This window comes from Streptomyces sp. SX-6 (genome assembly GCF_059089585.1).
On the sequence record NZ_JBTHHU010000007.1, the window covers coordinates 1 to 112,843 of the forward strand.

At 70.6% G+C, this 112,843-nt stretch carries 107 protein-coding genes, 1 rRNA gene, 2 pseudogenes and 2 riboswitches (1 of these 112 cut by a window edge); of the genes and pseudogenes, 69 read left to right on the forward strand and 41 right to left on the reverse strand.

Going from position 1 to position 112,843, the window contains the following annotated elements; translation table 11 throughout:
- Positions 1-139: 139 nt before the first annotated feature.
- The 11 genes from rrf (at position 140) to ACV530_RS10370 (ending at position 10,342) form a co-directional block, all read left to right on the forward strand.
- Positions 140-256, forward strand: a 5S ribosomal RNA gene (gene rrf, locus ACV530_RS10320).
- A gap of 140 nt (positions 257-396) precedes the next feature.
- Positions 397-1,005, forward strand: coding sequence for a cardiolipin synthase ClsA (gene clsA, locus ACV530_RS10325; protein WP_494332037.1), 609 nt, complete (start codon positions 397-399; stop codon positions 1,003-1,005).
- Positions 1,006-1,078: 73 nt separating this feature from the next.
- Positions 1,079-3,574, forward strand: coding sequence for a sugar phosphate nucleotidyltransferase (locus ACV530_RS10330; RefSeq protein ID WP_494332038.1), 2,496 nt, complete (start codon positions 1,079-1,081; stop codon positions 3,572-3,574).
- Positions 3,575-3,679: 105 nt separating this feature from the next.
- Positions 3,680-4,570 (forward strand): DUF881 domain-containing protein, encoded by an 891-nt coding sequence (locus ACV530_RS10335; protein WP_494332039.1) that lies wholly within the window; start codon positions 3,680-3,682, stop codon positions 4,568-4,570.
- Positions 4,567-4,899: a small basic family protein gene (locus tag ACV530_RS10340; RefSeq protein WP_004947174.1), complete on the forward strand. Its 333-nt coding sequence runs from the start codon at positions 4,567-4,569 to the stop codon at positions 4,897-4,899. Before ACV530_RS10335 ends, ACV530_RS10340 begins: the two co-directional genes overlap by 4 nt.
- A 5-nt stretch (positions 4,900-4,904) precedes the next feature.
- The gene (locus tag ACV530_RS10345) at positions 4,905-5,747 is read left to right on the forward strand and encodes a DUF881 domain-containing protein (protein ID WP_494332040.1); all 843 of its coding nucleotides are present in this window, start codon (positions 4,905-4,907) and stop codon (positions 5,745-5,747) included.
- 130 nt (positions 5,748-5,877) lie between these two features.
- Positions 5,878-6,717, forward strand: coding sequence for an FHA domain-containing protein (locus ACV530_RS10350; RefSeq protein WP_494332041.1), 840 nt, complete (start codon positions 5,878-5,880; stop codon positions 6,715-6,717).
- Between the two features lie 17 nt (positions 6,718-6,734).
- Positions 6,735-7,502, forward strand: a complete 768-nt coding sequence (ftsR, locus tag ACV530_RS10355; protein WP_494332042.1) for a transcriptional regulator FtsR — start codon at positions 6,735-6,737, stop codon at positions 7,500-7,502.
- Between the two features lie 50 nt (positions 7,503-7,552).
- Positions 7,553-8,026 carry a bifunctional nuclease family protein gene (locus tag ACV530_RS10360; RefSeq protein ID WP_469781335.1) on the forward strand — a complete coding sequence of 158 codons (474 nt, stop codon included), beginning with the start codon at positions 7,553-7,555 and terminating at the stop codon, positions 8,024-8,026.
- Between the two features lie 182 nt (positions 8,027-8,208).
- Complete coding sequence (locus tag ACV530_RS10365; RefSeq protein WP_494332043.1) at positions 8,209-8,895, forward strand: MerR family transcriptional regulator; 687 nt, start codon at positions 8,209-8,211, stop codon at positions 8,893-8,895.
- A 79-nt stretch (positions 8,896-8,974) separates the two neighbouring features.
- Positions 8,975-10,342, forward strand: coding sequence for a DNA polymerase IV (locus ACV530_RS10370; RefSeq protein ID WP_494332044.1), 1,368 nt, complete (start codon positions 8,975-8,977; stop codon positions 10,340-10,342).
- A 16-nt stretch (positions 10,343-10,358) separates the two neighbouring features.
- Here the strand turns inward: ACV530_RS10370 and ACV530_RS10375 are convergent, their stop codons facing one another.
- Positions 10,359-10,688, reverse strand: coding sequence for a PRC-barrel domain-containing protein (locus ACV530_RS10375; protein ID WP_494332045.1), 330 nt, complete (start codon positions 10,686-10,688; stop codon positions 10,359-10,361).
- Between the two features lie 116 nt (positions 10,689-10,804).
- Positions 10,805-10,913: riboswitch (glycine riboswitch) on the forward strand.
- A gap of 1 nt (position 10,914) precedes the next feature.
- Positions 10,915-11,034: riboswitch (glycine riboswitch) on the forward strand.
- A 64-nt stretch (positions 11,035-11,098) separates the two neighbouring features.
- On the opposite strand from ACV530_RS10375, the gene gcvP reads away from it, so the two are divergent.
- The gene (gene gcvP, locus ACV530_RS10380) at positions 11,099-13,984 is read left to right on the forward strand and encodes an aminomethyl-transferring glycine dehydrogenase (protein WP_494332046.1); all 2,886 of its coding nucleotides are present in this window, start codon (positions 11,099-11,101) and stop codon (positions 13,982-13,984) included.
- Between the two features lie 75 nt (positions 13,985-14,059).
- Here gcvP and ACV530_RS10385 read toward each other — a convergent pair whose 3' ends face one another.
- Positions 14,060-14,266: a DUF5999 family protein gene (locus tag ACV530_RS10385; RefSeq protein ID WP_494332047.1), complete on the reverse strand. Its 207-nt coding sequence runs from the start codon at positions 14,264-14,266 to the stop codon at positions 14,060-14,062.
- A gap of 306 nt (positions 14,267-14,572) precedes the next feature.
- Entirely contained in the window at positions 14,573-15,160 is a 588-nt protein-coding gene (locus ACV530_RS10390; RefSeq protein WP_494332048.1) for a hypothetical protein, read from the reverse strand.
- Positions 15,161-15,642: 482 nt separating this feature from the next.
- On the opposite strand from ACV530_RS10390, the gene ACV530_RS10395 reads away from it, so the two are divergent.
- The gene (locus ACV530_RS10395) at positions 15,643-17,145 is read left to right on the forward strand and encodes a glutamate-cysteine ligase family protein (protein ID WP_494332049.1); all 1,503 of its coding nucleotides are present in this window, start codon (positions 15,643-15,645) and stop codon (positions 17,143-17,145) included.
- Positions 17,146-17,256: 111 nt separating this feature from the next.
- On the forward strand, positions 17,257-18,081 hold the full coding sequence (locus ACV530_RS10400; protein ID WP_494332050.1) for a CPBP family intramembrane glutamic endopeptidase: 825 nt from the start codon (positions 17,257-17,259) through the stop codon (positions 18,079-18,081).
- A 15-nt stretch (positions 18,082-18,096) separates the two neighbouring features.
- Here ACV530_RS10400 and ACV530_RS10405 read toward each other — a convergent pair whose 3' ends face one another.
- Entirely contained in the window at positions 18,097-18,912 is an 816-nt protein-coding gene (locus tag ACV530_RS10405) for a PhzF family phenazine biosynthesis protein (RefSeq protein WP_494332051.1), read from the reverse strand.
- 159 nt (positions 18,913-19,071) lie between these two features.
- On the opposite strand from ACV530_RS10405, the gene ACV530_RS10410 reads away from it, so the two are divergent.
- Both ACV530_RS10410 and ACV530_RS10415 read left to right on the forward strand, forming a co-directional pair.
- Positions 19,072-19,653: a PadR family transcriptional regulator gene (locus ACV530_RS10410; protein WP_494332052.1), complete on the forward strand. Its 582-nt coding sequence runs from the start codon at positions 19,072-19,074 to the stop codon at positions 19,651-19,653.
- A gap of 154 nt (positions 19,654-19,807) precedes the next feature.
- Entirely contained in the window at positions 19,808-20,338 is a 531-nt protein-coding gene (locus ACV530_RS10415) for a Clp protease N-terminal domain-containing protein (protein WP_494332053.1), read from the forward strand.
- On the opposite strand, the gene ACV530_RS10420 is transcribed toward ACV530_RS10415, so the two are convergent.
- Positions 20,335-21,063, reverse strand: coding sequence for a pyridoxamine 5'-phosphate oxidase family protein (locus ACV530_RS10420; RefSeq protein WP_494332054.1), 729 nt, complete (start codon positions 21,061-21,063; stop codon positions 20,335-20,337). The genes ACV530_RS10415 and ACV530_RS10420 overlap by 4 nt on opposite strands.
- Before the next feature lie 35 nt (positions 21,064-21,098).
- On the opposite strand from ACV530_RS10420, the gene ACV530_RS10425 reads away from it, so the two are divergent.
- Complete coding sequence (locus ACV530_RS10425) at positions 21,099-22,430, forward strand: aminotransferase class I/II-fold pyridoxal phosphate-dependent enzyme (protein WP_494332055.1); 1,332 nt, start codon at positions 21,099-21,101, stop codon at positions 22,428-22,430.
- Here the strand turns inward: ACV530_RS10425 and ACV530_RS10430 are convergent.
- Entirely contained in the window at positions 22,421-23,425 is a 1,005-nt protein-coding gene (locus ACV530_RS10430) for a DMT family transporter (protein ID WP_494332056.1), read from the reverse strand. The genes ACV530_RS10425 and ACV530_RS10430 overlap by 10 nt on opposite strands.
- A gap of 77 nt (positions 23,426-23,502) precedes the next feature.
- Between ACV530_RS10430 and ACV530_RS10435 the strand changes: the two genes are divergently transcribed.
- Complete coding sequence (locus ACV530_RS10435; protein ID WP_494332297.1) at positions 23,503-24,408, forward strand: LysR family transcriptional regulator; 906 nt, start codon at positions 23,503-23,505, stop codon at positions 24,406-24,408.
- Between the two features lie 7 nt (positions 24,409-24,415).
- Here ACV530_RS10435 and ACV530_RS10440 read toward each other — a convergent pair whose 3' ends face one another.
- A complete protein-coding gene (locus ACV530_RS10440; protein ID WP_494332057.1) occupies positions 24,416-24,898 on the reverse strand; it encodes a pyridoxamine 5'-phosphate oxidase family protein in 483 nt (160 codons plus the stop codon).
- Positions 24,899-25,015: 117 nt separating this feature from the next.
- Positions 25,016-25,450: a Rieske (2Fe-2S) protein gene (locus ACV530_RS10445; protein WP_494332058.1), complete on the reverse strand. Its 435-nt coding sequence runs from the start codon at positions 25,448-25,450 to the stop codon at positions 25,016-25,018.
- 236 nt (positions 25,451-25,686) lie between these two features.
- On the opposite strand from ACV530_RS10445, the gene ACV530_RS10450 reads away from it, so the two are divergent.
- The 5 genes from ACV530_RS10450 (at position 25,687) to ACV530_RS10470 (ending at position 29,485) form a co-directional block, all read left to right on the forward strand.
- A complete protein-coding gene (locus ACV530_RS10450) occupies positions 25,687-26,520 on the forward strand; it encodes a HipA family kinase (RefSeq protein ID WP_494332059.1) in 834 nt (277 codons plus the stop codon).
- Complete coding sequence (locus tag ACV530_RS10455; protein ID WP_494332060.1) at positions 26,517-26,957, forward strand: DUF3037 domain-containing protein; 441 nt, start codon at positions 26,517-26,519, stop codon at positions 26,955-26,957. Before ACV530_RS10450 ends, ACV530_RS10455 begins: the two co-directional genes overlap by 4 nt.
- A 175-nt stretch (positions 26,958-27,132) precedes the next feature.
- Positions 27,133-27,894: a 3-oxoacyl-ACP reductase FabG gene (fabG, locus tag ACV530_RS10460; RefSeq protein WP_494332061.1), complete on the forward strand. Its 762-nt coding sequence runs from the start codon at positions 27,133-27,135 to the stop codon at positions 27,892-27,894.
- Positions 27,895-27,924: 30 nt separating this feature from the next.
- Entirely contained in the window at positions 27,925-28,686 is a 762-nt protein-coding gene (locus tag ACV530_RS10465; RefSeq protein ID WP_494332062.1) for an SDR family oxidoreductase, read from the forward strand.
- A 112-nt stretch (positions 28,687-28,798) separates the two neighbouring features.
- Positions 28,799-29,485 carry a uracil-DNA glycosylase gene (locus ACV530_RS10470; protein ID WP_494332063.1) on the forward strand — a complete coding sequence of 229 codons (687 nt, stop codon included), beginning with the start codon at positions 28,799-28,801 and terminating at the stop codon, positions 29,483-29,485.
- 5 nt (positions 29,486-29,490) lie between these two features.
- Here the strand turns inward: ACV530_RS10470 and ACV530_RS10475 are convergent, their stop codons facing one another.
- Complete coding sequence (locus ACV530_RS10475; protein ID WP_494332064.1) at positions 29,491-29,913, reverse strand: DUF3224 domain-containing protein; 423 nt, start codon at positions 29,911-29,913, stop codon at positions 29,491-29,493.
- 124 nt (positions 29,914-30,037) lie between these two features.
- Here ACV530_RS10475 and ACV530_RS10480 point away from each other — a divergent pair, with 124 nt between their 5' ends.
- The 3 genes from ACV530_RS10480 to ACV530_RS10490 all read left to right on the forward strand — a co-directional run bounded on the left by ACV530_RS10480 (position 30,038) and on the right by ACV530_RS10490 (position 34,928).
- Positions 30,038-31,009 (forward strand): helix-turn-helix transcriptional regulator, encoded by a 972-nt coding sequence (locus tag ACV530_RS10480; RefSeq protein ID WP_494332065.1) that lies wholly within the window; start codon positions 30,038-30,040, stop codon positions 31,007-31,009.
- A gap of 700 nt (positions 31,010-31,709) precedes the next feature.
- Positions 31,710-32,990, forward strand: coding sequence for a hypothetical protein (locus tag ACV530_RS10485; RefSeq protein ID WP_494332066.1), 1,281 nt, complete (start codon positions 31,710-31,712; stop codon positions 32,988-32,990).
- 1,032 nt (positions 32,991-34,022) lie between these two features.
- Positions 34,023-34,928, forward strand: a complete 906-nt coding sequence (locus ACV530_RS10490; RefSeq protein WP_494332067.1) for a Gfo/Idh/MocA family protein — start codon at positions 34,023-34,025, stop codon at positions 34,926-34,928.
- On the opposite strand, the gene lnt is transcribed toward ACV530_RS10490, so the two are convergent.
- A complete protein-coding gene (gene lnt, locus ACV530_RS10495; RefSeq protein ID WP_494332068.1) occupies positions 34,900-36,444 on the reverse strand; it encodes an apolipoprotein N-acyltransferase in 1,545 nt (514 codons plus the stop codon). The genes ACV530_RS10490 and lnt overlap by 29 nt on opposite strands.
- Before the next feature lie 481 nt (positions 36,445-36,925).
- On the opposite strand from lnt, the gene ACV530_RS10500 reads away from it, so the two are divergent.
- Complete coding sequence (locus ACV530_RS10500; RefSeq protein ID WP_494332069.1) at positions 36,926-37,837, forward strand: SAM-dependent methyltransferase; 912 nt, start codon at positions 36,926-36,928, stop codon at positions 37,835-37,837.
- A gap of 11 nt (positions 37,838-37,848) precedes the next feature.
- Positions 37,849-39,063 carry a terpene synthase family protein gene (locus ACV530_RS10505; RefSeq protein ID WP_494332070.1) on the forward strand — a complete coding sequence of 405 codons (1,215 nt, stop codon included), beginning with the start codon at positions 37,849-37,851 and terminating at the stop codon, positions 39,061-39,063.
- Here ACV530_RS10505 and ACV530_RS10510 read toward each other — a convergent pair.
- The 5 genes from ACV530_RS10510 to ACV530_RS10530 form a co-directional block, all read right to left on the reverse strand.
- A complete protein-coding gene (locus ACV530_RS10510) occupies positions 38,955-40,304 on the reverse strand; it encodes a cytochrome P450 (RefSeq protein WP_494332071.1) in 1,350 nt (449 codons plus the stop codon). The two genes, ACV530_RS10505 and ACV530_RS10510, sit on opposite strands and share 109 nt — an antisense overlap.
- A gap of 89 nt (positions 40,305-40,393) precedes the next feature.
- A complete protein-coding gene (locus tag ACV530_RS10515; protein WP_494332072.1) occupies positions 40,394-41,017 on the reverse strand; it encodes a GTP-binding protein in 624 nt (207 codons plus the stop codon).
- On the reverse strand, positions 40,998-41,360 hold the full coding sequence (locus ACV530_RS10520) for a DUF742 domain-containing protein (protein ID WP_494332073.1): 363 nt from the start codon (positions 41,358-41,360) through the stop codon (positions 40,998-41,000). Before ACV530_RS10520 ends, ACV530_RS10515 begins: the two co-directional genes overlap by 20 nt.
- Positions 41,357-41,764 carry a roadblock/LC7 domain-containing protein gene (locus ACV530_RS10525; protein WP_109278083.1) on the reverse strand — a complete coding sequence of 136 codons (408 nt, stop codon included), beginning with the start codon at positions 41,762-41,764 and terminating at the stop codon, positions 41,357-41,359. The genes ACV530_RS10520 and ACV530_RS10525 overlap by 4 nt, the downstream gene beginning before the upstream one ends.
- Positions 41,765-41,768: 4 nt before the next feature.
- Positions 41,769-43,256 carry a sensor histidine kinase gene (locus ACV530_RS10530; protein WP_494332074.1) on the reverse strand — a complete coding sequence of 496 codons (1,488 nt, stop codon included), beginning with the start codon at positions 43,254-43,256 and terminating at the stop codon, positions 41,769-41,771.
- A gap of 447 nt (positions 43,257-43,703) precedes the next feature.
- Between ACV530_RS10530 and ACV530_RS10535 the strand changes: the two genes are divergently transcribed.
- The 3 genes from ACV530_RS10535 to ligD all read left to right on the forward strand — a co-directional run bounded on the left by ACV530_RS10535 (position 43,704) and on the right by ligD (position 48,437).
- Complete coding sequence (locus ACV530_RS10535; RefSeq protein ID WP_494332075.1) at positions 43,704-46,412, forward strand: ATP-binding protein; 2,709 nt, start codon at positions 43,704-43,706, stop codon at positions 46,410-46,412.
- Between the two features lie 73 nt (positions 46,413-46,485).
- A complete protein-coding gene (ku, locus tag ACV530_RS10540) occupies positions 46,486-47,538 on the forward strand; it encodes a non-homologous end joining protein Ku (RefSeq protein ID WP_494332076.1) in 1,053 nt (350 codons plus the stop codon).
- Positions 47,539-47,558: 20 nt separating this feature from the next.
- Complete coding sequence (ligD, locus tag ACV530_RS10545) at positions 47,559-48,437, forward strand: non-homologous end-joining DNA ligase (RefSeq protein ID WP_494332077.1); 879 nt, start codon at positions 47,559-47,561, stop codon at positions 48,435-48,437.
- Between the two features lie 25 nt (positions 48,438-48,462).
- Here ligD and ACV530_RS10550 read toward each other — a convergent pair whose 3' ends face one another.
- Entirely contained in the window at positions 48,463-49,890 is a 1,428-nt protein-coding gene (locus ACV530_RS10550; RefSeq protein ID WP_494332078.1) for a lipase maturation factor family protein, read from the reverse strand.
- Positions 49,891-49,976: 86 nt separating this feature from the next.
- On the opposite strand from ACV530_RS10550, the gene ACV530_RS10555 reads away from it, so the two are divergent.
- From ACV530_RS10555 to ACV530_RS10585, 7 genes are all read left to right on the forward strand, one after another.
- Positions 49,977-52,133 carry a SpoIIE family protein phosphatase gene (locus tag ACV530_RS10555; protein WP_494332079.1) on the forward strand — a complete coding sequence of 719 codons (2,157 nt, stop codon included), beginning with the start codon at positions 49,977-49,979 and terminating at the stop codon, positions 52,131-52,133.
- Entirely contained in the window at positions 52,130-53,998 is a 1,869-nt protein-coding gene (gene mutA / locus ACV530_RS10560; protein WP_494332080.1) for a methylmalonyl-CoA mutase small subunit, read from the forward strand. The genes ACV530_RS10555 and mutA overlap by 4 nt, the downstream gene beginning before the upstream one ends.
- A complete protein-coding gene (gene scpA, locus ACV530_RS10565; RefSeq protein WP_494332081.1) occupies positions 53,998-56,229 on the forward strand; it encodes a methylmalonyl-CoA mutase in 2,232 nt (743 codons plus the stop codon). The genes mutA and scpA overlap by 1 nt, the downstream gene beginning before the upstream one ends.
- A 7-nt stretch (positions 56,230-56,236) precedes the next feature.
- Positions 56,237-57,229 (forward strand): methylmalonyl Co-A mutase-associated GTPase MeaB, encoded by a 993-nt coding sequence (gene meaB, locus ACV530_RS10570; protein WP_494332082.1) that lies wholly within the window; start codon positions 56,237-56,239, stop codon positions 57,227-57,229.
- Between the two features lie 48 nt (positions 57,230-57,277).
- Complete coding sequence (locus tag ACV530_RS10575; RefSeq protein ID WP_494332083.1) at positions 57,278-57,907, forward strand: glycoside hydrolase family 25 protein; 630 nt, start codon at positions 57,278-57,280, stop codon at positions 57,905-57,907.
- Positions 57,908-58,035: 128 nt separating this feature from the next.
- Positions 58,036-58,296, forward strand: coding sequence for a metallothionein (locus ACV530_RS10580; protein ID WP_494332084.1), 261 nt, complete (start codon positions 58,036-58,038; stop codon positions 58,294-58,296).
- 318 nt (positions 58,297-58,614) lie between these two features.
- Positions 58,615-59,031 (forward strand): hypothetical protein, encoded by a 417-nt coding sequence (locus ACV530_RS10585; protein WP_494332085.1) that lies wholly within the window; start codon positions 58,615-58,617, stop codon positions 59,029-59,031.
- Between the two features lie 67 nt (positions 59,032-59,098).
- Here the strand turns inward: ACV530_RS10585 and ACV530_RS10590 are convergent, their stop codons facing one another.
- Positions 59,099-60,064: a pirin family protein gene (locus ACV530_RS10590; protein ID WP_494332086.1), complete on the reverse strand. Its 966-nt coding sequence runs from the start codon at positions 60,062-60,064 to the stop codon at positions 59,099-59,101.
- Positions 60,065-60,212: 148 nt separating this feature from the next.
- Here ACV530_RS10590 and ACV530_RS10595 point away from each other — a divergent pair.
- Together ACV530_RS10595 and ACV530_RS10600 are read left to right on the forward strand one after the other, a co-directional pair.
- Positions 60,213-60,416 (forward strand): annotated as a pseudogene (locus tag ACV530_RS10595) (MmyB family transcriptional regulator); the annotation flags it as partial.
- A 27-nt stretch (positions 60,417-60,443) separates the two neighbouring features.
- Positions 60,444-60,788, forward strand: a complete 345-nt coding sequence (locus tag ACV530_RS10600; protein WP_494332087.1) for a MazG-like family protein — start codon at positions 60,444-60,446, stop codon at positions 60,786-60,788.
- Positions 60,789-61,268: 480 nt separating this feature from the next.
- Here the strand turns inward: ACV530_RS10600 and ACV530_RS10605 are convergent, their stop codons facing one another.
- The 8 genes from ACV530_RS10605 to ACV530_RS10640 all read right to left on the reverse strand — a co-directional run bounded on the left by ACV530_RS10605 (position 61,269) and on the right by ACV530_RS10640 (position 69,430).
- Entirely contained in the window at positions 61,269-61,814 is a 546-nt protein-coding gene (locus ACV530_RS10605; RefSeq protein WP_494332088.1) for a DUF4257 domain-containing protein, read from the reverse strand.
- 32 nt (positions 61,815-61,846) lie between these two features.
- A complete protein-coding gene (locus ACV530_RS10610; protein ID WP_494332089.1) occupies positions 61,847-64,915 on the reverse strand; it encodes a choice-of-anchor D domain-containing protein in 3,069 nt (1,022 codons plus the stop codon).
- Between the two features lie 37 nt (positions 64,916-64,952).
- Positions 64,953-65,879, reverse strand: coding sequence for a pyrroloquinoline quinone biosynthesis protein PqqB (gene pqqB / locus ACV530_RS10615; protein ID WP_494332090.1), 927 nt, complete (start codon positions 65,877-65,879; stop codon positions 64,953-64,955).
- 4 nt (positions 65,880-65,883) lie between these two features.
- The gene (pqqE, locus tag ACV530_RS10620; protein ID WP_494332091.1) at positions 65,884-67,002 is read right to left on the reverse strand and encodes a pyrroloquinoline quinone biosynthesis protein PqqE; all 1,119 of its coding nucleotides are present in this window, start codon (positions 67,000-67,002) and stop codon (positions 65,884-65,886) included.
- A complete protein-coding gene (gene pqqD, locus ACV530_RS10625) occupies positions 66,995-67,303 on the reverse strand; it encodes a pyrroloquinoline quinone biosynthesis peptide chaperone PqqD (protein WP_494332092.1) in 309 nt (102 codons plus the stop codon). Before pqqD ends, pqqE begins: the two co-directional genes overlap by 8 nt.
- A 6-nt stretch (positions 67,304-67,309) precedes the next feature.
- Positions 67,310-68,020: a pyrroloquinoline-quinone synthase PqqC gene (gene pqqC / locus ACV530_RS10630; protein ID WP_494332093.1), complete on the reverse strand. Its 711-nt coding sequence runs from the start codon at positions 68,018-68,020 to the stop codon at positions 67,310-67,312.
- Positions 68,021-68,058: 38 nt separating this feature from the next.
- On the reverse strand, positions 68,059-68,217 hold the full coding sequence (locus tag ACV530_RS10635) for a hypothetical protein (RefSeq protein WP_494332094.1): 159 nt from the start codon (positions 68,215-68,217) through the stop codon (positions 68,059-68,061).
- Between the two features lie 361 nt (positions 68,218-68,578).
- A complete protein-coding gene (locus ACV530_RS10640; protein ID WP_494332095.1) occupies positions 68,579-69,430 on the reverse strand; it encodes a helix-turn-helix transcriptional regulator in 852 nt (283 codons plus the stop codon).
- A gap of 86 nt (positions 69,431-69,516) precedes the next feature.
- Here ACV530_RS10640 and ACV530_RS10645 point away from each other — a divergent pair, with 86 nt between their 5' ends.
- From ACV530_RS10645 to ACV530_RS10655, 3 genes are all read left to right on the forward strand, one after another.
- A complete protein-coding gene (locus ACV530_RS10645; RefSeq protein ID WP_494332096.1) occupies positions 69,517-70,299 on the forward strand; it encodes an SDR family NAD(P)-dependent oxidoreductase in 783 nt (260 codons plus the stop codon).
- Positions 70,300-70,330: 31 nt separating this feature from the next.
- Positions 70,331-71,569 carry a xylan 1,4-beta-xylosidase gene (locus ACV530_RS10650; protein ID WP_494332097.1) on the forward strand — a complete coding sequence of 413 codons (1,239 nt, stop codon included), beginning with the start codon at positions 70,331-70,333 and terminating at the stop codon, positions 71,567-71,569.
- A gap of 64 nt (positions 71,570-71,633) precedes the next feature.
- A complete protein-coding gene (locus tag ACV530_RS10655; protein ID WP_494332098.1) occupies positions 71,634-71,801 on the forward strand; it encodes a hypothetical protein in 168 nt (55 codons plus the stop codon).
- Between the two features lie 6 nt (positions 71,802-71,807).
- Here the strand turns inward: ACV530_RS10655 and ACV530_RS10660 are convergent, their stop codons facing one another.
- Positions 71,808-72,422: a hypothetical protein gene (locus tag ACV530_RS10660; protein WP_494332099.1), complete on the reverse strand. Its 615-nt coding sequence runs from the start codon at positions 72,420-72,422 to the stop codon at positions 71,808-71,810.
- A 211-nt stretch (positions 72,423-72,633) separates the two neighbouring features.
- On the opposite strand from ACV530_RS10660, the gene ACV530_RS10665 reads away from it, so the two are divergent.
- The 7 genes from ACV530_RS10665 to ACV530_RS10695 all read left to right on the forward strand — a co-directional run bounded on the left by ACV530_RS10665 (position 72,634) and on the right by ACV530_RS10695 (position 80,752).
- A complete protein-coding gene (locus tag ACV530_RS10665) occupies positions 72,634-73,323 on the forward strand; it encodes an alanyl-tRNA editing protein (protein WP_494332100.1) in 690 nt (229 codons plus the stop codon).
- A complete protein-coding gene (locus ACV530_RS10670) occupies positions 73,316-74,233 on the forward strand; it encodes a hypothetical protein (RefSeq protein WP_494332101.1) in 918 nt (305 codons plus the stop codon). The genes ACV530_RS10665 and ACV530_RS10670 overlap by 8 nt, the downstream gene beginning before the upstream one ends.
- A 168-nt stretch (positions 74,234-74,401) precedes the next feature.
- Positions 74,402-75,406 (forward strand): TauD/TfdA family dioxygenase, encoded by a 1,005-nt coding sequence (locus ACV530_RS10675; protein ID WP_494332102.1) that lies wholly within the window; start codon positions 74,402-74,404, stop codon positions 75,404-75,406.
- Positions 75,407-75,436: 30 nt separating this feature from the next.
- Positions 75,437-76,999, forward strand: a complete 1,563-nt coding sequence (locus ACV530_RS10680) for a phenylalanine aminomutase (D-beta-phenylalanine forming) (RefSeq protein WP_494332103.1) — start codon at positions 75,437-75,439, stop codon at positions 76,997-76,999.
- The gene (locus ACV530_RS10685; RefSeq protein ID WP_494332104.1) at positions 76,996-78,375 is read left to right on the forward strand and encodes an FAD-binding oxidoreductase; all 1,380 of its coding nucleotides are present in this window, start codon (positions 76,996-76,998) and stop codon (positions 78,373-78,375) included. The genes ACV530_RS10680 and ACV530_RS10685 overlap by 4 nt, the downstream gene beginning before the upstream one ends.
- Entirely contained in the window at positions 78,372-79,595 is a 1,224-nt protein-coding gene (locus ACV530_RS10690; RefSeq protein WP_494332105.1) for an ATP-grasp domain-containing protein, read from the forward strand. Before ACV530_RS10685 ends, ACV530_RS10690 begins: the two co-directional genes overlap by 4 nt.
- Positions 79,589-80,752 (forward strand): MFS transporter, encoded by a 1,164-nt coding sequence (locus ACV530_RS10695; protein WP_494332106.1) that lies wholly within the window; start codon positions 79,589-79,591, stop codon positions 80,750-80,752. The genes ACV530_RS10690 and ACV530_RS10695 overlap by 7 nt, the downstream gene beginning before the upstream one ends.
- Here the strand turns inward: ACV530_RS10695 and ACV530_RS10700 are convergent.
- Positions 80,716-80,820 (reverse strand): annotated as a pseudogene (locus tag ACV530_RS10700) (SAM-dependent methyltransferase); the annotation flags it as partial. The gene ACV530_RS10695 and the pseudogene ACV530_RS10700 overlap by 37 nt on opposite strands.
- A 178-nt stretch (positions 80,821-80,998) precedes the next feature.
- Here ACV530_RS10700 and ACV530_RS10705 point away from each other — a divergent pair.
- Positions 80,999-82,417 carry a NucA/NucB deoxyribonuclease domain-containing protein gene (locus ACV530_RS10705; protein ID WP_494332107.1) on the forward strand — a complete coding sequence of 473 codons (1,419 nt, stop codon included), beginning with the start codon at positions 80,999-81,001 and terminating at the stop codon, positions 82,415-82,417.
- 41 nt (positions 82,418-82,458) lie between these two features.
- Here ACV530_RS10705 and ACV530_RS10710 read toward each other — a convergent pair whose 3' ends face one another.
- Positions 82,459-82,926, reverse strand: a complete 468-nt coding sequence (locus ACV530_RS10710) for a hypothetical protein (RefSeq protein ID WP_494332108.1) — start codon at positions 82,924-82,926, stop codon at positions 82,459-82,461.
- 312 nt (positions 82,927-83,238) lie between these two features.
- Between ACV530_RS10710 and ACV530_RS10715 the strand changes: the two genes are divergently transcribed.
- Positions 83,239-84,489, forward strand: a complete 1,251-nt coding sequence (locus ACV530_RS10715; protein WP_494332109.1) for a helix-turn-helix domain-containing protein — start codon at positions 83,239-83,241, stop codon at positions 84,487-84,489.
- Between the two features lie 538 nt (positions 84,490-85,027).
- On the forward strand, positions 85,028-85,810 hold the full coding sequence (locus tag ACV530_RS10720; RefSeq protein ID WP_494332110.1) for a GNAT family N-acetyltransferase: 783 nt from the start codon (positions 85,028-85,030) through the stop codon (positions 85,808-85,810).
- Here ACV530_RS10720 and ACV530_RS10725 read toward each other — a convergent pair.
- The 4 genes from ACV530_RS10725 to ACV530_RS10740 form a co-directional block, all read right to left on the reverse strand.
- Positions 85,726-86,202, reverse strand: a complete 477-nt coding sequence (locus ACV530_RS10725; RefSeq protein ID WP_494332111.1) for a hypothetical protein — start codon at positions 86,200-86,202, stop codon at positions 85,726-85,728. The two genes, ACV530_RS10720 and ACV530_RS10725, sit on opposite strands and share 85 nt — an antisense overlap.
- A gap of 12 nt (positions 86,203-86,214) precedes the next feature.
- A complete protein-coding gene (locus ACV530_RS10730; RefSeq protein WP_494332112.1) occupies positions 86,215-87,078 on the reverse strand; it encodes a GNAT family N-acetyltransferase in 864 nt (287 codons plus the stop codon).
- Between the two features lie 26 nt (positions 87,079-87,104).
- Positions 87,105-88,556, reverse strand: a complete 1,452-nt coding sequence (locus ACV530_RS10735; protein ID WP_494332298.1) for an amino acid permease — start codon at positions 88,554-88,556, stop codon at positions 87,105-87,107.
- 141 nt (positions 88,557-88,697) lie between these two features.
- The gene (locus ACV530_RS10740; protein WP_494332113.1) at positions 88,698-89,657 is read right to left on the reverse strand and encodes a ubiquitin family protein; all 960 of its coding nucleotides are present in this window, start codon (positions 89,655-89,657) and stop codon (positions 88,698-88,700) included.
- A 413-nt stretch (positions 89,658-90,070) separates the two neighbouring features.
- On the opposite strand from ACV530_RS10740, the gene ACV530_RS10745 reads away from it, so the two are divergent.
- Complete coding sequence (locus ACV530_RS10745; protein ID WP_494332114.1) at positions 90,071-90,589, forward strand: RNA polymerase sigma factor; 519 nt, start codon at positions 90,071-90,073, stop codon at positions 90,587-90,589.
- Positions 90,586-91,296 carry a hypothetical protein gene (locus ACV530_RS10750; RefSeq protein ID WP_494332115.1) on the forward strand — a complete coding sequence of 237 codons (711 nt, stop codon included), beginning with the start codon at positions 90,586-90,588 and terminating at the stop codon, positions 91,294-91,296. Before ACV530_RS10745 ends, ACV530_RS10750 begins: the two co-directional genes overlap by 4 nt.
- 25 nt (positions 91,297-91,321) lie before the next feature.
- Here ACV530_RS10750 and ACV530_RS10755 read toward each other — a convergent pair whose 3' ends face one another.
- The 3 genes from ACV530_RS10755 to ACV530_RS10765 all read right to left on the reverse strand — a co-directional run bounded on the left by ACV530_RS10755 (position 91,322) and on the right by ACV530_RS10765 (position 93,394).
- The gene (locus tag ACV530_RS10755) at positions 91,322-92,260 is read right to left on the reverse strand and encodes a M56 family metallopeptidase (RefSeq protein WP_494332116.1); all 939 of its coding nucleotides are present in this window, start codon (positions 92,258-92,260) and stop codon (positions 91,322-91,324) included.
- A gap of 92 nt (positions 92,261-92,352) precedes the next feature.
- Complete coding sequence (locus tag ACV530_RS10760) at positions 92,353-92,892, reverse strand: DUF5134 domain-containing protein (RefSeq protein ID WP_494332117.1); 540 nt, start codon at positions 92,890-92,892, stop codon at positions 92,353-92,355.
- 109 nt (positions 92,893-93,001) lie between these two features.
- Entirely contained in the window at positions 93,002-93,394 is a 393-nt protein-coding gene (locus tag ACV530_RS10765) for a VOC family protein (protein WP_494332118.1), read from the reverse strand.
- A 90-nt stretch (positions 93,395-93,484) separates the two neighbouring features.
- On the opposite strand from ACV530_RS10765, the gene ACV530_RS10770 reads away from it, so the two are divergent.
- The 4 genes from ACV530_RS10770 (at position 93,485) to ACV530_RS10785 (ending at position 97,496) form a co-directional block, all read left to right on the forward strand.
- Entirely contained in the window at positions 93,485-94,033 is a 549-nt protein-coding gene (locus tag ACV530_RS10770; protein WP_494332119.1) for a GNAT family N-acetyltransferase, read from the forward strand.
- 201 nt (positions 94,034-94,234) lie between these two features.
- The gene (locus ACV530_RS10775; RefSeq protein WP_494332120.1) at positions 94,235-95,629 is read left to right on the forward strand and encodes a DUF6421 family protein; all 1,395 of its coding nucleotides are present in this window, start codon (positions 94,235-94,237) and stop codon (positions 95,627-95,629) included.
- Positions 95,630-95,658: 29 nt separating this feature from the next.
- Complete coding sequence (locus ACV530_RS10780) at positions 95,659-96,420, forward strand: SDR family NAD(P)-dependent oxidoreductase (protein WP_494332121.1); 762 nt, start codon at positions 95,659-95,661, stop codon at positions 96,418-96,420.
- Positions 96,399-97,496: a threonine aldolase family protein gene (locus ACV530_RS10785; protein ID WP_494332122.1), complete on the forward strand. Its 1,098-nt coding sequence runs from the start codon at positions 96,399-96,401 to the stop codon at positions 97,494-97,496. The genes ACV530_RS10780 and ACV530_RS10785 overlap by 22 nt, the downstream gene beginning before the upstream one ends.
- On the opposite strand, the gene ACV530_RS10790 is transcribed toward ACV530_RS10785, so the two are convergent.
- Complete coding sequence (locus ACV530_RS10790) at positions 97,497-98,210, reverse strand: lysophospholipid acyltransferase family protein (protein WP_494332123.1); 714 nt, start codon at positions 98,208-98,210, stop codon at positions 97,497-97,499. It abuts the gene before it with no gap.
- Between the two features lie 252 nt (positions 98,211-98,462).
- On the opposite strand from ACV530_RS10790, the gene ACV530_RS10795 reads away from it, so the two are divergent.
- The 5 genes from ACV530_RS10795 (at position 98,463) to ACV530_RS10815 (ending at position 102,919) form a co-directional block, all read left to right on the forward strand.
- Entirely contained in the window at positions 98,463-98,810 is a 348-nt protein-coding gene (locus ACV530_RS10795) for a TlpA family protein disulfide reductase (RefSeq protein ID WP_494332124.1), read from the forward strand.
- 227 nt (positions 98,811-99,037) lie between these two features.
- Complete coding sequence (locus tag ACV530_RS10800; RefSeq protein WP_494332125.1) at positions 99,038-99,538, forward strand: flavin reductase family protein; 501 nt, start codon at positions 99,038-99,040, stop codon at positions 99,536-99,538.
- Positions 99,539-99,726: 188 nt separating this feature from the next.
- Positions 99,727-100,521: an electron transfer flavoprotein subunit beta/FixA family protein gene (locus ACV530_RS10805; RefSeq protein ID WP_494332126.1), complete on the forward strand. Its 795-nt coding sequence runs from the start codon at positions 99,727-99,729 to the stop codon at positions 100,519-100,521.
- 50 nt (positions 100,522-100,571) lie between these two features.
- Entirely contained in the window at positions 100,572-101,534 is a 963-nt protein-coding gene (locus ACV530_RS10810; RefSeq protein ID WP_494332127.1) for an electron transfer flavoprotein subunit alpha/FixB family protein, read from the forward strand.
- A gap of 125 nt (positions 101,535-101,659) precedes the next feature.
- A complete protein-coding gene (locus ACV530_RS10815; RefSeq protein WP_494332128.1) occupies positions 101,660-102,919 on the forward strand; it encodes a DUF6986 family protein in 1,260 nt (419 codons plus the stop codon).
- A 19-nt stretch (positions 102,920-102,938) separates the two neighbouring features.
- Here ACV530_RS10815 and ACV530_RS10820 read toward each other — a convergent pair whose 3' ends face one another.
- Positions 102,939-103,925, reverse strand: coding sequence for a LacI family DNA-binding transcriptional regulator (locus tag ACV530_RS10820; protein WP_494332299.1), 987 nt, complete (start codon positions 103,923-103,925; stop codon positions 102,939-102,941).
- A 262-nt stretch (positions 103,926-104,187) separates the two neighbouring features.
- On the opposite strand from ACV530_RS10820, the gene ACV530_RS10825 reads away from it, so the two are divergent.
- Complete coding sequence (locus ACV530_RS10825; protein ID WP_494332129.1) at positions 104,188-105,153, forward strand: ROK family protein; 966 nt, start codon at positions 104,188-104,190, stop codon at positions 105,151-105,153.
- Positions 105,154-105,283: 130 nt separating this feature from the next.
- On the forward strand, positions 105,284-106,282 hold the full coding sequence (locus tag ACV530_RS10830) for an NUDIX domain-containing protein (protein ID WP_494332130.1): 999 nt from the start codon (positions 105,284-105,286) through the stop codon (positions 106,280-106,282).
- A 50-nt stretch (positions 106,283-106,332) separates the two neighbouring features.
- On the opposite strand, the gene ACV530_RS10835 is transcribed toward ACV530_RS10830, so the two are convergent.
- Entirely contained in the window at positions 106,333-107,730 is a 1,398-nt protein-coding gene (locus ACV530_RS10835) for a dipeptidase (RefSeq protein ID WP_494332131.1), read from the reverse strand.
- 176 nt (positions 107,731-107,906) lie between these two features.
- On the opposite strand from ACV530_RS10835, the gene ACV530_RS10840 reads away from it, so the two are divergent.
- Complete coding sequence (locus ACV530_RS10840; protein WP_494332132.1) at positions 107,907-109,136, forward strand: geranylgeranyl reductase family protein; 1,230 nt, start codon at positions 107,907-107,909, stop codon at positions 109,134-109,136.
- A 75-nt stretch (positions 109,137-109,211) separates the two neighbouring features.
- On the opposite strand, the gene ACV530_RS10845 is transcribed toward ACV530_RS10840, so the two are convergent.
- Positions 109,212-109,661: a nitroreductase family deazaflavin-dependent oxidoreductase gene (locus tag ACV530_RS10845; protein WP_494332133.1), complete on the reverse strand. Its 450-nt coding sequence runs from the start codon at positions 109,659-109,661 to the stop codon at positions 109,212-109,214.
- Positions 109,662-109,793: 132 nt separating this feature from the next.
- On the opposite strand from ACV530_RS10845, the gene ACV530_RS10850 reads away from it, so the two are divergent.
- Entirely contained in the window at positions 109,794-110,519 is a 726-nt protein-coding gene (locus ACV530_RS10850) for a TetR/AcrR family transcriptional regulator (RefSeq protein ID WP_494332134.1), read from the forward strand.
- A gap of 7 nt (positions 110,520-110,526) precedes the next feature.
- On the opposite strand, the gene ACV530_RS10855 is transcribed toward ACV530_RS10850, so the two are convergent.
- Both ACV530_RS10855 and ACV530_RS10860 read right to left on the reverse strand, forming a co-directional pair.
- Complete coding sequence (locus tag ACV530_RS10855; protein WP_494332135.1) at positions 110,527-111,414, reverse strand: DUF2797 domain-containing protein; 888 nt, start codon at positions 111,412-111,414, stop codon at positions 110,527-110,529.
- Between the two features lie 17 nt (positions 111,415-111,431).
- Entirely contained in the window at positions 111,432-112,652 is a 1,221-nt protein-coding gene (locus ACV530_RS10860; RefSeq protein ID WP_494332136.1) for an MFS transporter, read from the reverse strand.
- Between the two features lie 17 nt (positions 112,653-112,669).
- On the opposite strand from ACV530_RS10860, the gene ACV530_RS10865 reads away from it, so the two are divergent.
- Positions 112,670-112,843: the beginning of an ROK family protein gene (locus tag ACV530_RS10865; protein ID WP_494332137.1), read on the forward strand. Its footprint extends 1,050 nt past the window's final position; 174 of the gene's 1,224 nt are visible here — the first part of the coding sequence; its start codon is at positions 112,670-112,672; its stop codon lies off the right edge, out of view.

Below are 112,843 nucleotides of genomic sequence, written 5' to 3' on the forward strand. Positions count from 1 at the left end.
CAGGTGTGGAAGACCGGTAACGGTTGGAGCTGACTGGTACTAATAGGCCGAGGGCTTGTCCTCAGTTGCTCGCGTCCACTGTGTTTGTTCTGAAGTAACGAACTCGCCTATTGCTGGCTGGAGTTCAGCTTTATAGTGTTTCGGTGGTCATTGCGTTAGGGAAACGCCCGGTTACATTCCGAACCCGGAAGCTAAGCCTTTCAGCGCCGATGGTACTGCATGGGGGACCGTGTGGGAGAGTAGGACGCCGCCGAACAATTATTCAGTAAGCCCTGGTAGGAATTTCGATTCCTGCCAGGGCTTACTTGCGTTTTGAGACCCCTCTGTGCACGTCGGCGGAAGGTACGGGTATGGTCAGGGGGCATCGACAGACACATCCCCACAGGAGGCCCCCGGGTGGAGGTCCAGGAGACGCGCGTCCAGACCGACCGCGTCCTCACCATCCCGAACATCCTCAGCATGGCACGCCTCGCCGGTGTGCCCCTCTTCCTGTGGCTCATTCTCTGGCCCAAGTTCGGTGGGCCGAACTGCGATCTCTGGGCGCTGCTGGTGCTTGCCCTGAGCGGAGTGAGCGACTACCTCGACGGAAAGCTCGCCCGGCGCTGGAATCAGATCAGCAGCCTGGGTCGACTGCTCGATCCGGCCGCCGACCGTCTCTACATTCTGTCCACGCTCGTCGGTCTCACCTGGCGGGAGATCCTTCCGCTCTGGCTGACCGCGGCGCTTCTGGCACGCGAAGCGATGCTGCTGGTCATGGTGTGGATTCTGAGACGGCATGGCTATCCGCCGCCGCAGGTGAACTTCCTCGGGAAGGCCGCGACTTTCAACTTGATGTATGCGTTCCCGCTGCTGCTTCTCAGTGACAGGGGAGACTGGCTGCATACACCGGCCGCAATTTTCGGATGGGCGTTCGCCGGATGGGGTACAACGCTCTATTGGTGGGCAGGGATCCTCTACGTGGTGCAGGTCCGCCGACTGGTCAAGGCGGATGCCACGGCCGACTGATCTCGCCTGGTCCTCGGGCTTTGGCGGCGGTGATGTCGGTCTGACCGTCGTCTCTCAAGGAGGACGCTTCCACATGAAGGCCGTCGTGATGGCCGGTGGCGAAGGCACTCGTCTTCGCCCCATGACCGCGAGTATGCCCAAGCCGCTTCTGCCGGTGGCCAACCGCCCGATCATGGAGCATGTGCTCCGTCTGCTCAAACGGCACGGGCTGCACGAGACCGTTGTGACCGTTCAGTTCCTCGCCTCCCTGGTGAAGAACTACTTCGGTGACGGCGAAGAACTCGGCATGGAGCTCACCTATGCCAACGAGGAAAAGCCACTCGGCACGGCGGGCAGTGTCAAGAACGCGGAGGAAGCACTCCGGGACGACACCTTCCTGGTCATCTCCGGCGATGCCCTCACCGATTTCGATCTGACAGACCTGATCAGATTCCATAGGGAAAAGGGCGCGCTCGTCACCGTCTGCCTGACCCGGGTTCCCAACCCGCTGGAATTCGGCATCACCATCGTCGACGAGGCCGGCCGGGTCGAGCGCTTCCTCGAGAAGCCCACCTGGGGCCAGGTCTTCTCCGACACGGTGAACACGGGCATCTATGTCATGGAGCCCGAGGTCTTCGACTACGTGGCGCCCGACGTACCCGTCGACTGGTCGGGAGACGTCTTCCCGCAGCTGATGAAGGAAGGCAAACCGATCTTCGGCTATATCGCCGAGGGCTACTGGGAGGACGTCGGCACCCACGAGAGCTACGTCAAGGCCCAGGCCGACGTCCTCGAGCGGAAGGTCGATGTCGAGATCGACGGCTTCGAGATCTCGCCCGGCGTCTGGGTCGCCGAGGGCGCGGAAGTGCATCCCGACGCCGTCCTCCGCGGTCCGCTCTACGTGGGCGACTACGCGAAGGTCGAAGCCAATGCCGAGCTTCGCGAACACACCGTCGTCGGCTCCAACGTCGTCGTCAAGAGCGGCGCCTTCCTCCACAAGGCCGTCGTCCATGACAACGTCTACGTCGGCCAGCAGAGCAATCTGCGCGGGTGCGTCATCGGCAAGAACACCGACATCATGCGCGCCGCCCGGATCGAGGACGGAGCCGTCATCGGCGACGAGTGCCTCGTCGGTGAGGAATCGATTATCCAGGGCAACGTCCGGGTCTACCCGTTCAAGACCATCGAGGCGGGCGCGTTCGTCAACACCTCGGTCATCTGGGAGTCGAGAGGCCAGGCCCATCTCTTCGGAGCGCGGGGAGTGTCCGGCATTCTCAATGTGGAGATCACCCCCGAGCTCGCGGTGCGGCTCGCCGGCGCGTACGCCACGACGCTCAAGAAGGGGGCGACGGTCACCACCGCACGCGACCACTCCCGCGGTGCGCGGGCCCTCAAGCGTGCGGTCATCTCCGCGCTCCAGGCCAGCGCGATCGAGGTGCGCGACCTCGAGAACGTCCCGTTGCCCGTGGCCAGACAGCAGACCGCCCGGGGCAGTGCGGGCGGCATCATGATCCGTACGACACCGGGCGTACCCGACTCGGTGGACATCATGTTCTTCGACGAGCGCGGCGCCGACCTCTCCCAGGCGGGGCAGCGCAAGCTCGACCGCGTCTACGCCCGCCAGGAATACCGGCGCGCGTTCCCCGGCGAGATCGGCGACCTGTCCTTCCCGTCCAGCGTCTACGACTCCTACACCGGAGCCCTCCTGCGGTCCGTGGACACCAGCGGTGTCGCCGAGGCCGGGCTCAAGGTCGTCGTCGATGCGTCGAACGGAAGCGCGGGCCTCGTCCTGCCCAGCCTCCTCGGCCGGCTCGGCGTGGACGCCCTGACCATCAACTCCGGGCTCGACGAGGCACGTCCGACCGAGACCGCCGACACCCGCCGGTCCGGGCTGGTGCGGCTCGGTGAGATCGTCGCGTCGGCGCGGGCCGCGTTCGGGGTGCGGTTCGACCCTGTGGGGGAGCGCATCTCGCTGGTGGACGAGCGGGGGCGCATCGTCGAGGACGACCGGGCCCTGCTCGTCCTCCTGGACCTGGTCGCCGCCGAGCGGCGCAGCGGGCGGGTGGCGCTGCCGGTGACCACGACACGGATCGCCGAGCAGGTCGCCGCGTATCACGGCACCCAGGTGGACTGGACCACGACGTCGCCCGACGACCTGACCCGGGTCGGCCGTGCGGATTCGACCATCTTCGGCGGGGACGGCCGGGGCGGCTTCATCGTCCCCGAGTCCAGCAGCGTCTTCGACGGCACGGCGGCCTTCGTACGGCTGATCGGCCTCGTGGCCCGTACGCAGCTCACGCTCAGTCAGATCGACGCGCGCATTCCCCGGGCGCATGTCCTGCGCCGGGACCTGGCGACGCCGTGGGCCGTCAAGGGGCTGGTCATGCGTCAGGTCGTCGAGGCCGCCGGGGACCGGTCGGTCGACACGACCGACGGTGTACGGGTGGTCGAGACCGACGGGCGGTGGGTGATGGTGCTGCCCGACCCGGCGGAAGCGGTGACGCACCTGTGGGCGGAAGGCCCTGACGACGCGTCCGCCCAGGCGCTGCTGGACGAGTGGACGGCAGTGGTGGACGGCGCGGGCCGCTGAATCATCCTGCTCGCGTCCCGGTGGGCGTCGTCTCCCCGGTTCCGGATCCGGCACGCCGGTGGGGCCATTGGGAGACGACACCACCGACGTGCGACGATGTGCGGCATGCCGCAGCAGCCCCCCGTTCGGAGGACCTCAGCTCAGCCTCAGCGTCCCGACGCGTCCATGTCGCTGCTGACCAATGTGATGGACCACAGTCTCGACGACGGCTATGCCGAAGCGGCGGCCAGACGCGCGGCGGGTGTCGGCGGCCTCCCGGGCAAGCTGCGGGCCAAGTTGGGGCTTGCGGCGGCGCTGTTGCTCGCCGCCGCGGTGGTGACCATCGGAGCGGCGCAGGCGCGGATATCGGCGCCGACGCTGGCCAAGGAGCGCGAGCAGCTCATCAACCGCATCGAAGCCGAGACCTCGGCGGCGGACTCGCTGCAGAAGAACGTCGACGCGCTGCGTACTTCGGTCAACACCACACAGCGTGAGGCACTGCAGAAGCACGGCGGCGACAAGGCGGAGCTGGTGTCCCTGCTCGCAGGCGCGACCCCCGTTCACGGACCCGGCCTCAAGGTGGTCGTGGACGACGCCAAGCAGGCCAAGACGAGTGGCGGAGGGCCGCGGGAGAGCAGCGGCTTCTCGGACACGGGGCGCGTGCGCGACCGCGACATGCAGCGCATCGTCAACGGGCTGTGGCAGGCCGGTGCGGAAGCGATCGCCATCAACGACCAGCGCCTGACGGCACTGTCGGCGATCCGGGCCGCGGGCGACGCCATACTGGTCGACAACAGGCCGCTGGTGCCGCCGTACACGGTGCTGGCGATCGGCAACGGCCAGCGGATGAACACCTCGTTCCAGGACAGCGTGGACGGCCAGTATCTGCATGTGCTGCAGCAGAACTACGGGGTCAGGGCGAGCATTTCCGTCGAGGGGAACATGAAGCTCCCGGCCGCGCCGAGCCTGATCGTGCGTACCGCACAGCCGCTAGAGACAGGGAAGGGCACATCGTGATCGCCGTACTGGGCCTCATCGTCGGAGTCGTGGTCGGACTCGTGGTCCGTCCCGTGGTGCCGACGGCGGTCGAGCCCTACCTGCCCATTGCCGTCGTGGCCGCACTCGACGCGGTGTTCGGCGGTCTGCGGGCGATGCTGGACGGAATCTTCGACGACAAGGTCTTCGTGGTCTCCTTCCTGTCCAACGTCGTCGTCGCGGCGCTGATCGTCTTCCTGGGCGACAAGCTGGGTGTCGGGGCGCAGTTGTCCACCGGCGTCGTGGTCGTCCTCGGCATCCGCATCTTCTCCAACGCCGCCGCCATCCGGCGGCACGTCTTCCGGGCGTGAGGCCGATGAGCACCGACGACACACCCGGCAAGCCCGGCGGCCAGGGACCGGGCGGCGAAGAGGAGCGGCCGAAGCCGCCGGAGGACGCCGCAGCCGGCGGCACCCCGGCGGAACCGGAATCCGAGGAGCTGACGGGGCGTCAGAGGCTGGCCAACGGTCTGTGGCCGCCCAGGTTCACGCGGGCCCAGCTCACCGTCGCGCTGCTGCTGTGCGTCCTCGGGCTGGGGCTGGCCATCCAGGTCAGATCGAACAGCGAGAGCAGCGCCTTGCGCGGCGCCCGCCAGGAGGACCTCGTACGGATCCTGGACGAACTGGACAACCGGACCAAGCGGCTCGACGACGAGAAGCGGAAACTGGAGAGCCAGAAGAACGAGCTGCAGAGCAGCACCAACCAGGCCGCCGAAGCCCGTAAGCAGACGGCCCAGAAGGAGCAGCAGCTGGGCGTGCTCGCGGGCACGGTCGCCGCACAGGGGCCCGGTATCGAGCTCACGGTGAGCGACGAGAAGGGCGCGGTCGAGTCCGACATGCTGCTCGACACCATCCAGGAACTGCGTGCCGCGGGCGCGGAGGCGATTCAGGTGAACGGTGTCCGGGTGGTCGCCGGAACGTATTTCTCGGGTGAGAAGGGCAAGGTGACGATCGACGGTCAGAAGCTCTCGCAGCCTTACAAGTTCAAGGTCATCGGCAAGCCGCAGGATCTGGAGCCGGCGCTCAACATTCCCGGTGGAGTGGTGCAGACTCTGCAGAAGGAGCAGGCGGGCGTCAACGTCGTCCGGTCTGAGAAGATCGTTGTCGACGCCTTGCGCCCGGCGAAGCGGCCTGACTACGCTCGGTCGTCATCGCAGTGAGACGGGACGGCGCAGGGGCTCTGCGGGGAGGGCGGCAAGTTGCGGGGGGTCGGCGCACCAAGATGGGGGTGCGTGATGGAAACTGTCTGTTGGCCATGGACGTTGTAAGGATGTCCGGGTCGGACGGTGTGTGCATCGAGGGTTTGTCCTGCCCCACGGGCGGGTCTGTTTCGGTCAAGGGGAATCGCCCGTGAAGTTGTTTGCGAAGTTGTTCGGCAAGAGCGCACGCCAGAGCGGCGGCGGTGCCGCCCGGCATCGGGCCGCGCGTCCGGTGGAGGGCGAGGAGAGCCAGGAGGGCCGCCCGCTGTTCCGGGACCAGCTGGGAGCGCCCGGCGGTGACGTCCAGGGCGGACAGGGCCTGCCTCCTGTTGACCCGGCGGCGACGGGCCGCATAGGTTTCGGGGCACCACCGACCTCGAGCGCGGGTGGAGGGGCTGCCGTGCAGGTGTGTACGAGGTGCGGCCACCGGAATGGCGAGACCAGCCGGTTCTGTTCCCAGTGCGGTGCGCCACTGCGGCCGGGGGCCGTGGCCGAGCGTGCCTCGGAGACCACCTCCACCATCTCGATCTCCGGTCTCGAGGCCTATGACTCGGAGACCACCGGCCAGACGCCGATCCCGGCGCTGTCCCCCGAGGCGCAGGCGGCCGTCGACGCCCTGCCGCAGGGTTCGGCCCTGCTGGTGGTCCGGCGCGGTCCCAACTCCGGCAGCCGCTTCCTGCTGGACGGCGAGGTGACCACGGCGGGCCGTCACCCGCAGAGCGACATCTTCCTCGACGACGTCACCGTTTCGCGTCGTCATGTGGAGTTCCGCCGCAGCCACGACGGCGGCTTCACCGTCACGGATGTCGGCAGCCTCAACGGCACGTACGTCAACCGGGAGCAGATCGACTCGGCCGTGCTGTCCAACGGCGACGAGGTGCAGATCGGCAAGTACCGTCTGGTCTTCTTCGGCAGCCAGCGAGGCATCTGACCCCAGGGGAAAGACTCATGCTCCAGACACCGTCGGGCGGTTCCGGTCCCGGTGCCGCCGCTGCGGAAGGCCGGCTGGTGAGCATCGGCACGGTGCTCAATCTGCTGCGTGAGGAATTCCCCGAGGTCACCATCTCCAAGATCCGTTTCTTGGAGGCGGAGGGCCTGGTCGAGCCCCAGCGCACGCCGTCCGGCTACCGCAAGTTCAGCACGTCGGACGTCGAGCGGCTGGGGCATGTGCTGCGCATGCAGCGCGACCACTATCTCCCTCTGAAGGTCATCCGGGAGCATCTGGACGCCATGGCCCGGGGCGAGCGGGTGCAGCTGCCCGCTCCCGCCCCGGCGCGGGACGCCCTGGAGCTCCCGGAGGGCTCGGACGGGCCCCAGGCCCCCGAGACCGGCCCCACGGCCCCTGCCGCGGCCCGGGCCGGCCGGGAGGAGCTGCTGGCCACCACGGGCGTGACCGAGGGCGAGCTGGCGGAATGGGAGTCGTACGGCCTGCTCGGCGCCTACCCGGACGGCGGATTCGACGCCGACGCCCTGGCGATCGCCAAGCTCGTCGCCGATCTCGGCCGTTTCGGTCTGGAGCCGCGTCATCTGCGTGTCATGAAGGCCGCCGCCGAGCGCGAGGCAGGGCTTGTCGAACAAGTGGTCGCACCCCTGCGCAGGCACCGCAATCCGCAGACCAGGGCGCACGCGGAAGCCACTGTCCGGGAGCTTGCGACGCTGTCCGTACGGCTGCACGCGGCCCTGGTCCAGGCGGCGCTGCGCAACCGAGCGCAGTGAGGCGGCGGCCCGACTACCCAAACCTGCCGGGCACGGCCTAGGGTTGCTGTGTGAACGAGCTCGATGTCGTGGGTGTCCGGGTCGAAATGCCCTCCAACCAGCCGATCGTGCTCCTGCGTGAAGTGGGAGGCGACCGCTACCTCCCCATCTGGATCGGACCGGGGGAGGCGACGGCGATCGCCTTCGCCCAGCAGGGCATGGCCCCTGCCAGGCCGCTGACCCATGACCTTTTCAAGGATGTGCTGGACGCGGTGGGGCAGCAGCTCGCTGAGGTGCGCATCACGGATCTCCGTGAGGGCGTGTTCTACGCGGAGCTCGTCTTCGCCAGCGGGGTGGAGGTCAGCGCGAGGCCATCCGACGCCATAGCGCTGGCACTGCGCACCGGGACGCCGATCTACGGCAGCGACGGTGTGCTGGACGATGCCGGCATCGCCATCCCGGATGAGCAGGAGGACGAGGTCGAGAAGTTCCGCGAGTTCCTCGACCAGATCTCACCGGAAGACTTCGGCACCAACAGCCAGTGAGGTATGCGGCGGCCGCACCAGGTCGTCGGCCCTGTGGGGCATTCGAGTAGCTTTTCCCGTTACCGGGACACGTAAAACCACTCTCTGGGTGATTATCACTCGGCGTGCCGAGTGTGGCGATCGTTGACGCACCCCGAGCGACTGCCTACCGTCGAGAGGGCAGGTCAAGGACGGAGGTCGGCGTGAGAAGCACGGGCGACGGTACAGCGGTCGGCAGTCCGTATCCGCTGCATGGGGGAACGGTCGAACCGGTGACCCGCCCCCATGGCCTGAAAGGCATGGGGGGCGCCCCTGTCCCCGCCGCGGCGGCGGTCACCGCGCCGCGCGGGCGGAACTCCCAGGGGGAGGTCGGCGCAGAAAGCGGAGCAACAGGCTCCGAGGTCATCGGATACAGGGGGCCGACCGCATGCGCGGCGGCCGGTATCACCTATCGGCAGCTGGACTACTGGGCGCGTACGGGGCTCGTCGAGCCCAGTGTGCGGCCCGCGTACGGTTCGGGCAGCCAGCGGCTCTACAGCTTCCGGGACGTGGTCGTCCTCAAGATCGTCAAGCGGCTGCTGGACACGGGCGTGTCCCTGCAGAACATCCGCACCGCCGTGCAGCACCTGAGCTCGTGCGGCATGGCCGATCTGGCGCAGATGACGCTGATGAGCGACGGCGCCACGGTGTACGAGTGCGCGTCGCCCGACGATGTCGTCGGGCTTCTGCAGGGCGGCCAGGGGGTCTTCGGCATCGCGGTCGGCGTGGTGTGGCGGGACGTCGAGAGCGCGCTCGCCCAGCTGCACGGTGAGCGTGTCGACACCGGCGAGACGCTCATCGGGCACAACCCCATGGACGAGCTGGCGCGGCGCCGCAACCGGGCCGGCTGACCGTCGGCCGGGCCGCATTCCGGGCATCTCCAGTCGCGCATACGTGCGATTGTCAGTGGTGTGCGGCAGCATCGATCATGTGAGAGATGCCCCCACCATCCTGCACCTGGACATGGACGCCTTCTACGCTTCGGCGGAGCAGGCGGCCAAGCCCAGCCTGCGCGGGAAACCGGTGGTGGTGGGCGGCATCGGTCCCCGTGGCGTGGTGGCCACGGCGTCGTACGAGGCGCGCGTCTTCGGCGTCCATTCGGCCATGGCGACGGCCCAGGCCCGGCGGCTCTGTCCCAACGCCGCGTATCTGACCCCGAGGTTCTCCCTGTACCGCGGGGTCAGCGAGGTGGTCATGGGGCTGCTGGGCGAGCTGTCGCCGCTGGTGGAGCCGCTGAGCCTCGACGAGGCCTTCGTGGATCTCGAGGCCGGGGGCGTCGAGCCCTCCTTGGCGGCCGTCCGTGCCGTCGGTGAAAAGCTGCGGCGGGACATCCGGGCGGCGACCGGGCTCAGCGGGTCGGTGGGGCTCGCGGGGTCCAAGATGCTGGCGAAGATCGCGTCCGAGCAGGCCAAGCCCGACGGGCTTCTCGTCATCGAGCCCGGCACCGAGAGGGAGCTCCTGGGCCCGATGTCGGTGCGGGTGATCCCGGGCGTCGGTCCGGCGACCGCCGAGACCCTGCGGAAGGCCGGCATCCACACGGTGGCGGAGACGGCCGAGGCGGGTGAGGCGGAGCTGGTCAGGCTGCTCGGCAAGGCGCACGGCGCGGGGCTGCACGCCCTCGCGACCGGCCATGACGACCGCCCGGTCGTGGCCGAGCGCGATGCCAAGTCCGTGTCGGTCGAGGACACCTTCGCCGAGGACCTGACCGACCGGGTCCGGGTGCAGCTCGAGATCGCCCGCCTCGCGGACCGCTGCGTCCAGCGGCTGAGGGCCGCCGGGAGATCGGGGCGCACGGTCGTCATCAAGGTGCGGCGCTACGACTTCTCCACCCTGACCCGCTCGGAGACCCTGCGCGGTCCGACCGACGACCCCGTCGTGGTCCGCGAGGCCGCGGCCCGGCTGATCGAGACGGTCGACACGACGGCGGGAGTGCGGCTGCTGGGGGTCGGGGTCAGCGGTCTCGCCGACTACACCCAGGAGGACCTCTTCGCGCAGGCGGCGGGTGACGCGGCCGAGGCCGGTGCGCAGGAGGCCGCCGAGGCCCCGGTGCGGGAGGAGGCGAGCGCTGTGCCGAGGCCACGGCAGTGGCTGCCGGGGCTGGACGTCCTGCATGCCGAGCACGGGCCGGGGTGGGTGCAGGGGAGCGGGGTCGGCAAGGTCACGGTCCGCTTCGAGGTGCCCTGGTCCGGCCCGGGGCGCGTGCGCACGTTCGCGGTCGACGACCCCGCCCTCGAGCCCGCCGACCCCCTGCCGCTGATACGGCCCACCGGGAGCGGGGCGCAGGAGCCGGCGCCCTGACCGGTGCGCGGTGCGTTCACGAGGGCAGGTCGAGGCGGTAGTGCCGGTAGAGCTGCAGCTCCTGTTCGGGGGAGAGGTGGCGGCCGACGCCGAAATCGGGCGCCTCCTTGATGAGCGCCCGTTCATAGGGGATGCGCAGGGTGTCGTCCACGACCTCGCTAGGCTCCAGCGGCACGAAGGCGTCCCGGCTGAACAGCCCCGTGCGGACGGCGGCCCACTCCGGCTCCCCGGTCGCGTCGTCCAGGTAGACCTCGTCCACCGTGCCGATCTTCGCGCCGTGGCGGTCGTATGCCTTGCGGCCGATCAGGCTCCGGGGGTCGACGTCGGTCTGCATGCTTCCTCCCATGGGGCACCACGAGAACCATTGGGGCACCACGAGAACCACGAAAAGCCACAAAGCGGTAAGCGGCCACTCGGGAGATCCGCCCGTGGAGACCCGCTGGTAGGCTGGCGATTGGCCGCAGAACCCGTGCGGGAGAGTCCTCCTGAGGGCCCTGATGGGCATCGACGGAGGCGCCGAAGGAGCAAATCCTCCCCGGAATCTCTCAGGCACCCGTACCGTACGGGCAAGGTCACTCTGGAAAGCAGGTCGGGCCCCGGCCGGGTACCACGCCGAGCCCCTCCTCACCGACGGTGAAAGCCGGGTGCTCCGCGGCCCGGTGAAGCTCTCAGGTCGAGATGACAGAGGGGGAGGCCGTCGGGGTGCCCATGTCGTGGTGCCCCTCGCAGGTCGCAACGACCAGGAGGCCTCCGCAGATGACCGCCCACCGCATCTCCCTTTCCGACCTGGAGCGCGGAATCCCCTTCGCCGACCGCCACATAGGGCCCGACGACGAGGCCCAGGCCAAGATGCTCGCCCAGGTCGGCTTCGGCTCGCTCGACGAACTCACCGCCGCCGCCGTGCCCGAGGTGATCAAGAGCACCGAGGCCCTCGGCCTGCCCGCCCCCCGTACCGAGGCCGAGGTCCTCGCCGAGCTGCGTGAGCTCGCGGACCGCAACCAGGTGCTCGCCCCGATGATCGGGCTCGGCTACCACGGCACGTTCACCCCGCCGGTGATCCTGCGCAACGTCATGGAGAACCCCGCCTGGTACACGGCCTACACGCCCTACCAGCCGGAGATTTCGCAGGGCCGCCTCGAGGCCCTCCTCAACTTCCAGACCGTCGTCGCCGATCTGACCGGCCTGCCCACCTCCGGGGCCTCCCTGCTCGACGAGGGCACCGCCGCGGCCGAGGCGATGGCGCTCTCCCGCCGCGTCGGCAAGGTGAAGAACGGCGTCTTCCTCGTGGACGCGGACACCCTGCCGCAGACGACCGCCGTCCTGCGCACCCGCGCCGAACCCACCGGAGTCGAGGTCGTCGTCACCGACCTCTCCGGCGGCATCCCCGACGAGATCGCCGAGCGGGGCGTCTTCGGCGTGCTGCTCCAGTACCCCGGTGCCTCCGGTGCCGTGCGCGACCTCGGGCCGGTCGTCGAACGGGCCCATGAACTCGGCGCGATCGTCACCGTCGCCGCCGACCTGCTCGCGCTCACGCTCCTCACCCCGCCCGGCGAGCTGGGTGCCGACATCGCGGTCGGCACCACCCAGCGCTTCGGCGTCCCCATGGGATTCGGCGGCCCGCACGCCGGATACATGGCCGTGCGCGAGCAGTACGCCCGCAGCCTCCCCGGCCGCCTGGTCGGCGTCTCGGTCGACGCGGACGGCAACAAGGCCTACCGCCTCGCGCTGCAGACCCGCGAACAGCACATCCGCCGCGAGAAGGCCACCAGCAACATCTGCACCGCCCAGGTGCTGCTCGCGGTCATGGCCGGCATGTACGCCGTGTACCACGGCCCGGACGGCCTCGCGGCCATCGCCCGCCGTACCCACCGCTACGCCACGCTGCTCGCCGAAGGGCTGCGCGCGGGCGGCGTCGAGGTCGTGCACGGCGCGTACTTCGACACCCTCACCACGCGCGTGCCCGGCCGGGCGGCCGAGGTCGTGGAGGCCGCCCGCGAACGGGGCGTCAACCTGCGCCTGGTGGACGCCGACCGGGTCGGCATCGCGTGCGACGAGACCACGACCCGGGACCAGCTGGCAGCCGTCTGGGCCGCGTTCGGAGTCGAGGCCGACATCGAGGCCCTCGACGCGTCGGCCGCCGACACGCTGCCGGAGAACCTGCTGCGCCAGGGCGACTACCTCACCCACCCGGTCTTCCACAACCACCGCTCCGAGACCGCGATGCTGCGCTACCTGCGTCGGCTCGCCGACCGGGACTACGCGCTGGACCGCGGCATGATCCCGCTCGGTTCCTGCACCATGAAGCTCAACGCCACGACCGAGATGGAACCGGTCACCTGGCCGGAGTTCGCCGCGCTGCACCCCTTCGCCCCGGTCGGGCAGGCCCGCGGCTACCTCACGCTCATCACCGAACTCGAGGAGCGGCTGGCCGAGATCACCGGCTACGACAAGGTGTCGATCCAGCCGAACGCGGGCTCGCAGGGCGAACTCGCCGGGCTGCTGGCCGTACGGGCCTACCACCGCGCCAACGGGGACGAGCAGCGCACGGTCTGCCTCATCCCCTCCTCCGCGCACGGCACCAACGCCGCCAGCGCCGTGATGGCCGGCATGAAGGTCGTCGTGGTGAAGACGGGCGAGGACGGTGAGGTCGACGCCGCCGACCTGCGTGCCAAGATCGAGCAGTACCGCGACGAACTGGCCGTGCTCATGGTCACCTACCCGTCCACGCACGGGGTGTTCGAGGAGCACATCAGCGAGATCTGCGCCCTCGTGCACGACGCGGGCGGCCAGGTGTACGTGGACGGGGCCAACCTCAACGCGCTGGTCGGACTGGCGGAACCGGGCAAGTTCGGCGGCGACGTCTCGCACCTGAACCTGCACAAGACCTTCTGCATCCCGCACGGCGGCGGCGGTCCGGGCGTCGGCCCGGTCGCGGTCCGCGCCCACCTCGCCCCGTACCTGCCCAACCACCCGTTGCAGCCCACCGCGGGCCCGGCCACGGGCGTCGGGCCGGTCTCGGCCGCGCCGTGGGGCTCGGCGGGCATCCTGCCGATCTCCTGGGCGTACGTGCGCCTGATGGGCGGCGAGGGCCTCAAGCGCGCCACCCAGGTCGCGGTGCTCGGCGCCAACTACATCGCCAAGCGCCTCGAGCCGCACTACCCGGTGCTCTACACCGGCCCGGGCGGGCTGGTCGCGCACGAGTGCATCGTCGACCTGCGCCCGCTCACCAAGGCGACCGGGGTGACCGTGGACGATGTCGCCAAGCGCCTGATCGACTACGGCTTCCACGCGCCCACCATGTCGTTCCCGGTGGCCGGCACCCTGATGATCGAGCCCACCGAGAGCGAGGACCTCACCGAGCTGGATCGTTTCTGCGAGGCGATGATCGCCATCCGGGCCGAGATCGACAAGGTCGGCTCCGGGGAGTGGGACAAGGACGACAACCCCCTGCGCAACGCCCCGCACACCGCGGCATCGGTGACCGGGACGTGGGAGCACCCCTACAGCCGTGAGGAGGCCGTCTTCCCGGAGGGCGTCTCCGCGGCCGACAAGTACTGGCCGCCGGTGCGCCGCGTGGACGGTGCCTACGGCGACCGCAACCTCGTCTGCTCCTGCCCCCCGCTGGAGGAGTACGAGGGCTGACACGCCTCGGGGCCGGTCCGGCGATCCCGCCGGGCCGGCCCCTTGTGTTTCCGTACGTCGTGTACCGCGGTGCCGTCAGGCCGCGGTCGCCACGTTCCCGGTGCCGAGCGGACGGTGCGGATCGATGATCCGTCCGTCCGGCAGCAGCTCACCGGTGTCCTCGAAGCAGAGGACGCCGTTGCACAGCAGGCTCCAGCCCTGTTGGGGGAAGTGCGCCACGAGATGGGCGGCTTCCCGGTCGGCGGAGTCGGCTGACGGGCACGCGGGCTGGTGCTGGCACATGGGAGGGTTCTTTCGCTGGGATGTCGGTGATGCTGTCGCTGTGCTGCGGCTCGATGCGGTGGTCATGCCGCCCCCCGTTGCGATTCGGTCGGTCGGTCCCAGTGTTGCCCTACGGGCGTGATTCCGCAGGGATTTCACGTCAGCGGTCTTCCCTGGGAGAGGACGCGTCACCCATGCGGGCGGTTGCTGTCAACACGCCTGACTTTTCGGGGGGTTCGGACCATCGCCACGGACTAGCCCGAGAGGGTGAGGACAGCGTGCGGCGCCCCGCGGCCGATGGTGCCCGCGGGGTGTCGTGTGAACGCCTCAGGCGGACGTCTGGAGCAGCGGCGTGTGGGTGAGCCGGAGCGTGAGGACGGGCAGCAGATCGGCGAACCGGTGCGGGAGATGGGCGGCGAAGCCCGGCGGAGCGGGCGCGAGCGGCACCAGCAGGTCGCCCGGCGCGGGCAGCCCGGACTCGGCGTCGGCCGTGATGTCACCGTGCAGCCAGAGGGTGAGCATGTAGAGGCCGGGGACGGACAGCAGCCGGGGCTGGTAGGGCGATGCCAGCGACTCGGCCTGTCGCAGGGCACGTTCGGTGGAGGCGACGTACGGCCCCTCGAAGAAGTGGGAGAACGCCCAGCCGTCCGGGGTGAGCATGCTCTCGCCCGCCGCCACCGCGCCGCAGTCGGCCCCCTTGATCAGGAACCGCCACCCGGTGAGCCGGGTACGGGGCATCGTGCCCGCGGCGACCTGCTCCAGGACGTGCACGGGAAGCGGGAGTTCGCAGGCGAGCGGCCCCTGGGCGGACTTCAGGGACGGGGTGCGCGTCTCACGGACGGCGGTGGGGGAACCGAGGGCCGCGACGATGCTGCGGAGGGCAGGCGCGGGGGCAGGGAGGACATGCAGCGGCATGATGGGTCGCCTCTCGCTTCGGAGACACGGTGGTGCTGGGCAGGTGACGACGACACTGTCGGCGTGCGGGGTCAGAGGGGGGCCAGGACCGACTGCCGGGGCGCCTACTCTCTGCCTCACCCCGGAGTTTATACGACACGTGTTCACATGGTGTTTCCGCTAGCCGTCGGCCGTATTTCTGGCAAGGGGAAATCAGGGCCCTGAGCCGGGATGATTTCGGTGATTTCGTGCCGAGTGTACGCGCCTGACCTCAGATTCTTTCCCTAAGCGGGTAGGCCGAAACTCATCGGTGTTTATCACCAGCGCAATGCGCCGTGTTCGCGTCGCACCGTCATGCCATCGGAATGTGCCGGAGTGCGCTCGGTCGAGAGCCTAGCGGTTAACCGGCGCGGGCGAGGCGTTTCGATCGTCCCGCCTGGGCATCATCGACCGTGACGAGAGCGGCCTGGCCGCGGGCGACCCGCTTGAGGAGGGACGCTGCCATGGGTGAGAAGGTCGCGGCCGAGGCGTTCGACCTGGCGGACCGGCAGCGCCACCGCGACAAGCTCCGGCAGTGCCTGGAAGGGCTGGCGAGGCTGCTGGAGGAGAAGCGTTTCGACCGGCCCCGCAATCTCGTGGGATTGGAGATCGAACTGAATCTCGCGGGCCGTGACGGTATGCCGAGGATGATGAATGCCGAGGTGCTGGAGCGTATTGCGAGCCATGATTTCCAGACCGAACTCGGGCAGTTCAACCTGGAAGTGAACATCGTGCCGCACCGGCTGTCGGGCCGGGTTCTCGACCAGCTCGCCGAGGAGCTGCGCACCGGCCTCGCCTATGCCGACCGAAAGGCTCGGGAAGTCGGTTCCCGAATAGTGATGATCGGAATACTGCCGACCCTGGCCGAGGAGGACGTCGTCCCCGCGAACTTCTCCGCCGCCGACCGCTATGTGCTGTTGAACGAACAGGTCGTCGCCGCCCGGGGCGAGGACTTCAGCATCGACATCGCCGGCGTGGAACGGCTCACCTGCACTGCGCGCTCCATATGCCCCGAAGCCGCCTGCACCTCCGTCCAGTTGCACCTCCAGGTGACACCGGGCCGGTTCGCGGCCGTGTGGAACGCGGCCCAGGCAGTCGCGGCCGTACAGATCGCGGTGGGCGCCAACTCACCCTTCCTGTTCGGCCGTGAGCTGTGGCGCGAGTCCCGGCCGCCCCTGTTCGTCCAGTCCACCGACACCCGCCCGCCCGAGCTCCAGGCGCAGGGCGTACGGCCGCGCACCTGGTTCGGGGAGCGCTGGATCGATTCCGCGTACGAGCTCTTCGAGGAGAACCTCCGCTACTTCCCGCCGCTGCTGCCCATCTGCGGGGACGAGGACCCCCTGCGGGTGCTGGACGAGGGCGGGGTGCCGCGCCTGGACGAACTCACGCTGCACAACGGGACGGTCTACCGCTGGAACCGCCCCGTGTACGGGATCGCCGACGGCGTCCCCCACCTGAGGGTGGAGAACCGCGTGCTCCCCGCGGGCCCGACGGTCGACGACGTCATCGCCAACGCCGCCTTCTACTACGGGCTGATCAGGGTGCTCGCGGAGGAACCGCGGCCGGTGTGGACGCGGCTGCCGTTCGAGGTCGCCGCGCACAACTTCGACGAGGCCTGCCGGCACGGCATCGACGCCGTCCTGTACTGGCCGAAGGCCGGCCGGGGCGGTACACCCGTGCCGACGCCCGCCGTCCGGCTCGTCCGGGAGGAGCTGCTGCCGCTGGCCGCCGCCGGGCTCGACGCCTGGGGCGTCGAGCCGGCCGACCGCGACCGCTACCTCGGGGTCATCGAGGGCCGCTGCCGCTACCGGGTGAACGGGGCCTCGTGGCAGGCCGCCAGCTATCACCACGCGCTCGACCGCGGGCTGGACCGGCACCACGCCCTCGCCGCGACGACACAGCGCTACAGCGAGCTGATGCGGACCGGGGAGCCGGTGCACACCTGGCCGACCGGTGCCGGGGACTGACACGGCCGCACCCCCTGTCGCACGGGCCCGGGGCCATCGGGCAAGCTGTGACGGACGATTCGGGGAACGCGCCTCTCCTCACGTGTGAGGGCGGGAGGAACGGAGGCAGGTGTGCGGCAGGACGCGTGCGGCGGTACGGACGCCCCGCCCGGTTCCCCGGCGGTGCCCCCGGCCGGCTCCGGGCTCTCGCGCCGGACGCTCGGGTCCGAGGCCCTGCTCGTACTGGCGCTGTCGCTCGGGGCGAGCGCGGTCTCGGCGCTGATCAGCTTCGTCGGTTCGGTCACCCGGCCCGGCGGGCTCAAGGAGCAGGCCGCCCGGCTCAACGCCTCCCACGCGCCCGGCCGGCCGTGGCTCGACCTCGCCTGGCAGCTCTTCGGCATCGCGACCTCGCTCGTCCCCGTCTTCCTCGTGGCCCATCTGCTGCTGCGCGAAGGTGCGGGCCTGCGGTCCATCGGCTTCGACCGCAGGCGGCCGGGGTCCGATCTCGGGCGGGGCGCCGCCGTCGCGGCGGCCATCGGCGGTACCGGCCTGCTGTTCTATCTCGCGGTGCGGGCGGCCGGGTTCAACCTCACCGTGGTGCCGGAGTCGCTGCCGGACGTGTGGTGGAAGATCCCGGTGCTGATCGCCTCCGCCGTGCAGAACGCCGTGCTGGAAGAAGTGGTGGTCGTCGGCTATCTGCTGCGCAGACTCGGCCAGTTGGGCTGGACACCGGTGGGTGCCCTCGCGGCGAGCGCGGTGCTGCGCGGCTCGTACCACCTGTACCAGGGCATCGGCGGGTTCGTCGGCAACATGGTGATGGGCGTGGTCTTCGTCCTGCTGTACCGGCGCTGGGGGCGGGTCGGGCCGCTGGTCGCCGCGCACGCGCTGATCGACACCGTGGCCTTCGTCGGGTACGCGCTGCTCGCGGGCAGGGTGGGCTGGCTGCCGACGGCCTGACCCGCGCCCCGGCGGCTACGCGAGCAGCTCGCCGTCGATGACGGTGACCGCGGAGCCGGTCAGCAGGGTGCGGTCGCCGCGCAGCGTGGTACGGACGAGACCGGTGCGGGCGGACGCCTGAAGGCCCGTCAGCTCGTCGCGGCCCAGCCGGGCGGACCAGAACGGTGCCAGCGCGGTGTGCGCGCTGCCGGTCACGGGGTCCTCGTCGACGCCGACGTTCGGGAAGAAGCAGCGCGAGACGTAGTCGTAGCCGCCCGCAGGGTCCTCGGCGGGGGCGGTGACGATGATGCCGCGCCGTGAGTACCGGCCGAGTGCCCGGATGTCGGGGGACAGGGCCCGTACGGTCCGCTCGCCGTCGAGCTCGACCAGGAGGTCGCCGATGTGGCGGCTCGTGTCGTGGACGCCCAGCGGCCGGGCACCGAGCGCTTCGGCCGCTCCCTCGGGGAGTTCGGCCGCCGTGAGCGACGAGGTCGGGAAGTCCATGGTGATCGCGCCGTCCTCGTGCGCCGTCGTGACGAGGAGGCCGCAGGCGGCCGCGAAGCGCACGGTGCCGGTGGCGGTACCCGTGGTGTGCAGGACGTGGGCCGTGGCCAGCGTGGCGTGCCCGCACATCTCGACCTCCGCGGCGGGGGTGAACCAGCGCAGGGCCCAGTCCGCCTGGCCGCCGGTCGGCAGCCGGCGGGCGAACGCGGTCTCGGAGAGGTTGACCTCGGCGGCGATCTGCTGCAGCCGCGCGTCCTCGGGGAAGTCCTCGGAGCCGAAGAGCACGACTCCCGCGGGGTTGCCGGCGAAGGGGCGGTCGGTGAAGGCGTCGACGATTCGGATGCGCATGGCCGGGAGGTTAAGGGCCCGCGAAGGAGCAGGCCACGGCCAATTCGCGGGAGGTGGCCCGGTCGGCTGGTACGGAACCCTTGTCGGGACTCTTGTCGAGCGAGCGGTTCCGATATATCGTTGACGCATCGCGACAGATCGACGATAGGAGGAAGCGTCATGCAATCCCATGGATACGAGCGCGACCGGCACGGTCGGCGCGGCCGGGGCGAACGTGGTGGACGGCGGGCCTTCGGCCCGTTCGGCCCTCCCTTCGGCGGACCGCCTTTCGGCGGGCGCGGGCGGGGCGGTCCGGGCGGCAGGGCCCGGCGCGGCGACGTACGCGCCTCGATCCTGGCGCTGCTGGCGGACCGGCCGATGCACGGGTACGAGATGATCCGCGAAATCGCCGAGCGCAGCGGCGGCACCTGGAAGCCCAGCCCGGGGTCGGTCTACCCGACGCTCCAGCTGCTGGAGGACGAGGGGCTGATCACGAGCGCGAGCGAGGGCGGCAAGAAGCTGTTCACGCTCACCGAGGAGGGCCGTACGGAGGCCGCCTCGGGACCGGACGCCCCCTGGCAGGACATGGGGCGCGGGGTCGACTGGGAGGCCATGCAGGAGATCCGGCAGGCGGGTGCGGGGCTGATGGAGGCCTTCACCCAGGTCTGGCGGACCGGCAGCGCCGAGCAGCGTGAGAAGGCGCTCGCGGTCGTCAACGAATCGCGCAAGAAGCTGTATCTGATCCTCGCCGAGGAGGACTGACGGCACGGCGCGCGAGCGGTCCCCTGGGGGAAAGGCCTCGTCGGTCTCCTCCTCGAGGATGACTGCTCGCGCGTCCGTACCCAACTGGCGTGGGACATACGAATGGTTCCCCCCGGGGATGCCGACGAGGGCCCGGGACTGATGGGGTGGCAGGGTGCAAAGGCGTACACCTGACACCGCCCAGGAGGGCTCGGCGCATGAGAGACCGCTGAGCGCGGAGCTGGCGTCGGCGGTCGCCGGTGCCCGCAGACGCGCTCTGCGCGACGGGGACCGGCAGGTCGACACCGCCCACCTGTTGCACACGCTGCTCGAGTCCGACCCCGAGGTCCGCGAGGCTCTCCCCGGTGGCCCGCACCAGGTCGTCCGGCTGCTCGGCTACCTCGTCCAGCGCTCCATCGGGTACGGGCTTCGCTGGCGTGCCGCGGTGGAGGAATGCGGGGTTGCCCCCGCTCCGGCCGGCGGCCCATCCAGTTGGTCGCCTGCGGCCTCGGCCGCCATGACGCGGGCCTGTGCCCGGGCCGGTGCGCGCGGTTCCGGCCGGGTCGAAGGGGTCGATCTGCTCGTCGCCCTGGCGGACGACCGCCGGTGCCGCGCGGCCGACGTGCTGGGCAGGGCCGGTGTCGACACCGTCGCCCTGCTCGCGTGCCTGGAGGGGTGTGTCTGCCGGGAGGCGAACCGGGCCTAGCGCCGCTCGCCGAGGGCGGTGAGGTACGCGGGGACGGGGATGCCGGGGGTCAGGTCGTCCGCCGGGACCGGGGTGCCGTAGGCGGTGGTCACGGGGACGACGCCGCTCCAGTGGGGGAGGGCGAGATCCTCCGGGTCGTCGCCGGGGCCCGCGTTGCGGACCTTGGCGGACACCTCGGCGAGGTCGATGCGCAGTACCGCCGTGGCTGCGAGCTCCTTGGCCGTCGGTCGGCGCACGTCCGTGGAGCGGCCGGGCACGGCCTGGTCCACGAGGGCGTCGAGGGCGCGGCTCAGCTCCTCGGCGTCGGTGACGGGGAGGGCCGTGCCGTGCACCACGACGGAGCGGTAGTTGAGGGAGTGGTGGAAAGCGGAGCGGGCGAGGACCAGGCCGTCGAGGTGGGTGACGGTGACGCAGACGGGCAGGCCCGCTTCCGCCTCCCCGGCGGCGCGCAGCGGGCGGGAGCCCGTCGAGCCGTGGACGTACAGCCGCTCGCCGACGCGCCCGTAGAGGGTCGGCAGGACGACAGGGGCCCCGTCGCGGACGAAGCCGAGGTGGCAGACGCAGCCCGCATCGAGTATCGCGTGGACCAGCTCGCGGTCGTACGAGGCGCGGTCGCGGTAGCGGGTGGGGGTGGTGCGCTCGGTCTGCTCGTAGCGGACCGGGTTCTTCTGCGAGGACGGGTTTTCCTGCGAGGACAAGGTCTCCTGCGAGGACGGCGAAGGCATTGCACTCTCCATTGCACTAGTGCATACTCGTCTTTGTGTCAGGAGAGTATCCGATCGAAGGTCGTCGCGCTGCGGAAATCTCCGCGAGCGTGGAGCGTGCTGTCGGCGCGGGCAGCCTCGCCCCCGGCGAACTGCTGCCTCCCATGAGGGAGTTGGCGGTGGAGCTGGGGGTCAACCCCAACACCGTCGCCGCCGCCTACCGTGTCCTGCGCGACCGCGGGGTGATCGAGACGGCGGGCCGCCGTGGCAGCCGGGTGCGTCGGCGCCCGGCCAATACGTCGCGTGAGGCGATAGGGGTCGAGGCGCCCGAGGGGGTGCGGGACGCCGCGGCGGGCAACCCCGATCCGGCGTTGCTGCCCCTGCTGGGCGAAGCCCTCGCCGTGGCGGCCGAGCGTGCCCGCCGGCGTCCCGTGCTGTACGGATCGACCGCGGTCGACACGGGGCTGGAGCGGCTGGCCCGTGACGCCTTCGCCGCGGACGGCGTGCCGGAGGGGCCGCTGGCGGTCACCTCGGGAGCGCTCGACGCGATCGAGCGGGTGCTGGCCGCACACCTGCGGCCCGGCGACGCGGTCGCCGTCGAGGACCCGGGCTGGGGCAGCGTCCTCGACCTCGTTCCCGCCCTCGGGCTGAGACCTGTTCCCGTCGCCGTGGACGACGACGGCCCTCTGCCCGAAGCGGCCGACCGTGCGCTGCGGGAGGGTGCGCGTGCCCTCATCGTCACCAGCCGGGCGCAGAACCCCACCGGCGCGGCCGTCAGCGCGGCCCGGGCCGCGGAGCTGCGCTCCGTCCTGTCCGCGCACCCTCATGTGCTGGTCATCGAGGACGACCACGGCGACGGCATAGTCGATCTCCCCCTGCACGCGCTGGCCGGTGCCACCCGGCACTGGGCGTTCGTCCGCTCGGTCGCCAAGGCATACGGGCCGGATCTGCGCCTCGGTCTGCTCACCGGCGACGAGATCACCGTCGACCGGGTGCGCGGGAGACAGCGGCTGGGCCCCGGCTGGGTCAGCCACGTGCTGCAGGACGCGGTGGTGCACCTGTGGACGTCGGGTGCCGTGGACGCGACGGCGGTCGCCGCGTCGTACAGCCGGCGTCGTGACGGTCTGGTGCGGGCGCTGCGGGAGCGGGGCATAGCCGCGCACGGGCGCAGCGGGATGAACGTATGGCTGCCGGTGCCGGACGAGACCGGGACCGTGGCCCGGATGCTGCACGCGGGGTGGGCAGTTGCGCCCGGCGCGCGGTTCCGGCTCGCATCGCCGCCCGGTGTGCGGGTGACCGTGTCGGGGATGACGGAGGAGGAGACGGGCCCGGTCGCGGACGCGCTGGTCTCCGCGGCCGGGCCGGTGCCCGTGGGGCGTTACGCCTGAGCCGCCTTGGTCCGGTTGGCCCGGTTGGTCCGGCGCCTGTTCTGGGTGAGGGCCGCACCGGCCAGCACGATCAACGCGCCGACGGGGGTGTTCCAGGTGAGTTGCTCGCCGAGCAGGGCGGCGCCGGCGGCGGTGGCGATGACGGGGATGAAGTAGGTCGTCATCGACGCCGTCGTCGGCCCGACCTCGGCGACCAGTCCGTACTGCACGAGCATCGCCAAGCCGGTGCCCAGCGCCCCGAGGGCGGCGATCGCCAGCACCGGGACGAGGTGCAGCGAGGTCGGCAGGGGCGCGGCCACCGGCGCCGCGACGGCGAGCTGGACGGTTCCGAGGAGCAACTGCCCGGTGGTCAGGGAGAGATGGGAGTCGCCGGTGTCGGAGAGGGTGCGGCGCACGTAGATCCAGCCGACCGCATAGCTGGCGGAGGCCGTCAGCGCCATCGCGGTGCCGGCCGGATCCTGCCCGGAGAAGCCCTGCCACGCCCCGAGCACGACGAGGACGCCGATGAAGCCGAGCCCGAGACCGGCGAACCGGCGCCGGGTGGGCCGGTCCTCGGAGAGCGCCACGAGGGAGAGCAGCATGCCCCACAGCGGCGTGGTGGCGTTGCAGATGCCGGCCAGGGTCGAGGAGATGGTCAGCTCGGAGTAGGCGAACAACGTGAACGGGAGCGCGTTGAGCAGGAACGCGGCCACGGCCAGGTGGGCCCAGGTCCGCCCGGAGCGCGGCAGCCGGTCGCGCTTGAGAAGCAGCGCCGCCACGAGCACCACCGTGCCGAAGAGCATGCGGCCGAAGGAGACGTACAAGGGCGCATAACCCTCGGTGCCCAGCTTCATGAAGAGGAAGCTGAAGCCCCAGATGAGGGCGAGGGAACCGAAGCGGATCCGCCAGTCCAGGGCGGTGCGCCGCCGTCCGGTGGAGCTCCCGGGATCCGGGGGCGAGGGAGGGGCCGAGGGAGGGGCCGAGGTGGCAGACGGTGGTGTGACGGCGGTGCTCATGGGGAACACTGTGTCGGCAGCCACCTGTTAGCACAATCAAATAATTGTGGGCGGAGTTGCGTAGTATTGCTTATATGTTGTTGAGCCTCGATCGCCTCCGGACCCTCAGCGCCGTCGCCCGTCACGGCTCCGTCAGCGCCGCGGCGGACGGACTGCACGTGACGACCTCCGCGGTCTCGCAGCAGCTGGCCAAGCTCGAGCGGGAGACCGGCCAGCAGCTGCTGGCCAAGCACGGCCGCGGCGTACGGCTGACCGACGCCGGGCGGCTGCTCGCCGACCACGCCTCGCGCATCCTCTCCCAGGTGGAGCTGGCCCAGGCCGACCTCGAGGCACAGCGCGGCCAGGCCGTCGGCGACGTCCTGCTCGGCGCCTTCCCCACGGCCGCCCGCGGCCTGTTCCCCGCCGCCCTCGCCGAGCTGCGCCGGGACCACCCCCAACTGCGCGCACGCCTCGAGGAGATGGAGCCCGACGAGGGCGTACGCCGTGTGGTGCGCGGTGACCTCGACGTCGCCGTCGTCCTCGACTGGAACAACCAGCCGCTGCCCCTGCCGGACGGGCTGTGCCGGGCCGCGCTCCTCGACGATCCCGCCGATGTGGCGGTGCCCGCCGGGCACCCGCTCGCGGACCGGGAGGACGTCGTGCTCGAGGACTTCGGCGACGACGACTGGGTCTCCTGGCCGAGCGGACAGTTCTGCCACGACTGGCTGGTGTTCACGCTGCGCAGCAAGGGCGTCGAGCCCCGTATCTCCCACATGACCAACGAGCACCACACCCAGCTCGCCCTGGTCGCCGCCGGGCTCGGTGTCGTGGTCGCGCCCCGCCTCGGCCGGGACCCGGTGCCCGCCGGGGTGCGCGTGGTGCCCTTGCGGCACACGATGTGCCGTCATGTCTACGCGGTCTGGCGGGAGGACGCGGACCGCAGGCCCTCGGTCCGGGCGGCGGTCGAGGCACTGCGCAACGCGGGGCGGGCCGTCGCCGGCTGACGCGGCCCTACGGGAGCGGCAGCTTGCGGAAGTCCCAGGAGACGACCGCCTCCGGGGACAGCCGCAGCCATGCGTGCCGGCCGTCGTGCGGCATGCTCGCCCGGCGGCTCGAGCCCTGCCCGAAGTACTTGGCGGCGAACAGCCGCTCGGGCACGTCGAGTTCGGGGCACCGCTCACCGGTGCGCGGCACCTCGCCGACCACGGCGACCGTGCCGGTGAGCTCGGCACCGCGCAGCTCGCCGTAGCCCACCCCGTCGTCGACGACCACCGCGACCCGGGCGTCGCGTCCGAGCTCGGCCCAGCGCCGGCTGCGGATGAGGGAGTACAGCCACAGCGCACCGCCGTCCCAGACGAACCACAGCGGCCCGACGTGCGGCCGGCCGCCTCGCCCGGCCGTCGCCACCCGGCAGACGCGCTGCCCGGCGAGGAAGGCGTCCAGCTCCTTGTCCGTCATCATGATCCGACGGCCGCGCCGCTGTGGTCCCCGCATCCCGCGCCCCGCCCCCATTCCTGACGGCCCATCATTCCTGACAGCCCCATCATTCCTGACTGGCTGTCAGGAATGATGGGCACGGATCCCACCCCGCCGCAAGCCCGCCCCGGCCGCTCAGCCCAGGGTGAGCGAGTCGCCGCTCATCGAGATCCGCTTCTCGGGCAGCGGCCGCTGCGCCGGGCCCTTGCGCACACTGCCGTCCGTGATGTCGAACTTGCTTCCGTGGCAAGGGCAGTTGATGGTCCCGCCCGAGACCGAGCCGACCGTGCACGACTGATGGGTGCACACCGCGGAGAAGGCTTTGAACTCGCCCTTCGCCGGCTGGGTCACCACCACCTTCCGGTCGGAGAAGACCTTGCCGCCGCCTTCCGGGATGTCCGACGTACGGGCCAGCAGTTCCCCCTGCGCGGAGGGCGAGGGACTCCCGCTCGACGACGCCGTGCTCGCGGCCGTTGACTGCTGCGCGGTGCTGCTCTCGGCGCTGTGCTTCTTCTCGCCCGAGCTGCCGCATGCCGTGAGCGCGGCGGCCAGGCCGGCGGCGCCCGCCATGACGACGGTGCGACGGGGCGTGCTGCCTGACTCGCACGAAGGCGGCGAAGGCGGTGAAGAGGGTGAAGAGGGTGAAGAGGGTGAAGAGGGTGAAGAGACCATGTCCACTCCTTGAGCGTGCTCGATGGTGGCCGTTCCGGTCCTGGTCCGGTCCTGCCGAGTCAGCAGGTCGTACGCGCCGGTCCGGCCCGGTGTTCAACTCCGACACCGATCTTCACCCGAAGTAACCTGGCACGATGCTCCCCGAAGTCACCGCCACCCGCTATGTCACGCCTTTGCGTGAGGGCGGCTCACTCCCCGGCATCGTCGAGGCCGACGATCTCGGCACGTACGTCATGAAATTCACCGGCGCGGGACAGGGTCGCAAGACCCTCGTCGCCGAGGTCGTCTGCGGGCAGCTGGCCCGGCGGCTGGGCCTGCGCGTCCCGGACCTGGTGCGCATCCAGCTCGACCCCGTCATCGGCCGCGGCGAACCGGACCCGGAGGTGCAGGGGCTCCTCAAGGCCAGCGGCGGGCTCAACCTCGGCATGGACTTCCTCCCCGGCGCCCTCGGCTTCGACCCGCTCGCCTTCGAGACCGACGCGGCCGAGGCCGGGCGCGTGGTGTGGTTCGACGCCCTCGTCGGCAACGTCGACCGTTCCTGGCGCAACCCCAACCTGCTGGTGTGGCACGGCGCGCTCTGGCTCATCGACCACGGCGCGACCATGATCTGGCACCACAACTGGCCCACCGCACAGGCCGCGGCCGACCGGGCGTACGACGCCTCCGACCACGTCCTCGCCACCTTCGCCCCCGACCTCGCCGGCGCCGCGGCCGACCTCGCCCCGCGCATCACCGAGGAGCTGCTGACCGAGGTCACGGCCGACGTGCCGGACGAGTGGCTCGTCGGCGAACCGGGCTTCGACGACCCGGACGCCGTGCGCCGGGCGTACGTCGAGGTCCTGCTGCGGCGGGCCGCGGTCATCGGCGACCGGATCACGGTCGGTGAACGCAGTGGGGACAAGCCCTCACAGGCCCCGGAATGGGTGCGCGTCAGGTTGAACACGAACAGCGGGAAGTCAGCACGATGAACAGTACGACCGGACGCATCGACGGACCCATCGGCGAACGCACCAGCGGACGCACCAGCGGACGCGAAGTCTTCGAATACGCGCTGCTGCGCGTCGTCCCGCGCGTCGAGCGCGGGGAACAGATCAACGCCGGGGTCGTCGTCTACTGCCAGGCGGAGTCCTTCGTCGAGGCCCGGGTCCACCTCGACGAGGCCCGGCTGCTGGCCCTCGACCCGACGGCCGACGTGGCGGGGGTACGGGCCGCGCTGCGCGCCGTCGAGGGCGTGTGCGCCGGAGGGGAACGGGCCGGACAGGCCGCCTGCGACGACGCCGGGCGGCGGTTCCGCTGGCTGATCGCGCCGCGCAGCACCGTCGTCCAGCCCGGACCGGTGCACACGGGTCTGACCGCGGACGCGCGGAGCGAGCCCGAGCGGCTGCTCGATCTGCTGGTCAGATGAGGCGGATGCGGGCGGATGCGTCGCGTGGCCAGGGCGTTGACACCGCGTGGCGGGGCTTCTAGCGTCTGATCGCCAAGCTACTGAGCGGTTGCTCATCTCCGGCTTCCGGTCTTCGGCTTTCTCAGGCCTTCGGCTTTCCGGGCGATGAGCCACCTTCGAGGTGAGGAGATCCCGCATGTCCACCACCGAGCAGCGCGTTGCCCTGGTCACGGGCGCGGCCCGTGGCATCGGCGCCGCAACTGCCGTGCGCCTGGCCGAGGAGGGCCGGGCCGTCGCCGTCCTCGACCTGGACGAGGCGGCCTGCGCCGGCACCGTCGGGAAGATCGCGGCGGCGGGCGGCACGGCGCTGGCGGTCGGCTGCGACGTCTCCGACTCCGCCCAGGTGGACACCGCCGTCGCCCGCGTCGCCGCCGAGCTGGGCCCGCCCGTCATCCTCGTCAACAACGCGGGTGTCCTCCGCGACAACCTGCTGTTCAAGATGAGCGACAGCGACTGGGACACCGTCATGAACGTCCACCTCCGGGGCGCGTTCCTGATGTCGCGCGCCTGCCAGAAGCACATGGTGGACGCGGGCTTCGGCCGGATCGTCAACCTCTCCAGCAGCTCGGCCCTGGGCAACCGCGGCCAGGCCAACTACGCCGCCGCCAAGGCCGGGATGCAGGGCTTCACCAAGACGCTCGCCAAGGAGCTCGGCAAGTTCGGCATCACCGCCAACTCCGTGGCCCCAGGCTTCATCGCCACCGACATGACGGCCGCCACCGCCGCCCGGGTCGGCATGGGCTTCGAGGACTTTCAGGCGGCAGCCGCCACCCAGATCCCGGTGCAGCGCGTCGGACAGCCCGAGGACATCGCCAACGCCGTCGCCTTCTTCACCGGCGAGCAGGCCGGCTTCGTCTCCGGCCAGGTCCTGTACGTGGCCGGCGGACCGCTCAACTGACTCGCTCAACTGACGGAGGAGTAAGGAAAGATGGCAGTGCACGAGCACAAGGGCACCGGACGCGTCGCCCTTGTCACGGGAGCGAGCCGGGGCATCGGCTACGGCATCGCCGAGGCCCTCGTCGCCCGCGGTGACCGCGTGGTCATCACCGGCCGCAACGAGGACGCCCTCGCCCAGGCCGTCGAGAAGCTCGGCACCGGCCGGGCGCTCGGCGTGCCGGGCAAGGCCCACGACGAGGCCCACCAGGCGGCTGCCGTCGAGCGCGCGATGGAGACCTTCGGCCGTATCGACTACCTCGTCAACAACGCGGGGACGAACCCGGTGTTCGGCCCGATCGCCGAGGTCGACCTCGGCGTCGTCCGCAAGGTCTACGAGACCAACGTCGTCTCGGCGCTCGGCTTCGCCCAGCAGGTGTGGCGCGCCTGGCAGAAGGAGAACGGCGGGGCGATCGTCAACATCGCTTCCATCAGCGGCCTCGCCGCCTCGCCCTTCGTCGGCGCGTACGGCATGAGCAAGGCCGCCATGGTCAACCTCACCCTCCAGCTCGCCCAGGAACTGGCGCCGAAGGTACGGGTCAACGCGATCGCCCCCGCCGTCGTCAAGACCCGGTTCGCCGCCGCCCTGTACGAAGGACGCGAGGCCGAGGCCACGGCGTCCTACCCGCTCGGCAGGCTCGGGGAGCCCGAGGACATCGGGGGAGCGGCGGCGTTCCTGCTGTCCGACGCCGCCGGCTGGGTCACCGGGCAGACGCTCGTCGTCGACGGCGGACTGTTCCTGAACGCTGGGTTCTGAACGGGTTCTGAAGGGGTTCTGAAGCTGCCCGCGACCGCCGCGCGGCGGTCGTTGTCAGTGGCCGCAGGTAAGTTCTCTCCCGAGAACGGAACGAAACCTGGAGGTTGCTGACGTGACCGTCACCGACGTGCTGCCCGAGTCCTGGCGTGGTGTCCTCGGCGAGGAACTGGAGAAGCCCTACTTCAAGGAGCTCACCGACTTCGTCGAGGAGGAACGGGCCAAGGCACCGGTGTACCCGCCGCGCGGCGAGGTCTTCGCCGCGCTCGAAGCGACCCCCTACGACCAGGTGAAGGTCCTCGTCCTCGGCCAGGACCCCTACCACGGCGCGGGCCAGGGGCACGGCCTGTGCTTCTCGGTCCGCCCGGGCGTCAAGACCCCGCCCTCTCTGCGGAACATCTACAAGGAGATGCGGGAGGAGCTCGGTTACGAGGTGCCGGACAACGGCTTCCTCATGCCCTGGGCCCAGCAGGGCGTCCTGCTGCTCAACGCCGTGCTGACGGTCCGCGGCGGCGAGCCCAACTCCCACAAGGGCAAGGGCTGGGAGAAGTTCACCGACGCGGTCATCCGCGCCGTCGTCGCCCGTCCCGACCCCGCCGTCTTCGTCCTGTGGGGCAACTACGCCCAGAAGAAACTGCCGTTGATCGACACCGAGCGCCACACCGTCGTCAAGGGCGCCCACCCGTCGCCGCTGTCGGCCAAGAAGTTCTTCGGCAGCCGCCCGTTCACCCAGATCAACGAGGCGATCGCGGCACAGGGGCACGAGCCGATCGACTGGCAGATCCCGGATCTGGCCGTCTGACCGGATCAGCCGAGCAGGCGGTGCTCGAAGGTGTAGGAAACGGCTTTGGCGCCATGCCCGGCCGTATAACTCCCGCGCCCCGTGAGCCCCGCCAGCTCACCGCTGCCCGAGCCGGCCACCACCTCGAACGTGCCGTGCACAGTGCCCTGCGCGTCGAAGGTGCCGCTCTCGCTCACCACGAAGGCACCGCGCCTGCCGGCGACGGTGCCCTCGAAGCGCTGGTAACCGCTGAAGAGGCCCGCCCCGTCGGGACCGTAGGCGAGGGTGTACTCGCACTCCGTGCCGGACGCCTCGATCGCGCCGGTGTAGTCGTTGCGCACCGAGGCCCGGGCGATCCGCGCCCCCTCCCCGGTCCCGTCGGCCTGCTTCTCGTCCCACTGTGCGCAGGTGAAGGTGCCAGTAGCGGTGGTGGCGGCGTGCATGGTCATGCGGACGCTCCTGTCGTCTGTCGTCGACACCGGACGGCCCGTCCGCCCGGCGTGACACCGAGCCTGCCGTCCGTACCTGACACCTCCTGTCAGGTACGGGCGGCAATGGCGTGACAATGACGCCATGCGCGCCGATCGCTTGATCTCCCTGCTGCTCCTGCTCCAGAACCGCGGCCGCATGACCGCACCCGAACTCGCCGAGGAACTGGAGGTGTCGGTCCGTACCGTCTACCGGGACATCGAGGCACTGAGCGCCTCCGGCGTCCCGGTCCTCGCCGACCGGGGACCGGCCGGTGGATACCGGCTGCTCGACGGCTACCGCACCCGGCTGACGGGCCTCACCGGCGACGAGGCCGGCTCCCTCTTCCTCGCCGCCATGCCCGGCGCCGCCGCGGAACTCGGCCTGGGCGCCGAACTCGCCACCGCCCAGCTCAAACTCCAGGCCGCACTCCCCACCGAACTCGGCGAGCGCTCGCGCCGTATACGCGAGCGCTTCCACCTCGACGCCCCCGCCTGGTTCCGCGACGCCGACCCCGTCCCACACCTCGCCACCGTGGCCGAGGCCGTGTGGCAACAGCGGGTCCTACGCGTCCACTACCGGCGCTGGACAGGCGAAGTGCGCCGCGAACTCCACCCGTTGGGCCTCGTCCTCAAGGGCGGCATCTGGTACCTGGTCGCCCGCGCCGGGACGGACGTCCGCACCTACCGGGTGGCACGCATCCTGGCTGCCGAGACTTTGACGGACACGTTCGAGCGTCCGGCCGGCTTCGATCTGGCGGCGAGTTGGCGTGAGTCGTCGCGGCGGATGGAGGCGGAGCGCTTGCAGGGCGAGGCGCTGCTGCGGGTCTCACCTCGCGGACTTCGGCTGCTGCCCGTCAGGTTCGGAGTGGCGGGTGCGGCGGCGGTCCGTGACGCGGGGCCTGCGGATGCGGAGGGGTGGGTGCGCGTGACGGTTCCGGTGGAGGCGCTGCCGGTGGCTGTTCACGATCTGCTGTGGTTCGGGGTGGAGGCCGAGGTACTGGGGCCGGACACGCTGCGTGAGGCGGTGCGGGACGCGGCGGTTGCGCTGGTATCGCGCTATCGCGCGAGTGCGTAAGGCCTCAACGCCCGTACAGCTGGCGGAAGATGCCGCGACACATCGCTGCTCTGCTGCCACCGTCCGTATGTCTCGCTGAGCCCGCGCACGCCCGCCCTCTCTGTCGAGTGCGCGGTGGCGAGCACTCCGTCGAGGTCCACGATCGGCTGCGCACCCATGTCCGGAGCCAGTAGACCGGCCACCTTCCACACTTGCTCGCGGACTTCGGCCCGCGCCGTCCTGATGATCGCAAGGCTTTCGGCCCGGCCGAGGCGAGATGTCGACGAGGCGGGCGACTGTCGGGTCGGAGGTCACCGGTCCGAACGCGCCCGACTCGGCCCGCAGCAGCCCACGTTCGCGAGGCAGTCGCCGCCCAGCGTGACCGTCAGGGCCATATCGTGCAAAGGGTCTTGCCCTGGTTGTGTACCGCCCGGGGCTTGCGCCAGGGCGCCAGCGCCGCCGGGGCATCCAACGTCGCGTTCACCATGGCGTGCGACGAGACGCGTGCCCTCTTGAAGCTGTCTTCACAAAAATCACCTTATGTCCACCGCATAGCCTGACCAGACCAGGGGATGCTAAAGACAGGAAGGTCAGTCCTGTGGGTGGCGTGTGAGGGGGACACTCCTTTATGGCCGGGTATCAGGTAGACGTCTCAAGGCTTTTTGATGATCCTCGCGAGCTCACAGCCGCTGAATTCCGAAAATGGAGTGCGGCTATCGCGATGACCGAGACGATCGACTACCAGATTTCTTCGGAGGCCGCTGACATATTGGACCGTCTGGACGGTGGCCGTTGGCGGCGGAAGGTCAAAGAATCCGGCGACGCGTTCTCAACGGCGAACCCGATCATCGGGGTACTGGCACCCATGGCCGCATCGGCAAAAAATCAGTCCTACCCAACTGGCTGGATTGAACCTTATCTGGCCCATCTGAACGATCAAGGCTACAAAGTTGTTGAGCCCACACGGCACTGCGTACCGAGTGCTGGTTACAGCAGTGCCAACGCCGAACTATGGCGAGTGGCACGTGAGACCTACAGCGGCGGATTCGACATCATGCGGTTCTCATACATGTGTCATTCCAGCAGCGTCCCGGTGGACATGAGGATTGCAACGGCGTGTCTTTGGGCCGCCATGGCGCTCAACGATCAACGTTACGTCGGGGAAGGCTGCGCACGGGAAACGGAGAAGCTGCTGAGGATCGGACTGGAGCATCTCTATCCCCACATGTCCGCGCCAGGCGCAATGGCGACACTGTGGCCGCCCGAGGCATGCTGCCTTCTGCTCAACCTGGTGCTGAAGGTCACCCATACCTACCATGACCTGTCGCGCATCCCGTTGAGCGACCGCTTGGCCATGAGGTCCTTGGATATCGGGAGCGTCCTACAGGTCCACGAAAATGGCTTTTACTCCGGGTCCCTGGATTCGCCGAACTGGGGCGACTGGGCCCGCGCAGTCATGCTCAACCATGACATGTGGCAGATCAGCCACGACGAAACCAAACCTGACGACAACCTCAACGCCTGCTCTATGCTGCTACAGAGCGGGATCACTGTCCGGGAACTGGCCGACTACATCACTTACATCAGCTGTTCAGTCGAGCTCCCCCCCGAAATGCATCAGGCTGCCGAAGGCTGGGCCGTCGGCACCCTGACCAGTCATCGTCATTCCTCCTCACGCCTGCCCGCCACCTCTCCGGTTCGAGACATCCTGTGGGAGCCCGAAAATGTCGTGAAGGTTCGAACGGTGATGGGGACACACACTCCCACGGCACCACTGGCAGAACCCGACCCGACACTGACGGGCGCGACCCTGAACCACAGGGAACTCCGCCGCATTACCGACCCTGGCAACTGCCGCAGCTACGCCGCCTGCGTGCAGAACATGGCCGAGGCCATCATGATGTGGCGCCAACATCTCTACCGATACGACGTCATCCCACAACTTCTGGCCCGGTCCAAATACGCTTCCTCGCAATCAGGCCGCGAAGGCGACGCTGCTTGATCAGAGTACGCCCACTGATTGAGGCGTACTCATCACGCAATCGTAATCGCGGTCAGAACCCGGAACGACCCTTGTCTAGCTTGTCGTTCCACTCCTTCGGGGCTTCCTCCATCACGCCTGCGGCACCTACTGGACGGAGGGGCCATTCCCGAGTGCGAAAGACCGACACTTCTTGAACTGCGGCTTGAGCCTTGATTCTGCAAGGAGTGTCAGCTTCTTGGAAGACCCAACGTCCTGACAGCCCCGGACCTGGAACGAGGCCTCAACGTCCGTACACCTGGCGGCAGATGCGTGATGCATCGCTGCTCTGCTGCCAGCGTCCGTAGGTCTCGCCGAGCCCGCATACGCCAGGGCGTGCCGGGGGAGCGGGTGCCGGCCGTCGGGGCTCGGGGGCTGGCCGAGGGTTGGTGGGGTGGAAGGTGGGAGGCGGCGGAGCCGGATGCTGCGATGGTGCCTCATGGGGTGGCACGGGTACCTGCGGTGGCTCGGGCGCGGGCGAACGGTGCCTGGGGCGCGCCGGATCCGGGAGTGTCGGATCCGGGGGTATCGGTGCCTCCGAAGGTGCCGAGGAGCCTGGGCGCGCCACCGGAACGGTGGGCGAATCGCCCGGAGCGGGGCTGCGGGGTGCTCCCCGTAGTCCGTCCTGCGGGGCAGTCGAAGTGAAGTCGGGCCATGGCCCTCGCGACGGTTCTTGCCCGGTGTCGCCGAGGGACTCGCGTGCCGGTTCCTGGCCGACGTGCGGTTCGGTCACATGGGCGACACCGGGGCGGCCGACGTGCGGGGAGAGGGAGACGCAGCTGGCGGTGGCAGCCATCGTCACCGCCACCAGGGCTGCCATTGCGGGCATACGATGCACCTGCCCAACCCTGCGGCAGGAAAGGCGAGTCGGGAACTCCTCCCAGGAGTGACGCGGTATCTCCGCCCGCGCCGTGCGCCGCCCAGTGCACTCGGCCGCTCCCAGCCGGCGCCCCGGAAGCGCCGTTCCTTCGCCCGCACGTATGCTGCCTGTATGCACCACGGCGAGGAGGATCCGTGAAGGTCGGTTGCATCGGACTTGGGGACATCGCGCAGAAGGCCTATCTGCCTGTCCTCATGACCCAGTCAGGTCTTGAGCCTCACCTCCACACCCGCACCCCGGCCACCCTCCACCGGATCGCCGATGGCTACCGCGTCCCGGACGCGCACCGCCACACCGACCTCGACTCGCTGCTCTCCGCCAGCCTCGATGCCGCGTTCGTGCACGCGCCGACCGCCGCGCACGCCGGCATCGTCACCCGGCTCCTGGAGGCCGGGGTGCCGGTGTACGTCGACAAGCCCCTGTCGTACGACCTCGCCGAGAGCGAATACCTGGTGAGGCTGGCCCGGGAGCGGCAGGTCCCGCTCGCGGTTGGTTTCAACCGCCGCCACGCGCCCGGCTATGCGCAGTGCCTGGATCACCCGCGCGATCTGATCCTGATGCAGAAGAACCGGATCGGGCTCGCCGAGGAACCACGCTCCCTGGTTCTCGACGACTTCATCCATGTCGTCGACACCCTGCGCTTTCTCGCGCCGGGCCCCGTCGACGCGAGGTCCGTACGGGCCAGGGTGCGTGACGGGCGCGTGGAGCACGTTGTGCTGGAGCTCTCCGGCGACGGCTTCACCGCCCTTGGCATCATGAACCGTATGAGCGGTTCGGTCGAGGAGGTCCTCGAGGTCTCGGGCCAGGAGTCCAAGCGGCAGGTCCTCAACCTCGCCGACGTCGTGGACCACAAGGGGCAGCCGACCGTCCGGCGCCGCGGCGACTGGGTGTCTGTCGCTCGGCAGCGCGGCATCGAGCAGGGCGTCCAGGCATTCCTCGACGCGGTCGAGGCAGGCAAGACGCTCGACGCCGAAGATGCTCTGCGCACCCATGAGTTGTGCGAGTGGATCGTCAACGAGATTCAGCAGCAGGCTTCCTGACGTACCGCCGGACGGCCTCGGCCGTGCACCATACGACCAGCACCGCCAGCGCACCGTAGACGGCCCAGTCGCCGGCCCGGACGTACGGACTGGTGCCGCGGGCCAGGGGCACCTCGTAGACCGCGGCGGTACTGCGGTCCGTACCCAGCTGCGGGCCGACCTTCCGGCCGCGCGGATCGGCCACCGCACTCACGCCGGTCAGGGTCGCGTGCACCATCGGCCGCCAGGTCTCGGCGGCCCGCAGCGCCGCCAGCGAGGCGTGCTGGCTCGGTGCCCAGCTGTCCTGGAAGGTGGACGTCGCGGACTGGGCGACGAGCAACTGGGCGCCCATTCGGGCGAGATGGCGGCTCATGTCGGGGAACGCCGACTCGAAGCACACCAGCGGGCCGATCCGCAGCCCTGCTCCGTGTCCGTCCGGCAGCCGCATCACGACCTGCCGGGTACCGCGCATGCGGTCCTCCTGTGCAGCCTTCCCCACGGAGGTGGCCCAGCCGAGCAGCGAACGCATCGGCACGTATTCGCCGAACGGCACGAGCCGCATCTTGTCGTAACGGTCCCCGGTCGGCCCGCCGGGCCCGATCAGTACGGAGCTCTTGAAGATCCCCCGCCGGTCCGGCCGCCGTGCGTCGACGTTCACCAGCAGATCCGCGCCGACCGTACGGGACAGGGCGGTCAGCCGGTCGCGCAGGTCGGGCCGAGTGCCCAGATCCGCGCCGATGCTGCTCTCGCCCCACACCACCAAATCCATCTGACGTCCGGCCAGTTCACGGGTAAGGGTCACCTCGCGGTCGAAGCGTCGGCTCACTCCATCGATCACGCCGGGCTGGACGACGGCGATCCGTGCCGTGCCTGCTGACTGAGGCAGCGGTGCCCACACCCATACCCCGGCCGTCACCGCCGCACAGGCGAGCAGCCCGGCGAGCGCGGTGGGTCGGGAGCGGGAGGTCGAAATCAGCGCCGCGAGCGCGGTGTTGACCGCCACCAGTAGATAACTGACCAGCCACACGCCCCCCACCGAGGCGAGTCGTAGCGCAGGCGCGACCTGCCACTGGCTCGCCCCCAACAGCCCCCAGGGGCCGCCCAGATACTGCCAGGACCGGACGAGCTCCACCGCCAGCCAGCCGGACGGCACGACGACCAGCGCCACCGCGACCCGTCCGGGCCCCGGGGACCCGCCCAGCAGCCGTCGTACCAGGAGACCCCACGGTGCCCACAACAGGCCCAGCAACGCTGCCAGGAGGAGGATGAAGACATGCAGGCTCGGCAGCAGCCAGTGGTGCACCGCGAGCAGGAACCCCGCCCCGCCCAGCCATCCGTCCCGCGCGGCACGGCGGTATGTGACGGCCGAGCGGACGAGCAGTAGCCAGGGCGCCAGAGCCACCGGGGCCAGCCACCACAGGGACGGCTCGGGAAAGGCGAGCGCGGGCAACGCTCCCAGGACGACCGCGGCGATGGCGCGACCCCACGGCCCGGCGAAGAATCGTCCCCGCCGCTCCGCACGCGACTCCTCGGCCATGCGCCATCTCCCTTGTTTTCCGGCCCTGCCCAGGCGTACCGGCCCTGTACAGGGCGGACACCAGTGTGCGCGAGGCGCCCTGGCGGGCACAGGGGGCGACGGCAGCGACACGCTGAGATTCCACGGAAACAGGAGGACGCTGTGAAAGGGCGCGCACGCGCAAGTGGGAGCGCCCCCTTCGATCGCCTGCGCACCACACGCGTGAGCGGGTTCCGGCCAGATGCGGCGCGTCCGGATACCGAGCTGTCAGGAGTCCAAAACCCCGACAGCGACGTGCAATTTTCAGCCTTTCCAGTCGCTGGGTGGCACAACAACGGCTCGATGTGTTCCAAAGTGGGCCGAAGTGATCCTGGTCGTGCACGCCAGAAAGGCGCATGACAGTACGTCACACCGGTTATTGCTGACGGGCCATGGGCAGGTACCGGGCAAAACTGGACAGGAGCACGATCCAGTTGCCGGAAGAAGCCGTCGGAGGAATCCCATGGACAACCTTCTTGCCGAGGTGACCGCTGCTACCGATGCGGAATGTGATGACCCTCAAGTGCCCTCGTACTACTCGAGGAAGACCGCCGCCATCCTGCACAAGTACGGCCCCGGGCCCCGGATCCACTTCCACGTCGGGATGTTCGACGCGGGGTTCACCCCCAACACCACGGTCTCCCAACGGGTCCTCAGAGAACGCCTGCGTGCCTCGCAGGAAGCGGCACTCGATCACGCCGCCCACAGCTGGGGCGTGGCCGGGAACCCGCCGGACCAGCTCTTCGACATCGGATGCGGCCTGGGAGGCGGGTCCATCTACTGGGCCCAGGAATACGGCTGCTCCGTCACTGCCATCACGGTCACCGCGAAACACGTCCCTGTGATGGCCGACCTGGTCCGGCAGGCGGGGGTGGAAGATCTGGTCACCCCCGTCCTTGGTGACATCCATGACCTGTGCGACGAGCACAGATATGACGCGGCTGTCGCGATCGAGAGCTCTGGTTACATGGACCGCGAGCGGCTCTTCACCGTGGTGGCCAAAGCGCTCAGGCCGGGCGGCTGGTTCGGGATTCAGGAGCACTTCCTGTGCCGCCCCGAGTGGACGTCGTTCATCGACGGCTACTACAAGACTCGGCTGGGCACCCTCGCCGAATACATCGCGGCAGCTCACACGGCAGGCTTCGAGTTGGAGCAGGACGAGGACATTACCGACCGCGTCGCCGAGTTCTGGGTACAGTCCATGGCCTGGACGACGGCGGAGCTGGACCGGGTGGAACGCACCGGAGCCGTGTCACCGATCGCAGCGGAACGCCTACAGGAGTCGGCGCTCACACACGGCAAGCTGTTCCGGGTGTGGCGCGACCATGCGGTCGAGACCAGAATGCTGCTCTTCCGGCTGGAAGGCCGCCGATGACGCGCGCCTTCATGACGACCGACAGCCGGCCTCGGGCCTCCGCGATCGGTTGGCGGCTGCCTCCGTTCTACTGTCCGATCGAGTCCGCGGTTCACCCCCGGGCTGAGGAACTCGAGCGGCGCGCGATCGCGTGGCTGGATGAGACCGGCATCTTCGCCGACGACATCGACCGGGCCTGGAGCATCGCCACCCACAGCGCCGACTTCAGCTGCCGCATGATCCCCTACGGGCGCGACGAACCTCTGCTGCTGTTCATCGAGTGGAACCACTGGGCGTTCGCCCTCGACGACATCGTGCACGACACGGGTGCCGCCGACGTCCGAACCGCATACATCGTCGACCTCAACGCACGGATCTCCCGCTGCCTCGAGGCACCCGGATCCGCGATGCTCGGCGGTTCGCCCTTCGAAGTCGCTCTCGAGGACCTCGCAGCCCGTACCCGCGCCATGGCCACACCGGTCCAGCTGCGCCGGGTGGCCGAGGGCATGCGCGATTGGCTGTTCGGCGCGGCTTGGCAGGTCAGCAATGTCGAACGCGGCATCATGCCCACGCTGTCCGACTATGTCGCCCTGCGCCCTTCGATCAACGGCACGCGCTTCTCGCTGGCGTGGAGCCAGTTGGCGAGCGGCATTGAGGTTCCGGACAGCGTGCTCTACTCCGCCCCCGTCCAGGCCCTCACCGAGGCGGCCGGGTTCGTCGTCAGCTGTGACAACGACCTGTTCTCGTACGCTAAGGAAGACGACCACGAGACCACCGACCAGAACATCGTCAACGTCCTGGCCCATCACCACTGCCTCACCTCGGAGCAGGCACTCGGCGATGCCCTTGCCATACGCGACCGTGCGATGACGCTGTTCCTGACGTTGCGTGTCCAAGTCGCCGAGGGCGCTGATGAGATGCTCTGTCGTTACCTCGAGGCTCTGGGGCACTACGTCGCGGGCTGCATCCGGTGGATGAACGAGGCCCCCCGGTACGCCAGCCCCCGGAACCGGTACCAACTCCCGGTCCCCGGGGCGACGTACGGCATCACCTGGCGGGATACGCCCAGCGATCCCACCACCGGGCCGCTGCCGATACCGTCTGCGGCCTGGTGGTGGGATCAGCTCGACACTTCGGCTCAGCGCCGGAACAGCCGTCGCGTCAGGGACCTCCACCAGGAGGTCCGGTGCTGGGAGGTCGGGAATTCGGGTGCGAGGACCGGTGCGCTGTCCGTCGTGGAGGGCTGAGAACCTGCTGCCGGCACATCCCCCTTCGGCAACACGGGAGGCGCAGATGGATGCGGAGCCTGTGGAGTGAACTCCGTGGGCAGCTCAATAAGATGACGGGACATCAGGCTGCCGACCCAGTTCAGCTCGGACTCGGCGACCGCCATCCGGATGTCGGGGAGCCGATTCATCAGCGCGTCGATGCCGGTGTCCGCGATGGCCCGGCCGATGTCCTGGCCGGGGCACTCGTGTGGGCCCCCGCTGAAGGCGAGGTGCGAACGGTTGCCGTGGACGGGGGTAGCCGGGTCGGGCCGGATCGCCGAGTCCACGTTGGCTGCGGCGAATCCCAGCACCAAGGCGTCCCCCGCCTTGATCTGCTGGCCCCCGAGCTCGGTGTCCTGGACCGCCCAGCGCGCGAGGACGGCGTTGAACGGCGGCTCGTCCCACAGGGTCTGCTCGACTGCGTCGGGGAGTGTCATATGGCCACCGGCAAGATTTGCGCGGCAGCGGGGGTCTGTCAGCACCAGGCGCAAGGTGTTCGCGATCAAGTTCGCGGTGGTCTCGAACGCCGCGATCAGCACCAACCGCAGATGCTGCGTTACTTCGTCGTCCGACAATTTGGCAGGGTGCTCCAGCAGCCAGCTGGTGAAGTCGGGCCCGGGGTCGGCATGTTTGCGGGTCACCGTCTTGCGTAGCGCATCAGTCACATACTCATTGCTGGCGACCGCGGTCTCCGTGCCCTTGAGCATGTCCCGGGCTGCCTGTACCAGGCGCGGGCCGTACTCCTCGGACATGCCCAGCAACTGGGTCATGACCAGCATGGGGAGTGGTTCGGCGAAGGTGTGCACGAGATCGGTCCTGCCGGAGGTGCAGAACTCGTCGACCAACTGATTGGCGAAGCGAGTGATGTGGCGCCGGACGCCACGGCGGTCGAAGCGTCCAATTGAGTCGTTGATGGCACCACGCCACCGCTCGTGTTCGTCGCCGTCGACGAAGGCGCAGATGGGCTGCCACGCGGAGATAGGGGCCAGCGGATGCTCCGGGGTGAGCTTGCCCTCGCGTGCGGCGCGCCAGAGCCGCGGGTCACGGGAGAAGCGTGAGGGGGTACGAGCAACGTCGAGGACCTCACGGTAGCCGAGGACCAGCCAGGCCGGCAGATCGCCTGGCAGCAGCACGGGCGCGACCGGCCCATGCCGCTCGCGCAGCTGCTCGTACAGCCCCATGGGATCGGTCTCCGCGGCGGTCCCATACAACCGAGCCACCCCCCCCGCGCCATACGCATGCGCAGGGCACTGCGGCGGGGGAGCGGCCAGCGCGGAGTCGGCGCGGGAATGCTCGTCGGGTGGTGGGGTCACTGTGGCTCCGGGGTCTTGTGTGCGAGGTCGTACAGGTAGCGCATGAGGGTCATCAGGGCGTCCCGGCAGGACGACCGGTCGCGGGCGTCGCAGGTGAAGATGGGGACGCAGTCTGGCAGGTCCATGGCGGCGCGCAGCTCGGGGACGGGATGCACCGGCGCTCCGGGGAAGGCGTTGACGGCGACGACGAAGGGCACCCCGCGTTCCTCCAGGATGCCGACGACTTCGTAACTCACCTCCAGGCGGCGGGTGTCGAGCAGGACGACCGCTCCCAGCGCGCCCTCGAAGAGGCCGTCCCACAGGAACCAGAAGCGCTCCTGGCCGGGTGTGCCGAACAGGTACAGCACCAACTGCTCGTTGATGCTGATGCGCCCGAAGTCCATGGCGACGGTGGTCTCGATCTTGTGCTCGACCCCGGCGAGGTCGTCCACGCCGACACCGGCCTGGGTCATCGTCTCCTCGGTGGTCAGCGGTCTGATCTCGCTCACCGTGCCGACCATGGTCGTCTTGCCCACGCCGAACCCGCCGACCACCACCACCTTCACGGCTGCTGCCGTGGTGGCCGGGAGGATGTCCTCCCTCCTGGGGCCAGCGTGTGGATCAGAGGTTTTGTAGTCCATGCATCACCGCCTCCAGGAGGCCTACGTCAGGGAGCGCAGCGACCGGGACCGGGGGCCTGGCTTCGACGAGTCCGCGGGCGAGCAGATCCGTGAGCAGGACGGTCACCGTGCTGACAGGGAGGGTGAGATAGGCGGATATCTCGGCGACAGAGAGCGGGTAGTCGCACATGCGGACGATGGTTCCGTGCTCGGGCTGCAGGCCGGGGTCGGTCTCGGTCCGGGAGACGATCAACGTCACCAGGTCGAGCCTGGCCACCGGCCTGTCCGGGTCGTCGCAGCCTTTGGTGACGATGTACAAGCGGTCCGGATTGCCTGGGTCCCATGCCCTGTCCGGTTTGTTCATGCCACCGGCCCGCTGACGCGCGGCGGACTGGTGAGATGCTCGCCGATACGCGCCACGAGGTCGCGCATCCGCTGGCCCATGAGCCCGGCGTCCACGTCGTCGTCGGCCAGCACCGCCAGATAGGCTCCCGCCCCGGCCGCCATCAGATAGAAGAAACCGCCGTCGACCTCGATCACGACCAGGCGCATCTGCCCGTCTCCGTGCGGGAATTCGGCGGCCACCGCCGTGGACAGACTCTGCAGACCCGCACAGGCGGCGGCCAGGCGGTCCGCGGCATCCGTGTCCGTACCGTGCTGAGCCATGCGCAGGCCGTCCGAGGACAGCACGATCACGTGGCGGGTCTGAGGAACGCTGGATGCCAGATCCTTGAGCATCCAGTCCATGTTGAACCGCTGCTGCGTCACTTGGCTACTCTTTCTCGTCTGACGATTCATCACTGATCGGCTCTCGGCCGGACTTCGGTTCGTCGCCCTCTTCGTCGCCCTTGAGGGCGCTGGTGAAGGCGGCCAGCCAGATGCCTGGCTGGGTGGGCTCGGAGCCCTCGGGCTTGCCGCGGGCGCCGTCCGCCGGGGCCACCGCGGCGACCCGTGCGGCCATGCCCAGCGAGCGCCTGCGGCGCTGCGGGAGTCCGCCCAGGGTGTGCGACTCCATGGGAGAGGCCTCGAGGGGCGGCGGCTCCGGCAGCGGCCGGCCGGGCTTCTTCCTGGCCTTCGGTGGCGGCAGTGTCGCGGCACGGGCGATCTCGCCGCCCGGCGTGGCGCTCGCCGTGATGAGGTGGCTCGGGATGATCAGGACCGCACGCACGCCGCCGTAGGCCGAGGGCCTCAGCGAGATGCGGAACTGGTACGCCTTGGAGAGCCGGCTGACCACGGCCAGGCCGAGCCGCGGGGTTTCGCCCAGGTCGTTGAGGTCGAATCCGCGCTCGGCCATGTCGAGGACCGACTCGGCTCGGCGGCGGGCCTCTTCGGTGAGGCCGACTCCGGCGTCCTCGATCTCGATGGCCACACCCGACTGGATCTCCACCGCGGTCAGGTGCACCCGGGTCTCCGGGGGCGAGTACCGGGTCGCGTTGTCCAGCAGTTCGGCCGCCGCGTGGATGACCGCCTCGACGCCGGGGCCGGTCACGGCGACGTCCGCCACCGAATGCAGGTCCACCCGGCGGTAGTCCATGATCCGGGACATGGCGCCCCGCAGCACGTTGTACAGGGGCACCGGGTTCTTCCACTGGCGCCCGGGACGGGAGCCGCCGAGTACGGCGATGCTGTCCGCGAGGCGGCCGATCAGGGCCGTTCCGTGGTCGAGGTGCAGCAAGTCGCCGAAGAACTTGGGGCTGTTGCCGTGCCGGTCCTCCATCTCCCGGAGGTCGGTGGCCTGTTGGTGCACGATCGCCTGAACGCGTCGGGCGATATTGACGAACGCGCGGTGTGCGGAGTCGCGCAGGCCTTCCTCCGCCTGCACCGCCTCGACGACCGACCGCAGAACCGACCGGTGCTCGGAGGCGAAGACCGCGCCGGAGGAAGGTGGTGCGACTTCTCGCATCACCTCCTCCGCGGAGGCGCCCTGCTCCAGCATCTTCACCGCGGTCGGCAGCAGGACGCCGGCCAATCGCTCGGTCTCCGCCTCCTGTTGGGCCAGTCGCTGCCGGAACATGACCTCCTGCTCGGCGCACCGCCGGCGCAGCCCGCTGATGACGCGGCCACGCCGCACCGCCTCCGAGGAGGTGATGGCCACTGCAACGGTGGCCACCGTGCCGCACCATGCGGTCGGAATGCGCACCTGGGCCGGGACGAGGAAGGCCGCGGTCGCCGTGCAGACCGCCAGCACGACAGGAGGGACCAGCCATATGAGAGTGGAGGCGGGCCGCCTGACTTGGGATGACGATCCAGTACCAACCATCGAGGTCCTCGGGGGCTCGGGAAACGTTCGGGGGACGGGAACGGACACCGTCTGCGGGGAAGTTCTGTGGGGAAGCGGGGAAGCGGGGAAGAGCAAAGCGGGGAAGCGCAGTGTGGAGTTCTCCGGTCGCGGCAGGCCTAGGCAGCCGCTGCAGGCGTCACGCCTCGCTGCGCGGGAAGGAGCGTAGCCTGTCGAGCCGCTGTTCCGAGGTGATGTTGTCATATTCGCGGAAAGGCCTGACGGGCCAATTCGAAAGGCGTCACAATGACCCCTGGCCCTTGTTCTCGAAAAGATTTTTGAGGGTTATGGATGGGCGTTCGGAGTGATCTTCGGTGGCCTACAGGTCGTGCGGGTCATGCTCACGAGTGGTCTGTCCGCAGAACCTCACCCCAAGCAGTTGCGTACGGGGCTAGGCTCGCTCCACGACACACACCCGGGAGACACTCCATGACGGGGCACCAGCACGAACAGCGCCAGTACACCGCCCTGTTCGAGCGTGATCAGGAAATCGCCGCAGCGGCTCTGGCCGTGGACGCCTTGTGCGGACGGCAGGGCGACGGAGACGCCGCCTTCGGCGGGTTGCTGCTGTACAGCGGTGAAGCAGGCGTCGGTAAAACGGCGTTGCTCGGCGAGTTGCGGAGGATTGCCACCGAGCGTGGCGGTTGTACGGTGCTCGCCGCGCGTGGCAGCGAGCAAGCGCAGGCCGTGCCGTTCAATGTTGTCCGGCAGTTGCTGCAACCGGCACTCGCTCCCTTGGAGGAGGCACAGCACAAACAGATGCTCGGCGCGTGGTACGACATCGCAGGGCCCGCGCTGGGAATCGCACCGCCCGTCGGCCAGGCCGACCCGCAGGGTGTGCGCGACGGAATCGACTGGCTGGTCACCCGGTTCGCCATGACGCGCGAGCCGCTGGTCCTGGTCGTCGACGACGCCCAGTGGTGCGACGCGGCCTCGCTCGCCTGGCTGTCGTCGTTCGCCCTCCGGCTGGCAGGCCTGCCGATCCTCCTCACGATCGCCTACCGTCCGGAGGAACTCCCCTCCCACTCGCCGGCGTTCAAGGAAATCGTCGCGGGTCGGGGCAACCACCCGGTGATGCTGCATCCCCTCACTCCGGGTGCCGTGGCCGAGCTGGTGCGCGCCACGCTGGAGCCCGAGGCGGACGATCCGTTCTGTCGTGAGGTCTGGGCCGTCACCGGCGGAAACCCCTACGAGGCCGTTGAGTTGATCGCGAAGACACGCGACCGTCAGCTCAAGCCGCTCGAGGAATCAGCCGCGTTGCTGCGCGAGCTCGGTGCCGCCGCGCGGGGCAGCGGACTGGTCGCCCGGCTGGAGCGGCTGGGCAATCCCGCGACCCGGTTCGCCTGGGGCGCCTCGGTGCTCGGTACGGAGATCTCCCCGAGGCTCGCCGCGATGCTCGCGGGGATGAACCACGCGGAAGGTCTCGTATGCGCGGACCGGCTGCGCGAGGCCCGCATCCTCAAGGGCGCCGCCTCGCTCGAGTTCGTCCACCCGCTGATCGCCACTGCCGTCTACCAGGCCATTCCGGCGGCCACGCGCACCGCGATGCACGGGCTGGCGGCCTGGGCGGTCGCCAACGAGGGCCACGGGGCCGCCGCCGCGTCACGGCACCTGCTGGAGGTCCATCCGGAGGGTGACCCCGACCTCGTGCAGCAGATGCGCACCGCGGCCAAGGAACACCTCGCGGTCGGTGCGCCGGAGGCCGCTCAGCGCTGTCTCGAGCGCGCCCTCGCGGAACCTCCGCCCGAGGACGAGCGGGCGGAGGTTCTTTACGAACTGGGCTGTTCGGCACTGCTCACCTCTCCGCCGACCACGATCAACCATCTGCGGGCGGCTCTGAGCGACCCCGGGCTTCCCGAAGGCCTGCGCGTCGACGCGACGTTCCGGCTCTCGCAGGCGTACGCCCACAACGGGCAGCTCAACCAAGCCGCAGGAGTGGTGGCCGAGGCCGCCGACCGCATGCCGGGCGGCCCGGGAAAGATGCGACTCCAGGCGGCGCACTTCCTCTGGAAGGGAATCCAGTACGAGGAGGAGGGAGCCCAGGAGAGGTCCCGGAAGATCGCCGAGCTCGCCGAGCACCTGGAGGGCCGCGACAGCTCCGAACGCGCCCTGCTGGCCCTGCGTGCCTTCGACGGCATGATCCGTGGTGAGAATGCCCTGCACGTCGTCGAGCTGGCCGACCGCATCCTCGAGGACGGCCGTCTCCCGGGAGGGCTGGGCTGGACGAACGTCGAGTGGGGCTTCGAGGTCCCCAGCATGATCGGCATCTCCTGTGCCTATGCCGACCGGCTCGACTGCGCCGAGCAGCTCTTCGCGGAGGCGGTGCGCGAATTCGAGATCTCCGGCTGGCGCGGTGCTCATCTCGCCTTCGCCCATGAGTTCCTGGGCCTCGTCCACCGCCGGCGCGGAGACCTGGAGTCGGCCGAGCGGGCCCTGCGGGAAGGGCTCAGGCTGGCCGACCGGCTGGGTCCTGGACTGCCCATCCAGTGGGACGGCGCCTGCATGCTCGTCGACACCCTGCTGGCCAGGGGACATCTGGAAGAGGCCCGGAAGGTGGCCGAGCAGTACTCCTTCGGCCCGCCCTATCCTCCGGCGATGGTCATGCCCGACGCCGCCTGCATGGTGGGGCGGCTGCTGCTCGCACTCGGCCGTACGAAGGAGGCGGTGGCCGAACTCGAGGCGGCGGGCCACCGGTTGGCCGAGCGCGGCCGTAACAACATCCTCTGGGGACCCTGGATGCTGGACCTGGCCGTCGCCGTTGCTCCCGAGGAGCCGGAGCGGGCCCGTTCCCTCGCCGACCAGGCGCTCCAGCACGCCGTGCGGTTCGGCACCGACACCGCCATCGGCGAGGCCCTGCGCCGGGCGGGGCAGGTGGCCGCCGAGCCCGAGGATGCGCTCGCCAAGTTCGGCCAGGCGGTCGACCACCTGCGCCGGTCGCCGAGCCGTTACGAGTACGCCGCGGCCCTGGTGGACCACGGCACCGCGCTGCGCAAGGCGGGCCGTACGGCCGAGGCGGCGGACCGGCTGCGCGCCGGGCTGGAGCTCGCCGAGCGGTGCGGGGCCGAGGGGCTCGCGGGTGCCGCCCGGGCGGAGATCACCAGCGAGGGCTGTGCGGAGGCGAAGGAGGCCACGCCCTAGCAGCCGCCCGCGCCGGGATGCGATCACCGTCCGACCGGGGTCCGATGGAGGAAACCGGGAGGTGGAGGACGTCATGGCGCATGCGGTCTGGAGCGGAGCCCTGTCGTTCGGCCTGGTGGCCATCCCCGTTCAGCTGTACTCCGCGACCGAGAGCCATGCGATCCGCTTCAACCAGCTCCAGCGCGGTACGTCCGACCGTGTGCGCAACAAGCGGGTGAACGAGCGCACCGGTGAAGAGGTACCCCTTGCCGAGATCGTCAAGGGGTACGACATGGGCGACGACTACGTCGTGGTCGAGCCGGCGGAGCTGGAGGAGATCGCCCCCGGGCGGTCCAGATCGCTGGAGATCAGCGGGTTCGTCGATCTCGAGTCGGTCGACCCGATCTTCTTCGACAAGACGTATTACCTCGGACCGAAGGGCAAGGAGTACGCCAAGGTCTATTCGCTGCTGCACGAGGCGCTGACACGTGCGCGGAAAGCCGGGATCGCCACCTTCGTGATGCGCAACCGTGAATACCTGGTCGCGATCAAGGCGGAGAGCGATGTGCTGGCCCTGCACACCCTGCACTGGGCCGACGAGATCCGTGATCCCCACACCGAAGTCGGCGGCGCGCAGCAGCGGGAGAAGGTCGTGGACCGCGAGGTACGGACGGCCGTCCAGCTGGTCGAGGCGCTCAGCATCGACTGGGACCCGGAGTCGTATCGCGACACCTATCAGGAGAAGGTGCTCGAACTCGTCCAGGCCAAGCGTGCGGGGGCGAGGGTGGAGAAGAGCGAACCGCCGCCGCAGTCCACCAACGTCATCGATCTGATGGGGGCGTTGCAGGCGAGCATAGACAAGGCCAGGTCCGGGGCGGGCGAGGCCGAGGAGCACGAGGTACTGCCGCCCACGCGGCTCAAGGAGGCGGCCGAGAAGCGCCGCGCGAGGAAGGAAACAGAGAAGGAAACGGGGAAGGAAGCGGGGGAGAAGGCCGCGAAGAAGCCCGCGCTGGAGAGCCTCACCAAGACCGAGCTCTATCAGCGGGCGGCGGACGAGGGCATCCCCGGCCGGTCCGCCATGAGCCGTGAGGAACTGATCGAGGCGCTCTCCGCGGGGCGCCGGGGCCGCGGGAAGAGGGCGTCCTGAGCGGCGCCCCCGGCCGGCAGGTGGTGGAGGTCGAGGGTCACCGGCTGTCCCTGTCCCATCTGGAACGGGTGCTCTTCCCCGCCACGGGGCACACCAAGGCCCAGGTGCTGCGCTACTACGCGTGCGTCGCCCCGGTGATGGTGCCGCACCTCGACGGCCGTCCGGCCTCGTTCGTCCGTGCTCCCGAAGGCCCCGCCGGGCAGAGCTGGGTGGCCAAGAACCCGCCGCCCGGTGTGCCCGACTGGGTGCCCTTCGTGCCGGTCGAGCACAGTGACGGCGTCACCGAACAGGCCGTGATCGACTCCACGGCGGCGCTGGTCGCGTTGGCCAACCTCGGCGCGTATGAGGTGCACGTCCCGCAGTGGACGGCGGCGGCCGGGCGCGAGGGGCACGACCGCCTCGTCCTCGACCTGGACCCGGGGCCCGGCACCGACCTCGTCGTCTGCTGCCGTATCGCCCAGCGCCTGCGTCAACTCCTCGACGACGACGGGCTCACCGCCCACGCCGTCGTCTCCGGCGCCAAGGGCCTGCACCTGTACGCGCCCATCGCCCCCGAGTCCGGCAAGGCGGTCAGCGGTTACGCCAGGGAGCTCGCCGCCCGGATGATGGGCGAGCACCCCGGCCTGGTGGTGGTCTCGATGAGCCGCCTCGAACGCCACGGCAAGGTGCTCATCGACTGGTCGCAGAACGCGAGCGCGAAGACCACCGCCGCCCCCTACACCGTGCGGCTGCGGGACCGTCCCGGCGTCGCGGCCCCGGTCACCTGGGACGAGGTCGCCCGCTGCCGGGAACCGGGCGAGCTCGCCTTCGGCCCGGAGCAGGTCCTCCAACGTGTCGAGGAATACGGCGACTTGCTCGCCCCGCTGCTGCGCGCGACAGGCCGGGGCCGACTGCCCTGACCTGTTGGCGGCGGGTCCACGGTGCTCACCGCCGCAGGGTCGTCGGGGGCATGAACTCGCGGGCCAGGGTGCGGTGCCACCATGCCCCGGTGGTCCGCAGTTCCTGCCGGCTGGTGAAGCGGTAGAGGTAGAGCCGGGCCCGTACGTGCGTGGGCGGGGCGTGGGGGAACGGGTTGTGGTGCAGCAGCCGCAGGGTCGCCGGGTCGCCCGTGAGCAGGCGCTCGACGAAGGGCCCGAACCAGTCGCGGGCGTAGCCGGGCGAGATCCCGGCGAACCACATCAGCCAGTCGAGCCGCAGGTGGTACGGGGCGAACTGGCGCGGCATCCGGCGCGGGTCGCCGGGTTTGCCCTTGAAGCCGTACTCCCGCCAGGCCGTCTCCTGGGTGATCACCGGTTCGTCGGTGCCCTCGATCACGACCTCGAAGCGGCTGCGGTTGATGCTGCCGAAGGCGCCGTACGTGTTGACCAGGTGGAACGCGTTGAAGGACATGTTCATCCGCTGGCCCGAGGAGATCAGATTGCGCACCGGCCACCAGCTCAGCACGGCCACGAGGGCGGTGACGGCGAGGACCAGGACCTCGAACCAGCCCGGCGGCGCGGCGGCCTGCGGGGCGTGGGGCAGGGAGAACAGCTCCGCGGCGGCGTTGCCGTCCACGGCGGAGAGGGCGAGGACGATCGTCACCCAGTTCAGCCAGGAGAAGTTGCCGGAGGCGACGAGCCAGAGTTGGGTGACGATGATCAGTCCCGCGGCGATGCTCGCGACGGGCTGCGGCGTGAACAGGCCGAGGGGGACGACCAGTTGAGCGGTGTGGTTGGCCGCGACCTCGACGCGGTGCAGGGGCTTGGGCAGGTGGTGGAAGAACCAGCTCAGCGGGCCCGGCATGGGCTGGGTCTCGTGGTGGTAGTACAGACAGGTCAGATCGCGCCAGCAGGGGTCCCCGCGCAGCTTGATCAGCCCCGCGCCGAACTCGACGCGGAACACCAGCCAGCGCATCAGCCACAGCACCAGCACGGGCGGGCCGGTGCGGGCGTTGCCGAGGAAGACGGCGAGGAAGCCCGCCTCCAGCAGCAGCGACTCCCACCCGAAGGCGTACCAGGTCTGGCCCACGTTGACGATCGACAGGTACAGCACCCACAGCACCGCCCACATCGCCATCGCGGTCCACAGCGGCACCGCGTCGGCGGCGCCCGCCGCGACCGCGGCGGACAGCAGCGCACCGCCCCAGGCGCAGGCGGCGAAGAAGCGGTCCGAGTAGTGGAGCTGGAAGACGCTGGGCGCCCTGCGCGCCGGGACGTACGCCACGAACCGGGGGACCGGCAGCATGCCGCGCTCCCCGATGAGCGCGCGGAACTGCAGGGCCGCCGAGAGGAAGGCGACCACGTAGACGAGGGCGAGCGCCCGCTGGAGGACCAGTCTGCTCAGCCAGTACCCCGGTCCCGTGAACCACTCCATGGGGTATCCGTACCACCCGGGCCGCCCATGGCCCCGGCCCTGCCGAAGAAATCGAAGAATGGGGCAAAAGATGACAGAGTAAACCCATGGTCGATCGGGGAGCGAAGCCTGCCGCCGTAGCGCCACCGGACGACTGGCCCGCTCGCCCGGAGCTGAGTCTCGCCCTCAACCGCATGGGGAGTTTCGACTGGGACCTCGCCAGCGGACGCCTGCACCTGGACGAGCCGGCCCTGGAGGTCCTCCAGGTGCCCCCGGGGACGTTCGCCGGCCGTCTCACCGACCTCCGGGGCCGGTCGCCCAGGGCCGAGGCCGCCCGGCTCGACGCGCTGGTGTCACGGGCGCTGAAGGACGGCAGCGAGAGCTGCGGCGGCTACTACCGCATCCGCGCCGCCGACGGCACCCTGCGCTGGACGTACCTCCGGGGCCGGATCCGGCGCGACGACGGAGGCCGCCCCGTCCGCATCATCGGCATCGTCCGCGACGCCACCGAGGAGCTCGGCCACGCCGTCCCGCGCGAGCAGGCCGCCGACGACGGTGAGCGCCGCCACCAGACCACCGTGGTGGAGACCACGACCGCGGCCCTCGCCCACGCCCGTACCGTCCAGGACGTCATCGACTTCTTCAAGGACTCCCGGTCCGTCGAACACCTCGGTTCCGACCTGCTCGTCCTCGGCCTCGTCGACGCGGGCCGCATCCACCTCGTCGCCGAGGGGCCCTCGGAGCACTTCATCCCGGGCACGCGCTACACGCGGGTCGACGACGACTTCCCCATGAGCGAGGTCATCCGCACCCTCGCCCCGCGCTTCATCGAATCCCCCGAGGAGTTCGCCGGCTGCTACCCCTGGCTGTGGGAACGCATCAAGGACATCGGCATCTGCTCCGCCGCCTACCTCCCGCTGATCGCCCAGGGCCGCCCCATCGGCGCCCTCGGCCTGCTCTACACCGAGGCCCGCGGCTTCACCCGGCAGGAACGCAACCTCTTCATCGCCCTCGGCAGCGGCCTCGCCCAGAGCATCGCCCGCGCCATGCTCTTCGACCAGGAGCACGACCTCGCCGAGGGGCTCCAGCAGGCCATGCTGCCGCGCCGCATCCCCGACATCCCCGGGGCCCAGATCGCCGTCCGCTACCGGGCCGCCCGCATGGGCCAGGACATCGGCGGCGACTGGTACGACGTGATCCCGCTGCCCGGCGGCCGGGTCGGGGCGGTCATCGGCGACGTCCAGGGCCACGACACCCACGCCGCCGCCGTCATGGGACAGCTGCGGATCGTCCTGCGGGCGTACGCCGCCGAGGGCCACTCCCCGGCCACGGTCATGGCACGGGCCTCCTCCTTCCTCCACGAACTCGACACCGACCGCTTCGCGACCTGCACCTACGCCGAGGCCGACCTCACCACCGGCGTCGTGCAGCTCGTCCGCGCCGGCCACATCGACCCCCTGGTGCGCCACAACGACGCCACCTGCCGCCGCCTCCTCGTCGCGGGCGGGCTCCCGCTCGGCCTCTCGGCCGAGTTCGGGCGGCTCGACTACCCGGTGACCACTGTGGAACTCGACGCGGGGGAGACCTTGATGCTGTTCACCGACGGCCTGGTCGAACAGCCCGGTGCCGACCTCGACGAGGGCATGCAGCTCATCGCCACGCTCGTCGGCGCGGGCCGGGACGAAGTCGACGACATCGCCGACCAGTTGTGCGGCGTGGTCGACGAACGCGTCGGCGAGGACGACATGGCCCTGCTCCTGCTGCGCCGGCACGGCGCCGCCACCCGTCCCGGCAGCCGGCTCCAGCAGCACGTCGCCCCCGCCGACCCCGAGGCCCTGCACGCCGCCCGGCACATGGTGCGCGCCGCGGTCGAGGCCTGGGGCGGACGGGCACGGATGGACGAAATCGAGCTGGTCGCCGACGAGTTGACCGCCAACGTCCTCCTCCACACCGACGGCGGCGCGGTGGTGACCGTCCGTATGATCACGGCCCCCGAGCGCCGGGTCCGGGTCGAGGTCGAGGACACCTCCAGCGTGCAGCCCCGCCGCCGCGACCCCGGCGAGTCCGGCGTGTCCGGCCGGGGCCTGCTGCTCGTGGACCGGCTGGCCGACGTCTGGGGCGTCGAACCGCGCGGCTGCGGCAAGTCGGTGTGGTGCGAGTTCCTCCTTCCGGACGGCTTTGGGCAGCGCCATCCGGAAGAGGCCAAGGTCACAGCGGATGCCCCTGCTGCCACGGGCGTCCGCTCGCCTAGCCTTCCCCCATGACGGTCCTGCCCGATGAAGGCTTCTCCCTGGCCGCCGAGTTCCCTGACGCGACCCGCGAGCAGTGGCAGCGCCTTGTCGAAGGCGTGCTGCGCAAGACGGGCACGGAGGCCGAGGGAGCGGCGGCCGAGGACGCGCTGGCCACCGCCCTCCAGGACGGGCTCGCAACGCGCCCGCTCTACACGGCCGATGACGCCGCCCCCCTCCCCGGGCTCCCCGGGCTGCCCCCGTTCGTCCGCGGCGGACGGGCCGAGGGCACCGCGGTCTCGGGCTGGGACGTCCGCCAGCACCACGCCCACCCCGACCCGCGCCGGACCAACGAGGCCGTGCTCGCGGACCTCGAGAACGGCACCACCTCCCTCTGGCTGACCGTCGGAGCGGGCGGACTCCCCGCCGACGCCCTGCCGGTTGCCCTCGAAGGCGTCTACCTCGACCTCGCCCCCGTCGTCCTCGACGCCGGCGCCGCCTTCGAGCCCGCCGCCCACGCCCTCCTGGACCTCCACGAGCGGCGCGGCACGCCCCGCGGCACCGCCGCCGGCAACCTCGGCGCCGACCCGCTGGGCACCCTCGCCCGTACCGGCGCGGCCCCCTCGGCGTCCGCCGCCGAACTCGCCCTCCGGTGCGGCAGGGACCACCCCGGCCTGCGGGCCCTCGTGGTGGACGCGCTGCCCTACCATGAGGCCGGTGGATCCGCCGCCCAGGAGCTCGGCTGCTCCCTCGCCACCGGTGTCGCCTACCTGCGTACCCTCACCGCGGCCGGGATGAGGGTCGACGAGGCCTGCGCCCAGCTCGAGTTCCGCTACGCGGCCACCGCCGACCAGTTCCTGACCATCGCCACCCTGCGTGCCGCGCGACGCCTGTGGGCCCGCGTCGCCGAGGTCGGCGGCGCGGCACCCGAGCGGCGCGCCCAGCGCCAACACGCCGTCACCTCAACGGTGATGATGACCCGTCGCGACCCGTGGGTGAACATGCTGCGCACCACGCTCGCCTGCCTCGGCGCGGGGGTCGGCGGCGCGGACGCCGTCACCGTCCTGCCCTTCGACGCGGCCCTCGGACTGCCGGACGCCTTCGCCCGCCGCATCGCGCGCAACACCTCCTCCATCCTGCTCGAGGAGTCCCACCTCGCCCGCGTCATCGACCCGGCCGGCGGCTCCTGGCACGTCGAGCGGCTCACCGACGAACTCGCGCACGCCGCCTGGACCTGGTTCCAGGAGATCGAGCGCGCCGGGGGACAGGAGGCCGCCCTGCGCTCCGGCCTGATCGCCGAGCGGCTCGCGGACACCTGGGAGCGCCGCTCCGCCGCCCTCGCCACCCGCCGTGAACCGATCACCGGCGTCAGCGAGTTCCCGCACCTCGGCGAGCAGCCCGTCACCCGCGAACCCGCGCCGCGGTCCGTCACGGGCGGCCTGCCCCGGGTCCGCCGCGACGAGGCGTACGAGGCGCTGCGCGCCCGGTCCGACGCCCACCTGGCCGCCACCGGCACCCGGCCGCGCGTCTTCCTCGCCGCGCTCGGCCCCGCCGCCGCGCACACCGCCCGCGCGACCTTCGCCGCCAACCTGTTCCAGGCGGGCGGCATCGAGCCCGTCCACGACCCCGCGACGGTCGACGCCGCGTCGGCGGCCGAGGCCTTCGCCCGCAGCGGCGCGACGGTCGCGTGCCTGTGCTCGAGCGACGCGCTGTACGCGGAGCAGGCCGAGGCCGTCGCCGCCGGACTCACGTCGGCGGGCGCGCGGTCGGTGTTCCTCGCGGGCCGGCCGGGAGACCGGCGCGAGGCGTATCTGCGGGCCGGGATCGACGAGTTCGTCTTCGCGGGCGGCGACGCGGTCGCCGTCCTCTCCTCCGTCCTCGACCGCATGGGAGTGGCGTGATGCGGCCAGTTTTCTCAGGTAGCCCGGTCTCAGGTATCCCGGCCGACTTCTCCGAGATCGAGCTCGGCCCGGTGCCCGCCGCGGCCGACACGGGAGCGTGGCGCGCCGCCCTCGAGGAGAGCACCGGCAAGGGCGCCGAGGACCTGCTCTGGGAGACCCCGGAAGGCATCGGCGTCAAGCCGCTCTACACCGCCGAGGACCTCCAGGGCCTGGACTTCCTCGCCACCTACCCGGGCATCGCGCCCTATCTGCGCGGCCCTTACCCGACGATGTACGTCAACCAGCCCTGGACGATCCGTCAGTACGCCGGATTCTCCACGGCCGAGGAGTCCAACGCCTTCTACCGCCGCAATCTGGCGGCCGGTCAGAAGGGCTTGTCCGTCGCCTTCGACCTGCCGACCCACCGCGGCTACGACAGCGACCACCCGCGCGTCACCGGCGACGTCGGCATGGCGGGCGTCGCCATCGACTCGATCTACGACATGCGGCAGCTCTTCGACGGCATCCCGCTCGACCGTATGAGCGTGTCGATGACGATGAACGGCGCAGTGCTGCCCGTCCTCGCGCTCTACATCGTCGCCGCCGAGGAACAGGGCGTACCGCCCGAGAAGCTGGCCGGGACCATCCAGAACGACATCCTCAAGGAGTTCATGGTCCGCAACACCTACATCTATCCGCCCCAGCCCTCGATGCGGATCATCTCCGACATCTTCGCGTACACCTCGCAGAAGATGCCGCGCTACAACTCCATCTCCATCTCCGGCTACCACATCCAGGAGGCCGGGGCCACCGCCGACCTGGAGCTCGCCTACACGCTCGCCGACGGCGTCGAGTACCTGCGGGCCGGTCTCGGCGCGGGGCTGGACGTGGACGCCTTCGCGCCCCGGCTGTCGTTCTTCTGGGCCATCGGCATGAACTTCTTCATGGAGATCGCCAAGCTCAGGGCGGCCCGGCTGCTGTGGGCACGCCTGGTCAAGCAGTTCGACCCGAAGAACACCAAGTCGCTGTCCCTGCGCACCCATTCACAGACCTCCGGCTGGTCGCTGACGGCCCAGGACGTCTTCAACAACGTGACGCGCACCTGCGTCGAGGCCATGGCCGCGACCCAGGGCCACACCCAGTCGCTGCACACCAACGCCCTCGACGAGGCCCTCGCCCTGCCGACCGACTTCTCCGCCCGCATCGCCCGCAACACCCAGCTGCTGCTCCAGCAGGAGTCCGGGACCTGCCGGGTGATCGACCCGTGGGGCGGCAGCGCCTACGTCGAGAAGCTCACGCACGACCTCGCGCGCCGCGCCTGGCGGCACATCGAGGAGGTCGAGGCGGCGGGCGGCATGGCCAAGGCCATCGACGCGGGCATCCCCAAACTGCGCGTCGAGGAGGCCGCGGCCCGCACCCAGGCCCGTATCGACTCCGGCCGTCAGCCGGTGATCGGCGTCAACAAGTACCGCGTCGACAGCGACGAGCAGATCGAGGTCCTCAAGGTCGACAACTCCTCCGTGCGCGCCCAGCAGATCGACAAGCTGCGGCGGCTGCGCGCCGAGCGCGACGAGGCGGCCTGCCAGGACGCCCTGAACGCGCTCACCCGCGCCGCCGGTTCGGGCCCGGGCAGCGGCCTGGAGGGCAACCTGCTGGCACTCGCCGTGAACGCGGCACGCGCTAAGGCGACCGTGGGCGAGATCTCGGACGCCCTGGAGAAGGTGTACGGACGGCACTCGGGCCAGATCCGTACGATTTCCGGTGTGTACAGGGAAGAGGCCGGGCAGTCGTCCGGAGTCGAGCGCACGCGCGCACTGGTGGAGGCGTTCGAGCGGGAGGACGGCCGCCGTCCGCGCATCCTGGTCGCCAAGATGGGCCAGGACGGCCACGACCGCGGCCAGAAGGTGATCGCCACGGCCTTCGCCGACCTCGGCTTCGACGTCGACGTCGGCCCGCTGTTCCAGACCCCGGCAGAGGTCGCCCGGCAGGCGGTGGAGGCCGACGTGCACATCGTCGGCGTCTCCTCGCTGGCGGCCGGCCACCTCACGCTCGTCCCGGCGCTGCGCGAGCAACTGGCCGAGGAGGGACGGGAGGACATCATGATCGTCGTCGGCGGGGTCATCCCCCCGCAGGACGTCCCGGCGCTGCTCGACGCCGGAGCCGCCGCGGTCTTCCCGCCCGGCACGGTCATCCCCGACGCCGCCCACGACCTGCTGAAGACCCTCGCGGGGGCCCTCGGCCACGAGCTGTGACCCCGCCATGGCACGGACCATCGATCTCGACGCGTATGTGAAGGGCGTGCTCGACGGCAAACGAGGAGCCGTCGCGCGCGCCATCACCCTCGTGGAATCCACCCGCGCCGACCACCGCGAACTCGCCCAGCGCATGCTGGTCGAGCTGCTGCCGCACGCCGGCGCGGCGCGGCGGATCGGTATCACCGGGGTGCCCGGCGTGGGCAAGTCCACGTTCATCGACGCGCTCGGCACTCTGCTGACCGGGCGCGGTCACCGGGTCGCCGTGCTCGCCGTCGACCCCTCCTCCAGCCGTACGGGCGGCTCCATCCTGGGCGACAAGACCCGCATGGAGCGCCTCGCGACCGACCCCGCCGCCTTCGTCCGCCCCTCGCCGACCGCCGGCACGCTCGGCGGCGTCGCCAAGGCCACCCGCGAGACCATCGTGGTGATGGAGGCGGCCGGTTACGACGTGGTGCTGGTCGAGACGGTCGGCGTCGGCCAGTCCGAGACGGCGGTCGCCGACATGGTCGACACCTTCCTGATGCTCACCCTCGCCCGCACCGGCGACCAGCTCCAGGGCATCAAGAAGGGCGTGCTCGAACTCGCCGACGTCATCGCCGTCAACAAGGCGGACGGCCCGCACGAACGCGACGCGAAGTCCGCCGCCCGCGAACTGGCCGGCGCGCTGCGCCTGTTGCACTCGCCGGACGCCGCCTGGAATCCGCCCGTGCTCACCTGCAGCGCCCGCGAGGGCGCGGGGCTCGACACCCTGTGGGAGCGGCTGGAACAGCACCGCCGGGTTCTGGAGGCCACCGGCCGGCTCGAGAGCCGCCGCAGTGAGCAGCAGGTCGAGTGGGCGTGGTCCATGGTCCGCGACCGGCTCCTGGCGGACCTGTACGGCCACCCGGGGGTGCGCGGCGTGGCCCCGGAGCTCGAACGGCAGCTGCGCGAGGGCACGTTGACGGCCACCCTGGCGGCGGAGCGCGTGCTCGAGGTGTTCCGCGCCTCCGGTTCATAGCGCGCCGCAGCTCTCGCGGATGCGCCCCCCTCGGGCCGATACTCGGACGTGTACACGTCACGGCACGAGGGGGTCGCCGTCATGCTCCACGGCATCGACGTCAGCAGTTACCAGAGCGAGAACTACCCCACCCACGGCATCGACTTCGTCTTCGTCAAGGTCACCGAGGGCATGACCTACACCAACCCCAAATGGGTCGCCCAGCGCAACCACGCCCGCGAGGCCGGGCTCGTCCTCGGCTACTACCACTACGTCACGCCCGGTTCGATGAGCGCCCAAGCGAACCGTTTCCTCGCCATGATGGCGTTACGGGCCGGCGACATCCTCGCCCTCGACTGGGAGCACCCGGACGTCCCGGGCCACGACAAGGACCGCTGGCTGGCCCACGTCCAGGCCAAGGCCCCCGCCCACCGCGTGGTCCTCTACTGCAACCGCGACTTCTGGTTCCACCGCGACACCACCAACCGCGCCGCCGACGGCCTGTGGATCGCGGACCCCGACCACGCCGCCGGCCACCCGGGGGTCCGGCACGCCTGGGCGTTCCACCAGTACGGCGAGACCGGAGGGCTGGACCGCAACGTCGCGCACTTCTCCGACCGGGCCGCGCTGCGGGCGTGGGCGCGCCGGGAGCGCACGGAGGCGGAGGCGGAAGTGGAAACGGAAGCAGAAACGGAATAGGCCCGGGACTGGCATACAGCCGTGCGATTGTCCACTTTCGGGTGACGGTCGCCCCGCGCACTGCCGGGGCGGCCGGTCTCGAACGGATCATGCGAGGCAAGAGCCCGACGATCCCCCGGAGTCCCCTCATGGCAACCTGCAGCAGCTGCGGCAACGACTACTGGCTGTCCTTCGACATCACGACCATCACCGGCGAGAAATACACCTTCGACAGTTTCGAATGCGCGATCACCAAGCTCGCGCCCACCTGCGAACACTGCAGCGGCCGCATTATCGGCCACGGCGTCGAAGTCGCGGGACGCTTCTTCTGCTGCGCGCACTGCGCCCGGCAGGAGGACGGGCAGCTCGGGCAGCAGATCCGCGACACGGTGGGTGCCCACCCGGGCTGATCTGCTGCCGCCCACGTCGCTCGTGCACCCACACGAGCGACGTGATGCCCGTCGTGTCCGCGCGGCTTCCCGGCGGAAGAAACGGTTACGGCACCGAATCCGGCCGTGGGCAGGGGGAGCGGAGTTCGGGGTGGTGGAGCAGACATATGTCCGGATGGCGAACACCATGCATTTCGCCCGGAGACAGGTCTGCTGTCTCGTTCCCGTTCTTTGTCGGACCATGGCGTGATGAGTCCGATGTGTGAACTCCCTTGGAGCGCCTACCTTGTGGAATGCGAGAACCGGTGACCACTGCACGTGACCGGAAAGGGTGTTCCGATGGCGCTCACGCAAGAAGAGATGTTCCAGATCATGCAGATGTGGCAGCAGATGCAGCAGCATCAGCAGGGTACGACCAACGGCCAGGCCGAGAAGCAGAATGTGAACCTCGAGGCCAAGACCGTGCGCGGCAACATCATCGGCATGGCGCAGGGCGAACTGGGGGCACGGCTGTCCGACCCCGACGGGGTGGGCGTCAAGGGCCAGCGGGTCAGCTTCGTCGTCACCAGCACGAACCAGGAGTTCGGCAGTGCGGTCACCGACTCCAACGGTGACGCGACCCTCGACTCCGGCGCGAACATCTCCGACCCGCAGCTGATGGCCACGGCGGCTCTCTCCGGCTACACGGCCGTCTACCACGGCAACGCGCAGTACAACCCGGCGAAGGCGAGGGGCAAGTTCATCGTCGCCCTCTGACCCTTCCGGTGCTCAACTCAACGGCTGCCGCCTCGCGTTCGGGGGGTGGCAGCCGTCCTGTCCGATGTCAGCGCGCCCGCCCCCGAGGCTTGAGGGGCACGGGCGGCAACTCGGGCGCGGGCAGCGGGGAACCGTCGTAGCCCCGTACCTCTCCGAACCGGGACCCCGACATCCACTCCTCGCGGGCCCGGACGATGTCGTCGTGGCTGCGGCCCACGAAGTTCCACCACATCACGATCCGCTCCTCGAACGGCTCGCCGCCGAGCAGCATGAACGCGCTGTCCACGTCCGCCCGCAACGGCAGTTCGCGGCGCCCGCATCCGAGGTAGAGCATCGAGCCCGGCGCGAGCCGCACGCCGTCCACCTCGGCCTCGCCGGACATGGTCAGCGCCGCGTACTCGAAGTCCGGCTCGAGGGGGAGCCGGGCGGACGCTCCCGCGGGCAGGGTGACGTCCGCGCCGACGATCGGGGTGAACGTGGTGGCGGGGGAGGCGGTGCCGTCCAGTTCGCCCAGGATGACGGTCGCGTCGATCCCGCCGCCGCTCACGCGCGGCAGTTCGCCGTGGTGTTCCCACATCGGCGCGATGTGCCGGTGCGCGTCGGGGAGGGCCACCCACAGCTGGGCCCCGTGCAGCAGGCGGGCATGGTCACGCGGTGATTCCTCGGAGTGCGCGATGGCCCGCCCGGAGGTCATCACCCCCAACTCGCCGGGCCGCAGCACCTGGAGGCTGCCGAGGCTGTCCCGGTGCAGCACCTCCCCGTCGTGCAGCCAGCTGACGGTCTGCAGGCCCATGTGCGGATGCGGCGGCACCTGCATACCGGGATCGTCGGCGATGTCGTCCGGCCCGTAATGGTCGACGAAACACCACGCACCCACCATCCGCCGCCCGATGCTCGGCAACAGGCGTCGCACGACGGTGCTTTCGCCGAGCGGGACGTCCTTCGCGGGCAGCAGGTCGTGCACGGGACGAGCGGTGACGCCGTTGCGGCCCCCGCAGAGGGTGGGGGCGGGGTGGAGGTCGAGATTGCTCATGGGGACACTGTGCCAGGCGGGGGTCCCAGGCGCAGGACGGCTTACGGCGGCTCGAGCCGGCCCGCGCACCGCGCCCGTCGCGCGGGGTGCCGGCCGGTCCGGCCCGGGCCCTGCGTCTGCCGGACGCGGAGTGCGACCACCTCCACCACATCGCCGGTGCGCCGCTCCCACCCTCTGCAAGGTTCTTCACCACCCGCTGGTCAGCCCGGTCGCCGTCAACTGCGACGTTCTTCAACATCGCCGACCGGGACCAGCGGGTCGTGATCTACACCGCCGACCCCGGCTCGCCGTCCGAGGAGGTGCGCGGCTGCTGTCCGTCGTCGGCACGCAGCGCATGGACGTACCCGGCTGAGCGCCCCGGCCTGGCAGTCTGTCCGTCATGACCGATCCGACCGAGGCCCCGCTGTGGGCCGTTGCCCGTAAGTCCGCCACCTGGCTCGACGCCGCCAACGGCACGGGCGACCATGAGACCGCGCTGCGGCTGATGAAGCTCGCCGAGGAGGCCGGTGAGGTCATGCAGGCCTACATCGGCATGACCGGCCAGAACCCGCGCAAGGGTATCACCCACGAGCGCACGGATGTGGCTGCCGAACTCTGCGACGTCATCATCACAGCCGCCACCGCACTCCACCGCTTCACCGACGACCCGGCCGTTGCACTCGACACACACGCCCGGCGAGTTGCCCGGCGCATCGACGGGCTGTACCCGAATCCAGGGGCGTAATGAGGAAGTTCGCAATCCGCAATGCTGGCGCCCCATTCGCACCCACGGCACCCTCAGGCATGCGACATGCCCCCAGGCAGTCCCCGAGGAGGAAGCCATGCGAACGATGGGCAAGCTGGTACGACTGCTCGGATCGCCGGGCGCGAGGGCAGAGTCGCCGGACGTGAAGCCGGAGTACCGGCGATCTCCGTGCGCGGCAGGTGCGGATGCGGGCGTGCGACGGACGGTGGCGCAGCGCCGAGGAGGGTGACGGTCGCGGCCGGCGCGACGGCTGTCGCGAAGGCGCGTCTGATGGAGGCCATGCCGTTGGGTCACTCGAGCACCGAATGAGGGTACTTGGAGGACCGGGTCATGCGGCTGAAGGAACGGGCTGGTCATGGTCAATGCCGAGGGCGCATACGCGAGCCTCCGCGCGCCGGAGAGCCGGCACAAGCTCACCGACGAGGTGGGAGCGCGCACCCGGACGCCGTACGAACCCGGTCAGGGCCGTGGAGAGGCCGGGCCGAGGTGAGGACCGGGCACGGCCGGGGGCGGCGGTGACTCGTCCACAGCCTCCTCGCTCGCCGCGGCTGCCACCGCGGGCGAAGCGGTGCGCAGCGTCGTCGCCAGTGCCGGATCGGGTTCGACGGTGGCCGCGTTTGCCGCCGCGCTTCTGAGGTACCGCTTGTCGATTTCGGCAGTGATGACTCGTGCACCGCCGGCACCCGCCAGCGCTGCGCCCACCAGGGCGGTGACGCTCAGATTTACCGGATGGGTGCCGGGTGGTTGCGGTCCCAGCAGGACGGCGTCCTTGAGCGGGCCGTAAAGGCCCCAGGTGACGACTGCCCCGAAGGCGCCCACCAGGCTGTTCCCCACAAAACCGAGCTGCAGTATTCCGGCGGTCCGTTTCGGCAGCACCAGCTCGCTGGCGCTGAGCAGTGCGTTGACGATGCCGCCGACCGCACCGGCCGCCGCTATGAAGCCCAGGACGGCCCACACCGAGGCTGACGATGCCGCTGCCGCAAGCGAGTTGGGATTCGGAGGCATTGGCGTTCCTTCCCATGGGCGGACAGCAGGGATCAGTAGGTGATGACCACCTTGCGTGCCGTGTGGATATCGTTGAGCCCGCCGGTGGCGGCCGTGAAGCCGATCAGTGCCGGGGTGGGCACGGCTACGGGTACGGATGCGAGTGCGCTGTTGGGGCCGAACATCACCGGCTGCCGGTCGATACTGACGTACAGGCGGCCTCCGTTGAGCCCGATCCGTACCTCGTGCGTGCCCGTGCGCAGATCGGGGACATGGGTGGCGGCCGCGGCGTAGGTGAGGGTTTCGCCGCTGCCGCTGGTGGCGACTCCGATGAAGTTGCCCGAGGGATCATTGCCGTTCTTGAAGGTGTCGAGCGCGACGGCGACGCCGGGCAGACCGGAGTAGCCGAGGCCGCCTCCGCCGGTGCCCAGGGCCTGCGGCGTTGCCGAGGGGGCCAGGAGAACGAAGGCCAGCCCGTCGGCTCCGGTGCCTCCGGTGAGCTCGGCGGTGAATTCGGCGATCAGGCTGGCCGTCGGTACGGCAACCGAGTAGAACGCGGAGCCCGCCTGGTTGTTGGCGGCCGGAGTGAGGACCAGGTCGGTGCCGTTGAGGACGGCACTGCCGTTGAGGGTCCACGAGGTGGTGCCGGGCTCGGGAACGGGGTTGCCCTGGATGCCGGTTCCGGTGAAAGTGACCGTTTTCAGGCCCTGGTTGTCGTCACTGTTGAGGGTGTAGGCGCCGTGGACCGGGCCTGCGGCCGTGGGGCTCAGGGTGATCGGCTCGTGAAGGACGGCACCGGGCTGGAGCGTCTGCTGCTCGGCGATCGGCGAGGGGGCATTGAAGGGCGGGGTGGGTGCTTTGGCCTTGGTGATGGTGAGGGTGTCCGTTCCGGTGTTCCCGACGTCGAAGGTGAGGGTGGCCGAGGCACCGATGGAGACCGGCCCGAAGTCGAGGCCCGGCGGGATGATGTGCATCCGTGGTGCGCCCGTGGTGGCGCTGCCCGTGAGTGAGGCGGTGACCGAGAGCTGGTTGCCGCCGGTGACCGTGAGCTTGTCCTGGTAGTCCCCGGCCGGGCTGGGGGCGGTGGGCCGGTAGTCGACCGCGATGGCGAGCGAGGCGCCGGGAGGGAGCGGGGTGCCCACGGGCGGCAGGTTGCGGGCGGTGAAGGGAGCGGTGGGCGCGGTGAGGCCGGCGATGGTCTCCGGGACGGTACCGGTATTGGTGATGATCACGCCAAGTGTCATCTGCTCTCCGACGGTGACCCGCCCGAAGTCCACGCGGGGCGGGGTGGCGCTGAAGCCGGGTCGGGTGCCGATGCCGTGCAGGCCCAGGGCCATGGTCTCGGGTGTGGCGTCGGTGGTCACCGAGAAGGTCAGGGCACCGATGGCTCCGCCGGGGCCGGCGGGGGTGAAGGTGACGGGGACAGCGAGCCGGTCGGCGGGCCGAAGGGTCACGGGCAGCGGGGACGGAGCGGTCACGGCGAACGGAGGATCGGTGGTGACGGCAGTGACGGTCACGGCGCGGGTGGCCGTCACAGTCGCGGTCGCCTGGCCGGTGCTGCCGACGGCGGTGGAGCCCAGGTCGACCGGACCCCCGGTGAGCGGCGACCGGGTGGGCCGGCCGAAAGCGATCACCTTGCCGTCGTGAGTGCCGACGTAGACCCGGCCGCTGCCGACCGCGGGCACCGAGAACTTGGTGGCCGTGCCGATCGGCGCGGACCAGCGCAGCGGCAGTACTCCGTCGACCGGGACGGTGTCATAGGCCCGCAGGTGCGCATTGCTTCCGCCCGGGCCGCCGGGGCAGATCAGCCAGACCAGTGCGGAGCCGGAGGTGGTACCGGTCGAGGTCACCACGGGCGAGCCGGGGTAGTAGCCGATGCCGTCGGCGCTGGCGCCCACATAGGTCAGTTCGGGCGTCCCGTCGACCGAGAGGCGGTAGGCGAGGGCGCGCAGAAACCCGTTGTTCTCGGGGATGTAGACATAGCCGCCGTCGCCGCCCCAGACCGCCGGATGGCCCCAGACCCCCATGAACGGGCCGGTGACGCCCAGCACTTGGTCGGGGTCGCCGGGTTTGGCGTGTCCCCCGAGGTTGTCGCGGTCGAGGAGGAAGACCCGGCCATCCTTGCCGATGTGCACCATCAGGCGGGGATGGGCCGGTGTGCCGAACGGCGGCGAGGGCAGCGCGACCGGGCCGCCGGATCCCAGGTCCTCGTCCCGGCCGTCCAGGGCGGCCGCATCGCTGGGACTGAAGAAGTCCTGGGCGGCCAGGGGACTGCCGCTGCCGGCCGCGAGCCGGACCACCGACTCGGCCAGCTGGCCCGGGGGCCTGCTGCCCGGGCCGGGCGCCGGGGAGGTGCCGTTGCCGGTGGAGAAGAAGATCCTGCCAGGCCTGTCGGAGAGCAGGCCGCCGCCGCTCATCCATACCCCGGCTTCGCCGTCGGTGGTGGCGTTCTGGGTCGCCCACAACCGGACGGCGCGGGTGGTGGTGTTCACGCCCACCACATAGCCGACGTACGGGCCGTGGTCGCAGTGCGAGCCGAAGCCGACGAACACCTCGCCGTCCAGCAGGAGTAGCCCCGGACGCTGGTGGGCGGTGTACGGGTTGAAGGTGTTGCCCGGGTTGTTGACCGGGCTGCCCTGGATGGTCACGGGCCAGCCGGGCTGCTCTGTGCCCGTGGCGAGGTCGAGGGCGTGGAGATACCAGTGCGGGTGGGTGACATCGGGCCCGTCATTGACCTTGGCGGTGACATGGACGAGTCCCGAGGAGGGGTCGAAGACCGGGGTGGCGGTGATACCGATGTGGGGTTGGATGTCGCTGCAGCCGGGAATCGCGTCGTAGGGAAAGGGCGGGCCCAGCGAGCGGGACCACTGGACGGCGCCGGTCACGGCGTGGATGCCGTAGACCATGTTGTTCTCGGTGGCGGCCACGACGGTGCTGCCGATGACCAGGGGCTGGGCGAAGACCTGGCCGTCCACGACGGTGGCGAAGAGCGGGCCGAAGTCCGCGGCGCCCACCTGGGCGGGTGCCAGGTCGGGCTGGCCGGCATCCCAGCCGGTGCGCAGGGCGTTCATCGAGACGGTCGTGTCGTCGGCGGTGCCGGCGACGGGCTGCGGTGCGTTCATGACCGTCGCTCCTTCCTGGCCGGTGAGCCGGTGCCCTTCACCATGTGATGTCCTGGCCGTCCGCGGCGACTTCGACGCCCGCGCGGGTCAGGGTCACGGTGGCCGCCGATGCCGGGTCGGTCAGCGGGTTGGTGTTGTTCAGATGGGTGTAGAGCCGGCGGACGCCCGGGTGCCGGCGCAGGTGCTCGAGCGTCCCGTCGGGGCCGCTCACGGGCAGGTGCCCCATTCGGCGGGCGGTCGGTCCCGGGCCCGTGCCGCCCCGGTGGGCCAGGTGCGCCGGTTCGTCCTCGCTCCAGAACGTGCCGTCCACCAGGGCGGCATCGGCCCCGTGGAGCAGGTCGTCCAGGCCTGCCGGCCAGCGGGCGAGCGAGGGAGCATAGACCAGCGCCGCGCCGGACCGGGTGTCCTCGAAACGGTAGGCGACCACGGTCGGGCCCGAGTCCGGGTGTGCGCTCCGGTAGCGGGGCCGCTTCTCCCCGATGGGCAGTACGGTGACCTGCAACTGCCCGTCCGCCAGAGGCAGTCGGACCTCGGAGCTGGTCGGCAGGTCGATCGGGTGCCAGCGGTGACGAGTGTACGGCGCGAGCAGATCACGCAGCGGGAAGTCCTCGGTCAGCCCGCGGAGCACCGGACCCGGCGCGTACAGGTCGAGCGCGGCGCCCTCGCGCAGGGCGAACAGGCCGGCCACATGGTCGAGTTCGCCGTCTGTCAGCAGCACCCCGCGCAGCGGTGTGTCGCGGGTTCCGGGCGAGGGAGCCAGCCCGGGCGTGGCCAGGAGCTGGGCGCGCAGCTCGGCGGAGGCATTGACCATGTACCACGCCCCGTCGGTGACGCTGATCGCCAGGGACTCCTGGCTGCGCCAGCTCGCCGGGCCGCTGGCCCGGGCGCGTTCGCAGTGGGGGCAGCCGCAGTTCCACTGGGGAACGCCACCCCCGGCGGCGGTGCCGAGCACACGGACACGCATCTGCCTACCTCCTGTGCGGGGCCGGTCCCCGGGGCGTTCGCGGCACCACGGGCAGCGGCCGCCCGGCCGCGGCTTCGGCCTCCGCCTCGGCGACGATCCGGTCGACCAGCGGACGGTGCGGCGACAGCCGGCAGACCGGGTCCGTCGCCGCCGCGTCCCCGGTCAGCTCGAACGCCTGGCAGCGGCAGCCACCGAAGTCGGTTTCCTTGCGCGGGCAGCTGCGGCACGGCTCGGGCATCCAGTCCGTGCCACGAAAGCGGTTGAACGCCGGTGAGCGGTACCAGATGTCCGCCAGCCCGGCATCGCGGACGTTGACCACACCTAGTCCGGGGATGCGGCCAGCGGCCGGGCAGGGCAGCGCATCACCATTGGGGGCGACGGTCATCTGGCGGCTGCCCCAGCCGTGCATACAGGGCTTGGGCAGGTCGTCGTGGTAGTCGGCGACCACATAGACGATCTCCATGCGCCGGCCCGGACGGCGGCGGGCCGCGCGCACCTCGCGCTCGGCGGCGGCGAGCTGGGCGCGGGTGGGCAGCAGGGCGGCCCGGTTCAGCAGTGCCCACCCGTAGTACTGGGTGTTGGCCAGCTCCAGCCTGTCGGCGCCGATCCGCTCGGCGAGGCCGATGAGTTCGGTGAGGTGTGTGATGTTGGCACGGTGCAGGACGACATTGACGGTGAGCGCCAGCCCCGCCGCCTTGACCTCCGCCGCTGCGGCCAGCTTGCGCCGGTGAACGGGCTGCCCCGCGATCGCGTCCGCGCCGGTGGGCCGGGCGTCCTGGAAGCTGATCTGCACATGGTCGAGACCGGCCGCGGCCAACTCGGCCACCCGGGACGGCGACAGCGCCTGGCCGCCGGTGATCAGGCTGGTGTACAGGCCCAGTCGGCGGGCGTGGCCGGCGATGCGGGGAAGATCGCGGCGCACCAACGGTTCGCCACCCGACAGGTGGGTCTGCAGCACACCGAGTTCCCGGGCCTCGGTGAGGACGGCGCACCACTGCTCGCAGGTGAGCTCATCGGCGTAGGAGCCGAGGGCCACCGGATTCGAGCAGTACGGGCAGCGCAGGGGGCAGCGGTAGGTGAGCTCGGCCAGCAGGCCCAGCGGCCGGTCCGCGAACTCAGCCACCGTCGGACTCCCCGTGCCCGGAGGCCGTCTTCGCGGCCGGGACCAGCAGGTGCCGCTCGGCGACAGTGGTCAGGAACGCCTCGACCTCCTGCGGCACCACTGCGTCATAGCGTCGCTCCAGAACGGTGGTGATCTCTGCGGTCCGGGTGGCGCCGTCGCACATCCGCAGGATCGCCACGCCGGTCTCGTTGAGCAGCAGGACACCCTCCGGGTGCAGGAGCACATCCCGGCGCCGCACCGGGTCGTGGCCGAGTCGCACACCGGGCCCGAGCCGCCAGCATGTGGACGGTCCGCCGTGCACCGCAGCTCACCTCACCGGTCCGGCGTGCCCGATCGCGTCGAGCATGCTCCACAGCAGATCGCACTTGACTCCCAACGCGCCGAGCGCCGCGTCCTGCGACTCCCGCGTGGTGCAGTGTTCCAGCACCACTGCCCGGGCGTGTGCCGCGTCCGCGGCGGCGGCTTCGATCCGGTCCGTGAAGTACCGGTGGCCCGTGGGGGCGATCCACGGGTAGTGAGTGCGCAGCGCCTCGAGGCGGGTGTCCATCAGGGCGGGAGAGAACAGTTCGGTCAGGGAGGCGGCCACCGCCTCGACCCATGGGCGGTTGCGTGCCAGGTTCACATAGGCGTCGGTGGCGAACCGGACACCGGGCACCACATGCCGTTCCTCCAGCACATCCGACCGGCTCAGCCCGGACGCCGTGGCGAGCGCCAGCCACCCTTCCAGCCCACCCTCGGCACGGGGTGTGCCGTCGGTGCCGTCCTGGTAGACGATCCGCCGCACCCAGCGGCGCCGCACCCGTACCTCGGGGCAGTTGGCGACGATGGCGGCGTCCTTCTGCGGCAGACACTTCTGGTAGTACCAGCGGTTGGCGATCCAGCGCTTCACCTCGCCCGGTGCAAGGTCGCCCGCATGCAGCCGCTCATGAAACGGGTGCTTGTCCCAGTACCGGGCGGACAACGCCTCTAGCGCTGTCCCGAACTCCTCCTGGCCGAGCAGCCGGGGCTTTCCTTCCACGGGGCCTCCTTCGGACAGCCGCCGCACCGACGCGACCGCTATCGGCGGCCCGCGTACGCGGTGACTTCATGCGGCGTTTCGATGTCCTCGAACAGCGGAGGCACCCAGTCCCTCCGCAGGCCTTCACCTACAGGATCCGGCTCGCCGACGATGGGCGGTCCGGCAAGGGGTTCGGTGCGGTCGATCTCGTCCGCCATGAGTCCACCTCTTCGGGAAAGCGGTGACCTGGGAAGCCGCGGGCCGCTCAGTTGGGCACGGACACCCCCACGCTCAGGCTAACCCGGTCAGGACCGGCGCGCATTTTCGCGGCCCAGTCTTCATAGAACTGCCGGATCACGTCCCTGAGTTCGCCGCCTGCGAGGTCACACGCCCGAACGGTCCGCCGGGCACACCCGGCGGACCGTCGTGGGCGGCCGGAGCCGGCACCTCTGGAGCCGGTCGCCGGCCAGGTGGCAGGCGACCGCTACCCGGACATGTCCCTCACCTCCGCACCGCGGGAGGCATAGGTTCCGTCGATGCGCCGGGCGACTCGCCAGGCGTGTGCGTCGAGCGCGGCGCTCAGCCGGGTACGTCCATGCGCTGCGTGCCGACGACCGACAGCAGCCGCAATGCCTCCTCGGACGGCGAGCCGGGGTCGGCGGTGTAGATCACGACCCGCTGGTCGCGGTCGGTGATGTCGAGGACGTCGCAGTTGACGGTGACCGGGCCGACCATCGGGTGGTGAAGGACCTTGCAGAGGGTGGGAGCGGCGCACACGTCGTGGGATTCCCACAGCCGGGCGAACTCTTCGCTGCCGGAGACGAGTTCGCGTACCAGCGCCGTCACCTCGGGGTCGTCGGGGTAGCGGGCGGCGGTGGCGCGCAGGTTCCGGGCCGCGGTGCGGGCGAACGCGTCCGCGTCCGGCAGGCCGTACAGCCGCCGGCCCTGCGGGCGCGGGCCGAGGAAGGCGCGGCGCAGGAGGTTGCGGTCGCGCCGCGGCAGGGCGGAGAAGTCCTCCATGAGGGCGGCCGCCAGATCGTTCCAGGCGAGCACCTCGTACGTCGCGGACAGCACGACCGCACCGGCCATCGGCAAGCGGTTCAGCAGGTCGAGGATGCTCTGCCGCACCTCGCGCGAAGGCCCGGCCGACGGCACGGGAGGCGCACCGGCGAGGTGGTGGAGGTGATCGCGCTCCGCGTCCGGCAGCCGCAGGGCCCGGGCGAGACCGGCCAGCACCTCGCGCGACGGGCGCGGTGCGCGGGCCTGCTCGAGCCGCGTGTAGTACTCGCTTGAGATGAACGCCAGTTGCGCCACCTCCTCACGCCGCAGCCCCGGGGTACGGCGCCGCGGCCCGACCGGAAGCCCCACTTCGCCGGGGGTGATCCGCTCACGCCTGCTGCGCAGGAATGCCGCCAGTTCTCGTCTGTCCACGTCTCCAGTGTCCGTGGGTGCGCGAAGTTCATCCAGGTACTGCCGGTGCCTGGATGGGCTCCGCGGTCCGGCACAGGCTGGCTGCCATGGACAACACACCGACCACCACCCAGGGCCTGCTGACCGGCAAGGCCGTCTTCGTCACCGGCGCGGGGCGCGGCATCGGAGCCGCGGCGGCGCGCCTGTTCGCCCGCGAAGGCGCCCGCGTACTGCTCTCCTCCAGGACGGAGGAACAGCTCAAAACGGTCACCGACGAGATCCGTGCGGCGGGCGGCACCGCGGACTACGCGGTGTGCGACCTGGCCGACGCGGACGGCGTGCGCGCTGCCGTCGACCGCGCCGTGGAGTTGTACGGCCGGCTCGACGGCGCCTTCAACAACGCCGGTACGGCCGTACCGCCCGGCCCGATGGACCAGACCGCGGAAGCCGACTTCGACCACGTCTACGCCGTGAACCTCAAGGGCACCTGGCTGGCCATGACCGCCGAGGTGGCCGCCATCCGGGCCACCTCCGGAACAGGGGCCATCGTCAACACCTCCAGTGTCGGCAGCCTGGTGGGCAACCCCGAGCTGCCCGCCTACGGGGCGACGAAGCGGGCGGTCAACAGCCTGACCGAGTCCGCGGCCGTCACCTACGGACCGGAGGGCATCCGCGTCAACGCCATCGCCCCCGGCACCACGCTGACCGAGATGTTCCGGACGTGGAGCGACCGTTCTCCCGAGATCCTCGAGCGCCTCAACTCACAGACAGCGCTGAGGCGCCCGGCAGATCCCGACGAGATCGCCCAGGCCGCCGCCTGGCTCCTCAGCGACCGCGCCTCGTATGTGACCGGGACGGTGCTGAGGGTGGACGGCGGCATATGGGTGTAAGGACGACCCTCTGCGGATAGCCTTGGATGCCGTGGAACGACACGACGGGATACGGCAGTTGGGGTGGGGCTTCACTCACACCCAGTACAGCGCGGACCACGGCGCATCGGACGCCGTCCGCAGGGCCGGTGCCCTGCTGTCCGCGCATGCTCTGCCGCAGAACCAGCACATCATGGGCTGGGGCGCGGAGAACCCCGAACCGGCGCCCGGACGTTACGACTTCGAGTCCCTCGACGACCGCGTCGCCCTGATGCGGGCCACGGGGGCCACCCCTGTCCTCACCCTGTGCGGGGCCCCGGACTGGATGAAGGGCGGGCGGAAGGGACGTACCGACTGGTCACGGCTGGAGGACGCGCCCGATCCGCGGCACTACGCGGACTTCGCGCGGCTGGCCGGGGTGGTCGCCCGCCGCTATCCGGACATCCGGCACTTCCTCGTGTGGAACGAGCTGAAGGGCTTCTACGACGAGGACAAGTGCCGCTGGGATTACGAGGGTTACACCGACCTCTACAACCTCGTGTACGAGGAGCTGAAGCGGCAGAGCCCGGGGAGCCTGGTCGGCGGCCCCTACGTAGTCGCCGACCACGAGCCGCCCGGCGACGAGGACGGCTCGCCCGAGGTGCGAGGTGTGTGGGGCGGGCTCGACCGGCGCTCCGTCGACGTCATCCGTTACTGGAACGCGCACAAGGCGGGCGCGGACTTCGTCGTCGTGGACGGAGCCAGCTACACCCGTGAGGGGCACCGGACGATCCCCGACGAGTTCGCCGCCACGGAGAAGTTCGCCGACGTCACCCGCTGGCTGCGGCGTCTCACCGGGCTTCCGGTGTGGTGGGCCGAGTGGTACGTCGAACCGCCCGCGGAGGACTACCGGCCGGGCGGCCGGGACGGCTGGAGCGAGGACCACCGCACCGCCGTGCACGCCACCGCGCTGATGCGGCTGGCGGCGAGCGGCGCCTCGGCCGCCTTCTACTGGAACCCGCAGCAGACCGGGGACGACTGCCCAGGCTGCCTGTGGAGCAGCACGCATCTGCGGGGTGGAGGCGAGGAGTTGCCCATGGCGCGGCTGCTGGGCCGGTTCGCCCGGGAGTTCCCTCCGGGCACCGCCTTCCGGCCGGTCGTCGCCACCGCCCGGGGCGGCGCCAGGATCCAGGTCCTCGCCGACGGCGCGGCCGTGCTCGTCGTCAACACCGAGCCCCGGCCGGTCGCCGCCCGGGCGGACGGGCGGGACCTGGCACTCGCCCCCTACGAGGTGCGCTGGCTGTCAACATGATCGTTGGATGACAACATCCTTAATCTGCTGGCTTCCCGGCACCGTGGTTCATAGCCTTGACCGCATGCCCACCGCCCACACGACCCAGCCCTGCCCTGACCAGATCAACCGTCGCATCAGGGCGTTCCTCATGGCACGGCGCGGGCGGGCCCTCACGATGGCGGAGCGGCGCGAGTACGAAGGGCTGCGCAAGCAGTGGCTGGCCGCACGGCAGCGGCGCCGCGGCTGGTGAAGTCGGCTACCAGTTCCGTACGGCGAAGAGCTTCGCCGGGGCCAGGACCTCCACGTGGCCGTGATCGCCGTACTCGGAACGCCGCCAGTCGGCGAACAGCTTGGCGGTGCGCTCCACGCTGCTGTCTTCCCACACGTCGAAGTCGGACCGGACCACGGCATCGATGCGGGAGCCGCCCGCAGGTGTGCGGATGTAGACGCGCTTCACATGGGTGGCGAGGGCGGCGTCCGCTTTCGGGGCCTTCGTCTTGAGGTACGCGCGGAACTCGCGGAGCATCGGGAACCAGCGGTGCGGACCGGCCGTCGGTATCTCCCCGTCGACGTCCTCGGTGTTGCCCGGGGGAGGACCGTCCGGGTCAGGGTGCTCGTCGGTGGTGTCCGGGACGTCTTCCTGGGTGTCGTCGCTCGTCTCGTCCGTCGTCTCGTCGGCTGTCTCGTCCGTGGTGTCGTCGGTCGTCTCGTCCGTGGTCTCGTCTGTCGTCTCGTCCGTCGCGGACGATCCCGGTCCGGGCGTGGCGGCGACCCCTTGCGCCCCTGCGTGTTCCGTACCGCAGGCGGTCAGCGGCAAGCAGCAGAAGACGAGTGCTGCGACAACAGGTATGTACCGAGTCGTGAGCTTCATCTGTGGCTCCTTTCGGAGGATGAGAGGGGCAGACACAGCGCGAGGTTCCCTGGGGGCGCGAGGCAACCCCCGTGCAGTTGTGGTGAGATCACGCCTCGGTGACGTCATTCTTCTCCAAAAAGAGAGATACTTCCGGCCGTTGCATGGCAGTCTGGTCCGCCGCTAAGTTCCAGGGAAAACGCTCGTGGACAGCGAGACCCAGGGAGGCTTCATGCCCGGCAGCGCTGTGACACCGCTCTACTTCGACGATCCGTACCTGACAGTCGCCGAAAGCGAGGTGACGAGATACGGAACGGACGACCGCGGAACGTATGTCGTGCTCGCCTCGCCGCTGTTCTATCCGCAGGGCGGAGGACAGAAGGGTGACCGGGGCACGCTCGCCATCGGCGGCGACGGAACGCTCGTCGTTCTCGACACCCGTAAGGCCGACGCCGAGATCCGCCACTATGTGGACGGCGCCGTCCCACGGGCCGGTGCGGTCCGTCAGGAATTGGACTGGCCGTTCCGCTACCACCAGATGAAGATGCACTCCGCCGCACACTTTCTGCACGGCGCCCTCGAGGAAGTGACCGGCGCCGAATTCCCCTATCCCGTACGGGCGCCGCTGTCCGAGACCGGCGGTGAGTGCCACTACGAGACCGGTGACCGGTTCGGCCCGGACGAGCTCGCCAAGGCCGTGGCGGCGATGAACGCGTACACCGCACAGGGGCACGCCATCACCACACGGGCGGACGAGGAGCGCGGCCCCGGCATGCGCTCATGGCACTGCGCGGGGTACACGGTGGCCTGCGGAGGGCTGCATCCGCGCAGTTCGGCGGAGATCGGGTCGATCGACGCGCGGATGCGGACCAAGCGGGGCAAGGCACTTGTCTCCTTCTGGCCGCGGGCGTCCCATGGGTGACAAGGGCACGGCATTCGGCTCGTATCTGTACCGGCTGCGCATCGAGCGCGGCCGGGACACCGTGGCCGACTTCCTCCGCGACCAGGAGGTGCCGTTCACCGCGAATTACTACCGGGACGTCGAGGCCGGCCGGAAGATACTGAGCGTCGAGACCGCGGTCACCTTGCACGACGCCCTGGGGCTGGACCAGTCAGGGACGGCCGAGTACTTCTGGCACTACTTCCACGACGTGCTGCCGGCGGAGGTGCACCGGACGCTGTTCGGCCAGCGCGTCCGCCGGGCGGAGGGCACGCTGGCCGACCTCAACGACCGCCATGCCGACCAGGCGGACCTGCGGCGCCGGGCGCTGGCCGTCGCCCGCTACGAGCGGGAGTTCGTCGCCGACGCCGTGATCACCGAGTCCTTCCACCGGAACTTCGACCTGCTGCCGCTCATGACCTACGTCTACATGGTCGCCACGGCCAGTGAGGCGGAGGTGGCCCGGGTGTGCGAGCGGATCGGGGTCGAGTACGGGCCCCGGGTGCGGGAGTTCCTCGCCGGTGTCGCCGAGATCAAGGAGCGGGACGGCACACGGTGGTTCACGCGTCACGCGCCGGTTCTGCGCATGCCGCGCAACGAGGCGGGAGTGGCGCTCAAGGGCCGGTTCGCGCTGCACGAGATGGCCCGCTCGGTGGAGAAGCCGGACGAGGGCGAGTTGTTCCCGCCGGGCGGCACGTTCCGGTATTCGGCCATGATCGCATTGCCGGATTCCGCTCTGCACCGCATTCAGGAACGCCTGGCCGATCTGCTCGCTGAGGTGGAAGTGGCCGCCGATTCCACAGGGCAGCTCGACAATCCCGAATGCGTGCCCTATTTCTTCGCGGTGGTGATCTCCGGGCGTCCCGAGTACAACGGCCGCGCTGTCATGTGAATCCTGGGAATCCTGTTGAGCAGTGGGAAAGGACGGCCCTCTGTCCGCATGGCGGGAAATGCCCTTCACTTCTTCCTCGAGATGAATGATTCTTCCAGTGGTTAGCTTTTTGGGCGACTACACGCTGCAAGGGGGAAGCGTATGTCCCCGGTGATTGCCGAAATCCCAGTGACAACCGAGGCAGGACTGGCCACTTGGACCGTTGACCCGGCCCTGGTGTCCGACCCGGCACAGGTCCGCGACTTGGTCGCCGGCCACGCCGAAGCGATCCTGGCGAGCGTCGAGAAGCACGGCGCGCTCCGTGTGCGCGGTCTGCGGACGGTTCGCACGGCGGCCGAATTCTCGACGGTGGCCTCCGAATTGATGCCCGCGCTGCGCGACTACGTGGGCGGCACCTCTCCACGGGAGCAGGTGCACGACAAGGTCATGACGGCCACGTACGTTCCGCCGTCGTGGTCGATCATCCTGCACCAGGAGATGGCCTACACCCACGCGATGCCGGCCTACATCTCCTTCTTCTGCGAGCACCCGGCGACCGTCGGCGGCCTGTCCACCTACGGCGACATGCGGCTCGCACTGGACCGGATCGATCCCGCCGTGCGCGACCGGCTGGACCGGCACGGGCTCCGTCTGGCGCGCACGCTGCTCGGCCCGGACAGCGTGCACCTCAAGCCCGGCGTCAAGAAGCCGTGGACCGAGGTGTTCGGGACCACCGACCCCGCCGAGGTCGACCGCATCGCGGCCGAACGGGGCTGGGAGAGCGAGTGGATCGGCGACGACGCCGTCCGCCTCCGCCAGGACCTGGTCCCCGCCGTCCGTACGCACCCGGTCACCGGCGTCCCGGTGTGGTGCAACCAGGCGCACTTCTTCAGCCCGGCGTGCATGCTGCGCTGGGCCCAGGAGGACGGCCGGCACGAGGAGTACGCCGAGCAGGCCCGCGCCGCGGAGGAACACCCGGAGCTGCTCGACCGGATGTACCTGGGCTCGGGGGAGCCCGTCCGCGACGAGGACGCGCTGCACGTCTACGAGGTGCTGCGCACCCTCGAACGCGGCGTACGGCTCGAGCCCTCCGACCTCCTGCTCGTCGACAACCTGCTGGTCGCCCACGGGCGTACCGCGTTCGAAGGGGAGCGCCGCATCCTGGTCGCTCTCTCCGACCGTTCTCACAACTGACAACCGGAACACCGACCTTCGGGGGAAGTCGTGTCCATCGTTCTGCAGCCGGACGAGCGCGTCCGGCTCGACCAACTCGTCCATGCCGCTTGCGAGCGGGTGCCGGTCAGCCTGTCCGAGCCGGTGCGCGACCGCGTCCGGCAGTCCCGCAACCTCCTGGAGAAGTTCGTCGCCGACGGCCGCGTGATCTACGGCGTCAACACGAGCATGGGGGGATTCGTCGACCACCTGGTCCCCGTGTCCATGGCCCGGCAGCTCCAGGAGAACCTCATCAACGCGGTCGCCACCAACGTCGGCCCGCGCCTCGACGCGACCACCGTGCGGGCCATCATGCTGGCCCGCGTCGTCTCGCTCGCACGGGGGAACTCGGCGATCTCCCCGGAGAACCTCGACAAACTGATCGCCGTGCTCAACGCGGGCGTCGTGCCGTGCGTGCCGGAGAAGGGGTCGCTCGGCACCAGCGGCGACCTCGGCCCGCTCGCCGCCATCGCACTGGTCTGCGCCGGGCAGTGGAAGGCCATGGTGGACGGCGAGGTCATGCCGGGGGCGCAGGCGCTGGCCCGGGTGGGCATCGAACCCATGGTGCTCGGCTACAAGGAAGGCCTCGCCCTGATCAACGGGACCTCCGGCATGGTGGGGCTGGGGGCCCTGGTGTACCAGCGGGCCCGCCGGCTGGTGGAGGTGTACCAGCTCGTCTCCGCGCTGTCCGTCGAGGGCCTCGCCGGCATGACCAAGCCGTTCGACCCACGCGTTCACCGGGTCAAGCCGCACCGCGGCCAGCAGACGGTGGCCGCCCGGCTGTGGGACGTACTCGCCGACTCGCGCCTCGCCGTCAACGAGCTCGACACCGAGCGCGCGCTCGCCGCGGAGATGGACGACTCGGCCAGGGCCGCCTCGATGCCCATCGAGGACGCGTACTCGATCCGATGTACCCCGCAGATCCTCGGCCCGGTCCTCGACTGCCTGGACACCGTGGGCCGGACCCTGACGGACGAGCTGAACTCCTCCAACGACAACCCGGTCGTGATTCCGGAGGAGAACGAGGTCTTCCACAACGGGCACTTCCACGGCCAGTACGTGGCGATGGCCATGGACCATCTCGTCCTCGCGCTGACCACGCTCACCAACCTCTCCAACCGCCGGGTGGACAGGTTCCTGGACAAGAGCAACAGCAACGGGCTGCCCGCCTTCCTCTGCCGGGAGGACCCCGGCCTGCGACTGGGCCTGATGGGCGGGCAGTTCATGACCGCCTCCGTCACCGCCGAGACCCGTACCCTCGCGGTGCCGATGTCCGTGCAGTCGCTGACCAGCACCGCCGACTTCCAGGACATCGTGTCGTTCGGCTTCGTCGCCGCACGCCGGGCCCGCGAGGTGCTGACCAACGCGTCCTATGTCGTGGCCTTCGAGCTGCTCTGCGCCTGCCAGGCAGCCGACATCCGCGGCGCGGACGGGCTCTCCTCCGCGACGAGGCGGCTGTACGAACGCACCCGGCGCACCGTGCCGTTCCTCGACCGGGACGAGACGCTCACCGACTACATCGAGGCGCTGGCCGCAGACCTGCTCGCCGAGCCCGTCCCGGAGGCTGTCCGATGACCACCACGACGGCCGAGTCGGCCGCCCTGAGCGCGCTGCGCGAGCGCTTCGGCGACCGGCTCGGCACCGGCGCGGCGATCCGCGCCCAGCACTGCCAGTCACCCCTGTGGCTGCCCGAACAGCCGCCGGACGCCGTGGTGTTCGCACAGAGCCGCGACGACGTGGTCGCGACGGTGCGGCTGTGCGCCGAGCACGGCGTACCGGTCATCCCGTACGGGGCCGGCAGCTCGCTCGAGGGGCACGTCAACGCCCCGTACGGAGGCGTCTGTCTGGATCTGTCCCGCATGGACGCGGTCGTCTCGGTCGACCCCGACGACGCCACCGCCACCGTCCAGCCGGGCGTGACACGGAAGGCGCTCGAGCGCAGGGTGCGCGACCTCGGCCTGTTCTTCTCCGTGGACCCCGGAGCCGACGCGAGCATCGGCGGGATGGCCTCCACGCGCGCGTCCGGCACCAACACCGTGCGGTACGGCACGATGCGCGAGAACACCCTGGCCCTCGAAGTGGTGCTGGCCGACGGGCGGGTGATCCGCACCGGCGGCCGCGCCCGCAAGTCCTCGGCGGGATACGACCTGACCCGGCTGTTCGTCGGCGCGGAGGGCACCCTCGGCGTCATCACCGAACTGACCGTCCGCCTCTGGCCGGTTCCCGAGTGCATCGGCAGCGGTGTGTGCGCCTTCGCGTCGCTCGACAACGCGGTGCGCACGGTGATCGACGCCGGGCGGCTCGGCCTGGACCTGGCCCGCATCGAGCTCCTCGACCGCACGACGGTACGGGCCTGCAACGCGTACTCCGGCCTGGAACTTCCGGACCAGGTGCACCTCTTCGTCGAACTGCACGGCGACAAGGCCAACGTCGAGGAACACGCCAAGCGGTTCGGCCACCTCGCCTCCGGGTACGGCGGCAAGGGCTTCGACTGGAGCACCGTGGCCGCCGAGCGGGCCCGCCTCTGGCGGGCCCGGCACGACGCCTGGTGGGCCATCCACGCGCTCTTCCCCGGGCGCCGCGGCATCCCCACCGACGTATGCGTCCCGGTGTCCCGGCTGGCGGAGATCATCACGGTCACCGAGTACGACATCGCCGAGAGCGGACTGGATGTGGCCGTCGTCGGCCACGTCGGCGACGGCAACTTCCATTTGCTGGTCATGCTGGAACCGGACGACACCGCGACGGTCACGCGGGCCAGGGAACTCGTCGAGCGGCTGAACCTGCGGGCGATCGGCATGGACGGCACATGCACCGGCGAGCACGGGGTCGGCCAGGGCAAGGCAGCCGTACTGCCGGTCGAGCACGGAGAGGCGGTCGAAGCGATGCGCGCCATCAAACGGGCGCTTGACCCCGCGGACATCATGAACCCGGGAAAGGTCCTGCATTGAAGATCATCATCGTCGGGATCGGCTGCGCCAGCGCGAAGTACCTGGCCGACGCGATGCGTTCCGCCGGCCACGAACCGGTGGTCGTGGCCGACCCGGCGCACTACGCCGGAGCGGCGCGGGCGGCGCTGGAGAGCTGCGTCTGCGTACCCGCCGACATCACCGACACGAAGGACGTACTGCGGGCGCTCACCGAACGGCCGGACGCGCTCTCCGGCGCGACGGCCGTCACCAGCCCCTTCGACGAGACGTTCCCCGTGAGCCGGCAGGTGGCCGACGAACTCGGCCTGGCCCACCCGCCGTCGGCGTTCGCCGCCCTGGCCGACAAGGCCCGGGTCGCCGTCCTCGTACCCGAACACAGCCCGTGGACCGTCACGTTCGACCCGCGCGACATCCCCGCTTCGTTGGGCGCGGGTGCGCCCGGCCCGGTGCTGCTCAAGCCGTCGCTGTGCACGGGCGCGCTCGGTGTACGGGTGCTGGAGGAGCCCAGCCCGGCGGCCGTCGCCGAGGCGGTACGCGGCTCGGCGGTGCCGGGTGCGCTGGACCAGCCGTGGCTGCTGCAACAGGTGGTGACAGGAGACCTGGTCAGCCTGGAAGGCATGGTCCGCGACGGAGAGCTCACGGTCCTGGGCTTCTCCCGCCGCGTCAGGATCGGCACCACCGAGGTCGTCAACCTGTTCCCGGCGGGGCACACGCTCCCCACCCCGGTCCGCGACGAATGCGTGACGGCCGTGACCAAGCTCGTCGACCGGGGCGGCCTCGCCAACGGCTATGTGCACAGCGAGTTCCTGGCCACCGCCGAGCGCGCGTATCTCGTCGACGCGAACGCCGGCCGCGTCGGCGGCGGTGCCCTCGTCGAACAGATCGCTATGGCGCACCAAGTGCACCCGGGAGACGTGGTGCGCCACGCACTGCTGCTCCCGCTCACCCCCGACGCCCCCGCACCCGCCTACCGCCCGGTGCGGCTCACCCGGTCAACCACCAGCTATATGTACGGCCTGCGGGAGGGCGGGACGGTGCGATCCGTGTCCGCCCCCGTCGACACCCCGTGCCTGCACACCCAGTTCGCCGTCCCCGGCCAGGAAGTGCCAGCGGTCGGTGACTCCGACTATGCCTGGGTCGGCATCTTCACGGGCCTGTCCGCGGATGCCGAGCGCGACATCGGCCGGGTAGTGATCCACACCGACCGCGGCGACCGCTCCGCGTACCACGGACCATGCTGATCTACGTCATCCGGCTCACCTCCTGGTGCTCCTGGAGCGTCCTCTACGCCTTCCTCGCCGTCTGGCTGCTGCACACCGGCGCACTCGGCGACACCGCCGTCGGCCTGGTGGCCGGGACGGCGGTGATCGCCAACCGGGTGGGCTCGCTGCTGTTCGCCCCGCTCGTGCACCGCGTCGACAAGCGGCTGGTGATCGTGGCCTCCCAACTCCTCGTGATCACCCTGGCGTTGCTCCTGAAGCTGCTCCACGCGGCCGGCCCCGCGTCGGTGATCCCCTGGCTGGCGGTCGCCGCCCTGTTCGGCCTGGCCAACTCGGTCGCCACGCTGGCCCAGGTCACGTTCATCGCCGTCCGGTACCCGCCCGAGGAGACCAACCGCGCGTTCTCCTACGAGAACGTGGCCCTGAACATCGGCGCGGGCCTGGCACCCGTCCTCTCCGCCCTGGCCCTCAAGGCACCCGACGCTTACCCACTCGCGCCCATCCCCTTCGCCGCACTGAGCGCCGTACTGGCCCTCTTCCTGCCCGGCGACCGGTCCGGAGCGGCAAGACCCCCGCAGGCCGCGGATCGAGGCCAACCCCAACTACGTTCAGTGCTACCGCTGTTCCTGGCCATGAACTTCCTGACCCTGCTCGCCTACGCCCAGTTCTACAACGTCTTCCCGGTCCAGGCCGAGCCCGCACTGGGCGCCTCGACGGTCGGGCTGCTCTTCACGTTCAGCAGCGTGGTGATCGTCCTGAGCCAGGTGCCGCTGACCCGCCTCCTCGCCCGCTACGGCGAACGCACCCAGCTCGCGGCCGCCAACGCGATCAGCGCGGCGGGCATCGTCCTGCTGCCGAAGGCAGGCGCCGGTCTCGGCTACGCCCTGGCCGCGATCCTGCTGATCACCCTCGGCGAGATGGTGTACGGCCCGCTGTACCAGACGATCGCGGTACGCATGATCCCAGAACGGCCGACCTACGCCATCGGCGTCGTCACCTTTGTCTGGGGACTGGCCGAGTCCTTGGCGAGTGTGGTGGGCCTCGCCCTCGTCGGGGCGGGCCTGGGCGCGTGGTCGTTCCTGGGGGCGGCGGGGATGTGCGTGATCGTCACCGCCCTCGCCTTGGCTGCACCGGGGCTCGGTCAGTCGGCGGGCATCTCCCAGACCGATACGTGCTGACGGCTCTCGTGGGTGAACGGCGCCCGCGACCATCCCTCCCACCGGTCGCGCAGCCGCAGCCCGGCGAGCGCTCGGGTACCCCACCTCGATGTTGTAAGTGGCCGCGCTACACAGTGATCACTTGCGCGCCATTTGGGAGAGCTTTTTGGCCAACTGGGGCCAACTAGTGCATGCAAGATGGCTCCTTTTGATGCCATGGAGATCAGTGGGCGCGGTGCCTACTGACGGACACCCCAGGGAGAAACCTTGGCATCCATAACGGTGGTCCGAAAGCGGACTATCTTCACCGTGGTCGGTCTGATGGCGGCCACGCTACTGCCAACTTCAGCCTCTCTGGCTGCAGAGCAGCCCGACGCCGGGCGCGTGGAAACCTACATCCTGCCCGTCAACACTCGCATCCCGTCATTAAAGGAGCTGAGTGCTGGATCAGGGTTGCAGCGATTGAGGTCCGCTGCGAAACAATCCGAGAGCTCTCGAGCGGCCCTGGAGACAACCGGTGCGGCTGCTTCGTATGCGCCAAAGTCTGACTTGCCCTCGGCGGCGCCTTCTCCTTCCGAGCAGGGAATGACGAACTCGCTGAGCAAGATCTCGTACCCGGAACCGCCGAGGTCGATGTCGCTGGAAGAGTGCAAGAAGCACATGGGTGGTGATGCGAAGTACTACTTGAAGAGTCGCTTCGCTGTATGCACCGCGCTGAAGCTCACTCAAGTGTGGATAAAAAAGAGGGGCGCCCCTCCGGTCGCCACCAGCTCGCTGACGTTCTACATCCGCGGTACGGTACCCAAGGAGTCGGATCGCACGATCCACTTCGAATGGGATGTGGTCGACTTCTACAAGGTCGGCGCTGCCCCGACGGCCCGTCAATTTTTCAAAATCAGCACCCCGCTTCCCTTGGTGATGCCTAAATCGGCGAAGATCAAGAAGGGAGGGAACGTACCTGGGGAAAAGAGCTTCGATGACCTTAGGCGTAAGCCGCACTTCGAACAAACGCTGCGTGCTGCCCCAGGCCAAGGGCGTGGCAAGGCAGATGTTGTCGAAGCCGTCTATGAACCGGTGATCTCCTCGAGACTTCCGGTGGGCTGGATCGGCGAGCCCGTCCAGGGCAAGCCCTTTATGCTTCCGCCGAGATGGGACGCAGCGTGGTACTTGCGGAACTCGACTGGTGGGAAGAAGCGTGAGAACCGGGGTAGTGCTTCGTTCGCGTATCTGGGGACGCTGTACTACAACGCTAAACCCGGGGCGCCCGAACGCGAAGTAGCGCTGCATATCAAGAAGGCGTTCGCTCACCCCGAGCAGACGACCCCTTACATGGCTGCCAAGAATGTTCCGGGCCAAGATTTCAGCAGGCCGCTACACGTGATCAAGGAAGATCGATCGAGAAAGGACAAGAATTACAGGGAATCCGTGAAGCAATGCCGGAGGGCTTGGGGTGCTGGCTACACAATGGGTGGCATCTATGAGTGTGATGAATATCCGTTCCAGTCGACCTACGAAGGTGCGGCTGAGTCGATATTTAATCCCGATGCCAAGAAATTCAACTACTCTGTTGCGCGCGTAAAGAAGGCCGACAATGGTGCTGCAGGTAACCTGCTGGACGGATTCTATACAAAGAACCGCATGATCGATGACTATGAGGACGGCTTCATCGTAAAAATACTCGATTGACCGAATGTGGGGCGGCTTCTCCTGATAGCCGCCCCGCCGCGTCAATCCAGAGCGGGCCAGAACTGTACAAGGTACTGTTCCACTCCGACGGTTTCCTCGCCGGCCTCGACGAGCTCTTGCGCTTCATCTCTTCCCGTGCAGTATGCCCTCATGCTCCAGCGGCTGTCCTCCCGCCCGAGAATCACGCTGTCACTGGAACGACCGAGGGTGACAGCCCAGATTGACAGCTCACCTGACGTCGACTCGATGACTGCTTCCCCGTACTCGTCCCACTGTGAACGATCGCTATGCGGCGGAGTGCTCTCCCAGACTTCGATCCTCACATCGGCGGTGTGACTGTGACCTGCGCTGCAGATATCTACTCGACGTTCGTGGGGAGTGAGGAACCGGTCGGTCGTGAACTCGTCGGCGAAGGGTACAGGGACGGCGGAGTCGTCTGACTCCTGGAAACAGAAGCCGTAGTAGGCGATGTCAACAGCTAGGCGTTGTGTCTGCGCAGGGTGGGTCATCTGAATTCCTTTCCGATTGGACTTTTGCGCACAAGGTGTGAGTGGGGGCCTACGGAGCCGTGCCATTGGTGACTTGAAGGCTGAAGTTGCCGAGGTCGAATCGATATCAAAGGTGCTTGGGTGGGAGGTTTGGCGTGGTTGCTCCCGCCTCGCGCCGCGTCAGTCACCCGACCAGGGGATCGTATCGCCCTCGTTCCGATCGAGGGACATCCGTATCACCCGTACCGCGTGGGTGAATTCCTCGGGCGGTCAACTGCCTCTCTTTCTCCCTTACTCTGGCCATGACGACTTGTCGGGAGAGAGGCCGAGCCCGTGTCATCTGATGCCATCAACGAGCCGTACGCCGATCCGCTCGCATTCGGCCAGCGGCTGCAACTGCTGCGCACGCGCCGGGGGATGACGCGTACCGTCCTCGCCGGGTTGCTCGGCAAGTCCCCTTCCTGGCTGAAAGCTGTTGAATGCGGGCGGCTCAAGACGCCCAAGCTTCATGTGATCCTGCGGATCGCCGAAGTGCTCCGGGTGCGTGAGCTGTCCGAACTCACCGGTGACCAGAGCATGCCGGTGGATCTCTTCGTCGGCCCGGGGCACGTACGACTGCCTGCCGTGCGGGATGCAGTCAATGCGTTTCCCTGCGCTACGGTCGGTCAAGCACCGCCGACGGGCGAACTGCGGGCTCGCCTCACCCGCGCATGGCAGGCCCGCCACTCCGCCCCCAACCACCGTGATGTCGTTGGGGTCCTGCTTCCCGACCTGATCCGCGATGCCCAACTCGCCGTCCGGCAAGCCACCTGCACGGCCGATCGGCGTGCAGCGCAGTCCGTGCTTGCGGAGGTCTACAGCCTTAGCCAGTTCTTCGTTGCCTACCAGCCCGATGTGGCCCTCCTGTGGCGCGTCGCTGAACGCACGATGATCGCGGCACAGGAGTCCGAAGACCCGCACGCGATCGGTGTCGCGGCGTGGCTGGCGGCCCAGGCGCATCGTGACTCCGGGCCTCGGCACTTCGATGCAGCCGATACGGTCACTATGGAGACGCTGTGGTTCCTGGAGTCTTTGCTGCCGGATGCCGACGACGATGTCCTTGCCGTTGCAGGGGCTCTCCGGTTCGAGGCCGGGTACACCGCCGCGCGCCGCGGTGACAGCGGGACTGCGTGGCGTCACTGGGACAGCGCCCGTGCGGTGGCCGACCGTTTGCCTGCGGGTTACTACCACCCCATCACGTCCTTCTCCCGCGCGGTCATGGGTGCTCACGCCGTCACGGTTGCTGTCGAGCTGCACGCGGGAGGCGAATCCGTGCGCCAGGCGGCAGCAGCGGACGCGCTGTCCATCCCCTCCCGTCCCCGGCGGGCCCGCCACCGTGTCGAGGAAGCGCGCGGCTACCAGCTCGACGGACAGCCCGAAGCGGCGCTCGCCACGTTGGAGAAGGCCTTTGACGCCGCGCCCGAGACGATCCGTTACAACGGCTATGCCCGGACGATCATCCTTGGTGAGTCCGAGTCGAAGAGCCCATATCGCCGCCGACGTGCTGGTCAACTCGCCGCGAAGATCGGGCTTCTCGCCTCATGATGGAGGGGGCACAGACTGTGCCCCTGCCGCGTCATGGTTCCCCTTAAGGTCGCCGTCCGATCGACGATCTGGAGGAACAGCATGCATGCTTCTGCCATCCGGTGGCTGTCCGCATCGTCCGCTGACCCGCGAGCCACCGTCAGGCTCTGGAAGGCGGGTGAGACGGCCCCGCTGATGGTGGGTCGGCAATGGGACCTGGTGGAGATCGACTTCACCAGGTCCACAGCTGCCATTTCCCAACTCCGCGCCCGGGAGCGACACATCGGTCCTTATCTGATGGGTGGCACGGAACGTGCGATGTGGTGGCTTCTCCCTCTCCGTACGGCTCGCCGGCTCGCCGGAGTACCCGGGGTTCTCGTACGCCCCGCCGGGTCGGAGCTTTTTGTTCCTCCTCCGGGCAAGTACCTCGGTGACCGGGTCTGGGTCATCTCCGACCAGAGCGGAGCCCGCTGGAACGCCCTCACCGCAACCAGCGATCTTCACGAGGCGCTCGAGGCTGCACCCCTTCGCGCTCCCGCGCAAGGGCATGATGGACGGCATGCACGAAATAACTAACTGCCATGACCTGCAAGCTTGGTGCCACGGCGACTCCCTGTGCACATGGGCGGCCCAGGGGCTGACCGGCCGCAGCCGGGCCTGGGTGAGTGACGACCGGCGTGCGGTTGCCGTCGCGGCGCCGTGGTTGTCGGAGCGGGACCGGCTGGCGGTGTGGGGTGCCGAGGACGCGGCGGTGCCGTTGGTGCGTGAGGTGCTGGAGTGTGTCGGGCCCGCGTACCGGCCCGTGGGGGAGCGGGAGTTGATCGGGGCGCTGGTGCGGGGGATACCGGGGCTGGCGCATGTGGCGGACTTCGGCTGGATGGACGGTACAGGGCCGTGCGCCCCCGTACCCGGTGCCGTGTGGTTGTCCGAAGGTGCGCTGTCCGAGGTGGCGGCGCTCGTGGAGAAGGCGTTCCCCGCCTCGTACGCGAAGCCCGGCGTGCCCGGTGTGGAGCGGTGGGCCGGGGTGCGCGACGGCGGCGGGCGGCTGGTGGCGGTGGGGGCGCTGGCGTGGTGCGCGCCAACGGTCGGTTATCTCGCGGGGATTGCCGTGCACCCCGCGGCGCGTGGCCGGGGGAGCGGGCGGCAGGTGTTCGGGTTCCTCCGCGACGAGGCGCTGCGGCGGTACGGTCGGGCGGCGCTCATGGTGGATGAGTGGAATCACTCCGCCGTGCGGCTGTACCGCGGCATGGGGTTGCGCTACCGAGCGGTGGCCGCTGCGGCGGCGTCCTCGCCGAGGAGATCCACGCGCATCAGCGTCTGCAAAGCGGACAAGTCGTCGTAGAAGGCCGACCGGCTGCTCACATACGCCTCGTCGTTCGCCCTCGCCCCGCCGATCACGCAATCGCGGAAGTCCCGCAGGGTCCGGTGTGCATCGTGCACGGCGGCGATCACTGCCGGTGGTGCGGTGACGACCAGCTGATAGCGGAGGTTCTCGCACGGCGCGAAGGCCTCGCGGGCCGTGGCCGTCCGGGCCTCCGGGGACAGGCCGGGGTCCCGGGCCAGGGCCGCGCAGGCGGTGCGGGCCTCCGCGAGGCACGCCAGGTACTCGCCGTACAGGGTGCGGCGGACGGCCACGTCCCGTTCGCCGCGTTCGCGCCGCCAGCGGCGGCGGTCGAGCAGCGCCGCCGAGGACGTGGCGATGGCCGCGCCCACGACGGTGCTGCCCAGGTTCATCCACTCCATCGATCAGCCGAGTTCCAGGGTGGTGACGCCGAAGACACGGTCCAGCGGGGTCTCGGGGGCCGGGCCGTGGTACATGCGGATGGTGTGGGAGGTGGGGGCCAGGCCGCGGGATTGTGCCAAGGAGGCGGCGGTGGCGTGGGGTTCGGGGATGTCCAGGGAGACGTCCTCGTCCGGGTCGAGGTGGGCGGTGAGGGCGTCGAAGAGGGCCTCGGCGTCGTCGGTGGTGTCGGCGAAGAGCGGGCCGATGCGGTGGCCCTCGACGGCGGGGCGGATCACGCCGTAGCCGGTGACGCGCCCCTCGCGCAGCCGGACCACGGCCGTGTGGCCGGTGGCCGTCAGCCAGCGGCCGAGGAACTCGGGGCGGTCGGCGGGGAAGCACTGCCGGTCGTACGCGGCGAGGGCGTCGAGGTGGTCCGGGGTGACGGCCACCGTGCCGTCGGGGCGGGTGGCGGTACGGACCGGGCGGCCCGCGTAGCGCAGGGTGCGGTAGGCGGGGGTGAACCCGGCGCGCTCGTACGTGCTCTGCTGGGCGGGCACGGCGTCGAGGCCGACGGTGCGGTCCCCGGCGTGCGCGAACGCGGCCTGCCAGGTGGCGAGTCCGAGGCCGTGGCGGCGGTGCTCGGGGTGGACCAGGTAGAAGCCGAGGAAGGCGAATCGGGGGGAGTAGGTGACGACGGATATCGCCGAGACCGGCTGCGGGTCGTCGTCGAGGCGGCCGAGGAAGAAGCCCTTGGGGTCGGTGGGGTGGAAGCACGCCTCGTCGCCGTGGCCGGGGTTCCAGCCTTCCTCGGTGGCCCACGCGACCGCCTGCTGCCATTCGTCGAGCGAGGCGCGGGTGACGGTGAGGCGGTCGGTCGGGATCGTCATGGTGCTCAGGGGCCTTTCAGTAGAGGTCAGATGAGGTCCATCGCGGCGACTTCGTCGGGACTCCCGTAACTCACGGGCCCCTTGAAGCGCCTGCGGGCGGTGGCGAACCACCACACCGTGGCGATCAGCAGCACCGCGGCCAGCGCGATCGGCGCGTAGTTGAACGAGCCGGCGGTGATCGGGGAGTGCTGCGGCAGCATGAACAGCACGTTGCTGAGCGCGATCCAGACCACGGCGATCCCCGCGACCGGCCTGCCCCAGCGCCCCAGGTTCCAGGGGCCGGGCTGGAAGTCCTTCAGCCGCAGCCGCAGGAAGATGGGCACGCCGTACGCCAGGAACAGCCCCACGACGTTGACGCTGACGACGGCGGTGAAGACGACGTTGGACCACCAGCCGGGCACCACCAGGACCATGGCACAGGCCGCGGCCAGCCACACCGCCTTGACCGGGGTGCGGGTGCGGGGCGAGACCGAGTGCCACAGGCGGGAGCCGGGCATCGCGCCGTCGCGCGAAAACGCGAAGATCTGCCGGGTGTTGCTGGTCATGTTGGCCAGTCCGCAGAACAGCATGGCCCCGATCACGATGAGCAGCAGCAGTTTCGCGGTGGTCGTGCCGAGCGCGTCGACCAGGATCTGCACCGGCGGTGCCGGAGTGGCGGCCTCCTTGGCGTAGTCGCGGATCGCGTAGACCAGGGCGAGCATGAGGACCAGCCCGGTGACCGCGGAGAAGCCGATCGCCCGCACGATGCCGCGGGGGGCGTTGACGGTGGCCTGGACGGTCTCCTCGGACATGTGGAAGCTGCCGTCGAAACCGGTGAACGTCCAGCTCGTGACGAGCAGTCCCAGCAGCCCGGCGTACAAACCGCTGGAGAAGCCGGTCTCGTTGGCGAAGTGGGTGACGAAGGACGGCGACTGGTGGTGCGAGGGGCCGGTGACCAGAGCGGTGACGATGACCACCATGCCGATGAGCAGCCACCAGACGGAGATACGGTTGATCACCGCGACCAGCCGCACGGTGTAGGTGTTGGCCAGCGCCTGGATCAGCAGGATCACCGCGGTGATGGCGACGGCCTGCTGCGGCGTCGGGTGGTACGACGGCCACTGCATCGCGACGAACGCCTGGATGAAGGTGGCGGCGGCGTAGTCGGTGGCGGCCGTACCGCCCACCTGGCCCACGAAGTTGAGCCAGCCCGTGTACCAGGACCAGGCGCCCCGGTGCCGCTTGGCCAGCTTGCCCGCGGAGAAGTAGAGCGCGCCGCTGGTCGGGTAGGCGGAGGCGATCTCGGCCATGGAGGCGCCGACGAACAGCACCATCACCGACACGCCGATCCAGCCGAAGACGAGGATGCGCGGTCCGCCGGCCACCATGCCGTAGCCGAACGAGGAGAAGATCCCCGAGATGATGTTGATGATCGTGAACGATATGGCGAAGTTGTCGAACGCGCGGAAACGGCGCGTGAGTTTGCGCGGATAGCCCATGGCGTGCAGCGTGGCGTCGTCGTCGAGGGCGACGTGTGCGGCCTGCCGGCGGGCCCGGTCGTGTGCGGGGGACGGGGGCAGCGTCATTGGCACCGTCTTCTCACTGGATCGGCGGGGGGCGTCATGGGGGGCGGTGGGGGATCAGGACGTGCCGGGCACGGGCAGGCCGCAGCGGCGTCTCGCCCGGGTCAGTTGCTCTTCGGGGGCGCCGAACACGCTCCAGGGCATGCGCGACGCGTACGGCCCCATGGCCGCGAGGACCGTACGGGCCTCCTCCTGGCACCCGGCCATCAGCAGCGCGTGCGCCAGATAAGCGAGGTCGAGCACCGGGGTGAAGGTGTACTGCGCGACCCTGGGGAACCAGTGCCGGTATATCTCCAATGCCAGGGTCCTGCCCCGGTGTTGCTTCCATACGCGGTCCGCGAACGGGTCGGCCTTGGGGTCGTAGTCCTCGACCAGGGCCACGAGCGGCAGGAGCCGCAGCGCCGAGTCGGCCGGTGCGCGGTTGCTGAGGAACTCGACCACGTCCCACCGGGCACTCGCCGAACCGCCGTGCCGGGCGAAGTAGAAGGCGAGGAAGCGGTGGTGGGCCTCGCGGTTCCAGGGATCGAGGTTCAGCGCGCGGGCGAACAGGCCCCAGGGGCCGCGCGGCGCGGTGAGCATCCCGCGCGGCGCGGGGTCGTCGGGCCGGTCTATCCGGGCCAGGGCGAGCCGGGCGACCCAGGGCGTGGGATCCACGGGGGACATCCCCGCCGCCTGGTCGCACGCCGCCTGCGCGATACGGACCAGGGAGGCCGCCCGGCTGTCCTGCGCGTCGGCCATGCGCAGTGCCCGCAGCATCGCGACGCGTGCCCACAACAGGGCGGCCTCCGCGCTCGGTTCCTCGGCCAGCCGGCGCTCGGCCAGGTCCGAGTCCGCCGCCACCGAGGCGAGCACCAGCGAGCGGTGGGCCCGCAGCCCGAAGTCCTCCTGCGCGTCCTGGAGCACGTCGAACGCGCTGTGGTAGCGCCCGGCCTGGACATCCACGCAGGCCTGCGCCAACTGATGGTCGTCGGCGGCCGGATGCCAGACGTACCGGCCCTCGAACGTGCCCGAGATCATGACCACCTGCCACCCCATCGACGACAAAATGCCCGCCCTCGCGCGCGCCGCTCGTGCCGGGCCCCGGGCGAGTGTGCTCACCGTTCGCACCGGCAGGCTCACCGTTCGCACCGACAGCAGGTCACACCTTACTCACCATCACCTGGACCGGAAGACGCATGCGGAGGATCGACCGCCGTATCCCCGCCGCACCGTTACCGGACGGGAGCGTTCCGTAAGATTTTACGTGCGCTCAAGACACAAACCTCTCCTGTTGAACGCCTTTAACGGTGGAGAGCAGAGCAGGATGTCTTCTCCACGACCGTCGCGACCGGAGGGACCCCCAGTTCCGTGAACCCACACCACGCAGGCGATCCGCACCCACGGCGAGGGGGTGAGCGGTGACCCCCTCCTGCCATACGAGTTCGCTTCCCATGACCGAACTGCCTGCCGACTACCGGGCTTTCCACCAGCTGTACCGCGGCGCCTACGTGCACTGGGCCGAGCTCTACCTCGGCAACCGGCACGACGCCGAGGAGGCCGTCGACCAGGCCTTCGAGGACCTCTACTTCGTCTGGGGCGACGTGCTGGGGGCGGAGAACCCCAACGCCTATGCCTGGGCGGTGGTCCGGCACCGCACCATCGACTGCGCCCGTGCCCGGGGGCGGCGCCCGACCGTCATAGACACGGCGGTCTTCGAGGTCGCCGGCCTGGCCCAGGCATCCGACCCGATCGGCGAGTTGGAGCACAGTCTGTCCGTCTACAAGGCGATCTGTGCCTTACCCGCGCGCCAGCACGATGTGATCGTGCTGCACTACTGCCTCGGCTACAGCGTCCGTGAGACCGCCGACATCATGGGCATCACGCCGGGCGGCGTGCGCTCCACCGCCCGCCACGCCAGACACCGTCTGCACGACGCGCTCGGACTGGAGAAGGAAGAGGAGCACCGGTGACCGGATCTCTCGACCGTGCGCTGGCCAAGGCCCGCCTGGACCGGCGCCCCTACACGAACGGTGACCTCGACCGCGCCGAGTTCAGACTCGCGGCCCGTCTCACCGAACGCATGTGGCACGGCGCCCTCTACTTCGACGACCAGATGGAGCCCGCGCGTATCGCCGCCGTCCGCGCGGCCCAGCGCAACTACCTTCCGCACCGCGCCTTCTACCGGCGTCTGCGCAGCCTGTGCAAGACGGTTGTGGCACAGGACCTCCACAAACTCGGCACCTTCCTCGCACACCGGCTGCTCGAGCCCGAGGGTGCCCTCGTGCTCGGCTGCGTCCTCCAGCTGACCGACCGCGAGGACAGCGCCAGATTCTGGTGGCAGTTCGCCGCCGGTGCCGACGCCGCCGGGGCGGCCTGCTGTCTGTACCTGCACCACATGGCGCTCGGCGAGCGGCGCGAGGCGGAACTGTGGCGCCGCCAGGCCGGGCTGGAGTCCCTGATGCCGGAGACCCCGGAGGAAGTCGACCGTAACGACCTCAACATGGCCCTGCAGATGCTCGACGGCCTGCGCGAAGGCGCGGAGGGCGGCTTCTCGCCCGAGGCGAGCGCCGTCATCGCGTACGTCCCCGACGCCCTCGGCTTCGTCGACGAGGTCGACCTGCCGCTGCCGCAGCCGGACTTCCCCGAACGGATCGAGGAACTCACCGCCGCACGCTAGGTGTTGGCACGCTAGGTGTTGCGGATCAGCGCAGGGCGCTCAGCCCCGGGACGAACGTCACCAGCAGCGGCACGACGGGCACCAGGGCCGCCGCGGCCGTCAGCCGCAGCCGCCGCGCGGCGGTCAGCCGGGGCGCGGGCGCCAGCAGCCTGTGCACCCGGCTCGGGACCTGGGAGAGATGGGAGGGGCACGGGCCGAACACCCCGCGGTCCTCGTTGAGTTCGACGAGGGCCAGCGCGGTCGTCAGCCGGCCGAAGCGCCGGGAGGCCGCGTCGTCCGCGGCCAGCTCGACCAGCCGGTGGACCTGGTCGCGGAACGCCGCGAAGACGGGCACCTGCCCGAACCCGTTCGCCAGCGCGGACGAGCAGTGCAGCAGCCAGTCGTGCCGGGCGCGTACGTGCCCCTGCTCGTGCGCCAGCACGGCATCCAGCTGCGAGTCGTCGAGCCGCCGCAGCGCCCCCGTCGTGATCACCAGCTGCGGTGCGCCGCGGCCCCGCAGCAGCCAGGCGTCGGGCCGTTCGCCCTCGAGCAGCACGAGCCGGTCCGCGCCCGGCTCCTCGCCGGGCAGCAGGGGGGAACGGACGAGCAGTTCGGCCCGGCGCCGCCGGCGCCCGGCCCGCGCCCCGCGGACCTCGCGGGTCAGCATGACCGCCGTCCACGCCGCGCCGCACGCGAGCACGACGGCCAGGGGAGCGGCCCAGGGGCCGTACGCGGTGAGCGCGTACGCCTCCATCACACCGCTCGGCGCGGGGGCGAAGACATTGCCGCGCACGGCCTCCCACGCGGCGGCGGCGCTCAGGGACATGGCGAGAGCGCAGCACAGCAGCACGGCGGCCACGGCGCACTGCCACACCCACAGGGCCAGGATCGGTTCGCGGTCGGGCCAGTCGGCCCGGGCCAGCACACGCGGCGCCATGGCCGCGATCAGTCCGCCGAGGGCCAGCAGCGCGAGCGGGACCATCATGGGCGTCAGCCTATGAGTGCGATGCCGTCGGCCGATATGCCGCCGGGGGTGAAGTGACGTACGCCACGCGGTTCGTGGGTGTAAGGGAGGGCTCAAAAGGTCAGCAGCATCGCCAGCATCGCGATGCCCATCGACAGCCGGCAGGCGCGCGTGAGCTCCGGCCACGGCATCGGCCGCGGTGCGGGCACGGCGCCGACGGCGGCCGGGGCGGGGACGATGCGGGCCGCCGTGCGCACGACGTACACCGCGAAGTAGGCCAGCAGCAGACCCGTCAGCAGCGGCACGCCCGCGGGCGGGTGGCCGCCGCCGGTGTGCCCGGCGTGGCCGCCCGCGGGGGCATCCGCCATGGCCAGTGCCATGTAGACCATCGCGAACGCCCCGACGGCGTGGTGCAGATGAACGGCGTCCGCCCTGCCGCGCGTCAGCGCGAGCGAGCGCAGGGCGGAGGCTCCGAAGACGGCGGCGAACAGGACCGCGCTCCATGTCCGGACGGCCGCGCCCGGTACCGGCACCGCCATGGCCGCCATGCCCAGCCCCATGAGTGCATCGCTCCGCGCCCAGCGGAGGCAGTACGCGCCCGTCGCCGCGCACAGCACCACCAGCGACCAGACGACGAGCGGCGGTCCGTGCATGGCACACCTCCCCGGGGGAGGATGCCCGACCCTGTCGGGCTCACACGGGAGCGCACGGCAGCGCACGACGGCGCGCGGGCGCACGACGGCGCGCGCACGATCGTCGGGGTCAGATGCCCGGCCGGTACCGCAGCGGATGCCCCTCGGGCACTTCCACCACCACGATGCGCACCCCGTCCGGGTCGGCGATCCACATCTCCACCAGCCCCCACGGCTCACGCTGCGGCGGCCGCAGGATCTCGACGCCCCGGCCCAGCAACTCCTCGTGCGCCTCGGCCGCGTTCTGCACCTGGAGCCACAACTCGAGCCCTGGGGCGGGCGGGACGGAGGAGCGTCCCGAGACCTCGAGGAACCCGCCGCCCAGGAAGTAGACGACACCGCGCTCGGGGCCGGTCCCGAACTCACGGTGGACGGCGAGTCCCAGCGCCTCGCCGTAGAAGGCCCGCGACCGCTCCGGATCGGTCGGCCGCAACAACACCCGGCTGCTCAGTACGTGCGTCATGCTCGGGCACTGTACGCAAACCCGTGCGGATAGGCTCGGTAATGGGGTCATAGAGGCTTATGAACCTGCACGAGAGGACGTACAGCGCACATGGACACCAGCAGGACGCTCGTCGTGAAGCCGATATTCCGGGCCGCTGTCGCGGCCGATGTCCCCGGCCTGGTCGCACTGATCGAATCGGCCTACCGTGGTGAGGAAAGCCGTGCGGGCTGGACCTCCGAGGCCGATCTGCTCGACGGGCGGCGCATCGACGCCGACGGCGTCCTGGCCGTGGTGACCAGTGAGGACGGCCGGCTGCTGGTGGGGGAGCTCGACGGCGAGATCGTGGCCTGCTGCCAGCTCGAACACCGGGGTGCGCACGCCTACTTCGGCATGTTCGCCGTCCGTCCCGCTCTCCAGGGCGCCGGCCTCGGCCGCACCGTCATGGCCGAGGCCGAGCGCTTCGCCCGCGCGGAGTGGGGAGTCGATGAAATGCACATGACCGTCATCCGGCAGCGCGTCGAGCTGATCGCCTGGTACGAGCGCCGCGGCTACCGGCGCACCGGGCGGATGAGCCCGTTCCCCTACGGCGACGACCGGGTCGGCACCCCCCAGCGGGCCGACCTCGAGTTCGAGCTGCTCGTCAAAGAACTGGCCTGAATCCGGCTAGGACGGCGGCGGGGGAGCCTGGGCGGCGAGTGGCCCCTGCCGCCGGACGGGGTCGCGCCCGGCGGCGAGTGGCAGGAAAATTGGCGGCCCGAAGGCGGTCCGACAGGATAATTTACTGATACTGCTCTTGAGGAGAAGAAGCTCGCATGGATACGGTGTCTTAACGCCAGGTTCTCTCGAGGAGGGGCAGTCATGACGAAAATCCTTGCGTCGAAGGAGATAGGCACCGGTGTTTTCCCGGTGGAACGTGTGATCGAGCACCCCGCCTGGGCCGTGCTCAAGGGCGCGGTCGAGACAATCCGGCCCTGGCAGTCCGCCGACGGCTCGATCGACCTCGCGGCGGACGGTGCACCACCGGGTGAGGCCGTGCGCGCCGAGACCGACCGCGTCGTGGCCGCGGTGGAGGAGCTCTCGCCCCTCCTGCCGCACGACGCCGACTACCACCGGGCGCTCGTCGCCGACCTGCGCCGCTGGGCCAAGGCCGGCTTCGGCGTGCCGGACTTCCTGGACTCGCTGCTCGCCTTCCAGCCCGCCGACCGGCGCACGGACGGCCGCCAGCACCTGGTGGTCTTCCCGATGTACACGCAGAACGGCAACCCCGACCGCAACCTCGAGGCTGTCGTCGTACGCGTCGTATGGCCCGAGTGGCTCGCCGAGCTGGAGCGCACGCGCTACGACAACCCGCTGTTCGTCGGGATCACCTTCGAGGACTTCACCGCCGGCTACGACACCAACTCGGCCGTCCTCTTCCCCGAGACCGTCGCCGTCCGGGAGGCCCCCGAGCGCTTCACCTGGGGCGCGATCTTCTGCGACCGGGAGGCGGCCCGCTTCCGCCGCGTCACCGAGGCCGCCGTCTCCGCGCTCGGCGTGCGGCTCCCCGCCGACATCACGGACCTGCTCGGCGACCAGCGCCGCTGCCAGCAGGCATTCGTCCTGTGGGACATGGTCCACGACCGCACCCACAGCCACGGGGACCTGCCCTTCGACCCCTTCATGATCAAGCAGCGGCAGCCGTTCTGGATGTACGGCCTCGAGGAGCTGCGCTGCGACCTCACCGCCTTCAAGGAGGCCGTGAAACTGGAGGCCGACGGCTACGCCCAGGGCCGCGACGTGCAGTTCGCCGTGCTCTTCGACCGGATGTTCCGCTTCCCGGTCACCGGCGCGCGCGTGCGCAACTACGACGGCCTCGGCGGCCAGCTGCTCTTCGCCTACCTGCACAAGCACGACGTCGTACGCTGGACGGACAACACCCTGCACATCGACTGGGACCGTGCTCCCCAGGTCACCAACCAGCTGTGCGGAGAGATCGAGCAGCTCTACCGCGACGGCATCGACCGGCCCAAGCTCGTCCACTGGTTCGCCGCGTACGAGCTCGTCTCCTCCTACCTGGCTCCGCACCCCGGTTCCGTGTGGGCCAAGGGCCCCGATGCCCTCGACCTGACACAACCGCCCCGCAAGCTCGTGGACGACGTGCTTCCGGACGAATTCCCGCTCAGCATGTTCTACGAGGCCCTTGCCAAGAAGCTGCGCGGCGTGATCGCCTCGACCAAGGGGATCACGGCCGGTACGGAGCAGGTGGCCGCGTGAGCGAGCGGAAGCAGAAGGAGGCGACGGCCATGAGTACTCCGGTGAAGGTCAATGGTCCGCTGGACGGAGCCGTCGTGGCGGTGGCGGGAGCGGCGGGCCCGGCGGGCCGCGCGGCGCTGCTGCGCCTGGCCGACGCCGGGGCGAAGGTCGTCGCCGCGGACGCGGACGCGGCGCGCCTGGCCGAGGCGGTCGACGCGGCGCGGTACGCCCACGGCGGGGCCACCGTCATCGGCGACACGGTCGATCTCCTCGACCTGGAGGCGACCCGCGCCTGGGCGGACCGCACCGAGAAGGAGTTCGGCCGGATCGACGGCCTGGTCCACCTGGTGGGCGGCTGGCGCGGCTCGGCGACCTTCGCCGAGACCGACCTAGCGGACTGGGAGCTTCTGGAGAAGCTCCTCATCCGCACCGTGCAGCACACCTCACTGGCCTTCGAGACGCCCCTGCTGCGCAGCGGCAACGGCCGGTACGTGCTCGTGAGCGCCGCCGGGGCCACCAAGCCCACCGCGGGCAACGCCGCCTACTCCGCCTCCAAGGCCGCCGCCGAGGCATGGACCCTCGCCCTCGCCGACTCCTTCCGCAAGGCCGGGGGTGAGGCCGGACCGTCGGCCGCGGCCACCGTCCTGATCGTGAAGGCACTGGTGCACGACGCCATGCGCGCCGAGCGCCCGCAAGCGAAGTTCGCGGGCTTCACCGACGTCAAGGAGCTGGCCGAGGCCATCGCCGGCGTCTGGGACAAGCCCGCACCGGAAGTGAACGGAACCCGTCTGTGGCTGACTCCCCAACCGTGACCTCGTCCACCCCGGCGACCGACGCGATACGCCGTCACGACCCCGGGGTGCGCGGTTTCGCCAGCGACAACTACGCGGGGGCCCACCCCGAGATCCTGGCGGCACTCGCACTCGCCAACGGCGGCCACCAGGTCGCCTACGGCGAGGACGATTACACGGCGCACCTCCAGGACGTGATGCGCGCCCACTTCGGGCCGTCCGCCGAGGCGTTCCCCGTCTTCAACGGCACGGGCGCCAACGTTGTCGCCCTGCAGGCCGCCAGCGAGCGCTGGGGCGCGGTGATCTGCGCGGACACCGCGCACATCCACGTCGACGAGTGTGGTGCGCCCGAGCGCGTCGGCGGGCTCAAGCTGCTCACGGTGCCGACCGAGCACGGCAAGCTCACCCCCGAGCTGATCGACCGTGAGGCGTTCGGCTGGGATGACGAGCACCGTGCGCAGCCGCAGATCGTCTCCATCACGCAGACCACCGAACTGGGCACCTGCTACACGCCGGAGGAGATCCGGGAGATCTGCGCCCATGCGCACGAGCGGGGCATGAAGGTCCACCTCGACGGCTCGCGCATCGCCAACGCGGCGGCCACGCTGGGCGTTCCGTTGCGGGAGTTCACCACCGACGCCGGTGTGGACCTGCTCTCCTTCGGCGGCACCAAGAACGGGATGCTCTTCGGCGAGTGCGTCGTCGTGCTCGACCCCGGTGCGGTGCGGGCGATGAAGCATCTGCGCAAGCTGTCCATGCAGCTCGCCTCCAAGATGCGTTTCGTCTCCGTCCAGTTCGAGGCCCTGCTCGCCGGGGACCTGTGGCTCCGGAGCGCGTCGCACGCCAATGCCATGGCGGCGCGGCTCGCGGAGGGGGTGCGGTCCGTCGACGGTGTCGAGGTGCTGCACTCCGTGGAGTCCAACGCCGTGTTCGCCCGCCTGCCGCACGACGTGAGCGAGCGGCTCCAGAAGCGCTACCGCTTCTACTTCTGGGACGAGGCGGCGGGCGAGGTCCGCTGGATGTGCTCCTTCGACACCACCGAGGAAGACGTCGACGCCTTCACCGCGGCGGTGGCGGAGGAGATGTCCAGGAGATAGCTACGATCCGGGCACCGGGGCCGGGGCGGTGCCGCCGAGGTGGGCGGGGATCCACCAGGTGTCGTCCGGCCCCTTGGTGCGCACGGGATAGGCGCGCTGGGCCGCCTCCAGGAGGTCCTGGACCCGGGAGCGCAGGCGCTCGGTCACGGACTCCGCGCTCTCGTCGTGGCCGGGGGTCATGGGCTCGCCGACCCGGATGGAGACCGGGATGTGGTCGCGGCCCATGTTCCGCTTGTGCCCCTTGGTCCACAGCCGCTGGGTGCCCCACAGCGCCATGGGCAGCAGCGGCACCCCCGCCTCCTGCGCCAGGCGTGCCGCACCCGACTTGAAGGACTTCAGGGTGAACGAGGTGGAGATCGTCGCCTCCGGGAACACGCCGATGATCTCGCCGGAGCGCAGCGCGCTCAGTGCGTGCTCGTACGCGCCCACGCCCGCCGAGCGGTCGACGGGGATGTGCTTCATCGCGCGCATCAGGGGACCGGAGAACCGGTGCCGGAAGACGGACTCCTTCGCCATGAACCGCACCAGCCGCTTGGCCGGGCGGGCGGCCAGTCCGCAGAAGACGAAGTCGAGGTACCCGATGTGGTTGCTCACCAGGACCGCCCCGCCCCTCTGGGGTATGTGCTCGGTGCCCTGGACGTCGAAGCGCAGGTCGAGCGCCTTGAACATGGTGCGGGCGGCACCGATCACCGGGGGGTAGACGAGTTCTGCCATAAGGGGAAGATCCTTCGGGGCCTGGGGAGAAGTCTCCCGGTGAAGCTACGTGGCCGTAAGTTTGGTGGCTTCCGGCAGATCGTGCCCGAATGTCCGGCCCACAAGCCAGCCGGGGTGCCCGCTCCACCGGGAGATCCTCATCACGTCGTCCTGAATCCACCCGGTGCAAGGCGGAAATTTATCCGTGACCGCCGGTGCTGCACCTGGCGGAGCGGACGGGAACAAGGAACGGGAACAAGGGAAGGGGCCGCGGTGCCGGGTCGGGGAGACGGCGAGGAGGGCGGGCCGCTGAGCGCCGTCCGGATCGGTGCGCGGCTGGGGGAGCGGGCGACGCTCGTCCAGTTCTCCAGCGCCTTCTGCCAGCCCTGCCGGGCCACCCGGCGCGTCCTGGCGGAGGTCGCCGGGATGGTCGAGGGGGTCGCCCACGTCGAGATCGACGCGGAGGAACGGCTCGAGCTCACGCGCGCCCTCGGCATCGGCGTGACGCCGACCGTGCTCGTACTCGACGCGGAGGGCCGCATCGTGCGCCGGGCCGCGGGGCAGCCTCGTAAGGCCCAGGTCATCGCTGCTCTGGGCGCGGCGGTCCGAGGTCCGCAGTGATCCATCTCCCATATGGCGGCCCCCACTTGACGGTGTGCGTTTCGGATCGTCACTGTGACGCCATGTGGCCCGGGCTCCTTCTGTGCGGACGCGCGTACGTGGATCTGCTGCGCACCGCGAGCGCGTGCTGTCCGAAGCCGTGAGCAACCGTGACCGTACCGATCCGGCTCAACTCACCAGAAGGCTCAATTCACCAGAAGGCTCAATTCACTAAAAGGACGCGTTCCATGACGGCCTCGCCCGAAGTCGGCACCTCCCTGGCCTCCGGTCTGCTGCGCTCGGTCTTCCGCCGGCACGCGGCCGGCGTCGCCGTGATCACCGCGCAGGGTGCCCGTCCGGTGGGCTTCACCGCCACCTCTCTGACCTCCGTGGCCGCGGAGCCCCCGCTGGTCTCCTTCGGTGTCGGTACCGGCTCCTCCAGCTGGCCCGTGATCGCCGGGGCGACCCACGTCGGGGTGCACATACTCGGCGAGCACCAGCAGGAGCTGGCCGCCGCCTTCGCGCGCAGCGGCGCCGACCGCTTCGCCCCGCCCACCCGTTGGCGCACGGGCCCCGAGGGGGTGCCGGTGCTGGAGGGCGTACTGGCCTGGCTGGTGTGCCGGATCGTGGCCCGGGTCCCGGCCGGCGACCACCGGGTGGTGCTCGCCGAGGCCGTCGCCGGCGACCCGGCCGGGGCGGGCCGCCCGCTCCTCTACCACCAGGGACGCTTCAACGGCCTGCGCGACTGAGACGTCCCCTGCGCGCACGTCGGACAGATCACAGTCGACCGGCCTTGCGCTCGATGGGAACCCTCGCTGTACTGACGAGTAACATTCCGCTCGGGGCGATGCCCGCACCGACCCGGAATCCGCCCCCCGAGGCGCCTATGCTGCCTGCCAAGGCAGCTTGATAGAGACGATGCAGTAGGAGAGCCGGCGTGAGCTTGAGGATCGTTGTCTGTGTGAAGTACGTGCCCGACGCCACCGGCGACCGGCACTTCGCCGAGGACCTGACCGTCGACCGTGACGACGTGGACGGCCTGCTCTCGGAGCTCGACGAGTACGCGGTCGAGCAGGCACTGCAGATCAGAGACGGGGCAGACTCCGAAGACGCTGCGGAGATCACCGTGCTCACCGTCGGCCCCGAGGACGCCAAGGACGCGCTGCGCAAGGCGCTGTCGATGGGCGCCGACAAGGCCGTCCACGTCGAGGACGACGACCTGCACGGCACCGACGCGCTGGGCACCTCGCTGGTGCTGGCCAAGGCCGTCGAGCACGTCGGCTACGACCTGGTGATCTGCGGCATGGCCTCGACCGACGGCGGCATGGGCGTGCTGCCGGCGATGCTCTCCGAGCGCCTGGGCGTTCCGCAGGTCACCCTGCTGTCCGAGGTCGCCGTGGCGGACGGCAAGGTCACCGGCCGCCGTGACGGCGACACGGCCAGCGAGCAGCTGGAGGCGTCCCTCCCGGCCGTCGTGTCCGTCACCGACCAGTCCGGCGAGGCCCGTTACCCCTCCTTCAAGGGCATCATGGCCGCCAAGAAGAAGCCGGTGGAGTCCCTGGACCTGTCCGACCTCGGCCTCGAGGCGGACGAGGTCGGCCTCGACGGCGCCTGGACCAAGGTCGACGAGGCCACCGAGCGCCCGGCCCGCACGGCCGGCACGATCGTCAAGGACGAGGGCGAGGGCGGCAAGCAGCTCGCCGAGTTCCTCGCGGGTCAGAAGTTCGTCTAGTCCCCGCACGAACCGTCCCTCCCCCCTCTTCTTTTCGCAGGAGCAACGCCATGGCTGAAGTCCTCGTCTACGTCGACCACGTGGACGGTGCCGTCCGCAAGCCCACCCTCGAACTGCTCACCCTCGCCCGCCGCATCGGCGAGCCCGTCGCCGTGCACCTCGGTGCCGGTGCGGACACCGCCGCCGCGACGCTCGCCGAGCACGGCGCGGTGAAGGTGCTCACCACCGACGCCCCCGAGTTCGCCGACTACCTCGTCGTGCCCAAGGTCGACGCGCTGCAGGCGGCGTACGAGGCCGTATCCCCGGCCGCCGTGCTGCTGCCCTCCTCCGCCGAGGGCAAGGAGATCGCGGCCCGCCTCGCGGTCCGCATCGGCTCGGGCATCATCACCGACGTCGTCGACCTCGAGGCCGGCGACGAGGGCCCGGTGGCCACGCAGTCCGTCTTCGCGGCCTCGTACACCACCAAGTCCCGTGTCACCAAGGGCACCCCGGTCATCACCGTCAAGCCCAACTCCGCCGCCCCCGAGGCCGCCCCGGCCGCGGGCACGGTCGAGCAGCTGGCCGTCGCCTTCGGCGAGAAGGCCACCGGCACCAAGGTCGTCTCCCGCACCCCGCGCGCGTCGACGGGCCGCCCGGAGCTGACCGAGGCCGCGATCGTGGTCTCCGGTGGCCGCGGTGTCGGCGGTGCCGAGCACTTCCCGCTCATCGAGGCCCTGGCCGACTCGCTCGGCGCGGCCGTCGGCGCCTCGCGCGCCGCGGTGGACGCCGGCTGGTACCCGCACACCAACCAGGTCGGCCAGACCGGCAAGTCGGTCTCCCCGCAGCTGTACATCGCGGCGGGCATCTCCGGTGCCATCCAGCACCGGGCCGGCATGCAGACCTCGAAGACGATCGTCGCCATCAACAAGGACGAGGAGGCGCCGATCTTCGAGCTGGTCGACTACGGCGTCGTCGGAGACCTCTTCCAGGTCGTCCCGCAGCTGACCGAGGAGGTCAAGGCCCGCAAGGGCTGAGCCCGCCACGCCCAGGGCCCCGTACGCGATGCGTACGGGGCCCTGGTGTTGACCGGCCGTCGTGCGCGCCGCTAGCGTCGTTCAACGGATTGTTGAATTCCTGCGGCGGAAACGGCGGTTGGGGAATGCGGCGGACGGCGACCACCTTCGGCAGCGCGACGCACGAACGCATCGGCGCCTCCCTCGCGGGCGTCGACGCGGAGCTCGCCCGCCGCTACCCCGGCGATCCGGGCACCCGGCAGCCCGTCCACACCGTCTACGTCCCCGCCGACGCCTTCGACGCGGACACGGTCCGCTCCTGGGGCGAGAGGGCCCTCGCGGCCCTGGACGAACACGCCCCCGACGCGGGCGCGTTCGCCTCGGCGCTCGGCATCCCGGACGGTCTCGCCGGGCCGGTGTACGAGCGCGTCCGCGCCAAGCTCGGGCGCGAACCCGTCGAGGACCTGCGCATCGACTTCGAGGACGGCTACGGGCCGCGCCCCGACGACGAGGAGGACGCGGCGGCGGCCCGCGCGGCGAAGCTGGTGTCCGCCGCGTTCCGGGACGGCACCGCGGCGCCCTTCATGGGCATCCGGATGAAGAGCATGGAAGCGGCCGTCCGCGACCGCGGGATCCGTACGCTCGACATCTTCCTCACCCACCTGACGGCGGAGGGCGCGCTGCCCGGAGGGCTCGTCCTCACCCTGCCCAAGGTCACCTACGCCCCGCAGGTCACCGCGATGGCCGCGCTGGCCGAGGAGTTCGAGAAGGCGCACGGCCTGCCGGCGGGCCGGATCCGCTTCGAGATCCAGATCGAGACCACCCAGGCCATCCTCGGCGCCGACGGGCGTGCGACCGTCGCCCGCCTGATCGAGGCGGGCGAGGGCCGGGTCACGTCCCTGCACTACGGCACGTTCGACTACAGCGCCTCGTGCGGTGTCAGCGCGGCCCACCAGTCGCCCGACCACCCGGCCGCGGACCACGCCAAGGCCGTGATGCAGGTCGCGGCGGCCGGCACCGGCGTCCGGCTGTCGGACGGGTCGGTGAACGTGCTGCCCGTCGGCACGACCGGGCAGGTGCACGAGGCATGGCGGCTCCATCACGGCCTCGTCCGGCGGGCGTTGGCGCGCGCGTACTACCAGGGCTGGGACATGCACCCCGGCCAGCTGCCGTCCCGGTACGCCGCCGTCTACGCCTTCTGCCGCGAGGGCCTGGAGCCGGCCGCGGAGCGCCTGGCCGCGTACGCGGGCGGCGGCGGTGGGGCGGTGCTGGACGAGCCCGCGACCGCCAGGGCGCTCAGCGGCTACCTGCTGCGCGGGGTCGACTGCGGGGCCGTGGACGCGGAGGAGGTCGCCCGGCTCACCGGGCTCACGCGCGCCGCGCTCGACGCGCTCGCGGGGCGCTGAACTCGCGGGCGCCGAACCATCACTCGGCGGGCGGGAGTTCGCCGGAGCCGCGCACGATCAGCCGGGTCGGCAGCTCCAGGCGCCGCGGAGCCTCCTCGGCCCCGTCCAGCCTGCGGAACAGCAGTTGTGCCGCGGTACGGCCGAGGCGTGCGGCGTCCTGGGCGACGACAGTGACGGCGGGGGAGAGCAGATCGGCCAGTTCGAGGTCGTCGAAGCCGACGAGCGCGACGGGGCGGGGGTGGCGGGTGAGGACCCGGACCGCTGTGACCGTCACCCGGTTGTTCCCCGTGAAGAGCGCGGTCACGGGGCGCGGGCCGGTGAGCATGCGCTCCGTCTGTGCCCGTACGCGCTCCGGGGCCGTGACCCCCAGGGACACCCACGCGTCGTCGACCGGCAGGGCGGCGGCCTCCATCGCGGCACGGTAGCCGCGCAGCCGCTCGGTGGCGGTGTGGATGTGCGGCTCGTCGCCGATGAAGCCGATGCGGCGGTGGCCGTGGGCGATGAGGTGGGCGACGCCGTCACGGGCGCCGCCGAAGTTGTCCGAGAGCACCGCGTCGGCGGCTATGTGCCCGGCCGGGCGGTCGACGAAGACGGTGGCGACGCCCGCCGCCATCTCCGGTTCGAGGTAGCGGTGGTCGTGCCCCGCGGGGATGACGACCAGGCCGTCGACGCGGCGGGCGCAGAAGGCCAGGGCCAACTCCCGCTCCCGCTCGGGGTCCTCGGCGCTGGACCCGTTGATGAGCAGGGCGCCGTGGTCGCGCGCGACCTCCTCGACGGCACGGTTGAGCGGGGCGTAGAAGGGGTCGGCGAGGTCCTCCAGGACCAGGCCGATGGACGCGGTGCGGCCCTTGCGCAGCACGCGGGCGCTGTCGTTGCGGCGGAAGCCGAGGGCGGTGATCGCCTCCCGGACCCGGCGTTCGGTGTCCGGGGTGACCCCGGCCTCGCCGTTGACCACCCGGGACACGGTTTTGAGCCCGACTCCGGCGCGCGCGGCCACGTCCTTCATCGTGGGGCGGTTGCCGTAGCGGGAGGGCGGGCGGCGGGAGGTGTCGGGCACGGCGGCTACGTCCTTTGCGTCCTTCGCGTTCTTCAGCGTTCTTTGCGGTTCCCGGGACATGGCTCGGCGGGGTCCGGAGGACTCGAGCATAGAGCCTGGACAACGTTGTCAACTCGGGGAAGACTGGCGGAATACCGATGGTCCGACCTCCGACCGCCCTGTGCCACCTCGTGGGGCCGCCGGGTCCCGCCCAGCCTGGAGACCGCCGCGCATGCACCATGACTCCGACGCCCTCGTCGCCGCCCTCGACATCGGCGGCACCAAGATCGCGGGCGGGCTGGTGGACGCCCGGGGGCGGTTGCTGGTGCGCGCGCAGCGGCCGACCCCGGCGCGGGGCGACGGCGCGACGGTGATGGGCGCGGTGGCGGCGGTGCTCGAGGAGCTCGCCGCCGCTGCCGGCTGGCCGCGGGTGCGGGCCGTGGGCATCGGCAGCGCGGGGCCCGTGGACGCCTCGGCCGGGACGGTCAGCCCGGTCAACGTGCCCGGGTGGCGCGGCTATCCGCTGGTCGCCGAGGTGTCCCGGCGGGTCGGCGACCGGCCCGTGGTGCTCGTCGGCGACGGCGTGGCGATGGCCGCCGCCGAACACTGGCAGGGCGCCGCACGGGGGCGGGCGAACGCGCTGTGCATGGTCGTGTCCACGGGCGTCGGCGGCGGGCTGGTCCTCGACGGCCGACTGCACACCGGGCCCACGGGCAACGCAGGGCACATCGGGCACATCAGCGTCGATCTGGACGGCGACATCTGCCCTTGCGGCGCCCGGGGTTGTGTGGAGCGCATCGCCAGCGGCCCCAACATCGCGCGCCGGGCCCTGGATTCGGGCTGGCGACCGGGCCCCGACGGCGATACGACCGCCGCGGGCGTCGCGGCGGCGGCCCGCGCGGGCGACCCGGCGGCGCGGGCCTCCTTCGCGCGGGCCGCCCAGGCGCTGGCCGCGGGCATCGCCGCGACGGCGACGCTCGTCGAGATCGAGGTCGCGGTGATAGGCGGCGGTGTCGCGGGCGCGGGAGAGGTGCTGTTCGGCCCGCTGCGGCAACGGCTGCGCGACTACGCGACGTTGTCCTTCGCCTCGGGCGTCGAGGCCGTCCCGGCCCGGCTCGGCCCCGACGCCGGACTCGTGGGGGCGGCGGCAGCGGCGGCACAGGAATCGGGACTGTGGGCGGCGGGCATGGTGCGGTGACGGACCGCCGCACTGTCGCGGCATGGCGAGATCGGTGCATCATGCCGCTCGCACGTATTTCCGTGGCAAGGTGTTCCGGGCACGTCCTGGCACGTTCTGGCACGTCCTGGGCCGACGAAGGAGGGCAACCGTGATCGTCTGGCTGAACGGCGCGTTCGGTGGCGAAGCGGCCGGCACGGCGAAGGAGCTGACGGAGCTCATCCCGGACAGCCACCTCTACGACCCCGGGATCGTCGCCGGAGCGCTGGGCCGTCTGCTGCCGCCGGAGCGGCTGAACGGGATCCGGGACGTCCAGGACCTGCCGGTCTGGCGGCGGTTGGTCGCGGACACGGCGGCGGCGCTGCTCGCGGAGCTGGACGGGGTGCTCGTCGTGCCGATGCCGCTGGTGCGGCAGGAGTACCGGGACGAGATCTTCGGGGCTCTGGCATCGCGCCGGATATGGGTGCGGCATGTGCTGTTGACGTCGGGGGAAACGATACTGCGCGCCGGGGGCGTACCCCCGGGAGGAAACGGGGCGGGAGGAAACGGGGCGGACCGGGACGCGCTGTCCTGGCTGCGCGACGACGCCTTCGTCGTCGACACCAGCGGCCTCACCCCGCGTGAGACCGCCGAGCGGGTCGCGGAGGCCGTCCGCGACGGCAGTGCCGAGCCCTGCCGGATCGTGCAGACCCCCGAGCCCCGGGGCGAGACGCTGGCCGCCGGGGTGCTGCTCTTCGACGAGGACGACCGGGTGCTGCTCGTCGACCCCACCTACAAGCCCGGCTGGGAGTTCCCCGGCGGGGTCGTCGAGCCGGGCGAGGCGCCCGCCCGCGCCGGGATGCGCGAGGTCGCCGAGGAGATCGGCATCGAACTCGCCACCGTGCCACGGCTGTTGGTCGTCGACTGGGAGCCGCCCAGGCCGCCGGGTTTCGGCGGGCTGCGCCTGCTCTTCGACGGCGGCCTGCTGGCCCGCGCCGATGCGCACCGCCTGCTCCTGCCTGGTGCGGAGCTGCGCGGCTGGCGGTTCGTCACCGAGGACGAGGCCGCCGCGCTGCTGCCGCCCGTGCGGTTGAGCAGGCTCCGCTGGGCCCTGCGGGCCCGCGAGCGGGGACGCCCGCTCAACCTCGAGGCGGGCGTCCCCGTGGGCTGACGGCCACGGGGACGGGACGCGTCAGTTCTTCTGCGTTCCGGTCTTCTGCGTCACTTCTCCTGCGTTCCGGCGTAGTTGAGCAGGAAGAGGGCCTCGGTGAGGGAGAGCCGCTCCAGTTCCTCGGGGGAGACGCTCTCGTTGACCGCGTGGATCTGCGCCTCCGGCTCGCTCAGGCCGATCAGCAGGATCTCCGTCGCGGGGTAGAGCGTGGCGAGGGTGTTGCACAGCGGAATGGACCCGCCCATGCCCGCGACCTGCATCTCCTGGCCCGGGTACGCCACGCGCATGGCCTCGGCCATGGAGGCATAGGCGGGGCTGGCGACGTCGGCGCGGAACGGCTGTCCCTGGCCGACCTGTTGGACGGCCACCTTGGCGCCCCACGGGGCGGCCGACTCCAGGTGGGCGGCCAGCAGCCGCGTCGCCTCGGCGGAGTCCATGCCCGGCGGCACGCGCAGGCTTATCAGGGCCCGCGCACCCGCGTGCACGGACGGGGTGGCGCCGACGACCGGCGGGCAGTCGATGCCGAGCACGGTGACGGCGGGGCGGGCCCACAGGCGGTCGGCCACGGTGCCGGAACCGATCAGGGAGACGCCGTCGAGCACCTTCGCGTCGGCGCGGAAGTCCTCCTCCGGGTACTGCATTCCCTCCCAGGCGCCTTCCGCCTCCAGGCCGTCGACGGTGGTCGAACCGTCCGCCGCGCGCAGCGAGTCGAGGATGCGGATCAGCGCGGCCAGCGCGTCGGGAGCGGCACCGCCGAACATGCCGGAGTGCAGGTTGCCCTCGAGGGTGTCGACCTGGACCTGGACGAGCGTCATGCCGCGCAGCGTCGCGGTGACGGTCGGCAGCCCGGTGCGGAAGTTGCCCGCGTCGCCGACGAGGATGGCGTCGGCCGTCAGCAGCTCGGGGTGCGCCTCGGCGTACCGCTCGAGGCCACCGGTGCCCTGCTCCTCGGAGCCCTCGACGATCACCTTGACGCCGACCGGTATCCCGCCGTGCGCCTTGAGCGCCCGCAGGGCGGTGAGGTGCATGATCAGGCCGCCCTTGCAGTCGGCGGCCCCGCGTCCGTACCAGCGGCCGTCGCGCTCGGTCAGCTCGAAGGGAGGCGAGAGCCAGGCGGCCTCGTCGAGCGGGGGCTGCACGTCGTAGTGCGCGTAGAGCAGGACCGTCGGGGCGCCCTCGGGGCCGGGCAGGTGGCCGTAGACGGACTGGGTGCCGTCGGGGGTGTCCAGCAGGGCGACGTCCTGGAAGCCCTCGGCCCGCAGGGCCTCGGCGACCCAGTCCGCCGCCGCCTCGCACTCGCTCCTGGGGAACTGCGCCTCGTCCGCCACCGACTTGAAGGCGACCAGCTCGGTCAGCTCGGTCCTGGCGCGGGACTGCAGTGAGGCGACGGTTGCCGCGAGCGCGGCGTGGTCCGGCTGCGGGTTCGGGGACGGGGCGGGCGATTCCATGGAACGCTCCTTGCTGGCGCTGCGTTGGTTCCGTACGTACGGGCGATTTCGCCCTTGATCCTGCCATGGTGCCTCGCACCGCTCGGCACGGCTTCCCGCGGAAGGGCGGCCGGCGGCCTGGCCGTAGGATGCGGGCGGTAGCCGTAGCCGGTGATCGAGCGGGAGTAGAAGCACAGGTGAGCAGCGAGAACACAGCCCCGGAAGCGAGCCGGGACGTGCCGGGGGACGGCGAGCCGGTGTGGGACGTCATCGTGGTGGGCGCCGGGCCCGCGGGGGCGTCGGCCGCCCATGCGGCGGCGGCCTCCGGGCGCCGGGTGCTGCTCCTGGAGAAGGCCGCGCTGCCCCGCTACAAGACCTGCGGCGGCGGGATCATCGGCCCCTCGCGCGACGCTCTGCCGCCCGGCTTCGCGCTGCCGTTGCGCGATCGCGTCCATGCCGTCACCTTCTCTCTCAACGGGAAACTGTCGCGCACCCGCCGCTCCAAGCGGATGCTCTTCGGGCTCATCAACCGGCCGGAGTTCGACGCCGCGCTCGTCGAGGCCGCCGAGGCCGCGGGTGCCGAGGTGCGCACCGGCGCGGCCGTCTCCCGGGTCGAGCAGCACGGTGCGGCGGTGCCCGACCGCCGCACCGTCGCCGTCGTGCTCTCCGACGGGCAGACCCTCCTGGCCCGCGCGGTCGTCGGCGCCGACGGGAGCGCGGGGCGGATAGGCGCGCACGTGGGGGTGGAGCTCGAGCAGGTGGACCTCGGGCTGGAGGCCGAGATCCCGGTGCCGGCCACGGTCGCCGAGGACTGGGCGGGGCGCGTCCACATCGACTGGGGCCCGATTCCCGGCAGTTACGGCTGGGTCTTCCCCAAGGGGGACACCCTGACCGTCGGGGTGATCTCCGCGCGTGGCGACGGCGCGGGCACCAAGCGCTACCTGGAAGACTTCATCGCCCGTCTCGGCCTGGCCGGTTTCGAACCGAGCATTTCCTCCGGCCACTTGACCCGCTGCCGCTCCAGCGACTCGCCGCTCTCCCGCGGTCGCGTGATCGTGTGCGGGGACGCGGCCGGCCTGCTGGAGCCCTGGACCCGCGAGGGCATCTCCTTCGCCCTGCGCTCGGGACGCCTGGCGGGGGAGTGGGCCGTGCGGATCGCCGAGGCGCAGGACGCCGTCGACGCCCGGCGCCAGGCGCTCAACTACGCCTTCGCCATCAAGGCCGGTCTCGGTGTGGAGATGGGCGTCGGACGCCGGCTGCTCACGCTCTTCGAACGCCGCCCCGGCATGTTCCACGCCGCACTCACCGGCTTCGGGCCCGCCTGGCGCGCCTTCGCGAAGATCACGCGGGGGACGACCACGCTCGCCGAGATCGTGCGCACCCACCCCCTGGCCCGGCGCGCCCTCATGGTGACGGACCGGACCTGAGCGGGCCGCGCCCCGTGACGTGGTGCGGCGGCGTCCCGCGCACCTGACCACGTCGCGGGACGTGCTCGCACCACGTCAGGGCTGTATCTGCTCCGTGATCCGGAAGACCGGGTGCCGTGCGGCGATGCGGAGCAGTTCCTCGTCGGTCGACTTCTCGCCGGCTCCGTCGAAGAACCGGCCCACCTGCCATCCCCAGCGCGCCAGATAGGCGCGCAGGACCGCGGGCTTGTCCGCGTCGGGCAGCTCCGCGGCGGTGAACATCCGCACGGTGCCGCCCACTTGGAGCCGCCCGCCGCCGGCCGCCCGCAGATTGCGCACCCACTGGCCCTCGCCGCGCGCCGAGACGAGGAAGCTGCCGCCCTCGAATTCCAGCGGGTTGACCGGCACCTGGCGCCACTCGCCGCTGCTGCGGCCCCGCACGGACAGCTCCGCCGCTCCCGCGAGACTCAGGCCGTGCCGCGCGAGACGGCCGATCACTCCGCCCGCGAGCCGGTCGAATCGCCCGGGCTTGATGTAGTGCGTCATGCGTGTCACGGCAACCCCCAGTGATGGAGAGCGGTGCTCTCGCTTGAGATCAGTGTGCACGCTCGCGTGTCATCGCGCAAGAGCAGTGCTCTCGTTGTTGTGCATTGATCCGTGCGCTGGCAGACTGGGGCCATGAATGCCATCCGAGGGGCCAGGGAACGGGCCCGCGGCGAGATCACCGCCGCGATCAAGGAAGAGGCGCGTCGCCAGCTCGCGCAGGAGGGCGCGGCCAAGCTCTCGTTGCGCGCGGTCGCCCGTGAGCTCGGCATGGTCTCGTCCGCGCTCTACCGCTACTTCCCCAGCCGTGACGAGCTCCTCACGGCCCTCATCGTGGACGCCTACGACGCGGTGGGCGCCGAGGCCGAGGGTGCCCTCGCCGCCGCCGGCACCGCCGATCCCGCCGCGCGCTGGACGGCTGTCTGCCGGGCCGTGCGCGCCTGGGCGCTCACGCACCCGCATGAATACGCGCTCATCTACGGTTCGCCCGTGCCCGGTTACGAGGCGCCGCAGGCCACGGTCGAGCCCGCCGGCCGCGTCGCGCTGACCCTCGTCGCCATCGCGCGGGACGCCCACGCCGCCGGGCAGTTGCACACCCCGTCCGCGGACCCCCTGCCCCGCACGGTCTGCACGGACCTCGAGCGGATCGTCGCCGAGCACGCCTTCGGGCTCCCCGCCCCCGCCGCGGCCGCGCTCGTCGCCTCCTGGGCCCAGCTCTTCGGCCTGATCGGCTTCGAGCTGTTCGGCCACTTCAACAACGTCGTCGAGGCCCGCGAGGCGTTCTTCACCCATTCCGTGCGCGGTCTCGCGCACCAGATAGGGCTCACCGGCCCGGAGAGGGCTGCCACTTCATCGAACTGACCTGCCGTCAGAAAAGCGTCTCCGGTGCGACTGTCCCCGCCGCGCGTACCACCGCGGTCGTCTCCGCCTCCGGCGGTGCCGCGGTGAGCGTCCAGCCGGCCAGCTGGCGCGCGTCGAGCAGCAGCGGTCTTCCGTCCGCCGTGTCCAGGCAGATGTCCGGCCCCGCCACGGCCACCACGCGCCCCGCCACCGTGCACCGTGCCGAGAGCTCGACCAGACCGGCGCCGGGCCGGAGCCGGCCGAGCCCGAAGGCCTCGTCGTGGTGGACGGGCGCGAAGGGCCGCACGGCCAGCGCCTCCGGCAGTCCCGGCAACTGCCGCGCACGCTCGTGCAGCCGGGCCAGCTCGGCCGTACGCAGCTCCCGGGCCGGCAGGGGAACGCGCGCGGCCCGCTTGGCCGCGTACGGGAAACGGTCCGGGACGGCGAGTGCGGCGCCCAGCACCGCCTCCGCCCGCCGGGCCGCCATGAGCGGCCCGCGTCCGAGCAACGCGTAGGACAGCGCCGCCTGTTCGAGCAGCCGGACGCCCTCCCGCTCGGCGGCGGTGATGCCGACCTTGACCAGCCCGGGCCCGAACCAGGCCAGGTAGACGTCATATGGCCGGGGATCGTCGGCGGCCGTGTCCGCGGCGACGGAGTGCGACCGGTCGAGTCGCGCGCACTCGGCGCACTGCGCCGAGACCGCCCGCACCGGCACCTCGGCGCCGGCCGGGCAGGGAGTGCGCCGACCGCCCCTGCGCACCCCGACACACTGCCGGCGCCCACCGGTCGTGAACGCCAGCGGTCGTCCGGGCGGCAGCGGGGACAGGCGCTCGCCGCCGCCGGGGCGAAGCCACACCAGCGCCGGCCCCTCCGGGGACCAACGCGCCCCGGCGCACTGCCAGTCGTGCCGCTCCACTTCGCCCCTCCCTCTCGTCATCCAGTGTGCCGTGCCACCGCACCACGCGTGCACCAGGCGATGACCGCCGCCATGGCCGCGAGCGCCGCGACCGTGGTCAGCGCGACGGACAGCGAGGAACGGTCGGCGAGCAGGCCGATGATCGGCGGCGGGAGCAGCATGCCGCCGTAGCCGAAGGTGGACGCCGCGGCGACACCGCTCGGCCCGGCCAGCTCGCCCGCCCGACCGACCGCCACCGGGAAGAGGTTGGCCAGGCCGAGGCCGGTGACCGCGAAGCCTGCGAGCACCATCCACAGTGTCGGGGCCAGCGCGCCGACCAGCATGCCCGCGGCGGCGACGGTGCCGCCCGCGACCAGGGCCCGGGTCTGGCCGAGCCGTTCGAGGAGCGCCGTGCCGCTGAGGCGTCCGGCGGTCATGGCGAGTGCGAAGACCGAGTAGCCGACGGCCGCGAGGCCCGCGCCGGTGCCGAGGTCCTGCTGGAGATGGAGCGCGCCCCAGTCGGCGAGCGCTCCCTCGCCGTAGGCGGTGCACAGGGCGATGAGGCCGAAGACGACGACCAGTCCGCGCCTGTTCCGCGCCGGGTGCGCACCCGAGGCCGCGGCCTCGGGGCGATCGGCCCGGGGTGCGGGGTGGGCGAGCAGGGCGCGCCCCGCGGCCGCGGCGACGACAATGCCGATCACGGCCAGGAGCAGCAGATGACGGGTGGCCGACAGATGCCCGGCGATCAGCCCGCCGAGCCCCGCGCCGAGCATGCCGCCGACGCTGAACGCCGCGTGGAAGCCGGGCATCACGGGCCGGCGCAGCGCGGCGACGAGGTCGACGGCCGCGCTGTTCATCGCGACGTTGATGCCGCCGTACGCGGCGCCGAAGGCGAGCAGGACGAGCCCGAGGGCGAGTGCCGAGTGCGTCAGCGGCGGCAGGGCGATGCCGAGGGACATGCAGACCGCCGCGACGACCGTCACCGGGTGGCTGCCGAACCGCCGGACCAGCCGCCCTGTGAGCATCATGGTCGCGACGGCGCCCGCCGACACCCCGAGCAGTGCGAGCCCGAGGGCGCCGGTGGAGGCTCCGATCTGCTGTTTGATGGCGGGGATGCGGACCACCCAGCCGGCGAAGAGAAAGCCGTCGAGAGCGAAGAAGAACGTCAAGGCGGTGCGGAGGCTCCGCAGGGCAGGATCGGCCGGAGCTGCTCGTCGTCCCCCCAGTACCGCCGTCCGTATTTTGTTCAGTGTCGGCACAAAGTCAGAATAGGGGTGTGACCCAGACTCGGACAACACGTTTGGAGCGGGGCCGTGCCGCTCTCGGCCCGGCCTTGGAGCTCGTCCACACCGGCCGCGCCCCCACGCGCGCCGTGCTCACCGCCGAACTCGGCGTGACCCGCGCGACTGCCGGAGCCGTTGCCGCCGAGCTGGAGGCGCTCGGACTGATC

Bases quoted from the DNA above. Each gene is read 5' to 3' on its own strand.
- ACV530_RS10330 (WP_494332038.1), top strand. From the start codon at position 1,079: ATGAAGGCCGTCGTGATGGCCGGTGGCGAAGGCACTCGTCTTCGCCCC.
- ACV530_RS10335 (WP_494332039.1), top strand. From the start codon at position 3,680: ATGCCGCAGCAGCCCCCCGTTCGGAGGACCTCAGCTCAGCCTCAGCGT.
- ACV530_RS10345 (WP_494332040.1), top strand. From the start codon at position 4,905: ATGAGCACCGACGACACACCCGGCAAGCCCGGCGGCCAGGGACCGGGC.
- ftsR (WP_494332042.1), top strand. From the start codon at position 6,735: ATGCTCCAGACACCGTCGGGCGGTTCCGGTCCCGGTGCCGCCGCTGCG.
- ACV530_RS10375 (WP_494332045.1), bottom strand. From the start codon at position 10,688: ATGGGAGGAAGCATGCAGACCGACGTCGACCCCCGGAGCCTGATCGGC.
- gcvP (WP_494332046.1), top strand. From the start codon at position 11,099: ATGACCGCCCACCGCATCTCCCTTTCCGACCTGGAGCGCGGAATCCCC.
- ACV530_RS10385 (WP_494332047.1), bottom strand. From the start codon at position 14,266: ATGTGCCAGCACCAGCCCGCGTGCCCGTCAGCCGACTCCGCCGACCGG.
- ACV530_RS10390 (WP_494332048.1), bottom strand. From the start codon at position 15,160: ATGCCGCTGCATGTCCTCCCTGCCCCCGCGCCTGCCCTCCGCAGCATC.
- ACV530_RS10395 (WP_494332049.1), top strand. From the start codon at position 15,643: ATGGGTGAGAAGGTCGCGGCCGAGGCGTTCGACCTGGCGGACCGGCAG.
- ACV530_RS10405 (WP_494332051.1), bottom strand. From the start codon at position 18,912: ATGCGCATCCGAATCGTCGACGCCTTCACCGACCGCCCCTTCGCCGGC.
- ACV530_RS10410 (WP_494332052.1), top strand. From the start codon at position 19,072: ATGCAATCCCATGGATACGAGCGCGACCGGCACGGTCGGCGCGGCCGG.
- ACV530_RS10420 (WP_494332054.1), bottom strand. From the start codon at position 21,063: ATGCCTTCGCCGTCCTCGCAGGAGACCTTGTCCTCGCAGGAAAACCCG.
- ACV530_RS10430 (WP_494332056.1), bottom strand. From the start codon at position 23,425: ATGAGCACCGCCGTCACACCACCGTCTGCCACCTCGGCCCCTCCCTCG.
- ACV530_RS10440 (WP_494332057.1), bottom strand. From the start codon at position 24,898: ATGCGGGGACCACAGCGGCGCGGCCGTCGGATCATGATGACGGACAAG.
- ACV530_RS10445 (WP_494332058.1), bottom strand. From the start codon at position 25,450: ATGGCGGGCGCCGCCGGCCTGGCCGCCGCGCTCACGGCATGCGGCAGC.
- ACV530_RS10450 (WP_494332059.1), top strand. From the start codon at position 25,687: ATGCTCCCCGAAGTCACCGCCACCCGCTATGTCACGCCTTTGCGTGAG.
- ACV530_RS10455 (WP_494332060.1), top strand. From the start codon at position 26,517: ATGAACAGTACGACCGGACGCATCGACGGACCCATCGGCGAACGCACC.
- fabG (WP_494332061.1), top strand. From the start codon at position 27,133: ATGTCCACCACCGAGCAGCGCGTTGCCCTGGTCACGGGCGCGGCCCGT.
- ACV530_RS10465 (WP_494332062.1), top strand. From the start codon at position 27,925: ATGGCAGTGCACGAGCACAAGGGCACCGGACGCGTCGCCCTTGTCACG.
- ACV530_RS10475 (WP_494332064.1), bottom strand. From the start codon at position 29,913: ATGACCATGCACGCCGCCACCACCGCTACTGGCACCTTCACCTGCGCA.
- ACV530_RS10480 (WP_494332065.1), top strand. From the start codon at position 30,038: ATGCGCGCCGATCGCTTGATCTCCCTGCTGCTCCTGCTCCAGAACCGC.
- ACV530_RS10485 (WP_494332066.1), top strand. From the start codon at position 31,710: ATGACCGAGACGATCGACTACCAGATTTCTTCGGAGGCCGCTGACATA.
- lnt (WP_494332068.1), bottom strand. From the start codon at position 36,444: ATGGCCGAGGAGTCGCGTGCGGAGCGGCGGGGACGATTCTTCGCCGGG.
- ACV530_RS10500 (WP_494332069.1), top strand. From the start codon at position 36,926: ATGGACAACCTTCTTGCCGAGGTGACCGCTGCTACCGATGCGGAATGT.
- ACV530_RS10505 (WP_494332070.1), top strand. From the start codon at position 37,849: ATGACGACCGACAGCCGGCCTCGGGCCTCCGCGATCGGTTGGCGGCTG.
- ACV530_RS10515 (WP_494332072.1), bottom strand. From the start codon at position 41,017: ATGGACTACAAAACCTCTGATCCACACGCTGGCCCCAGGAGGGAGGAC.
- ACV530_RS10520 (WP_494332073.1), bottom strand. From the start codon at position 41,360: ATGAACAAACCGGACAGGGCATGGGACCCAGGCAATCCGGACCGCTTG.
- ACV530_RS10530 (WP_494332074.1), bottom strand. From the start codon at position 43,256: ATGGTTGGTACTGGATCGTCATCCCAAGTCAGGCGGCCCGCCTCCACT.
- ACV530_RS10535 (WP_494332075.1), top strand. From the start codon at position 43,704: ATGACGGGGCACCAGCACGAACAGCGCCAGTACACCGCCCTGTTCGAG.
- ku (WP_494332076.1), top strand. From the start codon at position 46,486: ATGGCGCATGCGGTCTGGAGCGGAGCCCTGTCGTTCGGCCTGGTGGCC.
- ACV530_RS10550 (WP_494332078.1), bottom strand. From the start codon at position 49,890: ATGGAGTGGTTCACGGGACCGGGGTACTGGCTGAGCAGACTGGTCCTC.
- ACV530_RS10555 (WP_494332079.1), top strand. From the start codon at position 49,977: ATGGTCGATCGGGGAGCGAAGCCTGCCGCCGTAGCGCCACCGGACGAC.
- mutA (WP_494332080.1), top strand. From the start codon at position 52,130: ATGACGGTCCTGCCCGATGAAGGCTTCTCCCTGGCCGCCGAGTTCCCT.
- scpA (WP_494332081.1), top strand. From the start codon at position 53,998: ATGCGGCCAGTTTTCTCAGGTAGCCCGGTCTCAGGTATCCCGGCCGAC.
- meaB (WP_494332082.1), top strand. From the start codon at position 56,237: ATGGCACGGACCATCGATCTCGACGCGTATGTGAAGGGCGTGCTCGAC.
- ACV530_RS10580 (WP_494332084.1), top strand. From the start codon at position 58,036: ATGGCAACCTGCAGCAGCTGCGGCAACGACTACTGGCTGTCCTTCGAC.
- ACV530_RS10585 (WP_494332085.1), top strand. From the start codon at position 58,615: ATGGCGCTCACGCAAGAAGAGATGTTCCAGATCATGCAGATGTGGCAG.
- ACV530_RS10590 (WP_494332086.1), bottom strand. From the start codon at position 60,064: ATGAGCAATCTCGACCTCCACCCCGCCCCCACCCTCTGCGGGGGCCGC.
- ACV530_RS10600 (WP_494332087.1), top strand. From the start codon at position 60,444: ATGACCGATCCGACCGAGGCCCCGCTGTGGGCCGTTGCCCGTAAGTCC.
- ACV530_RS10605 (WP_494332088.1), bottom strand. From the start codon at position 61,814: ATGCCTCCGAATCCCAACTCGCTTGCGGCAGCGGCATCGTCAGCCTCG.
- ACV530_RS10610 (WP_494332089.1), bottom strand. From the start codon at position 64,915: ATGAACGCACCGCAGCCCGTCGCCGGCACCGCCGACGACACGACCGTC.
- pqqB (WP_494332090.1), bottom strand. From the start codon at position 65,879: ATGCGTGTCCGTGTGCTCGGCACCGCCGCCGGGGGTGGCGTTCCCCAG.
- ACV530_RS10635 (WP_494332094.1), bottom strand. From the start codon at position 68,217: ATGGCGGACGAGATCGACCGCACCGAACCCCTTGCCGGACCGCCCATC.
- ACV530_RS10645 (WP_494332096.1), top strand. From the start codon at position 69,517: ATGGACAACACACCGACCACCACCCAGGGCCTGCTGACCGGCAAGGCC.
- ACV530_RS10655 (WP_494332098.1), top strand. From the start codon at position 71,634: ATGCCCACCGCCCACACGACCCAGCCCTGCCCTGACCAGATCAACCGT.
- ACV530_RS10660 (WP_494332099.1), bottom strand. From the start codon at position 72,422: ATGAAGCTCACGACTCGGTACATACCTGTTGTCGCAGCACTCGTCTTC.
- ACV530_RS10665 (WP_494332100.1), top strand. From the start codon at position 72,634: ATGCCCGGCAGCGCTGTGACACCGCTCTACTTCGACGATCCGTACCTG.
- ACV530_RS10670 (WP_494332101.1), top strand. From the start codon at position 73,316: ATGGGTGACAAGGGCACGGCATTCGGCTCGTATCTGTACCGGCTGCGC.
- ACV530_RS10685 (WP_494332104.1), top strand. From the start codon at position 76,996: ATGACCACCACGACGGCCGAGTCGGCCGCCCTGAGCGCGCTGCGCGAG.
- ACV530_RS10695 (WP_494332106.1), top strand. From the start codon at position 79,589: ATGCTGATCTACGTCATCCGGCTCACCTCCTGGTGCTCCTGGAGCGTC.
- ACV530_RS10710 (WP_494332108.1), bottom strand. From the start codon at position 82,926: ATGACCCACCCTGCGCAGACACAACGCCTAGCTGTTGACATCGCCTAC.
- ACV530_RS10720 (WP_494332110.1), top strand. From the start codon at position 85,028: ATGCACGAAATAACTAACTGCCATGACCTGCAAGCTTGGTGCCACGGC.
- ACV530_RS10725 (WP_494332111.1), bottom strand. From the start codon at position 86,202: ATGAACCTGGGCAGCACCGTCGTGGGCGCGGCCATCGCCACGTCCTCG.
- ACV530_RS10730 (WP_494332112.1), bottom strand. From the start codon at position 87,078: ATGACGATCCCGACCGACCGCCTCACCGTCACCCGCGCCTCGCTCGAC.
- ACV530_RS10735 (WP_494332298.1), bottom strand. From the start codon at position 88,556: ATGGGCTATCCGCGCAAACTCACGCGCCGTTTCCGCGCGTTCGACAAC.
- ACV530_RS10740 (WP_494332113.1), bottom strand. From the start codon at position 89,657: ATGATCTCGGGCACGTTCGAGGGCCGGTACGTCTGGCATCCGGCCGCC.
- ACV530_RS10745 (WP_494332114.1), top strand. From the start codon at position 90,071: ATGACCGAACTGCCTGCCGACTACCGGGCTTTCCACCAGCTGTACCGC.
- ACV530_RS10755 (WP_494332116.1), bottom strand. From the start codon at position 92,260: ATGATGGTCCCGCTCGCGCTGCTGGCCCTCGGCGGACTGATCGCGGCC.
- ACV530_RS10760 (WP_494332117.1), bottom strand. From the start codon at position 92,892: ATGCACGGACCGCCGCTCGTCGTCTGGTCGCTGGTGGTGCTGTGCGCG.
- ACV530_RS10765 (WP_494332118.1), bottom strand. From the start codon at position 93,394: ATGACGCACGTACTGAGCAGCCGGGTGTTGTTGCGGCCGACCGATCCG.
- ACV530_RS10770 (WP_494332119.1), top strand. From the start codon at position 93,485: ATGGACACCAGCAGGACGCTCGTCGTGAAGCCGATATTCCGGGCCGCT.
- ACV530_RS10775 (WP_494332120.1), top strand. From the start codon at position 94,235: ATGACGAAAATCCTTGCGTCGAAGGAGATAGGCACCGGTGTTTTCCCG.
- ACV530_RS10780 (WP_494332121.1), top strand. From the start codon at position 95,659: ATGAGTACTCCGGTGAAGGTCAATGGTCCGCTGGACGGAGCCGTCGTG.
- ACV530_RS10790 (WP_494332123.1), bottom strand. From the start codon at position 98,210: ATGGCAGAACTCGTCTACCCCCCGGTGATCGGTGCCGCCCGCACCATG.
- ACV530_RS10800 (WP_494332125.1), top strand. From the start codon at position 99,038: ATGACGGCCTCGCCCGAAGTCGGCACCTCCCTGGCCTCCGGTCTGCTG.
- ACV530_RS10810 (WP_494332127.1), top strand. From the start codon at position 100,572: ATGGCTGAAGTCCTCGTCTACGTCGACCACGTGGACGGTGCCGTCCGC.
- ACV530_RS10815 (WP_494332128.1), top strand. From the start codon at position 101,660: ATGCGGCGGACGGCGACCACCTTCGGCAGCGCGACGCACGAACGCATC.
- ACV530_RS10820 (WP_494332299.1), bottom strand. From the start codon at position 103,925: ATGAAGGACGTGGCCGCGCGCGCCGGAGTCGGGCTCAAAACCGTGTCC.
- ACV530_RS10825 (WP_494332129.1), top strand. From the start codon at position 104,188: ATGCACCATGACTCCGACGCCCTCGTCGCCGCCCTCGACATCGGCGGC.
- ACV530_RS10835 (WP_494332131.1), bottom strand. From the start codon at position 107,730: ATGGAATCGCCCGCCCCGTCCCCGAACCCGCAGCCGGACCACGCCGCG.
- ACV530_RS10845 (WP_494332133.1), bottom strand. From the start codon at position 109,661: ATGACGCACTACATCAAGCCCGGGCGATTCGACCGGCTCGCGGGCGGA.
- ACV530_RS10850 (WP_494332134.1), top strand. From the start codon at position 109,794: ATGAATGCCATCCGAGGGGCCAGGGAACGGGCCCGCGGCGAGATCACC.